Source organism: Brevibacillus sp. NRS-1366, from assembly GCF_050467985.1.
The window spans coordinates 1-84,725 of record NZ_JBITPN010000056.1; the positions used below are offsets into that span (position 1 = coordinate 1).

The 84,725-nt window shown below is 46.0% G+C and carries 87 protein-coding genes and 1 pseudogene; 17 read left to right on the forward strand and 71 right to left on the reverse strand.

The annotated features are described in order from the left end of the window. The 10 genes from ACIFQN_RS31545 to ACIFQN_RS31590 form a co-directional block, all read left to right on the forward strand. Window positions 1–752 (forward strand): Kelch repeat-containing protein (locus ACIFQN_RS31545; protein ID WP_429837018.1); only part of this gene is annotated, 752 nt, incomplete at its 5' end. Between the two features lie 13 nt (window positions 753–765). Then, window positions 766–1,275, forward strand: a complete 510-nt coding sequence (locus tag ACIFQN_RS31550) for a hypothetical protein (RefSeq protein WP_429837019.1) — start codon at window positions 766–768, stop codon at window positions 1,273–1,275. Beyond that, window positions 1,275–1,400, forward strand: coding sequence for a CD1375 family protein (locus ACIFQN_RS31555; RefSeq protein ID WP_429837020.1), 126 nt, complete (start codon window positions 1,275–1,277; stop codon window positions 1,398–1,400). The genes ACIFQN_RS31550 and ACIFQN_RS31555 overlap by 1 nt, the downstream gene beginning before the upstream one ends. A 61-nt stretch (window positions 1,401–1,461) precedes the next feature. Further along, complete coding sequence (locus tag ACIFQN_RS31560; protein ID WP_429836992.1) at window positions 1,462–1,593, forward strand: hypothetical protein; 132 nt, start codon at window positions 1,462–1,464, stop codon at window positions 1,591–1,593. 28 nt (window positions 1,594–1,621) lie between these two features. Beyond that, entirely contained in the window at window positions 1,622–2,539 is a 918-nt protein-coding gene (locus ACIFQN_RS31565) for a hypothetical protein (RefSeq protein ID WP_429837021.1), read from the forward strand. A 4-nt stretch (window positions 2,540–2,543) separates the two neighbouring features. Beyond that, a complete protein-coding gene (locus ACIFQN_RS31570) occupies window positions 2,544–4,511 on the forward strand; it encodes a hypothetical protein (RefSeq protein WP_429837022.1) in 1,968 nt (655 codons plus the stop codon). Window positions 4,512–4,536: 25 nt separating this feature from the next. Beyond that, complete coding sequence (locus ACIFQN_RS31575; RefSeq protein WP_429837023.1) at window positions 4,537–4,821, forward strand: hypothetical protein; 285 nt, start codon at window positions 4,537–4,539, stop codon at window positions 4,819–4,821. A gap of 28 nt (window positions 4,822–4,849) precedes the next feature. Continuing rightward, a complete protein-coding gene (locus tag ACIFQN_RS31580; RefSeq protein ID WP_429837024.1) occupies window positions 4,850–5,263 on the forward strand; it encodes a hypothetical protein in 414 nt (137 codons plus the stop codon). A gap of 13 nt (window positions 5,264–5,276) precedes the next feature. After that, window positions 5,277–7,361 carry a phosphodiester glycosidase family protein gene (locus tag ACIFQN_RS31585; RefSeq protein ID WP_429837025.1) on the forward strand — a complete coding sequence of 695 codons (2,085 nt, stop codon included), beginning with the start codon at window positions 5,277–5,279 and terminating at the stop codon, window positions 7,359–7,361. Between the two features lie 97 nt (window positions 7,362–7,458). Continuing rightward, window positions 7,459–7,770: a phage holin, LLH family gene (locus tag ACIFQN_RS31590; RefSeq protein WP_429837026.1), complete on the forward strand. Its 312-nt coding sequence runs from the start codon at window positions 7,459–7,461 to the stop codon at window positions 7,768–7,770. A gap of 66 nt (window positions 7,771–7,836) precedes the next feature. Here the strand turns inward: ACIFQN_RS31590 and ACIFQN_RS31595 are convergent. Further along, a pseudogene (locus ACIFQN_RS31595) lies at window positions 7,837–7,920 on the reverse strand (small, acid-soluble spore protein, alpha/beta type); the annotation flags it as partial. A 25-nt stretch (window positions 7,921–7,945) separates the two neighbouring features. On the opposite strand from ACIFQN_RS31595, the gene ACIFQN_RS31600 reads away from it, so the two are divergent. Continuing rightward, window positions 7,946–8,101 (forward strand): DUF5659 domain-containing protein, encoded by a 156-nt coding sequence (locus ACIFQN_RS31600; RefSeq protein ID WP_429837096.1) that lies wholly within the window; start codon window positions 7,946–7,948, stop codon window positions 8,099–8,101. 77 nt (window positions 8,102–8,178) lie between these two features. Next, window positions 8,179–9,741 (forward strand): zinc-ribbon domain-containing protein, encoded by a 1,563-nt coding sequence (locus ACIFQN_RS31605; RefSeq protein WP_429837027.1) that lies wholly within the window; start codon window positions 8,179–8,181, stop codon window positions 9,739–9,741. Between the two features lie 22 nt (window positions 9,742–9,763). On the opposite strand, the gene ACIFQN_RS31610 is transcribed toward ACIFQN_RS31605, so the two are convergent. The 42 genes from ACIFQN_RS31610 to ACIFQN_RS31815 all read right to left on the reverse strand — a co-directional run bounded on the left by ACIFQN_RS31610 (window position 9,764) and on the right by ACIFQN_RS31815 (window position 54,384). Next, complete coding sequence (locus ACIFQN_RS31610; protein ID WP_429837028.1) at window positions 9,764–9,877, reverse strand: small, acid-soluble spore protein, alpha/beta type; 114 nt, start codon at window positions 9,875–9,877, stop codon at window positions 9,764–9,766. 94 nt (window positions 9,878–9,971) lie between these two features. Continuing rightward, a complete protein-coding gene (locus tag ACIFQN_RS31615) occupies window positions 9,972–10,406 on the reverse strand; it encodes a peptidylprolyl isomerase (protein ID WP_429837029.1) in 435 nt (144 codons plus the stop codon). A 52-nt stretch (window positions 10,407–10,458) separates the two neighbouring features. Next, window positions 10,459–10,656 (reverse strand): peptidylprolyl isomerase, encoded by a 198-nt coding sequence (locus tag ACIFQN_RS31620; protein ID WP_429837030.1) that lies wholly within the window; start codon window positions 10,654–10,656, stop codon window positions 10,459–10,461. Between the two features lie 67 nt (window positions 10,657–10,723). Continuing rightward, window positions 10,724–12,997, reverse strand: a complete 2,274-nt coding sequence (locus ACIFQN_RS31625; protein ID WP_429837031.1) for a GGDEF domain-containing protein — start codon at window positions 12,995–12,997, stop codon at window positions 10,724–10,726. Window positions 12,998–13,128: 131 nt separating this feature from the next. Then, entirely contained in the window at window positions 13,129–14,451 is a 1,323-nt protein-coding gene (gene lysA, locus ACIFQN_RS31630; RefSeq protein WP_429837032.1) for a diaminopimelate decarboxylase, read from the reverse strand. A 291-nt stretch (window positions 14,452–14,742) separates the two neighbouring features. Then, window positions 14,743–16,212 carry a spore germination protein gene (locus tag ACIFQN_RS31635; protein WP_429837033.1) on the reverse strand — a complete coding sequence of 490 codons (1,470 nt, stop codon included), beginning with the start codon at window positions 16,210–16,212 and terminating at the stop codon, window positions 14,743–14,745. Beyond that, window positions 16,166–16,780, reverse strand: a complete 615-nt coding sequence (locus tag ACIFQN_RS31640) for a stage V sporulation protein AE (RefSeq protein WP_429837034.1) — start codon at window positions 16,778–16,780, stop codon at window positions 16,166–16,168. Before ACIFQN_RS31640 ends, ACIFQN_RS31635 begins: the two co-directional genes overlap by 47 nt. A gap of 30 nt (window positions 16,781–16,810) precedes the next feature. Continuing rightward, window positions 16,811–17,161 (reverse strand): stage V sporulation protein AE, encoded by a 351-nt coding sequence (gene spoVAE, locus ACIFQN_RS31645; RefSeq protein WP_429837097.1) that lies wholly within the window; start codon window positions 17,159–17,161, stop codon window positions 16,811–16,813. Beyond that, window positions 17,161–18,186: a stage V sporulation protein AD gene (gene spoVAD / locus ACIFQN_RS31650; RefSeq protein ID WP_429837035.1), complete on the reverse strand. Its 1,026-nt coding sequence runs from the start codon at window positions 18,184–18,186 to the stop codon at window positions 17,161–17,163. The genes spoVAE and spoVAD overlap by 1 nt, the downstream gene beginning before the upstream one ends. A gap of 12 nt (window positions 18,187–18,198) precedes the next feature. Next, window positions 18,199–18,687: a stage V sporulation protein AC gene (gene spoVAC / locus ACIFQN_RS31655; protein WP_429837036.1), complete on the reverse strand. Its 489-nt coding sequence runs from the start codon at window positions 18,685–18,687 to the stop codon at window positions 18,199–18,201. Between the two features lie 104 nt (window positions 18,688–18,791). Next, complete coding sequence (locus tag ACIFQN_RS31660; protein WP_429837037.1) at window positions 18,792–19,193, reverse strand: stage V sporulation protein AB; 402 nt, start codon at window positions 19,191–19,193, stop codon at window positions 18,792–18,794. A 14-nt stretch (window positions 19,194–19,207) separates the two neighbouring features. Then, complete coding sequence (locus ACIFQN_RS31665; RefSeq protein ID WP_429837038.1) at window positions 19,208–19,822, reverse strand: stage V sporulation protein AA; 615 nt, start codon at window positions 19,820–19,822, stop codon at window positions 19,208–19,210. A 137-nt stretch (window positions 19,823–19,959) separates the two neighbouring features. Beyond that, a complete protein-coding gene (gene sigF, locus ACIFQN_RS31670; RefSeq protein ID WP_429837039.1) occupies window positions 19,960–20,715 on the reverse strand; it encodes an RNA polymerase sporulation sigma factor SigF in 756 nt (251 codons plus the stop codon). Window positions 20,716–20,726: 11 nt separating this feature from the next. After that, the gene (gene spoIIAB, locus ACIFQN_RS31675) at window positions 20,727–21,176 is read right to left on the reverse strand and encodes an anti-sigma F factor (RefSeq protein WP_429837040.1); all 450 of its coding nucleotides are present in this window, start codon (window positions 21,174–21,176) and stop codon (window positions 20,727–20,729) included. Then, window positions 21,177–21,527 (reverse strand): anti-sigma F factor antagonist, encoded by a 351-nt coding sequence (gene spoIIAA / locus ACIFQN_RS31680; protein ID WP_429837041.1) that lies wholly within the window; start codon window positions 21,525–21,527, stop codon window positions 21,177–21,179. 148 nt (window positions 21,528–21,675) lie between these two features. Then, window positions 21,676–22,857 carry a D-alanyl-D-alanine carboxypeptidase family protein gene (locus ACIFQN_RS31685; protein ID WP_429837042.1) on the reverse strand — a complete coding sequence of 394 codons (1,182 nt, stop codon included), beginning with the start codon at window positions 22,855–22,857 and terminating at the stop codon, window positions 21,676–21,678. A 100-nt stretch (window positions 22,858–22,957) separates the two neighbouring features. Further along, window positions 22,958–25,030: a methyl-accepting chemotaxis protein gene (locus tag ACIFQN_RS31690; protein WP_429837043.1), complete on the reverse strand. Its 2,073-nt coding sequence runs from the start codon at window positions 25,028–25,030 to the stop codon at window positions 22,958–22,960. Window positions 25,031–25,309: 279 nt separating this feature from the next. Further along, window positions 25,310–26,269 (reverse strand): ABC transporter ATP-binding protein, encoded by a 960-nt coding sequence (locus tag ACIFQN_RS31695; protein ID WP_429837044.1) that lies wholly within the window; start codon window positions 26,267–26,269, stop codon window positions 25,310–25,312. Between the two features lie 14 nt (window positions 26,270–26,283). Further along, window positions 26,284–27,279, reverse strand: a complete 996-nt coding sequence (locus tag ACIFQN_RS31700) for an ABC transporter ATP-binding protein (RefSeq protein ID WP_429837045.1) — start codon at window positions 27,277–27,279, stop codon at window positions 26,284–26,286. 14 nt (window positions 27,280–27,293) lie between these two features. Further along, entirely contained in the window at window positions 27,294–28,211 is a 918-nt protein-coding gene (locus ACIFQN_RS31705; RefSeq protein ID WP_103105317.1) for an ABC transporter permease, read from the reverse strand. Between the two features lie 6 nt (window positions 28,212–28,217). Continuing rightward, window positions 28,218–29,150 carry an ABC transporter permease gene (locus ACIFQN_RS31710; protein WP_429837046.1) on the reverse strand — a complete coding sequence of 311 codons (933 nt, stop codon included), beginning with the start codon at window positions 29,148–29,150 and terminating at the stop codon, window positions 28,218–28,220. A 250-nt stretch (window positions 29,151–29,400) separates the two neighbouring features. Continuing rightward, entirely contained in the window at window positions 29,401–31,056 is a 1,656-nt protein-coding gene (locus ACIFQN_RS31715) for a peptide ABC transporter substrate-binding protein (protein ID WP_429837047.1), read from the reverse strand. Between the two features lie 114 nt (window positions 31,057–31,170). After that, entirely contained in the window at window positions 31,171–31,641 is a 471-nt protein-coding gene (locus ACIFQN_RS31720; protein ID WP_429837048.1) for an Lrp/AsnC family transcriptional regulator, read from the reverse strand. A 330-nt stretch (window positions 31,642–31,971) separates the two neighbouring features. Continuing rightward, window positions 31,972–33,279 (reverse strand): pyrimidine-nucleoside phosphorylase, encoded by a 1,308-nt coding sequence (locus tag ACIFQN_RS31725; protein ID WP_429837049.1) that lies wholly within the window; start codon window positions 33,277–33,279, stop codon window positions 31,972–31,974. A 24-nt stretch (window positions 33,280–33,303) separates the two neighbouring features. Then, window positions 33,304–34,113: a purine-nucleoside phosphorylase gene (locus ACIFQN_RS31730; protein ID WP_429837050.1), complete on the reverse strand. Its 810-nt coding sequence runs from the start codon at window positions 34,111–34,113 to the stop codon at window positions 33,304–33,306. A 57-nt stretch (window positions 34,114–34,170) separates the two neighbouring features. Then, window positions 34,171–35,343 carry a phosphopentomutase gene (gene deoB / locus ACIFQN_RS31735; RefSeq protein ID WP_429837051.1) on the reverse strand — a complete coding sequence of 391 codons (1,173 nt, stop codon included), beginning with the start codon at window positions 35,341–35,343 and terminating at the stop codon, window positions 34,171–34,173. 167 nt (window positions 35,344–35,510) lie between these two features. Beyond that, complete coding sequence (gene xerD, locus ACIFQN_RS31740; RefSeq protein ID WP_429837052.1) at window positions 35,511–36,398, reverse strand: site-specific tyrosine recombinase XerD; 888 nt, start codon at window positions 36,396–36,398, stop codon at window positions 35,511–35,513. A gap of 88 nt (window positions 36,399–36,486) precedes the next feature. Further along, window positions 36,487–36,726 (reverse strand): YqzK family protein, encoded by a 240-nt coding sequence (locus ACIFQN_RS31745; protein ID WP_429837053.1) that lies wholly within the window; start codon window positions 36,724–36,726, stop codon window positions 36,487–36,489. A 208-nt stretch (window positions 36,727–36,934) separates the two neighbouring features. After that, window positions 36,935–37,399: a Fur family transcriptional regulator gene (locus tag ACIFQN_RS31750; protein ID WP_049740193.1), complete on the reverse strand. Its 465-nt coding sequence runs from the start codon at window positions 37,397–37,399 to the stop codon at window positions 36,935–36,937. A gap of 94 nt (window positions 37,400–37,493) precedes the next feature. Then, window positions 37,494–38,120, reverse strand: coding sequence for a stage II sporulation protein M (spoIIM, locus tag ACIFQN_RS31755; RefSeq protein ID WP_429837054.1), 627 nt, complete (start codon window positions 38,118–38,120; stop codon window positions 37,494–37,496). Between the two features lie 82 nt (window positions 38,121–38,202). Beyond that, window positions 38,203–39,351 (reverse strand): endonuclease Q family protein, encoded by a 1,149-nt coding sequence (locus ACIFQN_RS31760; protein WP_429837098.1) that lies wholly within the window; start codon window positions 39,349–39,351, stop codon window positions 38,203–38,205. A 28-nt stretch (window positions 39,352–39,379) separates the two neighbouring features. Then, window positions 39,380–39,937: an NUDIX domain-containing protein gene (locus tag ACIFQN_RS31765; protein WP_429837055.1), complete on the reverse strand. Its 558-nt coding sequence runs from the start codon at window positions 39,935–39,937 to the stop codon at window positions 39,380–39,382. Window positions 39,938–40,095: 158 nt separating this feature from the next. After that, the gene (locus ACIFQN_RS31770) at window positions 40,096–41,289 is read right to left on the reverse strand and encodes a DUF3866 family protein (RefSeq protein ID WP_429837056.1); all 1,194 of its coding nucleotides are present in this window, start codon (window positions 41,287–41,289) and stop codon (window positions 40,096–40,098) included. A 171-nt stretch (window positions 41,290–41,460) separates the two neighbouring features. After that, on the reverse strand, window positions 41,461–42,582 hold the full coding sequence (locus tag ACIFQN_RS31775; RefSeq protein ID WP_429837057.1) for a M20/M25/M40 family metallo-hydrolase: 1,122 nt from the start codon (window positions 42,580–42,582) through the stop codon (window positions 41,461–41,463). A gap of 126 nt (window positions 42,583–42,708) precedes the next feature. Further along, complete coding sequence (gene mce / locus ACIFQN_RS31780; RefSeq protein ID WP_429837058.1) at window positions 42,709–43,140, reverse strand: methylmalonyl-CoA epimerase; 432 nt, start codon at window positions 43,138–43,140, stop codon at window positions 42,709–42,711. Window positions 43,141–43,531: 391 nt separating this feature from the next. Continuing rightward, a complete protein-coding gene (locus ACIFQN_RS31785; protein ID WP_429837059.1) occupies window positions 43,532–45,706 on the reverse strand; it encodes a copper amine oxidase N-terminal domain-containing protein in 2,175 nt (724 codons plus the stop codon). Between the two features lie 251 nt (window positions 45,707–45,957). After that, window positions 45,958–47,316 carry a dihydrolipoamide acetyltransferase family protein gene (locus tag ACIFQN_RS31790; protein ID WP_429837060.1) on the reverse strand — a complete coding sequence of 453 codons (1,359 nt, stop codon included), beginning with the start codon at window positions 47,314–47,316 and terminating at the stop codon, window positions 45,958–45,960. A 20-nt stretch (window positions 47,317–47,336) separates the two neighbouring features. Further along, window positions 47,337–48,320 (reverse strand): alpha-ketoacid dehydrogenase subunit beta, encoded by a 984-nt coding sequence (locus ACIFQN_RS31795; RefSeq protein WP_429837061.1) that lies wholly within the window; start codon window positions 48,318–48,320, stop codon window positions 47,337–47,339. Between the two features lie 12 nt (window positions 48,321–48,332). Beyond that, window positions 48,333–49,325, reverse strand: coding sequence for a thiamine pyrophosphate-dependent dehydrogenase E1 component subunit alpha (locus tag ACIFQN_RS31800; RefSeq protein ID WP_429837062.1), 993 nt, complete (start codon window positions 49,323–49,325; stop codon window positions 48,333–48,335). A 17-nt stretch (window positions 49,326–49,342) separates the two neighbouring features. After that, window positions 49,343–50,764 (reverse strand): dihydrolipoyl dehydrogenase, encoded by a 1,422-nt coding sequence (gene lpdA, locus ACIFQN_RS31805; protein ID WP_429837063.1) that lies wholly within the window; start codon window positions 50,762–50,764, stop codon window positions 49,343–49,345. 227 nt (window positions 50,765–50,991) lie between these two features. Next, the gene (locus ACIFQN_RS31810) at window positions 50,992–52,083 is read right to left on the reverse strand and encodes a Glu/Leu/Phe/Val dehydrogenase dimerization domain-containing protein (protein WP_429837064.1); all 1,092 of its coding nucleotides are present in this window, start codon (window positions 52,081–52,083) and stop codon (window positions 50,992–50,994) included. 234 nt (window positions 52,084–52,317) lie between these two features. After that, window positions 52,318–54,384, reverse strand: a complete 2,067-nt coding sequence (locus tag ACIFQN_RS31815) for a sigma 54-interacting transcriptional regulator (protein WP_429837065.1) — start codon at window positions 54,382–54,384, stop codon at window positions 52,318–52,320. A 173-nt stretch (window positions 54,385–54,557) separates the two neighbouring features. On the opposite strand from ACIFQN_RS31815, the gene ACIFQN_RS31820 reads away from it, so the two are divergent. Then, complete coding sequence (locus ACIFQN_RS31820) at window positions 54,558–54,818, forward strand: DUF2627 domain-containing protein (protein WP_429837066.1); 261 nt, start codon at window positions 54,558–54,560, stop codon at window positions 54,816–54,818. Between the two features lie 32 nt (window positions 54,819–54,850). Here ACIFQN_RS31820 and ACIFQN_RS31825 read toward each other — a convergent pair whose 3' ends face one another. The 9 genes from ACIFQN_RS31825 to ACIFQN_RS31865 form a co-directional block, all read right to left on the reverse strand. After that, entirely contained in the window at window positions 54,851–55,738 is an 888-nt protein-coding gene (locus ACIFQN_RS31825; protein ID WP_429837067.1) for a UDP-N-acetylmuramyl pentapeptide phosphotransferase, read from the reverse strand. Beyond that, window positions 55,720–56,412: a glycosyltransferase family 2 protein gene (locus tag ACIFQN_RS31830; protein WP_429837068.1), complete on the reverse strand. Its 693-nt coding sequence runs from the start codon at window positions 56,410–56,412 to the stop codon at window positions 55,720–55,722. The genes ACIFQN_RS31825 and ACIFQN_RS31830 overlap by 19 nt, the downstream gene beginning before the upstream one ends. Continuing rightward, window positions 56,399–56,956, reverse strand: coding sequence for a copper transporter (locus ACIFQN_RS31835; protein ID WP_429837069.1), 558 nt, complete (start codon window positions 56,954–56,956; stop codon window positions 56,399–56,401). Before ACIFQN_RS31835 ends, ACIFQN_RS31830 begins: the two co-directional genes overlap by 14 nt. 17 nt (window positions 56,957–56,973) lie before the next feature. After that, on the reverse strand, window positions 56,974–58,140 hold the full coding sequence (gene steA / locus ACIFQN_RS31840; RefSeq protein WP_429837070.1) for a putative cytokinetic ring protein SteA: 1,167 nt from the start codon (window positions 58,138–58,140) through the stop codon (window positions 56,974–56,976). 118 nt (window positions 58,141–58,258) lie between these two features. Next, the gene (locus tag ACIFQN_RS31845) at window positions 58,259–58,435 is read right to left on the reverse strand and encodes a DUF2759 family protein (protein WP_429837071.1); all 177 of its coding nucleotides are present in this window, start codon (window positions 58,433–58,435) and stop codon (window positions 58,259–58,261) included. A gap of 125 nt (window positions 58,436–58,560) precedes the next feature. Then, window positions 58,561–59,958, reverse strand: coding sequence for an amidase (locus tag ACIFQN_RS31850; protein ID WP_429837072.1), 1,398 nt, complete (start codon window positions 59,956–59,958; stop codon window positions 58,561–58,563). 282 nt (window positions 59,959–60,240) lie between these two features. Further along, the gene (locus ACIFQN_RS31855; RefSeq protein WP_429837073.1) at window positions 60,241–61,026 is read right to left on the reverse strand and encodes a class I SAM-dependent methyltransferase; all 786 of its coding nucleotides are present in this window, start codon (window positions 61,024–61,026) and stop codon (window positions 60,241–60,243) included. A gap of 2 nt (window positions 61,027–61,028) precedes the next feature. Beyond that, window positions 61,029–61,409, reverse strand: a complete 381-nt coding sequence (locus ACIFQN_RS31860; RefSeq protein WP_429837074.1) for a VOC family protein — start codon at window positions 61,407–61,409, stop codon at window positions 61,029–61,031. A gap of 1 nt (window position 61,410) precedes the next feature. Beyond that, the gene (locus tag ACIFQN_RS31865) at window positions 61,411–62,184 is read right to left on the reverse strand and encodes a class I SAM-dependent methyltransferase (protein WP_429837099.1); all 774 of its coding nucleotides are present in this window, start codon (window positions 62,182–62,184) and stop codon (window positions 61,411–61,413) included. A gap of 118 nt (window positions 62,185–62,302) precedes the next feature. Here ACIFQN_RS31865 and ACIFQN_RS31870 point away from each other — a divergent pair, with 118 nt between their 5' ends. After that, complete coding sequence (locus ACIFQN_RS31870; RefSeq protein WP_429837075.1) at window positions 62,303–63,175, forward strand: LysR family transcriptional regulator; 873 nt, start codon at window positions 62,303–62,305, stop codon at window positions 63,173–63,175. Here the strand turns inward: ACIFQN_RS31870 and ACIFQN_RS31875 are convergent. From ACIFQN_RS31875 to ACIFQN_RS31885, 3 genes are all read right to left on the reverse strand, one after another. Further along, window positions 63,167–64,030 carry a metallophosphoesterase gene (locus tag ACIFQN_RS31875; protein ID WP_429837076.1) on the reverse strand — a complete coding sequence of 288 codons (864 nt, stop codon included), beginning with the start codon at window positions 64,028–64,030 and terminating at the stop codon, window positions 63,167–63,169. The two genes, ACIFQN_RS31870 and ACIFQN_RS31875, sit on opposite strands and share 9 nt — an antisense overlap. Next, entirely contained in the window at window positions 64,023–64,601 is a 579-nt protein-coding gene (locus ACIFQN_RS31880) for a beta-class carbonic anhydrase (protein WP_429837077.1), read from the reverse strand. Before ACIFQN_RS31880 ends, ACIFQN_RS31875 begins: the two co-directional genes overlap by 8 nt. 76 nt (window positions 64,602–64,677) lie before the next feature. After that, complete coding sequence (locus tag ACIFQN_RS31885) at window positions 64,678–64,944, reverse strand: winged helix-turn-helix transcriptional regulator (RefSeq protein WP_429837100.1); 267 nt, start codon at window positions 64,942–64,944, stop codon at window positions 64,678–64,680. Window positions 64,945–65,062: 118 nt separating this feature from the next. On the opposite strand from ACIFQN_RS31885, the gene ACIFQN_RS31890 reads away from it, so the two are divergent. After that, a complete protein-coding gene (locus tag ACIFQN_RS31890; RefSeq protein WP_429837078.1) occupies window positions 65,063–65,512 on the forward strand; it encodes a flavin reductase family protein in 450 nt (149 codons plus the stop codon). A 413-nt stretch (window positions 65,513–65,925) separates the two neighbouring features. Here ACIFQN_RS31890 and ACIFQN_RS31895 read toward each other — a convergent pair whose 3' ends face one another. Then, window positions 65,926–66,276, reverse strand: a complete 351-nt coding sequence (locus ACIFQN_RS31895; RefSeq protein WP_429837079.1) for a hypothetical protein — start codon at window positions 66,274–66,276, stop codon at window positions 65,926–65,928. Window positions 66,277–66,958: 682 nt separating this feature from the next. On the opposite strand from ACIFQN_RS31895, the gene ACIFQN_RS31900 reads away from it, so the two are divergent. After that, window positions 66,959–67,642: a YidC/Oxa1 family membrane protein insertase gene (locus tag ACIFQN_RS31900; protein ID WP_429837080.1), complete on the forward strand. Its 684-nt coding sequence runs from the start codon at window positions 66,959–66,961 to the stop codon at window positions 67,640–67,642. Window positions 67,643–67,780: 138 nt separating this feature from the next. On the opposite strand, the gene ACIFQN_RS31905 is transcribed toward ACIFQN_RS31900, so the two are convergent. From ACIFQN_RS31905 to dxs, 9 genes are all read right to left on the reverse strand, one after another. Further along, window positions 67,781–68,035 (reverse strand): hypothetical protein, encoded by a 255-nt coding sequence (locus tag ACIFQN_RS31905; protein WP_429837081.1) that lies wholly within the window; start codon window positions 68,033–68,035, stop codon window positions 67,781–67,783. 126 nt (window positions 68,036–68,161) lie between these two features. Beyond that, window positions 68,162–68,989, reverse strand: coding sequence for an MBL fold metallo-hydrolase (locus ACIFQN_RS31910; RefSeq protein WP_429837082.1), 828 nt, complete (start codon window positions 68,987–68,989; stop codon window positions 68,162–68,164). 196 nt (window positions 68,990–69,185) lie between these two features. Beyond that, entirely contained in the window at window positions 69,186–69,974 is a 789-nt protein-coding gene (gene spo0A, locus ACIFQN_RS31915; protein WP_429837083.1) for a sporulation transcription factor Spo0A, read from the reverse strand. Window positions 69,975–70,227: 253 nt separating this feature from the next. Next, window positions 70,228–71,568: a SpoIVB peptidase gene (gene spoIVB / locus ACIFQN_RS31920; protein WP_429837084.1), complete on the reverse strand. Its 1,341-nt coding sequence runs from the start codon at window positions 71,566–71,568 to the stop codon at window positions 70,228–70,230. A gap of 153 nt (window positions 71,569–71,721) precedes the next feature. Further along, window positions 71,722–73,446, reverse strand: coding sequence for a DNA repair protein RecN (gene recN, locus ACIFQN_RS31925; RefSeq protein WP_429837085.1), 1,725 nt, complete (start codon window positions 73,444–73,446; stop codon window positions 71,722–71,724). A 15-nt stretch (window positions 73,447–73,461) separates the two neighbouring features. Further along, window positions 73,462–73,911 (reverse strand): transcriptional regulator AhrC/ArgR, encoded by a 450-nt coding sequence (gene ahrC, locus ACIFQN_RS31930; RefSeq protein WP_429837086.1) that lies wholly within the window; start codon window positions 73,909–73,911, stop codon window positions 73,462–73,464. A 5-nt stretch (window positions 73,912–73,916) separates the two neighbouring features. Then, window positions 73,917–74,774, reverse strand: a complete 858-nt coding sequence (locus tag ACIFQN_RS31935; RefSeq protein WP_429837087.1) for an NAD(+)/NADH kinase — start codon at window positions 74,772–74,774, stop codon at window positions 73,917–73,919. A 112-nt stretch (window positions 74,775–74,886) separates the two neighbouring features. Beyond that, window positions 74,887–75,705, reverse strand: a complete 819-nt coding sequence (locus ACIFQN_RS31940; RefSeq protein ID WP_429837088.1) for a TlyA family RNA methyltransferase — start codon at window positions 75,703–75,705, stop codon at window positions 74,887–74,889. After that, entirely contained in the window at window positions 75,702–77,588 is a 1,887-nt protein-coding gene (gene dxs, locus ACIFQN_RS31945) for a 1-deoxy-D-xylulose-5-phosphate synthase (protein WP_429837089.1), read from the reverse strand. Before dxs ends, ACIFQN_RS31940 begins: the two co-directional genes overlap by 4 nt. Window positions 77,589–77,843: 255 nt before the next feature. On the opposite strand from dxs, the gene ACIFQN_RS31950 reads away from it, so the two are divergent. After that, window positions 77,844–79,538: a M3 family oligoendopeptidase gene (locus ACIFQN_RS31950; protein ID WP_429837090.1), complete on the forward strand. Its 1,695-nt coding sequence runs from the start codon at window positions 77,844–77,846 to the stop codon at window positions 79,536–79,538. A gap of 55 nt (window positions 79,539–79,593) precedes the next feature. Here ACIFQN_RS31950 and ACIFQN_RS31955 read toward each other — a convergent pair whose 3' ends face one another. The 6 genes from ACIFQN_RS31955 to nusB all read right to left on the reverse strand — a co-directional run bounded on the left by ACIFQN_RS31955 (window position 79,594) and on the right by nusB (window position 84,579). Then, a complete protein-coding gene (locus ACIFQN_RS31955; protein ID WP_429837101.1) occupies window positions 79,594–80,496 on the reverse strand; it encodes a polyprenyl synthetase family protein in 903 nt (300 codons plus the stop codon). Continuing rightward, window positions 80,496–80,747 carry an exodeoxyribonuclease VII small subunit gene (gene xseB / locus ACIFQN_RS31960; protein WP_429837091.1) on the reverse strand — a complete coding sequence of 84 codons (252 nt, stop codon included), beginning with the start codon at window positions 80,745–80,747 and terminating at the stop codon, window positions 80,496–80,498. Before xseB ends, ACIFQN_RS31955 begins: the two co-directional genes overlap by 1 nt. Next, entirely contained in the window at window positions 80,716–82,095 is a 1,380-nt protein-coding gene (gene xseA, locus ACIFQN_RS31965) for an exodeoxyribonuclease VII large subunit (protein ID WP_429837092.1), read from the reverse strand. The genes xseB and xseA overlap by 32 nt, the downstream gene beginning before the upstream one ends. A 155-nt stretch (window positions 82,096–82,250) precedes the next feature. Then, window positions 82,251–83,105, reverse strand: a complete 855-nt coding sequence (folD, locus tag ACIFQN_RS31970; protein ID WP_429837093.1) for a bifunctional methylenetetrahydrofolate dehydrogenase/methenyltetrahydrofolate cyclohydrolase FolD — start codon at window positions 83,103–83,105, stop codon at window positions 82,251–82,253. 82 nt (window positions 83,106–83,187) lie between these two features. Then, window positions 83,188–84,156 (reverse strand): O-sialoglycoprotein endopeptidase, encoded by a 969-nt coding sequence (locus tag ACIFQN_RS31975; protein WP_429837094.1) that lies wholly within the window; start codon window positions 84,154–84,156, stop codon window positions 83,188–83,190. Between the two features lie 18 nt (window positions 84,157–84,174). After that, on the reverse strand, window positions 84,175–84,579 hold the full coding sequence (gene nusB, locus ACIFQN_RS31980; protein WP_429837095.1) for a transcription antitermination factor NusB: 405 nt from the start codon (window positions 84,577–84,579) through the stop codon (window positions 84,175–84,177). Window positions 84,580–84,725: the final 146 nt, after the last annotated feature.

Below are 84,725 nucleotides of genomic sequence, written 5' to 3' on the forward strand. Positions count from 1 at the left end.
ACACTTGGGCAAGTAAGGCGAGCATTCCTACGGCAAGAACAAATGCTACCGCCTTCGCCATTAACGGAATGGCATATGTAGTTGGTGGTCGTTCTTCAAATGGCCTTGTAAAAACTACTGAAGCTTTCAATCCTGCTACTAATTCTTGGTCAACCAAAGCAGACATTCAGACTCCACGAGATAGAACAGGTTCTTTTGTAATTGACAATAAAGGGTATGTAACTGGTGGAAATAGTGATACTTTCTATCAGAGGGTGCTAGAAGAATACAATCCAACTACAAATACTTGGGTAAATAAATCATATATGCCAGACCCTTTCCAAAATGGGCCAGCGTGCTTTGCGTTAAGAGGAAAAGGATATGCAGTAGGTGCACATAGTGGTGGTGGCGCTGGATATCAGGCAAGGACATATGAATATGATCCAAATACCAATACATGGACAACAAAACAAGCACCTCCATTATACCTTACAAGCTCTGGAGCCTTTTCGGATGGTTTGAATGGATATTTGATCGGTGGCACTACAAGCGGTGGAGGAAAAACCGATTCGGTGTACCAATATGACGTTGACAATAATATGTGGAATACAAAGACACCATTACGCTTTAGAAGCTCATCATTTGCAATCTTTGAAATAGACGGCAATGCTTATATTTGTGGGGGAGATGGAGCATACACGCAAAAGTATACGCCAGAAAAAAAACTGATCATCGGGCTTGATGCACTTCTATCATGGATAGCAACCCAATAAGGAGGACTTACACATGCAATATAAAGGTATAGAGTTATCTTGCACGCAAGAAGAGTTGGATGCGTTTGTTGCAGGAATCCAATTGTATACGGAAATTCGAGATTTTTCTCAGAAGTTCAACGGAGTGACTATTGAGAACCCAACAGAAAACCCAAATGCAAAATATTACATTTTGAAAGTGCAAGAGACGCTCTTCCTTCAAACTCATTCCCCATTCGATCCGGGCTACGTAGCAATCACCGACACAAATGCAGAGGCAGTTATTGAAGCTCACAAACAGTCAATAATCGATAACATGGTTATTGGTCAGTTTGCGGTAAAACCTGAGGATGTTGCAAATGAACGCATCGCCCAACTTGAAAAAACCAATAAGGATCTGATGCTCGTTGCAACTGACCTGTACGAACAAAATTTGGCACTCGAAGAGAAGAACAAAACAGTCATGCTAGCAACCACGGACTTGTATGAACAAAACCTTGAGTTAGACACTCGCCTTTCCCTACTTGAAGGAGGTGCTGTATAGTGCAATCGATCGCTCAAATTTACTACGAATTGATTAAAGATGGACTGAAATCCATTGACCAAGTACCACAAAAAATCCGCACTGATGTTCAGGTGCTACTAGACGCCGATGCTACTGCTAATTAAGCGAGCTGTTGAGGCGTTTTTATTATGGCTACTTCTGTCCTTGAAGGGAGGTGAAATCATTATGGCAATCGCAACGATTTATGTAACTCTCATTGTTGAGGGAGACAAAACATTTACTCAGGTACCAGCTAAGGTAAAACCTGAAGTAAAGCGTCAACTGGAAGTTTTGGGTTTACCAGAATTGGCACAGTAAGCTCTTGCTAACTAAAAGGGCGTTCTTTATGGGGAGAGAAGTACCAACACCTCCCCTATCTTTCTTTATGGGGTTGAGACATTTGATTACTTTTATAGGTAAAAGCTTTTATGGAAATTCTTATTTCCGCTCTCCCACTTCTTCAATTCGAAAAATTAATAATCTACAAGTTGCAAACTATATTGCTGATGAACTACACGTCAGAGAAAGAACTGACATAGATCAATCAAACATGAGGGAAACGTGGCAATCTGATACTCGCTTATTAGCTAAATTTAAGAATAGTTTGGAAGCTGGAAATGTGGAAAATGGTGGTTTACAAATTGTTGAATTTGCTATTAAAAGAAGACGCATAGATGAGATTAATTCCATTACGCTTGGGCGTACAGATTTTATACATAATGTCAATATCAATTGGGTTGATGTTACACAACCTAATGACAAGTTTGTTTATAGCATTGTTCCTGTCGGTGAAAATGGGTTGGAAGGCTTCCCGAATGAAGTGAGTGCCGAATCAAATTTTGTAGGCTGGTGGATCGTTGACAAAGACAACAATGAGGTACTTGCATTTGATAAGGCAATAGGCAATGTGGGCAATGTTGATACACAATTGAATCAAGGGCGTACCTTGATTGAAACGTTCAGCCCATATCCGCAAATTTATTACAATAATCAAGAATACACTTCTTTTTCATTAACAACTGTGATTATTCCAAAAGAGTTTGAAAGATCAGGAAAAGAATATAAAAGAGTATTTCAAAACTTTATCCAAAAACATACCCCTATGATAGTTAAATCTGGTGATGGACGTGTTTTTGTGTGTGACGTCTCCAATTTAAGAACTAGTCAACCTTTAAATGTTTGGAATGGTCATGACTATTTAACAATTACCGTAGATTTGGTTGAAGTTGAAGATTACGAAACTTATATTTCGGAAAACAGGTGATACATTGAAGACTGTTTCACATACATTGTCAGCAGTAGAATCAAATAGTACTACCACTTTACGTGGAACAATTTCACTTCCTAAAGTTAAAAAAATAAAAGATATTCAAGTCTACCCTACTGTATCAAATAGTAATATAACAACAACTTTAGATATAGCAAATGAAAAATTAACAGTTACACTAAACAATGTCCGATATACAGGCAAAGATGAACGGCATTACCTATTAGGCATGGTTCAAGACTGGTCAGATCATCGGATGTGTTGGTACAGTGATACAGGTTCTGGTAATGAAGGTTGGAATGCTTGGCTTCAAATTAATTTAGACCAATCTTGCCCGTTAAGTAGAACTATAATTTCTTATTATTTCAATTATGGTGTAACAATCACATATGAAGATAATTTTGCTCCAATTTTAGATATAAATACAATTGATTCTCAAATAATATCTGAAGGACAAATCTATAAAATATCGGGGTCAGTTACAGATCATGATGAAGGCGACTACATTACAGTCAAATATAAGATAAACAATCAACAAGAAAAAATTATCAGTACTGAAGCATCTAATGGAACTGCATCCCTCCCTTTTTCTAAATTTCTTTCATATCGTGATGGCAGATTATATGACGGTACTGCAAATGTTTCAGGCATACTGGTATCAGGTGTTTCACATACATTAAGTGTATGGGCTGAAGATAAAAGTGGAACAAAATCCCCAATCGTAACGAGAACATTTTCAGTGTCTCCACCTATAGTTGACAAAACTCCAAAACCCTCCACCTATACTGGGTCAATACCTGCTACTATAGACCTTATTAAAGCCATGCGCTCTGCAATAAAGCAGACATTTATTAAATTAGAGTTTTACGACTCAAAAATGAATTACATAAATGAATTTTCAAAAGCTGTCACTACTGATGACATTGGATCTATTAGCGTGGATATAAACAGACCAGTTCGGAGAACTTTTTCATTTAGTTTGGACAATCGAAAAAGTATTTTTAACTGGGGCGAAGAAAAGTTGATATGGATTGACAAACGTGTAAAAGTATATTTAGGTCTGAAGCTCCCAAACGGAACTATTGAGTATGTTCCACAGGGAGTTTTTATTGTTTCAGAACCACAAGATAGTCACACCCTTGAAGGAAAAAGAACATTTGTGTCTGGACAAGACAAGATGTGGCTTATGACAGATAAACGTGGGAAATTTTTATACGATACAAAAATCGAAGAAGGCTTAAATGTTGGGACAGCCCTAAAAATTATCGCCTCTAAAGCAGGCGAAACATTATTCAATTTTGATGAAATCAATGAGGTTGTTCCATACGAATTAACTTATTCCCCTAGTGACAACTTATATAAAGCACTTGAGGAATTAAGTAGTTTTGCTAAAGGAATCATTTACTATGATGTTTTTGGTTATCTAAGATTCAAAAAGATTGACTTAAATTCATTTGAGCATTCCCCTGCCAGTTGGGTTTATAAATTTAATGGCACTGACGAGCGTTTTTATGCTGGAAATACTAGAAAGTTTGATGAATCCAATTTAGCTAATCATATAACTGTACTTGGTGGATCTGGGCAAACTGCTATATCATCCTATGAAATCATAGTAGATGATAACGACCCCCTTTGGAAAGACCATCCCTATTCAATACAGAAAATCGGAAGAATAACATATCCTCACAACAACGGTTCTCCTGACAGCCTTCTAACTACTAAAGAGGAATGTAAATGGAGAGCAAAATATGAGTTAATGAAACGCTTAGGCTACGCAGAGAGATTAAGCCTGAATGCAGCCCCTGTATTTGTCCATGATGCTGGTGAAATCATTGAAATCGATGATGAAGAGAATGATGTTAAGGGTAAGTATTTACTTGAAACGTTTTCGCTACCAATTAAACCTGCATTGATGACCAGCGAGTGTGTTAAATATCGAAAAGTAATTGATAATTGGGATTTTATTTAGTCTCGTTTCATAGGTGGTGAGGTTAATGGATGATCAAAATTCTGATAAACAAAAATTAATAGACTATATCCAAGAAATAGTTTACACAGTATTAAAAAATGAAAATTTGCTCCAAGCTGAATGGCACTTAGGTAGAGTTGAAAGTGTGCTTTCCCCCACCATGTTAAGTGTGTTTGTAGATGGTTCAACCATTTCTCAAAAAATACCTTGTAGTAAACGTGATACATATGCACCTAATGATGAAATATGGGTGCAATTTGTAAATCGTGATAGTAAGAATAAATTCGCGAAGGGTTTACGTGGTATTTAATTTAAAATGTAAAATTATTTAAGAAGGCGTGATTCAAATGTCCTCTCCCCCAACGTTGGAAGCACTTGATGTAAAAATTGAAAAAACAGTCAAAGAATTTGATGATTTTAAGCATGATATTAAAGAAGAGATGAAGGAAATTAAAACGAGCATTAAAGACAGTGAAAAGTTATTTAATGAGACCATTGTCACCATGCGTGAATCAGATGCAAGCATGAAGGAAAACATCAAATGGCTTACGACTATCGCCCAACAACAAAGAGAAGAATTGACCTTGATTCGTGAAATCAAAGTAGAGCCTAAAAACAGTGATGATATTCATACAAAATGGTATCAGGGATTTATTAGTGGTGACCGTAAGAATTTGTGGATCGTTGTTCTTGTATTGCTATGTGCTTTGCTTGGATACAAAGCTCAAGATATCATAAGTTTCCTTGTGTAAAGGAGTTGTATTAGTGTATCGAAAAACAGATAGCTACATATTGTTCGAGCTAGATCAAAATCACAGTATTGATTACCAAGTGGAGTTAGGAAAAAGTATTTCTCAAATTGCCAACAACGATAAAGATGTTGTATTCAGACAAAATGCCACTTTTGCCTTCAAAGAAAATGGTATTTATAAACCAATTGGGAACATTGTCAAGGAAGGAAAGTTGAATCAATCCATGTCTAGCACTTCCAAGTGGAGTGCTTTTATTGTTCCTAAAAATGGAAAACCATACGTAGGTAAACTCAATCCAAATGATATTACCAATGTAAAAATGGCTTTCCAATCCACTCCTCAAATTGTCAAAAATGGTCAAGTTTTTATCAATTCAAAGGAAGAAGCTACCCCTAGTGATGTTGCCAATTCTTCCACGCAACGCTCAGCAATTGGAGTCAAGGAAAATGGAAGTATCCTTTTGGTTACCACTCTCACCTCTTTCTCACTTAATGAATTGGCAAATTTGATGATTAATCTCGGATGTGTTGAATCGTTAAATCTTGATGGTGGTGGATCGACTTCAAGTAATTACATGAATCAACAGATTGTGAAAAATGAAAGACCTGTGAGTGCTGCGATAATAGTCAGACAAAAACAAGATATTGGAGATGGTAATGTGTCTACACCTTTATTGATCATTGATGCAGGACATGGAGGCAATGATTCTGGAGCAGAAAATAAATCTTTAGGCATCAAAGAGAAAGAACTAACACTTCAAATCAGTTTGTATCAATATGCTCGCTTTCAGCAGTTAAATGTCCCTGTAGCCCTGACTCGGAATAAAGATGAAACACTTGATAGCACCCCACGAACAAAAAGAGTTAAAGAATCTGGAGCAAAGTATTGCATTTCCAACCATATTAACGCTGGTGGCGGCAAAGGAGTAGAAACCATTCACAGCATCTATGCTGATGGGAAAATAGCAAAGAAATTGTTTGATGCTGTTGTCTCATGTGGTCAAGCAGGTCGCAGAGTATTCACTAGAACCCTACCCGACAATCCAAAACGTGATTACTATTACATGCATCGAGATACAGGGGTTGTAGATACGACCATTGTTGAATACGGATTTATCGATAATACTGAAGATGTTTCAAGAGTGCAAAAGAACTGGCAAGTTTATGCTGAAGCAGTTGTTAAAGCATTTTGTGAATATACAGGAATCAAATACTCTCCACTGACCTCATCTGGTGAAAATGAATTACAAGATGCTTTAAAAGTTATTCAAGAAAAAGGTGCAATTAATACTCCTGACTACTGGCTTAAAAATGCAGTAAAAAATGGTCAGGTTAATGGTGAGTATGCTGCACTACTGATTCAAAATGTCGCCAAAGTAATCAATCAATTGCAGACTGAGATTATTACACTTAAAAACAATCAAGGGTCTAATCCCCCTCTCACCCCTAAACCAGAACCTAAGCCTGATCCTGAAACACCTACTGAACCAAAGCCAATTGAAAAGCCAAAATCATGGGATCAAGTACTGAAATTAGCAACCGACTCCTCTGTTTACTTTCAAGTTGGAGGTAAAAATGGTACAGGTGTTTTGTTGAAAGATGGTTATATTCTTACTGCTAAACATGTTGTTCATCCTGATGCAAAAATGAAAGTTCAGACGAAAAGTGGTAAGTGGTATGACATTACTTTCATTAGTGAGCATCCTGAAAAAGATGTGGATATTGCAATTTGTAAAATTGACAATCCAGATTCTACCCTCCCCTATTTGCATATCTCCTCAAAAGGGATTAAGAGTGGTCAAAGACTTATTGCGGTTGGACATGGTCTCAATAATAAGTGGATGGCTAAAGAAGGTGTAGTGTGTAGAGAGCAAGTTGGAGGGCAACCTTGGGAGTTTGATTGTTCTATTCCATTAGACAATGATGATAGTGGCAGTGGAACAGTGAATGAATACGGAGAAATTGTTGGTATCGCAGTTCAAAAGACTTCTGTAGGTGTGAAAATTGGCAGTGTCTCACAGTCTGTTCGAGGTTCTGAAGTTGTGAATTTAAGCCACACGAAGATATCTGATTGGTTAAAATCACTTAAAATTTCTTAATAAAATATCCCTTTTATTGAGAAATACAGTTCAAAAAAGCCTTATGTACCAAGGGTTTTGTGATTCACAAAAATTCAAAAATTGGAGGAATTTATAAATGGAAGCATTGATTAGTCAATTTGTAATGGATCTTGTATATTTGGTTCTCACCTTTGTTGGGACATGGACTCTAACTCATATCGTACGTTACATGAAAGATAAAATTAAACGTGAATATGCAGATCGTGCAGTTCGTTTCGTCGAACAAGTGTTTACTGATATTAAGGGAACTGATAAATATGATGAGGCGGTTAAATGGTTTGTAGCAAGAATGGCACAGTATAAAATTAAGGTGTCTGAAGAGGAGGTCAAAGGGCTTCTTGAAGGATCGCTTCGGAAAATGAAAGATGAATACAGTAAGCAGTGGTAAACTAAATACATATTACATACCCCCTAGTTAACTCTAGGGGGTATTTTTTCCGTTTTCTATTATACTTCAAAAACGGAACATTTGTTGCTCTGCATACTGAACTAAACGCTTAGTCATCTCGCCCCCTACGGAACCATTCTGACGCGAAGAAAAGTGAGTTAAGGAGGAAAATCAGATCGTTGTATATTCACAGCGTTTGGCAGGAAAACTGATGGTTTGTGGCTTCGTTCTTCAGGGAATTGAAAAATCAAAAACTAGCCCTAGAAAAAATGTGTTTTTATTTAAAGATTCTGCTGAGTTGATTGAAAAAATAAAACTTTTAAATAAATAATCATCTTCTTTATTTTGACCACTCAAATCGAGTGGTCTTTTTTTATTTGACAAATGAACAAACAAATGGAGGCACTTATGAGTAAAAATCTTCATCATAACAACAGTTTGAGTGCTAAGTTTCCTCAATTACTTGAGGAATGGCATTGGCAAAAAAATAATGAATTAACCCCTTATGATATAACCTATGGTTCAAAAAAGAAAGTATGGTGGAAATGTAAAGAGAAAGGACATGAGTATGAATCTAGTGTAAACAGCAGAACAAATCCTAATACACTTACAGGATGCCCTTATTGTTCAAGTAACAAAGTCAGTATTGATAATTGTTTAGCTACAATTATGCCTATATTAGCAAATGAATGGCACCCTGTTAAAAATGGGAACTTAACCCCATTTGATTTTACGGCATTTTCAAAAAAGAAAGTGTGGTGGATCGGGAGTTGTGGTCACGAGTGGGACATGGCTATTTCTCAAAGGACATCAAAGAAAGATGGATGTCCATATTGTGCTGGAATGAGAGTCAATTCAGAGAATAGTTTATTGAGTTGCAATCCCGAACTATCAAAAGAATGGAATCAAACAAAGAATGGGAATCTAACTCCAAATAATGTAACACCAAATAGCAAGAAAAAAGTATGGTGGACTTGTTCTATTTGTAATCATGAATGGAAAACAGGTATAGGTGCAAGAAACAAGAGAAAATGTGGCTGTCCGAAATGTGCATCACGCTATCATACTTCCTTTCCCGAACAGGCTTTAGAGTACTATTTAAGTAAAATATTTCCGAATACAGTTCATAGATATCAATACGATTATAATCAGAAGAAAATTGAATTAGATTTATATATTCCTGAATTAAAAATAGGTATTGAATATGATGGTTATTGGCATATTAGCAAAACAGAACAAGATGAATCGAAAAATAAGAATGTGTTTGATAGCGGACTTACTTTGATTAGAATCAGAACATCAAGTAAAAGATATATTTTGCCTAAAATTAATCCATATGGATGTGTAATATTCAATCATTACATTGAAAATAGTCATAATTATGATTCCTTTGCTAGCGTTATTTCTAATGTGATAACTTGGATATTAGATAAAAAACTTCCTAAACTAAATTCTAATCAAATAAAAATAATGAATTCTTTGGAAATTGATTTAAAAAAGGATTGTATAATAATCAATCAAAAATACATAACAAGCACATTAAAGAACTCCATAGTAGTCACTCATCCATTAATAGTGAATCAATGGAATTATGATAAAAATGGGTCATTGAGACCAGAATCCTTTACACATGGTTCAGGGAAGAAGGTGTGGTGGATATGTGATAAAGGACATGAATGGATTCAAACTATACAGTCTAGGACATCTGGGAAAAGATGTCCTTTTTGTTGTGGGCAACGAGTTTCTTTAGATAATTGCTTAGCAACAACACACCGAGATTTGTCGGAACAATGGCATCCTCATAAAAACGGTGTTGTAACTCCATATGACGTAACCAAAGGTTCATCAAAAAGAGCTTGGTGGATATGCAACTATGAACATGAGTGGAATGCTTCAATTAATGGACGTATCCGAAATGATGGTAAAATAACGCAATGTCCGACCTGTTATAAGAAAAAAATTAAAAAGTAGATATTTTAATCATACACCCTTATCATAATAAATCGAGGGTGTATGATATTATACCAAATTCTGATGCAATCTCGTATTTGAGCATGTCTAGAGCGCTCTGAGCTTGTTCATGAAGGAGTCGATTAGATCTTGTCATGAAATTCACCTCTGGATATTGTTGGTTGTGTGTAAAGGTAGTATGTGTAAATGTGGAAAGAAATTATCCAATCATAAAAAAGAAAAAGAGAGGATTACTCCTCCCATACTTTAACCTCTTTCATTTTATCCCCTTGCTTAATCTTGTCTACGCTGTCCATTCCTTCAATTACTCGTCCAAATACAGTATGAACTCCGTCTAAATGAGGAAATGCATCGTAACAAATAAAGAATTGGCTGCTACCTGTATCTTTACCAGCGTGAGCCATAGATAGTGCGCCTTTTACATGTTTATTGCTATTGCCTTGTGTTTCACATTTAATATTGTAACCAGCACCGCCTGTCCCAGTTCCATATGGACAGCCTCCTTGAGCTACGAAACCAGGGATAACACGGTGAAAATTGATCCCATTATAGAAACCTTCGTTAGCTAATTTCTCAAAGTTAGATACAGTATTTGGTGCTTCATTAGGGAAGAATTCAATAACAACATTGTTGCCATTCTCTAGTGTAATTTGACCTTTTTTCATTCGAAATCCTCCTTGAAAATGTTTTGGTCTGGAGTGTAATTTACTGGTGTATTTATATCACACATGCGGTTCCGTAAGGGCATCCGCCTTGTGCTACGAAACCAGGGATAACACGATGGAATGACAGATTGTTGTAAAAACCTTCGTTTGCCAGCTTTTCAAAGTTAGCAACTGTGCCAGGAGCTTCTTGATCAAACAACTCCAGCTCGATTTGGTTGCCATTTTCCATGGTGATATGCGCTTTTTTCATAGGTAAGCCTCCAGACCTGGTAAAGTTAACGTACCCATTTTACCATGCGAAAGAGTTGCCGTCCAATCTATACATGCATACGCACTTTATCTTCAAAAGGATAATCGCAATCCTTGACAAACACGGTTCCCGCATATGATTTAGCCAGCTTTTTCATGATCGCTGCCTGTTTGGCGATTGCCTCTGCATTTTCATACTTCCCCGGTTGTAAATAGACTCCTGCCATCGACATGGACAGAACCTCTCCGTCTCCCATTCGCCTTTTTTCATAAATATCTGCAAAATAAGGCGAAAAGGCCTCCATGATAAACGAGCCGAGAGCATCCGCGCACTGTGCCGAGGTGATCACAATAAAATCATCGCCTCCGATATGACCGATAAAATCATTCCCACCGCCGTAGTACTTCGTTGCTTCTTTTAATAGGCTCGCTGTTCTCACGATGATTTGGTCACCTACCTCAAAACCGTAGCGATCATTAAACCATTTGAAGCAATCTAGGTCACAATAGATCACCAATTGCTCTATTCCTTGCTTGACCCGGCGATTCAGCTCCTTTTCGATCTGTACATTCCCCGGCAGACCTGTTAACGGATTGGCAGAGCTGGCGATTTCCAGTTTGATCGATGCCATTTTATCCAACAGGCTTTGTACGGTAACAATCCCGATGTACTCATTCCGCTCGCCAATAATAATGACGACATCGTACAGATGATGAGCATCTCGGGCCATTGCGCGCTTCGCTACCTCTTCCAGCTTGTCGTCTTTCGAAGCGAGCAATGGATTCGTGTTCATGATTTGGGATACAGACCGATCATAGTAAAGTGCGATTCCGTACTGGCCACCGAGGATTTGGTACAATTGAAAGCGCATCACAAGGCCAATCGGTTCGCCTTCTTCCAGTACAACAACGCTTTCAATTCTCTGGTTTTGCTCAAATATTTCGTGAACCCGGCGTACCCTCGCATGTTTTTCCACACATACCGTTTTGGCCAAAATTTCCGTCATAGCGGGCGTAAAAAGGATCGGCTCCACCTGCTCGCTCTTTCGCTTTTCTTGCATGAAACGCAAAAAATTCATCGCTTGACCGGATACTTGTGCCATTCCTCTGTCAGGTTTGCCGAGATAGTACCCTTGCCCGTATACCACACCCAGATCCATCAGCGTTTTCAATTCGCGCTCGGTTTCGATTCCCTCCGCAATGATTTTACAACTCACTTTATCAGCAAAATGTACAAACGTTTCTAGGAGTGCCTGCTTGATTGGATCTACGTCAATATTACGGATGAGTGACATATCCAGCTTAATAAAGTCGGGGTAGATTTCCGTAATGGATTCCAGGCTCGAATATCCCGCTCCCGCATCATCAACGGCAATCAAATAGCCTTTTTTCCGATATTCCTCGATGATCTTTCGAAAGACGGGGTAATTGGTGATCGCGTGGCGCTCTGTTATCTCAAACACAATATTGTGAGGATTCAGTTCAAACTGCTCGAGCAGGGAAAATACTTTCCCACGGAGCAAAAACGGATCGTCTATGGCACGCGGATCCAAATTAATAAACAGCTTTTCCTGCGGGTTTAAATAGCGTAATTGTTCCAGCGCCCGCTTGCGGCAAATATGTTCCAGACGAAAAACAGTATCTGTCTCTTCCGCATAGCTAAATAATGTAGCTGGTGTGGCAAACGGGCTATCCTCCGGTCCACGTACCAAAGCTTCCCACCCAAGTGCTGCGCCATTAGGCAAGTGGATGATTGGCATAAAATGCATGTGGACGTTTTCATCTCCGAGCAGCTTGTGAAACTGAGTGACCTCTGAATATTTTTCCGAGGTGATTCCGTACTTTGCCATATGAACAGCGTGTTTCACTGACGTATACATTTCCTTGACGACATCTTGACCAGGCAGCCACGCATATCCGATATGAACGCGCAGGTCTTCCCTGTTGACAAAGCTGACGTTTCTATTTAATTGGCGTTCTGCCACTTCTTGAAAATGAATCGAAAGCATCCTGCAATCTTCTTCACTCACAGCAGCGCCAAAAGAGACATATATCGCAAAGTCATCACCCCACAGTTTTTGAATGGCGAGGATCTTGCCTTTGATCTCAAAAACTTGGCGGGATACAGCCGGTAAGATTCGCTCAAAAATATGCAGAACTCGCTTGGCACTACTGTCGCCATAACGGTTCTCTACATCTGTCAATTTAACGATATCGACATAAAACATAACTACGCTGTGTCCTTTATCTACTTCCTGGCTGATGACATTTTTCATCCATTGCCGTTTATCCAGAGAAAAAAAGGGGAAGCGACGAAACCGTTTGATGAGTGTCGACAACATGCTGAATCTAACCTCCTCGCCACCTCTAATTATTACAAAGAAGCTTTAATTTTCGGTGAATGGAGTATGAAGGAATCATAAATAAAAAACCTTCCTGAGCAATTAGGAAGGCTGATTTGTTTTCTTATGAATTAGCGCTGGAGCTGCGCCCGTTTTGGCAGAAGATCATGACCTACGACATCGGCGTAAGTCTCACGCTTTACAATAAGCTCTGCTTCTCCATCTTTTACAAATACCACAGCGGGACGAGCGATGCGATTGTAATTGTTTGACATCGAATAGCCATAGGCGCCCGTGCTAGGAACTGCCAAAATATCGCCAGCAGTTGCTGGAGGGAGCTTGACATCCCAAATAAGCATATCGCCAGACTCGCAGCATTTGCCAGCAATCGAAACTACTTCTGTGGCCGACTCATTCATTTTATTTGCAATCGATGCTTCGTATTCCGCTTGGTACAATGCTGGTCGCAGGTTATCTGTCATGCCGCCGTCTACTGCCACATATTTGCGCACATTCGGGATTTCCTTTTGCGAGCCAATGCGATATAGCGTTGTCCCAGCATCACCGACAATGCTGCGGCCCGGCTCAATCCACAGCTCTGGCAATGGAATGTGCAGTGCTTGCAGTTCTTTGCGGACGAGGTCCGTAATCGCTTTGATATAGGTGAGGGCAGGCTGAGGTGTATCTCCCTCCACATAGCGAATACCGAAGCCGCCACCTACATTTAACACTTCCGGTAGAAACCCGTGCTGTTCTTTGGCTTCACCCAGCAGTTCGGTCAATTTTTTAACGGCGACTAGGAAGCCCTCTGTTTCAAAAATTTGCGAGCCGATGTGGCTGTGTACACCCAATAAATGGAGATGATTGCTTTCGTGCGCGTACTTGATGGCGTCTAGCGCTTGACCATTTTTCACATCGAATCCAAACTTAGAGTCAATCTGCCCAGTAGAAATATACTCGTGAGTATGTGCCTCTACACCTGGCGTTACACGCAGCAGAACAGAAACACTCTCGCCTCGTTCTTCTGCCAACTGATCCAGTGTGTACAATTCATAAAAGTTGTCTACGACAAAACAGCCGATTTTGGCATCCAATGCCATCACAATTTCATCGACCGACTTGTTGTTGCCATGAAAATGGATGCGATCTACAGGGAATCCGGCTTGCAAAGCCGTATACAGCTCGCCACCGGATACGACGTCCAGAGACATGCCTTCTTCTTCTACCAGCTTGCACATCGCCATCGTACAAAATGCCTTGCTCGCATAGGCTACCTGAAAGGAAAACCCTGATTGCCGAAGGGCATCTACAAACTGTCTGCAATTGCTGCGGATCAGCGCTTCGTCGTATACATATAGTGGCGTACCGTAAGTTGCTGCTAGCTGTGTGGCATCACAGCCTCCGATCTCCAAGTTTCCTCGTTCATTCACTCGACTTGTCCCGTGTAAAAACATGTTTGGTTCCTCCCCAGAATCTGACACCGAATCAACCTGCAACTTTTATAAAAAAACCTCTATCGAGGGATAAACATGATGTGCAACCGCGTTTTAGCGGAAAGGCGAAAAGTTATTCTTGCTGCATCAGGAAGGAGACACATAAGGTTTGCACTTTCTGATTCAGTAAAGAAAGGCAACCGACAGTGAGGCGTCAGTTGCCATACATAACGAACGTAGTAAGGCTTCCCCATCCAATTTACTACACGAACGTTTATTTGACAATGGGTGTTGGAAGACGTTTTCAGAATATTATTGCCGGGAGGTATTCTGTGAACGTACGATGCTCGGGCGGTTGTTTTTTTTGGGTACGGCCATCCGTACGATGATATCTTTCATCGCTTTATAGTTGAACGGAATAAAAGGCCATAAGTAAGGCGTGTTGAGGGAACGCGTTGCTGCGAGACCCACTAGGACAACAGTAAAACCGATCATGAGTCCCGGGATGGAGAAGAATCCTACCATCAAAATCAAGAATATACGTACAAGCCGATTTGCCAGACTCAATTCGTAGCTGGGGGTTGCAAACATCCCAATCGCTGCAACGGCCAGATACAAGATAACCTCCGGAGCAAACAGCCCGACTTTGATCGCCACGTCCCCAACCAATATAGCTGCCAAGAGGCCCATTGCAACTGATAACGGCGTAGGCGTGTGAATCGCAGCCATGCGCATCAGATCTAGCCCGACCTCTGCCATTATGAATTGAGCTAAAAGAGGGACACTCCCCTTTTCCTTGATCCCGATAAAAAAGAGTGCCTCTGGGACCATAGACGGATTCATGATGAGAAGCAGCCAGATTGGCAAGATGAATACGGAGGCCACAATACCAAAGAAGCGGACCCAGCGTAAATAAGCACCCACTACAGGGGTTTGCCGATACTCCTCCGCATGCTGCACATGATGAAAATAAGTAGCGGGAGTAATCATGACGCTCGGCGAAGTATCTACATAAATCAGGACATGGCCCTCGAGGAGGTGTACGGCAGCTACATCTGGTCGCTCTGTGTAGCGTACTAAAGGAAAGGGATTGAATGTTTTTCCAATGATGAATTCCTCTACGGTTTTTTCCGCCATCGGAATCCCGTCAATCTGGATATTTTGCAATCGGTCTCGCAAGGTATCAACCAGATCATGGTTCGCTACATCCTGCAAGTAAGCGAGTGCTACATCCGTCTTTGTTCGTTCTCCAATTTGCATAATTTCAAATCGTAACCGTTCATCGCGCAACCTCCTACGGGTCAGAACGGTATTCAATACCAGTGCTTCCGTAAAACCGTCATGCGCCCCTCTGACAATTCTCTCTGTATCAGGCTCTTGGGGAGAACGGACAGGTAATATTTTTGCATCCAGGATGATTGCCTGATCACAATGGTCGAGAATCAGTCCGACTTGACCGACTAACAGCTTGTCCATGAATTCATCCGTCGTACCTACTTTTTCCATTTGATAGAACGGGATGTATTTATAAAACAAGTAATTGAACAAGCTATCCTGAATATCCCTCTCTCGCAAATCATTTAAATCTTTCATGATCAGGGTAACAAGATGGCTGTCCGCAAAACCATTAATGTAGTACAAAAGTAAGCGTGTTCTCCCGACAAAAAACTCGTGGACTCCGATGTCAAAGCCAGTGCCAATGCCTAGCCTGTCATTTAAATAATCTTTGTTTTCTTCAAGTTGGTCCGAGATGGGGCGCCGCTTTTCCGTGACCTGTACCATGAGGGCCGCTCCTTTCCAGTATCCATTGCACTGCTTTTTTCGTAATCGGACAGCCTTTTTGCAAACTGTCTCTTCCCTGCATCTTTCCGATATCGCCGATACCGATGAGATTCGGCACATGAAGAGTATTTAAGATATCTACAGTATCTCCATAAATGTGGTGAGCGAGGTCAGGATCCGCATAGCCATCCTTGTCTACGGCCTCTGGGACAATTTGCCCTTGGTTATCGATTGAGTACGCTACAGTCGCACCTTTTACCCATCGTGTATTAGATGCGACAGCGATAGCGCCAATCACTTCAACATCAGGATGCCGAACAACGTATTCAATGGCCCGCTCTCCACGTCCCTTGCCGAAATCACCGTTGTCATCAAACATGACAATGACCGGATCATGCGGAGCCATTTTGATCAGCTCCACTATCTGATTTCCTCGAAGCGGTGTCGGATTCCCGGCCGACAACGAAATACATCGGCCTCCAATCTCCCGAGCAACCGTCTCCATTACTTTTTGTGCCACATGATCACCGTCTGTTACCAGGATCACTCTGCGCCGCAGTCCATCCATGGTTGGTCACCGCCCTTTTGCTCATGCCCCTTACCCTTTTGGCTTAAAGATTAGGGAAGCGAAAAATCCAAAGGCAATCGCGGCAGAAATCCCCGCACTCGTGACCTCAAAAATTCCTGTGGCTACGCCAATCAATCCATGCTGCTCTGCTTCCCCGATTGCGCCGTGATATAAGGAATGGCCAAAGCTCGTAATCGGAACAGTCGCCCCTGCACCTGCAAAATCAATAAATTTGTCATATATACCGAAAAAATCGAGAACGACACCAGTAACGACGAGTGTACTCATGACATGAGCAGGAGTTAGTTTTCCTACATCGAGAAGCAATTGTCCTACTACGCAAATAAGCCCTCCGACAATAAATGCAATCAGGTATTCCATCATGCTCCTCCTTCCAATGCCACCGCATGAGCGATGCACGGGATTGAATTACCTTGCTGATAGCTTACAGGGCTAAGCAGGGCTCCTGTAGCACAGACCAATACTTTTTTTAGCAAACCACGATTGAGCTGATCTAAAATATAGCTGTATGTGACTACCGCACTGCTTGCACAACCGCTCCCACCCGCGAATACATCCTGGTCAGGGGAATAAATCATCAGCCCACAGTCGTTGTAAACCTGATCCATGTCGTACCCATCTTGCAGCAGCAGCTCTTTTGCAATGGGATAACCGACCGAAGCCAGATCTCCTGTCACAATCAAATCATAGTACTCTGGTGTGCGCCCCGTATCTTGAAAATGTGTAGAGATGGTAGAGACAGCTGCCGGAGCCATTGCCGAGCCCATATCAAAGGGGTCTTTCACTCCCATGTCCACTACCTTACCCATTGTCGCATAGGTGATACGCGGTCCATTCCCGCCAATCCCGACTAGACCTGCTCCTGCCCCTGTTACCGTCCATTGCGCGGAAGGCGGTTTTTGCCCCCCGTATTCAGTCGGATACCGGTACTGCCTCTCTGCCGTCGCATTATGACTACTGCAAGCAGCAATCGCCCTATTGGCGTAGCCTGCATTGACCAAAGACGCAGCTGTGCTCAAGGTCAGCATAGATGTAGAACAAGCTCCGTACATGCCGAGCAAAGGAATCGCCAGTTTTTCGGCTGTAAAATTGGTCGTTATATTTTGATTCAACAAGTCTCCGGCAAGAATTACATCCACATCCTGCCCGGTGATTCCCGCCTTTTTGAACAGAATGGTTACCGCGTCCTCCATTAACTGACGTTCTGCATCTTCCCAGGTCTGCTGTCCTGCGTACATATCGTCATAAATCTTGTCAAACAGTGATGCCAGGGGTCCCTCGCCTTCTTTCGGACCAACAGCCACAGCCGAAGCTTGCAATCGTACGTCTTCCGCAAAATGCCACGTTTGCCGGTTGATTCGAGACGCCTGTTTTTGGCCTGCCACCAACAGCCCTCCTCAGAAGATCATCTTTATTACACTTTTCAAGATCCCCGCGACAAAAGCAGCCACTACCCCAAACACTATGACAGAGCCAGCCAATTTGAACATATTCCCTCCTACACCGAGAACCAGTCCTTCACTTCGATGCTCGATCGCTGCCGCTGCAATGGAATTGGCAAAACCGGTAACCGGAACTGCTGAGCCTGCTCCTGCATACTGACCGATATTGTCGTACACACCCAGACCAGTCAGTAAGACAGCAATAAAGATAAGAGTCGCTACGGTCGGATTGCTAGCCGTCTTCTCTGTAAATCCAAAGAAGTAAATATACATATTTTGCAGGGCTTGTCCCAAGAGACAAATCGTTCCCCCTACCCAAAACGCTCGAATGGAGTTTAACAGTACATTACGCTTGGGCTGAAATTTGGCTGCCTGCTGCTGATAGAGCTGCTTTGTCATCTGCATGGATGATCCAATAGGTTTGGATTTCGTTTTGGTCGCCATGCCCTTTCACTCCTTCTTTTGCTAAAATACGATAACCCTTTTCGAAGCCATACGTATATCTTTCCTATTTCTAAAGATGCCTATGAATAGTGGTATTTACCAGTTTACAGGTGCAAAAGCCACTGGAGGAGCGAACCCGTTACTTTGCCGAACACAACGGCCATTAACAAGAAAAGAAGATTTCCATCCATATGCAGACGTTTGGCTACTATCGGAAATACATTCAAAACTTCCGTTAGACCTGCCGCGAGAGTCCCGACAAAAATACCTGCGAATAAACCATAGATAGCAGTAACCAATACAGGTAATTCAACGCCCCAATGAAAAAAGTCGATCAGTGTAAAAACGAGTACTCCGCTTACCAAAGCCCATTCGAAGCCTCGTATATGACGGTGTGCATTGGTTAGCTGAGTCAATCGCGGAATGATATCCAGAACCGTAATGAACGCAACAAAGCCGCTTCCGACCGCAAGCCCTCCACCTAGCCCGATCAATACTAAAAACATGCATGCCAGAATGCTCATATTTTCGTTCGCTGATTTTCCTTGTTCTCGTGTTGAATGTAATATTGGTCAAGGTTTTGTTGGTACAAAAATAATTCGACTTCCAAAGGGCTCGGTTCTTCATTGATCTTTTTCTTGAAGATATGGTTGAAAAATAGAATCATCCCCAGTCCTATCCCGACAGAATAAGGTATTTGTAACCAGAGTGGCTGGTGACTTTTTTCGCCTGTGATGAGGTAATAAATGCGTTCGTGAACCTGCATCATGCTAACATCCGTGTGGAAGTTCATAATCGCAAGACCGGATCCGATAAATAAGATGAGCCACACTAGTGCAACGAGCACCAGATTTGCTTTTTTACGCGGATTTTGGACCTCGACAATAATTTGCGGTGAACCTTGAATATCCAGCTCGGCATCAGGATAAGCGGAGCGCAGTCGTTGGATCACTTGCATAATATCAATAATGATAAGGTTGCCATCCTTTGGCTCCACCCGATAAATGGGCATCCGTTTGATTGCTTCTTCACGTTCCCCATCCCAATAAATCTGACAAATATCTCCCATCGTGATTAAGGCTTGTGGCTTTACTGCCAATCGTTTTCGCAGGCGCAGAAATAACGTTTCCTTCATGAAAGCTCCTCCTTTCGCCTTTCATGCGTTTTCCCCGCTAGTATGTGCGTCATCAAAAAAGCCATGCAAAAAACACCAAAGCATTTTTACCTTGGTGTTTTTTGGGTATTCTCGGGCTAGCACTGATGGGGGATGGGCTAGTTTTCGATTTGATCCTTTATGGTTTGTAGGATGCGCTTTTCCAAACGAGAGACCTGGACTTGTGAGATCCCTAATCGCTCCGCTACCTCGGACTGTGTCTGATCCTTGTAGTAACGCAAATAGACAATTAGCTGTTCTCTCTCGGTCAACCGGCTGATCGCATCTTTCAGCGCAATCTTCTCAAACCATTTGTTTACACTTTCATCCGCAATCTGGTCGATCAACGTAATCGGATCTCCATCATTTTCAAAGACCGTTTCATGGATCGAAGAAGGTGCTCGATTCGCTTCCTGTGCAAAAACAACTTCCTCTGGTGTGATCCCTACCACTTCTGCCACTTCCGCAATCGTAGGGGCACGACCAAATTGCTTGTACAGTTCATCCTTTGTTCTACGTACTTTATTTGCTGTTTCCTTGAGTGATCGACTTACCTTAACTGTGCCGTCATCACGTAAAAAGCGTTGAATTTCTCCAATAATCATTGGCACCGCATAGGTGGAAAATCGCACATCATAGGAGAGATCAAACTTATCTACGGCTTTCAGCAAGCCGATACAACCGATCTGAAATAAATCATCCGCTTCGTATCCACGGTTGATAAAACGCTGGACGACAGACCAGACCAGCCTTATGTTGCTGTTCACTAGAAGTTCGCGGGCGTTGGCGTCTCCAGCCTGGCTCTTGGCGATCAGTTCCTTCACTTGGTCATTGGTCAGAAATGGTTGACTCGCGTTTTTAATATCGGCACCCATTGGCACTACCCCTAATTTTGCAAGGCTTTGGCAAACGACAGGCGTTTGGTGAGGCGAACAGTCGTGCCTTTACCAACTGCTGTCGCCACTTCCAAAGAATCCATGAAATTCTCCATAATGGTGAAGCCCATTCCAGAGCGTTCCAATTCCGGTTTGGTCGTATAGAGTGGCTGCATGGCTTGCTCCACATCCTCAATTCCTTTTCCGTTGTCTTCCACGACAACCTCCACCGTTCCCTCGTCTAATCGCACGGAGATATGTACCACACCCTCGGGATTCTCGTCATATCCGTGAATGATGGCATTCGTTACAGCCTCGGAAATAACGGTTTTCATTTCTTCCAACTCGTCCATCGTAATATCCAAATGAGAAATGAATGAAGCGACGGCCACGCGCGCAAAAGCTTCATTTTGGCTCAATGCTGCAAACGATACGGACATGAAATTACGCTGTACTGTCATTTACGCCACCCCCAGGACAAGCAGTGCATCTGCTTCGTTCTCACGAAACTTGATCACTTTAAACAATCCGGACATCTCAAAAATTCGGTAGATGGTTGGATTAATCGAGCATACGTACATTTCTCCAGAACGAGCCGAGATTTGTTTGTATCTACCCAAAATAACCCCAATGCCGGAGCTGTCCATAAACGTCAAATCAGCTAAACTAAGTACAATGTGACGAATCTCAGGGGTACGTAAAATTTCATCCACACGACTACGCAAATCTTCTGCCGTATGATGGTCGAGCTCTCCTTGCAAGCGAATTACCAGCACATCCTGCCGGGTCTCCATCGCAATGCGTAAACTCATGGCTGACTCACTCCTTCTCCCGTATTAAAATGTCTCTTTCTGCTTCTCTATAACCAATTCCTGCCAGTCGACAAAAGAACAAAAAAATCGAGCAGCCGCATCTTCTCATTCGAGGCAACTCGATTCTTTTCGCGCTCATGATGTCTCTTTAGTAGCTGATCAACACATTCTTGGTCGTCCGCTTAAGAATCTCCCACATGCCTGCTTTTTCAACTGTTTGTTCTGGGTATAAATCAATCCGGTTAACATCTTTCCCATCTTTGGTGCGAATGAAGATGTGGCCTACGACCTGTTCCTTGCTGACTGGCGCATTGACTGAAGGATTTACGACCACTTCCTTCGTGAACGTATCAGCGGATTCCCCCTTTTTCATGAGCAGGCTTACCGAATGTGGTGTGACAACGTTAATCTGTGGCTGCTGCCCCTTGTCCACCGTGAGCTGTTCTACCGTTTCTCCTTTTTTGTACATCGGCATGACTTGAAAATGGGTAAATGCGTAATTGAACATGGTAGAAACCTCGTTGTTGCGTGTCTTCACGTCTGGTTCTCCCATAACTACCGAAATCACCCGCATGTTGTTGCGTTTTGCTGTAGCTGTCAGGCAATATTTGGCTTCGGCGGTATAGCCTGTCTTCAGCCCATCCACGCCTTCATAAAAACGTACGAGCCTGTTTGTATTAACCAACCAGAACGGGTTTGCCGAGTCTTTGCGCAAATAGTCCTGATACGTACCTGTAAATCGGGTAATTCCTTCGTGCTTCAAAAGCTCTCTGGACATAATAGCAATATCCGTTGCAGACGAATAATGATTTGGAGCAGGCAACCCGTTTGAATTGACGAAGTTCGTATTTTTCATCCCTAATTGCTTCGCCCGTTCATTCATCTTGGCGACAAAGGCTTCTTCGGTACCACTCAAATGCTCCGCCATTGCAACGGATGCATCATTTCCGGAAGCAATCGCAATTCCTTTGATCATATCCTCTACAGCCATTTCTTCTCCAGGCTGCAGGAAAATCTGTGATCCTCCCATTGAGGCAGCCCTTTCGCTCGTCCGAACTTTATCGGTAAGCTTCAGTTCTCCTCGTTCCACCGCTTCCATGATTAATAGCATCGTCATCACCTTGGTGATACTGGCAGGCGGCATTTTTTCATTGGCATTCTTTTCATACAAAACCGTACCTGTATCCGCTTCAATCATTACAGCCGATTTCGCATGTGGAGCAAAATTCATTTCGCCAGTTTTCGCCGCTTTTTCAGTAGCGACAGCCATTGGAGAAAAGATGGTCACGAACATGATGAAGCATAGAGCGATGTATCCATTCCGTTTCATAGCAGTCTCTTCCCTCCATTCATGGTTTTATTCTCACCATCGACAGAGGAAAATATTCACAAAAGAAATCCCTTCTGACTTAGGCAGAAGGGATGCACTTTTAAATGACAAAACGGCTTACATTTTCTGTGAGTTCGTCCGCCATTTTTTTCAATTGCTCTACATTTTCATTAATACGTGCAATTGAATTCAGCTGCTCATCCACGGTTTCGACTACACCTGTAATAGAGTTGCTGATTTCATCTGACATATAAGCCAAGCGCTGCATCGAATTGGTCACAACTTGATTGCCTGCGGCCATTTCTTCTGATGTGGCTGTCATTGATTCACTTTGTTCTGCTGCTGATTGAATCTCTGCCACGATATTTTGGAATGCCGTTCCCACTGACTCAACGGACTGCAGTCCGCCTCCCACCATGGTTACGATCTCGTCCATGTTCTTGCTCATGTCCATCGCTTCATCATTAATGGAATGGGCAATGGAAGCAATCCGCTCCGAGAAAGAACTGCTTTCTTCTGCCAGCTTGCGCACTTCACTAGCTACGACTGAGAAACCGCGACCTGCTTCGCCTGCACGCGCTGCTTCGATCGCTGCGTTCAGTGCCAACAGATTGGTTTGCGATGCGATGCTGGTGATCATCTCTACGATGCTGGTAATTTGGCGCGCACGTTCACGTAAGCTGTGCATCTGCTTAGCTGTACGTTCCACTTCATTCGTGGCGCGGCGTACTGTACCAATTACGTTTTCAACCAGCTCCAAACCACCCTGCGCTCGTTCAAACGTACGTGTAGTTGCAATCGATGTAGATTCTGCGGCTATGGCTACTTGCTCGACACCTTGAGAAATTTCGGATACGGTAGTGGCAGTCGCTTGTACTTCACTTGTTTGAGTAGAAACGCGCTCGGCTATTGTGGAGATATTGTCAGTGATGACGGTGATCGCGCCTTTGTTTTCCTGGGCGAACAAGGTCAGCTCATCTGTCGCTATATTCAATTGATTAGCTTGTCCTTGGACCAAAGCAATGAGCTTGCGCAGTTCCGCAGCCATCTCATTCATCTTGTGCCCTACCATCGCAAGCTCGTCATTTCCATTTACTCTTACATTCACGTCAAATTGTCCAGCACCAATACGTTCCATATCTCTGGCGATGGCATACAAGGACGAACGGATTCGTTTGGCAAACCACCAGATCAACCAAACAGAGATGGCCACAATCGGTAAGCTGAACAGGACAAAAAACATCCACATTTCATTTACTTCACCGTATACTTCATCACTGCCTGATGTAAGCACGATATCCCATTTCAACTTGGTAATCGGTGCAAAAGCAGCGAAGGCGTCTTTTCCGTTATCTTCATAAAGCAAGCTTTCGCTCGTCTCATTTTGCATCAAAGACAACATTTCAGCATACTCGGGCTTGTCTGCAATGCTTATATTGTTATTGTTTTCAGGATTTTTATGAGCTACAACTAACCCATCCGGACGGACAACGAAAGCATATCCATTTTGCATGAATGGGATTTCCGGGATTTTTTGAACAATCTGGTCAATCGTAAATCCGACTACAAAGATACGGCTCGTATCCTTGTTCTTATCCCCTACGGGTGTCGAAATATAAAGAAAACTCTTATTAACGCCTTGGACGATTTCCTCATCGGAAATAACTGTTCCCGCTGTGCTTACCGTTTGTTGAAAATATTGTTTTTGCTTAAAGTCAATATCATTTTTCCCAGTAAGTGAGTACAGGGATTTTCCCGTTTTTGTATCAATCAGATAGATTTTTGAAATTTCCCTATGTGCTTGACGCATTAAGCTGAATTGTTCCATAATCAACGGCTCTAATTCCGTCATCATCACCCGCTTCGAAGCTGCAGTCTCCGAAGAAATTACGATGTCTTCGATCCAATCCTCCATATTGGCCGCATGCTGCTCAGCCAACATTTTCGCCTGCTTGGAGGTGATGCTAAACAGCGTAGACTTTGAAAAGGAAATCGCTATGTATTGCAGAGAACCGATAATGACAAGCACGAGAATCAGGCCAAAAACAATCATTTTTGTAGCTAGTGAACCCTTCACCTTTTCTGATGACAATTGTTTAAATGATTTCATTTTTGAAAAAAAAGAAGTTGGTAGCCCTTTCATTTTCCAACGCGGCGACAAAAATCTCCCCATGTTGCCTGCCTCCTTATAGATTTCCATTACATATTGCCAGTATTGGCATTAGTTAACTCGGCTCTGTCAAGCTTTTCAGTGAAGTTGAAACCCTAGCCTATGTATACTTGAATCCTGCACATTTTTATACTTCCGGGGAGTATAAAAAACATTAGGAGAAGCCTACTCTGATTCTCTACCCTTTTTTCATAGTGGTAAAACCTCTTTTTATAAAAAACTTTATTGAGAAAAAAGCGGGTTCCTGGCCATGTATAGCCTGGGAACCCGCTTGTCTGATGATTAGTTATACAAATGGCATGCTGCAAAATGACCGGGTTCAATTTCTTTCCATACCGGTACGGAGGCTGCGCACTCTGGCATCGCTTTCGGACAACGAGTACGGAAATGGCAACCGCTTGGCGGGTTCATCGGGCTTGGTACATCCCCTTGCAGAACGATTCGCTCGCGATTACGCTCAATTTCTGGATCTGGAATCGGAATCGCAGACAACAGCGCTTGTGTATAAGGATGCAATGGCTTTTCATACAAGGCATCACTTTCTGCTAGCTCCACCATTTTACCCAGGTACATCACAGCAACACGATCTGAAATATATTTTACCATGGACAGATCGTGGGCAATGAACATGTAGGTCAGGCCCATTTTCTCTTGCAATTGTTCAAGAAGGTTAACGACCTGTGCTTGAACGGATACGTCCAAAGCTGAAATAGGCTCGTCACAAACGATGAATTTTGGTTCCACTGCCAATGCACGGGCAATCCCGATCCGTTGGCGCTGTCCACCGGAAAATTCATGCGGGAATCGGTTCATATGCTCAGGATTCAAGCTCACCAAAGAAAGCAGCTCTTGAATGCGTTCTTTACGCTTTTGACCAGAAGCAAGACCATGAATGTCAAGTGCTTCGCCAATGATATCCCCGACCGTCATACGTGGATTCAGGGATGCATATGGATCCTGGAAAATCATTTGCATGTTCCGGCGCATTGCCTTCATTTCTTGGTTGTTCAAATTCATGATGCTTTTTCCTTCAAAAAGGACGTCACCGCCAGTTGCATCGTACAGACGAAGAAGCGTACGACCAGCGGTAGACTTTCCGCAGCCTGACTCTCCTACTACTCCCAATGTTTCTCCGCGTTTAATTTCAAACGAGATATCATTGACAGCTTTCAGAGTATTATCGCCAATAGAAAAAAACTTTTTAAGGTTGCGTACTTCAATCAGTGTATCACGATTATCCACTGTATACCCTCCTCCTACGATCCTGCGCGGTTCTGAGCAAGCGGGTGCTGCAACCAGCAAGCTGCTCGTTGGGTCGTGCTGACTTCGTTCAGATCAGGATCAATCTCCTGGCAGACACGCATAGCCGATTCGCAGCGTGCAGTAAATCCACACCCTACTGGTGGACGCAAGAGATCCGGTGGAGTTCCGAAAATCGGAGTTAACGGCTCGTCGCGATTCAGGTCAAGACGTGGTACAGAGCGCAGCAGACCTTTGGTGTACGGGTGTTGAGGGTTATAGAAAATATCATCTACCGTTCCTGTTTCAATCACTTTGCCTGCGTACATAACAATTACGCGGTCGCACATTTCCGCTACTACACCCAAGTCGTGCGTAATAAGGATAATGGAGGTACCCGTTTTCTTTTGCAGATCCTTCATCAAATCCAAGATTTGAGCCTGAATGGTTACATCCAAAGCAGTAGTCGGCTCATCCGCAATCAACAGCTTGGGATTACAGGACAATGCGATTGCGATCATCGCACGCTGGCGCATCCCGCCGGAGAACTCGTGTGGATATTGCTCCACACGTTTTTCCGGTTGAGGGATACCAACGATGGTCAAAAGCTCGATAGCACGGTCACGTGCCGCAGAGCGAGACATGTTTTGGTGTTTGATTAAGCCCTCTGTAATTTGGTTCCCAATGGTCATCGTTGGGTTGAGAGAAGTCATTGGATCTTGGAAGATCATCCCGATATCATTACCGCGAATCGCTTCCATTTGTTTATTTGACTTTTTGACGAGGTTATCGCCATTAAAGAGAATTTCGCCTTTTTTAATTTCACCTGGTGGCATTGGAATCAGCTTCATCAAGGTTTGAGCGGTTACGGATTTCCCGCAACCGGACTCTCCTACGATGGCCACTGCTTCCCCACGATTCACGTGAAAGTTAACACCACGTACTGCTTTTACTTCCCCTGCATACGTATGGAAGGATACATGCAGGTCTTTAACATCTAGAATGCGTTCCATAACGATGATCCCTCCTATTTACGCAGGCGTGGGTCTACAGCATCACGCAGACCGTCACCGAACAAGTTAAATGCTAAAATGGTCACGGAAATGAAGACTGCCGGGAACATCAATCGCCACGGGTAATACTTCATGGCTGGCAGCCCTTCATTGGACATCGTCCCCCACGATGCAATTGGTGCTGCTACCCCCAAACCGATAAAGGAAAGGAAGGATTCTGCAAAGATAGCAGAAGGAACAGTTAAGCTCAAGGTAACAATAATCGGACCCAACGCATTTGGAATCAAATGTTTAAAGATCAGGCGATTACTATCAGCACCAAGGGATCGTGCAGCCAAGACAAATTCCTGGTTTTTCAGTTGTAGCATCTGGCCCCGAACAATCCGGGCCATCCCAATCCATCCCGTTATCGTCAGGGCGATAATGATCGTCCCCACCCCGGGCTCTAAGACAACCATGAGAAGAATGACAACGAGCAGATATGGAATCGCGAACAAAATATCAGCGATACGCATCATTACTTCATCCACTTTACCACCATAGAAACCTGCAATACCGCCCCAAATGACACCAATGATCAGATCGATAAATGCAGCAGCGAGACCTACTTCAAGAGAGATTCGTGCACCGTACCAGATACGGACAAATACATCGCGTCCCAAATCGTCGGTACCGAACCAGTGCTCAGCAGATGGCTTCTTATTTTTTCCAGCCAAGTCTGTTGTAAAATAGTCGTTATGCGTAACCAGTGGAATCACAATCGCACATACGAGCAACGCCACGATAAAAATCATTGAAGCCATTGCTACTTTATTCATTTTCAAGCGACGCCACACATCAGACCAGAAAGAAAGACTGGGGCGCTTGATTGCTTCTGCTTGACGAAGGTCAACCGAAATCGGCTCGAAATGCTCTTTAGTCAATTGCTGCATGTCTAATTACTCCTTTCCTGTGTCCGTCAGCTTGATCCGCGGGTCTACCAAGGTATAAGCGATGTCCACAATCAGAATCATCACTACCAAGATAATGGAGTAGAATACGGTCGTTCCCATAATAACGGTGTAATCACGGTTCGTAATGGAGAGAACGAACTCACGACCCAAACCAGGTACACCGAAGATACGCTCAATAACAAACGCACCTGTGAGAATACCAGCGATCAATGGACCCAGGTAGGTAATAACGGGTAGCAGCGCATTGCGAATGGCGTGTCTTACCGTAATGGTAAAGCTGTGCAATCCTTTGGCTTTTGCCGTTTTGATATAGTCTTGTCCCAGCACCTCGATCATATTGGAACGAGTCAAACGAGCGATGAACGCCATCGGAGATGCAGCAAGTGCCAATGATGGAAGAATCGTGTATTCGAATCCTTCCCACTTCGCAATAGGTAAAAGTCCCCAATTAATTGCGAAGACGTATTGGTAAAATGATGCTAGGATAAAGCTCGGAACGGATAGACCCAAAACCGCAATCACCATTGCTGAGAAGTCTTGCCACTTGTTATGCTTTAATGCAGCAATCACACCAAGAATAATTCCACCGAAAATGGCGAGTAATAATGCTTGTGCTCCCAAGTGAGCTGAGACTGGAAAACCACGGTTGATCATTTCATTGACCGTCGAGGATTTTTCCGTAAAGGATGGACCCAAGTCCCAAGTAGCGACACCCTTCAAGTAGTTGAAATACTGCTCATGCAACGGCAGGTTAAGTTTGTATTTGGCCTCTAATGCCGCTTTGATCTCATCAGGAACATTTTTCTCCGAAGTAAATGGACCACCAGGTACTGCTTTCATGATGAAGAAAGTGGCCGTTACGATCAAGAAAAGCGAGATGAGCATGAAGATGATGCGCTTACCAAGATAACGGATCAACTAACTTACCCCCTTGACAGGATTTTGAATGCTTTCACGTCCCATGTTTACACTGCGGACGTTACCGACACAGTGCAAAAATCGGCTGTGTAAATAACCCAATTGATCTCTTGCGATAAAACTTCTCTCTCTATTTTTGTCTTTGCTGGCTTGAAAGCCATTTAATATATAGGGACGGGCTAGCATAACAGAAGGTATATGGGCTGACCATATACCCCCTGCTGCAATACCCGATTCCTCTTACGAAAACTTACTCAACAGAAGCCCATTTCCAGTCAACGTCTCCAAGGCCACCGATTACGACGCCTTTAACGTTTTCTTTCTGTACCCATGAGTTAGTATAGAAGTAGATCGGCATGATCGGCATTTCATCCATCAGGATTTGCTCTGCATCAGCCAGAATTTTCTTGCGCTTCTCTGGATCTGCTTCCAAAGCGGATTGGTTCAGGAGCTCTTTATATTTTGGATTTTCCCAACGCGTATCGTTGTTTCCACCCATTTTATCTTTATACAGCTCTAGGAAGTTGATTGGATCGTTGAAATCACCCAACCAGCCCATACGACCAACCTGGAAGTTACCATTGTGCATATCTTCTAAATATACTTTCCATTCCTTATTTTCCAGCTTCACATCTACACCAAGATTCTTCTTCCATTGGTCTTGGATTGCCTCAGCGATTTTCTTGTGTGCTTCGGACGTGTTGTAGGACAAGGTCATGGCAGGCAGTTTGGACAGGCCCAGTTCTTTCAGACCTTCTTCCAGAAGCTTCTTCGCTTCTGCCTGATCGTTATCCTTGAAGTAGCCATTTGGATTCAATACCATGGATGGTGGTACTGCGCCAGTCGCTGGGATTTGTCCCGTTTGGAGAATATTATCAATCAGGGATTTACGATCGATTGAGTAAGCGAACGCTTTACGAATCTTCACGTTGTTGAACGGCGGCTTTTCGGTATTGAACTTGTACCAATAAGTACCCGCGATTGGCTGGGTTGTAATTTTGCCTTGGTCTTTAAGCGCTGGAATTGCGTCTGTTGGCAATGCGCTTGTCGGAGAACCTGCCCAATCCAATTCACCGTTTTCAAACATGGACAATTCGGTGTTTTCGTCCTCTACCATGGCGAACTCGATGCGATCTAGCTTAACCGTATCTTTATCCCAATAGTTGTCATTTTTCACGAGCACTAGCTTGCTTTTGTGCTCCCATTTTTCCATTTTGAAAGGACCGTTACCAACGTGGGTTTTTGCTTCCCCTGCCCATTTCGCGTTGGCATCAATTACTTTTTTGTTAACTGGGAAGTACGTAGGGAATGCAGTCAGCTCCAGGAAGAACGGGGTTGGATTCTCTAGTTTTACTTCCAGTGTCTTGTCGTCGAGTGCCTTCACACCAACATCATCAAGCGATGCTTCTTTTTTGTTCGCTTTTTCGCCGTTTTTCACATAATAGAGCTGATATGCGTAATTGGATGCCGTAACAGGGTCCAATGCGCGTTTCCATGCATACTCGAAGTCGTGAGCCGTTACAGGATCACCATTGCTCCATTTTGCATCGCGAATTTTGAAGGTGTAAGTCAAGAAATCCTCCGAAATTTTGATGCTTTCTGCAGCAGCCTCATGAGCTTTTCCGTCTTCACTTACACGGGTGAGACCGTCAAAAGTAGCGCGGATAATCGCTGCAGAGGTAGTATCTTCAGAGATACCTGGGTCAGCTGTAGGTGGCTCGGAATGCAGGTTCAGCTTCAACACTTGTGGTTTTTTCTCTGCTGCTGGAGTCGATGCAGCAGGCTGTTGTGTCGTCGTGTTTGGCTGGGCAGCCGGTTGAGAAGCTTGCTGGCCTCCACCACAACCAGCCAATGCCGTTCCTAGTACAGCTACAGAGCTTACAAGTGCAAATATGTTCTTTTTCAACGCAATAACCCCCAGTACGTTTTTCTTTTTTGTCTTTTTTCAGAAAATAAAGAACGGAAAAAAACGAACGTTACACGAAGCATCGTGACTTCGGCTGGAAGGCATCAACCCCTTTCACTGCAAGGTCACCTCGTCATCCTGAACGAAAGAGAAGGAATCTTTATACTGCTTCAGTTCGAGAGAAACATCCGCTGCTGCAATCCCTTCAATTTGAGAGAGTCGTTCATTGACGAAAGTGATCAGCTCGTCATTGCTATGGAAACACGCTTGTAAGATCAAGTCGTGCTTGCCGCTGAAAGCGCCCACAAATCGCACTGCAGAAAATTTGCTCAACTCTTCTGCGACACTTTTCTGCAATCCTAGCTTTGTGGTTAACCCGATGATTGCCTGTACATGTAATCCTAGCTTCTCCGGGTCAGGGTGAATCACGAATTGAAAGACTCCATCTTGTAACAGACGGGTGATGCGAGATCGAATGGTTCCCTCGCTCACGCCAAGTTGATGTGCGATTTCTGTATACGGGATTCGACCGTCTTCCTGGAGGATTTGCAGAATCTGCTTGTCAACATGGTCTAGCTTTTTCATAAATACGATTTTCAGGGAACCTCCATCCATTTTTTACGAAATTCGAAAAAATCTTAAACATATTGTCTGTTACATTAAAAGTAATCCGAAATGATAGCGGTGTCAACGAAATTTGACAAGTAGAAATATAAAACTTTATAAAGTCGATCCGAACAATAAAATATTTTTTATGTTATCTAGCATACATATGCTTACTCATATTGAATATGAAAATGCAGATTTAATCAACTATATTTTCTCGAAAAACTGTATTTTTACACAAAAAAGGGGCATACATGTTTCCTATGGCACACCCCTTTTTTGTTTACATATCAACGAAATAGACCAGATCTATTCATCAATAATTTTGTAAATGAGTGGTTGCTCCATCGGTGAATTTGTCGAAATAGAGATTGCATTTTCCAGTTCTAGTAATGCGTTTTGCAAAATCGTTTGTTCGTTGGCGTAGATCGTCAGCAAGGCATCTTTCTTGCGAACCTCATCCCCACGTTTTTTGTGCAGCACAAGACCTACAGCTAGATCAATCGGCATTTCCTTAGTCAATCTGCCAGCACCCAAGACTACAGAAGCATGACCAACCGCTTCCGCATCAATTGCGTGGATGTATCCATCCTGCTCGGCTGAAATGGTGTGCACAATGGTCGCTTGCTGTAGACGGGCAAGGTCATAGACATCCCGTTTGTCGCCGCCCTGAGCCTCTACCATCTCTGCCAGCTTCTCAACAGCCTTACCTGAAGACATGATCTCTGTAAGCCTACTGCGCCCCTCTTCTACACTTTGAACAAGCCCGCCTAGCACGAGCATACGTGACCCAATCGACAGCGCAAGCTCGGTCAAATCACGAGGTCCTCTGCCCGCCAGTGTCTCCACAGCTTCTTTTACTTCCAGTGCATTGCCCACAGCAAAACCAAGCGGTTGGTTCATGTCACTGATAACCGCTACCGTTTTACGCCCTACCTGGCTACCGATGGCAACCATGGCACGTGCCAAAGTCTCTGCTTCTTCCAGGCTCTTCATAAATGCACCTTTGCCGACCTTCACGTCAAGCAGGATCGCATCTGCACCTGCAGCGATCTTCTTGGACATGATGGAGCTCGCAATGAGCGGAACTGCTTCCACAGTAGCCGTAACATCGCGAAGGGCATATAGCTTTTTATCGGCTGGCGTCAAGTTGCCAGACTGGCCGATCACAGACACGCCAATATCACGCACCTGCTGCAGAAACTGCTCGCGTGTGCGCTCAACTTCAAAACCTGCAAACGACTCCAGCTTATCAATCGTTCCACCGGAGTACCCCAGACCTCTCCCAGACATTTTAGCCACAGGAATACCCGCTGCCGCAACGAGAGGAGCAACGACGAGGGTCGTCTTGTCACCGACCCCTCCAGTACTATGCTTATCAACCTTTACTCCGGAGAGAGATGACAGGTCAAGCTGTTCGCCTGAACCAGCCATCGCCATGGTTAAGTCACCGGTTTCGCGCGGAGTCATTCCACGGAAAAACACGGCCATCGCCCATGCTGACATTTGATAGTCCGGAATGCTGCCATCTGTATATCCATTTACCAGAAATTGAATCTCTTCTGTGGACAGTTCACCGCCATCCCGTTTTTTAGCGATTACGTCGACCATACGCATGCCAAACACCCCCGCTCGTTTGAATTATAGTTTGGCAACGATGCCATTTACCAACGCCAAGAACTGCGTTTTTACTTTCTCCGTTGTTTCCATCACTTCATCATGTGACAGCGGTTGCTCCAGAATGCCCGCCGCCATGTTGCTGATGCAGGAAATCCCCAAAACCTTAACTTTCATATGGCGTGCCACAATGACTTCGGGAACGGTAGACATACCAACAGCGTCTCCGCCCAGAACTCTGAGCATCCGAATTTCTGCAGGGGTCTCATAGCTTGGACCCAGTAAACCTGCATAAACACCTTCACGCAGCTCGATGCCTTGCTCGGCAGCCACTGCTTTTGCCACCTGACGCAGATCTTTGGAATAGGCTTCAGACATGTCAGGAAAACGGGCACCCATTTCTTCATCATTGGCACCAATCAAAGGGTTGCGGAAAGTCAGGTTGAGATGATCGGAAATAAGCATCAAGTCACCTGGATTGTAGTTTTCATTAATACCGCCAGCCGCATTGGTTACGATAATTGTTTCAACACCCAAGTGCTTCATAACGCGAATAGGGAAAACAACGGCATCAAGACCGTGGCCTTCGTAGAAGTGGAAACGGCCTTGCATCGCAACCACTTGTTTGCCCTGGAGTTTCCCGATCACGAGTTGTCCCTTGTGTCCAACTACGGTTGACACAGTAAAGCCAGGGATTTCATGATAAGGGATGACAACAGGATTTTCGATTTCATCAGCTAGGACTCCTAAACCGGAGCCAAGTACTAATCCAATCGTCGGTTTTTCCGTCAATTTTGGTTCGATATACGCAACTGCCTCATGAAAATTTGCCATTGATATACACTCCTCGTTTCTGTTTCTTCTATATAAATGTTTATTAAAACTTAACCTTTATACACGATTCAGGAAGCTTTTCCCAATCACAGGTGCCGCTACACCGAAATTGTCAGCGATTGTCGCACCTAAATCGGCAAACGTCTCGCGAATATCCAAATGGGTTCCAGTGGTAATTCCTTTATGGTAGACCAGAAGAGGAACATACTCTCTCGTATGATCGCTGCCGTGATGAACTGGATCATTTCCATGGTCTGCCGTAATGACCAGAAGATCATTGTCTGTAAGAGCAGAAAGAAGCTCAGGAATTCGAGCGTCGAACTCCATCAGCGCCTGTCCATAGCCTTCGGGATCGCGGCGATGGCCGAATTTGGCATCAAAATCTACGAGGTTTACAAAGCTCAGTCCGGTAAACGACTCTTTCATCGTACCGAGCAGTTGATCTACTCCGTCCATATTATCTTTCGTACGGATTGACTTCGTGATGCCTTCTTCTGCATAAATATCACTGATTTTTCCAATAGCAATCGACGTCAGTCCTGCATTTTGCAGCTGGTTCATGACTGTAGGTGCAAATGGTTTAACGGAATAGTCATGACGGTTGGATGTACGTACAAAATGGCCTGGCTCCCCGACAAACGGACGGGCGATGACACGGGTCACTGCATATTCATCGCGTAGAGTGAGCTCACGTGCAACCTGGCAAATATGATACAGTTCATCTAACGGTATCACGTCTTCATGGGCAGCCACCTGGAATACACTGTCCGCAGACGTGTAGACAATCACAGCACCGGTTTTCATGTGCTCGCTGCCAAGTTCATCTAAAATGTCTGTTCCGGAAGCGACTTTGTTCCCCAAGACCTTGCGTCCGATTCGTTCTTCAAACTCACTGATCAAAGAAGCGGGGAAGCCGTCAGGGTACGTATTAAAAGGCGTCGCCACATGGAGACCCATGATTTCCCAGTGTCCGGTTGTCGTGTCTTTTCCCATAGAAATTTCCTGCATTTTTCCATAATGGGCTTGCGGATGCGGTACGGCAGGCACGTTGCGGATCGGAGCAATATTTCCTAATCCCAGTTTTTCCAGGTTGGACAGGTGAAAGTTCTCTACGCGGTCAGCGATATGTCCCAGTGTATTCGCTCCTTCATCGCGAAATCTAGGAGCATCTGGTTGTTCACCAATCCCCACGCTATCCATGACGATCAAAAATACTCGAGAAAAACGCAATGATAACGCCTCCAGTTCAACAAAAATAGTGTTTGCAGCATCAAGTCGTCAGACGTCTGACCTGATACAAAAAAGGCTACCCCGCCTCGCATCAGGACGGAGTGATTTGTACCCATATCGTATTGTTTTTATTCTTATAAGGCCTCTTATAGACCTTGATGCGCCGCTTACGCTCTGGGATGCGTCTTCGCATATATATCTTTGATACGTGTCCGGGTCACATGCGTGTATATCTGTGTGGTAGAAATATCTGCATGCCCAAGCATTTCCTGTACAGATCGCAAATCAGCACCGTTTTCCAGTAAATGAGTGGCAAACGAGTGACGCAGCGTGTGCGGAGTAATCTCTGCGCGTATGTTCGCTTTCAGGGCATAGCGTTTAATGATTTTCCAAAAACCTTGTCGGGTAATTTGGTTGCCCAAATGATTTAAAAACAGCGCAGTATCACCAGTACCCTTCACCAGCTTTGGACGACCTGCTTGCAGATAATGCCGGACCATTTGGATGGCCACAGACCCCAACGGAATAATACGTTCCTTGGATCCTTTTCCCATGCATTTAACAAATCCCATGTCCAAATTCACATCTGCTGTGTCCAGATTAACAAGCTCGGATACACGAATCCCTGTCGCGTACAAGAGCTCCAGCATCGCCTTGTCTCGGAGTCCAGCAGGGTGATGGACAGGTGGGCTTTCCAGCAACCGTTCTACTTCCTCAATCGAAAGCACTTTCGGCAACCGTTTCTCAATTTTCGGTGTCTCCAGATGAATGGAGGGATCTTTATCTATGTATTTGTCCCGAACGAGAAACTGGTAAAAGGCCCGGATGGACGCCATATTCCGAGAAAGGGTGGCTGTTGCGCGTCCTTTTTCCCGTAGCACAAACAAGTAACCAACGATATGCGTCCGCGTGGAGGCCTCGATTTGCGTTATGCCCTGTTCCTGCAAATAAGAGGTGTAGGCCACCATGTCCCGTTGGTATGATTCCAACGTGTTCGGAGAAAGCCCCTTTTCCACTGCAAGGAAATGGATAAATTGATCAATCAGACTGTCCATGAAGCTGTCCCCTTCAGGTGATAAGTATCCTGTATTTCATTCCACATCAATAGCGAAATTCCTCCTTTTCAAACGTAAAAAAGTGAAATTACTCACCTGTCAGGTAAAAAAGCTGTAATCGCGCCAAATAGCCATCCAAATCCTGGGTTTCAGGTGCATTTACGAGCTTTACTACTTTTACCGCGTTTCCTTGTGGTTCTTGATAGGGATCAGCGGGTAGAAATTTGTCGGACAAAAGCGTAATGATCCCGTAGGATAAGAGTGTGCACGTAATGAACAACAGTAGGAAGCGAAGCACCTCCATCAGGCGGCGATAAGAAATCCCCATCCCTATTCCCCCTCTTTGCTTCCCTCCATTATATGCACTTGTCCCCTTCTCCATTCGATGCTAAAAAGGCAGATCTTGTATGACATCATCGAGTGGCTCGCCTCCTGTCTCTTATTACCGTTTTATGATGCCACAGGAAAACGATGACCATTACAGAAGAACAATCTGAGAAAAAAGAAAAAACTTCTCCGTTCCCAGAGAAGTTAGCTTACTTAAAGTCCTCGACATTTACTTTGTCAATACAGCGGCTGCAGATTCCATAAAAGGTCAACCGATGGTCGGTAATGTAAAAGTTGTAAACATTCTTGACCTTTTCTTCTGCAGTGACAAGCAAGTCTTCAAAAATCTCATCAACCGTACCACAATTGAGGCAAATCAAATGATGGTGGTGATACGCTGCGTTGTCATCCCGTAAATCATACCGGGCTACGCCATCGCCAAAGTTCATTTTATGAAGGATTTTCAATTCACTCAAAAGCTCAAGGGTCCGGTATACCGTTGCAAGCCCGATTTCAGGAGCTTTATCCTTTACCAAGAGATAGACGTCCTCAGCGCTCAGATGATCTTCTTCGTTTTCTAACAGAACGCGAACAGTGGCTTCACGCTGAGGTGTCAGCTTGTAGTTCTGTGAATGCAACTGCTGCTTGATTTTCTCTAATTTTTCTTCCAACATTAATGCCCCTCCCCGCTCGCATGAAACCTGTTCCTATTATAGTAGAGGGGCGTAGAATAAGTCAAATGCATAAGTTATTACCTGATAATTATTCTTAATTGAGTACCAACTGCATCAGTCGCGGAGACACAAAAGTCTCGAATAAGGCAGCCGTTGTCAAGACGGCCATCATGCAGATTACCAGCACCGTGTAACCGATAAAATGCGGCATAATGTCATCTCGCTTGCTGACTAATCTCGTTTTGATTAGTCGAAGTGAAAAGGAAATTCCACTTACACCCACGATGAACAAGGCAGGTACGACTAACAAATTTTGCGGCAGTACACCCAGCATGGCAAAAGTGACGCCTTGCCATTGGAGCTGATTCACTAGGAATCCCACGGTAAATCCGACAACGACCCCTTTTAAAAATAGCATCAAAAGGATCATGGGCAGACCGATTATGGACAGACCCAACACCCACATGATCGCCACCGTTTTCGCGTAATGGCCAAATGATTGCTGAAAATGGCTGCTGGTTTCTGGAATCCCCTGCTGACCCAAGCTGTTAAAAAAATATTGCAGGAATCCATATAACTCCTGCTTCTGTGACAGTGGCAGGGAATTGACGAGTACGGCCCCGAAAATAATGCCCATTGTAAACAGGACAATCGTGAACCAATAGAGGGATTGGTGTTCTCTCGCATAGGTTTGGATGGTTTGTCCGACACGTGAACGCACATTCGTCGCCTCCCGCTTGCTGATTACTTTACAGCTTATGCGGACAAGTCTTTGGCTATGACACTGTGACAGCTTCGTGTGCTTACGTGCTCACGATCTTTCCGTACGTACCTGCTCCTCCCTTTTGAACCGATAGTTCCCCCGCGCGTGCCTTCACAATCAGAGAAGCAATTTTCTCACCTGTTACCGGTGCCAGCTCCTCCTCATTTACCCGATGCAAAACATCCATTTGCGTTCCAAAGGTCTGATATAGCTTTTCCAGCAGCCTGGGGCCTACTCCAGGAATAAACTCAAGGGGGATTTGCTCCACATAAGGAGGTCGATGTGCTGGATGCTGACCAGGCTTTGTGTCTGCCAGCTCTTCGATTCGCGCTGCCACACCCCGTACTACCCGTTTATGTCCACATTCAGGACATCTCCCCGTCGCATCTGCCACAAGCAGCGATTGACAACCCTGACATGCTGTTTGATGGTATTTGCCCAATTCAGGATGCAGGCCATAATTAACGAGGACCATTCTGCCGTCCACCCGGCGAATTGCTTTTTCCCACTCAGCAAAGGAACGTTTGGCCATCAATATCGCCTGATACTCGCGACCTATTTTTCCTAGTGAGTGAGCGTCCGAATTGGTCAGGAACGTTTTCTCATGTAACTCCGACAGACAATCAGCCATTGCTGTATTTGCACTTAACCCTAATTCAACCGCATAGATAAAAGTAGAGTCGAGCACGTCTGCCATTGAATCTGTACAGCTTCCGTACAACCCTTTGTGCGGAGTAAAAATATGAGCAGGAATAAGTAGGCCTCCTAGCTCTCTTACACAAGCCTGCAGCTCTTTTAGGGTTGCCCGAATACGCTGCGAGCTTAGATGAACGTTTTTACAGCGGGTACTCAGCCAGTACGTAAATGCCTGCATTTCTTTCAGTCTAGGTATATAAACCAAAAAGTGGGCTTCTCCTCGCCCTTTCTCCTTGATCTCCACCTCACATCCTAAGAGAAGCAACGTCTCCTTGTAGGCGATCCCCCCATCCTCAAGCTCAGTTGCTGCACCACTCCTGAGTAAATCAAGCAACTCCTCCTGAACCTCCGGTGAATGGGCATCGATAATGCCGATCACATCCATTCCCTTTTTTTCAGAGGCCTCCTCCAAAATTTTCGTCAGTGTCATTTGACGAGACGCTGTTATTTTTACCGGTTTGCCGCTCCGTGTGCCGCCAATATGAATGTGCATATCGCAGAAATACGATTGGAGTACTGGATTAGCCACGGTTACGTAACACCTGGTTTTCCCATGCGAATAAGGCTACAACTGTTTTGGCATCACGGATTTCCCCGGCTTGATGCAGTTCATGTGCTTCTTCCAGCGTCAGTTCCAAAACCTCAACAAATTCATCCTCATCGAGGTGACTTTCACCACTTGTCAAGCCAGTTGCCACATAGACATGCAAAAGTTCATCAGCAAAACCGGGCGATGTATAAAACGAGCTTAGGTGGGTGTAAGTTTTTGCTACATAGCCTGTTTCTTCTTCCAACTCTCGCTTCGCGCATGTGAGTGGTTCTTCTCCCGGCTCCAGCTTGCCCGCGGGAATCTCCACAATTGTCCGTTCCAATGGTTTGCGAAATTGACGGACCACTACCATTTTCCCTTCGTCGGTTAGCGGCAAAACAGCCACTGCTCCCTGGTGATTGACGATCTCTCGCTTAGCCGTATTACCGTTTGGCAGTAGCACTTCATCCACCTTGACTTTAATGATTCGCCCATCATAAATCGGTTGGCTTGCAATTGTTTTCTCGAATAAATGCTCATATTTGCTCACGCTTATCATCCTTTTTTTCAAGTGTTGTTCTAATCTCATCTGTTTGCCCATAAGTTGGGAGCATGAAGCTTGTCCACACTTATTGTATCGGAGGAGATCACAGATGAAAACCTATGTTGACGAAAAGCAGTTGCGCATGGTAGGGAAAGCTTGGGAAATCAGAGCAGCTCTTCGTTCCTGGTCAAAAAAAGACCTATCCTTGCAAGAATATTTGGCGAGGAGAACCAATACGGGTCGTCGCTAGGCTCATCTAGAAAAAACGACCGGCACTCGCTAATTTGATCTGCTGCAAGGACTGCTGTTTGAAAAGGAACGGGATCCTTTCGCCAGCTCCTGCCCATCGTTGAAAAGGACAAGCCATACGACTCCTCCAGCGCTGCCAAACGCTGCTGACTGGTTACATCGCCCCAGATGATCGTGTGTTTATTCTCATTATGCAGACGGAAGATTTGCTGTTGTAACAGCTCGTCTCGCTGATCTCCCAGCCTTGGCATCGGCAATAACACGGGACGAAGTGTATATCGTCCCAGAATAGTTCTCGTATGATGACTCACACCATAATGACGACTCCGCTTGTCTGAAAAACTAATACGCGGAATAAAAAAAGGAATGCCTCCAAGTACTGACACCGCATGAATAACCTCTGCCAGCTGGACTCCAGAAAATCCGTATGATGTTCCCGTCCCTGCTACTCCAGGGCCTAACATACAAATAATCACGGCCGCCTTTTCGATGTGACGAGCCGCAAGCAGCGCACTATGAATGGTAACAGCCTCATGATCACCACCCCACGAATGACCTGCTGTAATTGTCGCATCCAGCAGATTGGTTTGCCGCAAATGATGAACATGTCCGCTCATTGCGATCGGCAGAGAAGCTCCATCCGGCATGATGTAGACAATCTTATCATCTGGATGGCGCTCTTTTAGCGCTGCAATCGTAATCGGCAACATACTATGCAGCTCGCTAATGATTACTGGTGTCCCTTCCAATGATAAATCGTCACGAACGAATATTTCATGGTAGGGGCTGGATTGTTCTTCGACCGTATCTACAGCGAGCTGCCAGGGCGCATAACGCATTTTCATGACGTGTCCCCATTCGTTCGGGACTACATCCTGCTCCTCGCGTACACCTGCTTTTCCGACAATAAGATGATAGCCTCCTGTCCCCAATTGCAGTTTGACCGCAGTTGTATTTAACAAGAGACTTTCTCCAACTGCATAAATTTCATTGCTAAAGGAAAGGGCTTGTTCGTTTTGCTCCCTTCCCTCAATCCGGACCTCTATCCTTTGCAACCCCGGCCGATTTTCCACAACCTGGATGACTGTCCCCGTTGCAAGTCGAAGCATGCCCCTTCCCCCTTTCCCGGTCCAGTCTGGCTCTTCCTCTCAGTTTATGACATGGATAGCTTGCCCCAATCACCCATGTGAAAAAACTGTCGCAAAGGCTACTCCCCGTGGCATGACTTCGCGAGGGCAAAATAAAAAAGCCGGGACATTTATCAGTCCCGACCACTATTCTTATTCCTGTACCTCAGCAATGATCGCAAGCACCAATTCTGCTGATTTGTTCAGCTCAGCAATTGGCATGCGCTCGGCTTTCGTATGGATATCTTCGTAACCAATCGCAAAGTTCACGCTCGGGATGTTGTAGCCATTAAAGACGTTACCGTCGCTACCTCCGCCGCTCGCCACTAGATCTGGGTTACGTTCGATGCGCTTCACTGCCGCAATCGCCTTTTTCACAACCGGCGTTTCTTCGTTGTACTTGTAGCCATGGTACATGAAAATAACATCATTCTCGCAAGTCGCACCGAATTCAGCAGCAGCTTCCTCAAATGCAGATGTCATTTTCTTTACTTGCGCCTCCAGCTTGTCCATAACCAAGCTGCGCGCCTCAGACCAGATTTCTACATAATCTGTTACGATATTGTACGCTTTGCCACCTTCGAAACGACCGATGTTTGCAGTCGTATCAGCGTCAATGCGCCCCAATGGCATGCGGGAGATCGCTTTGCTGGCTACGGAAATAGCACTGATTCCATCTTCTGGATTAACGCCAGCATGAGCAGCTTTTCCATGAATTTTAGTAACGATGCGGTATTGTCCGGCCCCAGCGACCGTAATTTTGCCAACGGGTCCTTCGGAGTCGAGGATAAAGCCCATTTCGGCTTTCAACAAGCTGGAATCCATCGCACGGGATCCAACCAGACCAGACTCTTCCCCAACGGTCAACACAACCTGGATGGTCGGGTGCATCAGGTTTTGTTCCTTCATGGTGCGAATTCCTTCGAAAATAGCAGTGATCCCTGCCTTGTCGTCCGCACCCAAAATCGTTGTGCCATCGGAGTATACATATCCATCACGGATTTGAGGTTTGATGCCATTGCCAGGAAAGACCGTATCCATGTGGCAACTGAACAAAATCGCAGGACCGTTGCCTGTCCCTTCCAGTGTCGCAATCAGGTTGTTCGCTCCATGGCCAGTCTTTGCCGCAGCATCGTCTTCTTCAACGGTAAAGCCCATTTCAATCAGCTTTTGTTTCAGTACTTTGTTAATTTCTGCTTCGTTTTTCGTTTCGCTGTCAATCTGGACGAGTTCCAGAAACTCATTCAACAAACGTTCTTCGTTGATCTTGCTCACTCGCTTTACCTCCCAAATCAAAGCCCGATTTTGGTACATATTCACAAGTTCCAGTATACCGCAAAATATTTTTTTCTACCATTGAAACGAAAGAATCATTGTTTCTGATAGCTCTGATCACGAATCCTAATCTTCATGTCCACTATCCTCTTGCGGGTATTGACACAGTTCGTACAAGACGCCACCAGCCGCTTTTGGATGCAAGAATCCGATTTGAGCGTTGTGAGCCCCTTCTTTTGGTTGTTCATGAATCAGGGGAACTCCCTGTTCTTTCAGATGCGTGAGACGTTCCTTGACATCATCCACATCCAACGCGATATGGTGGATACCTTCTCCACGCTTTTCAATAAACTTGGCGATTGAACTTTGATCCGAGAGCGGCTCTAACAGCTCGATCCGGCTTTCTCCGATCACCAAAAAAGCTACCTTTACCTGTTCACTCAGAACTTCCTCGGTTCCGATGAGGGAAAGTCCCAAATGCTCTGTGTAAAAAGGAATTGCCTGCTCAAGACTTTTCACAGCGATACCAATATGGGCGATCTTGCTCGGAGCTTTCACAACCATCATCCTCTTCTATTTGATTAACGTTTCATTTCTAACGCGTTTTTTCAGATGTAGACAACCTTGTTGCCACTCTGTACACAATTAGGTACAATCCTTTTGTAGACGATATTCTCGTCCGTATACGCGAGGCATAGAATGGTCCTCTTTCCCAATTCTAGCACAGCCTCTTCATGTATAACTTACCTTTTTCACTCTTTTGTCATATTCTCACTCTGAAAGGAGGCTGATGAAAGGATGAAGCAATCCCTCGTCGCCAAAATCTTGATTGGTATTCTGGTTCTGTCCTTGATTGTCCCCACATTTTTCTATTTCCAATAAAAGAATTTGAAACAAATATAACCCCCTTCCGCGAGTGCGGTAAGGGGGTTTGCTATTGCTTTTCTACTTAGCGGTATACAAAAACGCTTGAGGTTTTGGCATCCCAACCAACTTTGTAACCGAGATTATCTGTTACGAAACGAACCGGGATCATCGGCATACCGTTGTTCAGGACAACTGGAGTTGGGAGAGTCACTTCTTGATTTCCAACTCTGGCTTTCGTCGATCCCACTGTAAACTTCAGAACCTTGTTGCCACTGATAACCGCAACGGTTTGGTTGTTCCATTGTGTGGTCAGTGCCAAAGCTTCCTTAAAGAATTGTGCAGGAACCATAGTAGTGTTTCCGCCGGCAATATAAGGAGCTACCTGCAGTGGATAGGTTTTGCCGTGCAGGGTGAAGCTCGCTGTGTTTACTTTGAACAGCGCTGCATTCGCTGGAACTGTTACCGCTGGATGTGGCGCTGGTGTCGGTGTAGGCGTAGTTGGCTGCGGTGCTGGTTGTGCAGGCGAAGGCATGCCCACTCCTACAGCCCGAGCAAACTGAAGTCCTTTTTCCTCCGAAGTGAACACGCTAATGCTGTACGTATTTTTCACGGTTGGATTCACGATATTTGCCGCCGCAGTAATCGAAATATTCGCTGCCGTTGCCGCTGGGATATCTTGGGATGGGTAGATCAGGACATTTTGTCCACGTACCGCAACGTAGTTAGCGCCTACTCCATTTACAGAAACAGATGCTGGTGCGATATAGGCAGGAACTTTAAAGCCCGCAGGGAAAACCAGCTCCACGAAATCACGCTGTTTCACCAGTCCGATTCCCAATCCTTTGATTGCAACGTTGACTCCCGTCGGTTTGCCCAATGCGTTTGTTGTCAAACCAATAGTCGCCGTGCTGTTATTCACTACGCTCGGCACAGGTGTAGGCGTTGTTGGATTCGTCGGATTCGTTGGTGTTGGATTTACAGAAGACCCCCCGATCGTAAACGACTTGGATTCCAAGCTTTTTCCTGAAATACTAGCCTTCAGCGTATAGGTTCCAGCAGACTTTGGATTTGTGATCCACGCTGTGTACGCTGCAACGACCTTTACTTCACTGCTGGAAGAAAATCCACTCGGTGCAGTGACATATACCTTGTTTCCGGAAGCGCTGACTTTCTTTGCCGTTTTACCATTAATCGTAAAGTCGCTGTAGGTCAAAATGCCTGGAATCATGTCAGCAGAAGGGAATTCAAGGACGAGGTCCTCATCCGCTTTCAGTTGTTTACTACCGAAATCCGCATCAAATGTATAGCTGGAGCGAGCCCCTGCCGCAGGATCAGACAGATTTACGGTAAAGCTGTTTGCAGATGTGCTCGTGCTGCTAGAGCCTGATTTGGTAACTTCAAATTTTTTGGATTCGTATGTAGATCCGTCATATTTTACTTTAATTGTGTAGCTGTCACCCGCGCTAGGGTTTTCGATGCCAGCGGATTTGGTGAACTCGAGGCTGATGTAATCATCGCCATCTGCTCCGCTTGGTACCTTGATAGTGACTTCATCGCCCTTTACGGAAACAGACTTAGCTGTTTTACCATTTACCTTTACATCGTCAGAATCAATTTTAGAAGGCAGCATGTCATCATCTGGGAAGATAACCGTAATCGTTTCGTTTGTTTCGAGTTCAACATTTTTCTTCAGGGTAATCTCGCCAAGCTTGATGCTGACATTTTCACCTGCAGCCTTGCTTCCGAGTGTAACGGAGTAATCCCCTTTACTGCTGCTGCTTCCGCTGCTTGAGCTGCTTTTTTTGATTGAGACGCTGTCGGATTCATAGGAACTATCCCCCGTTGTTTTAACGAAAACATCATAGGAGCCTTTATTGTCCGGATTGGTAATTCCATCTTCGATTACGATCTTGATTTCTTCATCTGCACCAATACTTTCATCGATCTTGATTTCAATAACCTTTCCATTTACTTTTACTGATTTGATATCAAAGTCCTTGGTGTATATGTCACTTTCGTCAATGTCTTTACTTACCGTAAATTTGGAATCAAATTTAATATAAATTGTATTCCCGCTTTTCAGATCTTCATCAGTCGTAAACTCAATCGTGTACTCACTATCATTGCCTTCACCGTCATCATCAGCCTCAACAGTCACACTCGATGCAGCTTGTGCCTGATGTGGTACTGCAACAAAAGGTGTAGCCGCTAGCGCAGTTGCGAGCACCAGTGGCAGTGCTTTTTTACTCTTCTCCATGTTCTTCCTCCTATTTTTACCGATAATCTGGTAAATAATTCTCTAGCAGGTCGCTACCAGTCTACCATAAATGATATCTAGTGGGAATCTCTTCTACGGAAAATGATAGACTCCCTGGCTACTACTGGTAAGACGACGTGACCGAGCAAAAAGTTACATGCAATCATCAAGGTTTGGAAAAATTTTTTATAAACAGACGCAAAAAACCAGGCCTTTGTATGACCTGGTTTCTCTTGTACATCTTACCTTGATTAATACAGCTTGGTATCTGGTCCGACGCTCTCCAGCTTTTGCTTGACGCTTTGTAGGAATCTTCCGCAGATCAATCCATCCAGCACACGGTGATCCAGTGACATGCAGAGATTGACCATGGAGCGAACAGCAATCATATCGTTGATGACAACTGGGCGCTTCACAATCGACTCGACACTCATAATAGCCGCTTGTGGCGAATTGATGATCGGCTGTGATAATACGGAACCAAACGAACCGGTATTGTTCACAGTGAAGGTCCCGCCTGTCATATCATCCATCGTAAGCTTGCCCGCCCGTGTACGTGCTGCCAGATCATCAACAGACTTGGCGATGCCCAGTACGGATTTTTGGTCAGCATGCTTGATCACAGGAACGTAAAGGGCATCTTCTGTCGCTACTGCAATAGAAATATTGATGTCCTTTTTGACGATGATTTTGTCTCCAGCCCACGTCGCATTGATCATCGGATATTCTTTCAAGGACTCCACAACTGCCTTGATGAAAAATGGCAGGAAAGTCAGGTTGAGCCCTTCTTTGCGTTTGAACTCGTCTTTTGCCTGATTCCGGAAGGCGACCAGATTGGTAACGTCGACTTCTACCATCGTCCATGCATGCGGTGCTTCGTGTTTGCTTTGAACCATCCGATTGGCAATGGTTCGGCGGATTGAGGTGACTGGTATAATCTGATCTCCGCTCGCCACTGGAATATCTGCATGAACCGCTGCTGACGGGGTGGAAGCAGGAGAAGTTGTTGGTGCGCTCGTTATTTGTGGCATATCCGCTTGCGTCACAGTAGTCGGTACAGGTGTTTCTTGATGGACAGGGGCAACTGGTTGTTGTCCGCCCGCGTCAATAATCGCTTGCACGTCTTTACGTGTTATGCGGCCTTGGGCGCCTGTTCCAACTACGCGGGACAGGTCAATGCCGTGCTCTTGTGAAAGAGCCATAACTGCAGGGGAATAGCGCTGTTTTGGTCCGTCTGGATGGGCAGCCTGGCTACGAACGGGATGTTCAGTTGCTGCCACTGCTACGTTCGCCTGTGCTTCTGGTGCAGGGGCTACGGGCTGCGACGGCACCTGTGCTTCCTCAGTCTTCACTTGAGGTGCGCCAGCCTCTCCACTTTCTTCTATATATAGTATCAACGTTCCGATCGCTACTGTCTCGCCTTCCTGTACCACGATCTCGGTGATACGTCCGGATACGGTCGAAGGTACTTCGGCATTCACCTTGTCCGTGGTTACCTCAGCCAACGAGTCGTATTTTTTTACTGTGTCTCCCACATTGACCAGCCACTTGCTGATAGTGCCCTCGGTCACGCTCTCTCCAAGCTGGGGCATTAGCACTTTCGTTGCCATGATCCTTGGTCCTCCTCGCCTTAAAAGTTCGCCAACTCTCGCATTGCTTCCAAAACTTTATCCGGGTTAAGCATAAAGAATTTTTCCATGGGTGGGCTGTAAGGCATGGCAGGTACGTCTGGTCCGCATAGACGCTTGATCGGAGCATCCAGATCAAACAGGCAATGCTCTGCAACGATCGCAGCTACTTCACCACCAACGCCGCCTTCTTTATTGTCTTCGTGAACAATCAGTACTTTACCCGTTTTGGATGCCGCTTCGGCAATCGCCTCTTTATCAAGAGGATACAGAGTCCGCAAGTCAAGCACATGGGCACTGATGCCTTCCCCTGCGAGCTTCTCGGCTGCTTGCAGACAGAAGTGTAGAGCCAAGCCGTACGAGATAACGGTAATGTCGGTACCTTCACGCTTCACGTCAGCTTTGCCAATCGGCAACACGTAATCATGATCAGGCACTTCGCCTTTGATCAAGCGATAGCAGCGTTTATGCTCGAAAAAGAGTACCGGATCTTCATCGCGGATCGCCGCCTTCAAGAGGCCCTTCGCATCATACGGGGTGGACGGAGCCACCACTTTCAAGCCTGGAATGTTGGTAAACATCGCTTCCACGGACTGAGAGTGGTAGAGTGCACCATGCACTCCTCCCCCGAAAGGAGCGCGGATGGTGATCGGACAATTCCAATCATTATTGGAGCGGTAGCGCATTTTTGCTGCCTCGCTGACGATCTGGTTGACTGCCGGCATAATAAAATCGGCAAATTGGATCTCGGCAATCGGACGCATGCCATAAGCAGCGGCCCCGATCCCCACGCCAACGATGGCGGATTCAGCCAACGGCGTATCAATGACACGCTCTTCCCCAAACTCTTCAATCAGTCCTACAGTGGCGCGGAAAACTCCGCCGCGTACACCGACGTCTTCACCGAGGACAAACACACCCGGATCGCGACGCATTTCCTCGCGCATCGCCATCGTAATTGCATCAATAAACGAGATGACTGCCATCAGGATACCCCCTTATTCCCCGTATACGTATGTCAGAGTCGATTCTGGTGTTGGATATGGCGCGTTTTCCGCATACTCGGTCGCTTCATCCACTTCGAGTTGTACGCGAGCAAGCATATCTGCTTCGGTATTCTCGTCCAAGAGGCCAATCTCTCTCAAGTAGGCAGCGAATACGATCAGCGGATCTTTTTTCTTCGCTTCTTCCACTTCTTCACGCGAACGATACACACGATCGTCATCGTCACTGGAGTGTGGAACCAGACGGTACATTACCGCTTCAATCAGGGTAGGGCCGGCACCACTGCGTGCACGCTCTACCGCTTCCTTCGTGACACGGTACACTTCAATCGGATCATTGCCGTCAACGCTAACGCCGGGGAAGCCATACCCGATTGCACGGTCAGCGACGCTTTCGCAGGCCAATTGTTTTTTTAGCGGGACCGAAATGGCATATTTATTGTTTTCACAGAAGAAGATTACCGGGAGCTTATGCACACCTGCAAAGTTGGCGCCCTCGTGGAAATCCCCTTGGTTGCTTGAGCCTTCTCCAAAAGATGCATAAACTACAAAATCCTTTTGTTGCATTCTGCCTGCGAGAGCCATGCCCACTGCATGCGGCACCTGAGTCGTTACAGGGCTAGAACCCGTCAGGATATTGTATTTTTTGCCGCCGAAATGGCCTGGCATCTGACGACCGCCGCTATTCGGATCTTCGGCCTTGGCAAAAGCGGACAGCATGCAGTCGCGAGCAGTCTGCCCAAATGCAAGGACTAGTCCGAGGTCACGGTAATACGGACACAAATAATCCTTTCCTGTTTCCATAGCAAAAGCCGCTCCTACCTGTGCAGCTTCCTGACCCTGGCAGGAAATGACGAACGGAACCTTGCCCGCCCGGTTTAACAGCCACTGGCGCTCGTCAATCTTGCGCGCGAGCAGCATGTAATAATACATGTCCAGGACTTGCGCGTCAGTCAAACCTACCTGTTCATGCCGTTTGGTTGTCATCACCATATACCTCCTTGCTAATTGTGAATGGCTTTTCCATCTACCGCTTGGGCGGCTTCCATCATTGCCTCTGAAAGGGATGGATGCGGATGGATCGTCTGACCGATCTCCCATGGCGTAGCATCAAGCACGCGTGCCAAGCCCGCTTCAGAAATCATGTCGGTAACGTGCGTACCGATCATATGCACACCGAGTAAATCATTTGTTTTAGCATCTACGACCAGCTTCACAAAACCGTCGTTCTCACCGTGGATTAGTGCTTTGCCCAATGGTTTGAAGCTGAATTTGCCGATTTTCACATCGAAGCCTTGCTCCCGCGCCTCTTTTTCCGTCAAGCCGACATTAGCTACTTCTGGGCGACTGTACGTACATTTCGGGACTTTGGTGTAATCCATCGGATGTGGACTTAGGCCAGCCATGTGCTCCACAGCCAAAATTCCTTCATGGGAAGCCACGTGCGCGAGCTGCAGTCCGCCAATAACGTCGCCAATGGCATAAATATGCGATTCAGCCGTTTGAAAGAATTCGTTTACGACTACGACTCCGCGCTCTACCTGAATCTCAGTCGCTTCCAGTCCAATGTTTTCCACATTGGCCCTGCGCCCTACGGATACGAGTACTTTTTGCGCCTCAAAGGTTTGAACGCCACTTTTGGTTTCAGCCTGAATGACGACACGCCCCTCGCCTTTTTCCAGAGATTCGGGCATTACTTTTGCACCTGTAACGATATTCACCTTGCGCTTTTTCAGAAGGCGCGTCAGCTCTTTGCTTACCTCTTCATCTTCTAGAGGCAAGATGCGATCTGCGTACTCTACAACCGTTACTTCCACACCAAAATCACCCAGCATGGACGCCCATTCAATCCCTATCACTCCGCCGCCAACGATGACAACCGATTCCGGCAATTGTTCCCATTGCAGGGCTTCGTCGCTGGTTACTACGTAAGAGCCGTCAATCGTAAGTCCTGGCAGCGTACGTGGTCTCGATCCCGTCGCTAGCAAAAGAAAGCGAGGTACGATCATTTCTTGATCGCCATTCTCCTTTTCAATGCGAACTGCTCCAGCTTGGGGGGAGAAAATGGATGGGCCCATGACACGACCGAATCCTTCAAAAACGGTAATGCTCCCTTTTTTCATCAAGTACTGGATGCCTTTATGAAGCTGGTCGATGATGCCCTGTTTGCGCTCTTGTATCTTGGTAAAATTGTAGCCCACATTATCGGCTAAAACACCGTACTTGTCGGCTTCTTTCAAAGTGGAGAAAACTTCGGCGCTTCGCAAAAGGGCTTTGGAAGGAATACAGCCGCGGTGTAGACACGTTCCTCCAAGCTTTTCTTTTTCCACAATCGCCACGCTCATTCCCAATTGAGAAGCACGGATAGCCGCTACATAGCCTCCAGTGCCACCACCGAGAACGACCAAATCAAATTCTTGGGACACAATTGATCGCTCCTTTCTTTAGAAAACCTGGCTACGCCATTCCTTTTGGCGGAGCCGTGGATTGAGGCCTACTCACCGAGGAGCGACCGCAGATTCTGCTTTGGTTACCGAGTGGGCTCACCCGTGTATTTACGAGAATATGAATATTCTAAGAACACTGCTTATGTAGCCCCTGACCGCTTGCCAAGGGTTAATAAGCAGTCAGGGGAAATTCGTTCAAGCAACAATTAGCGATGATACACAGTCTTGCCGTTTTGCAGGAAAGTATTACGCGACTTGCCCACACTCGCAATACGTTCTTCCGCCATGCGGTCAGCCGCTTTGTACGAAGCCATGCCATCACGCTCTGCAATTTCATATATCTTGAGGATTGTATCGTAGATTGTTTCTACTTTTTTCAACGCACGCTCGCGATTGTAACCTTGCAATTCGTCTGCTACGTTGATAACTCCGCCTGCATTGATTACATAGTCAGGCGCATAAATGAGACCCATTTCGTGAATTTGCTCTCCATGTCTTTCTTCTTTCAACTGGTTGTTTGCTGCCCCAGCGATTACTTTTGCTTTGAACAGTGGGATCGTGTCATCATTGATGATCGCACCCAATGCGCATGGAGAGAAAATGTCGCATTCTACTCCAAAGATGTCATTCACACCTACTGCTTTGGCTCCGAAATCGTTCACTGCACGATTCACGTTTTCTTCGTTGATGTCAGTAACGATCAGATGAGCGCCTTCTTCATGCAAGTGGCGGCACAAATTGTAAGCGACGTTGCCTACACCTTGTACAGCTACTACACGACCCGAGAGATTGTCTGAGCCATAGGCGAGCTTAGCAGCCGCTTTCATCCCGCGGTATACGCCATAAGCGGTTACAGGAGAAGGATTTCCACTGGAACCAAATGCTGGCGAAACGCCGGTTACGTAGTCTGTTTCCAAGTGGATCATGTCCATGTCAGCAACAGTTGTTCCTACGTCTTCTGCCGTGATGTATCGTCCGTTCAACCCTTGGATGTAACGGCCGAATGCACGGAACAGCTCTTCACTCTTATGTTCACGCGGGTCTCCGATGATTACAGCCTTACCGCCGCCAATATTTAGCCCTGCTGCCGCGTTTTTGTACGTCATGCCGCGTCCCAGACGCAGTACGTCGATAATTGCCTCTTCTTCGGTCTTATACGGCCACATACGCGTACCGCCAAGTGCTGGTCCAAGTGTCGTATCATGAATGCAAATAATTGCTTTCAATCCCGAATTTTCGTCCTGGCAAAATACCAACTGTTCGTAGTCGTACTTTTGCATGTAATCAAAGATGTTCATTGAAGAAACCTCCCTAGTGTCATTCATTCTCCATATTCTCGCAGCTGCCTATTCTATCAGGAACCACGAGGAGAATTCCCCGTCATGAAACATATGCAAAAGTCGTGCCAAACCACCTTCCGCGATGAAAGCGCTTTATCGGCGTGCATATGGAAGTTTATGCAATCGACTCAATACGCAATTTTTTGCACGATTGCGCAGAATATTGCATGCAAAATTTTGCAGACCATCTATTCATTCCTGCTCATCCATAATACCCAACTTTTCCATCTTGTAGTACAAGCTGCGAACGGCAATACCTAAGCGCTTCGCCGCGAGAGTTCTATTGCCACGGGCAGCAGCCAATTCACGCAGGATGTGCTCTCGTTCTGCTTCTTCCACAGCCTGCTTCAATGTTTTTCCTGGTGAATGCTCTTTGTCCGAAGGCTCTTTTCCCGAGCTCATGATCCTTCGTTCCAATGGCGGCAGGTGTTCTGGCATAATGGTTCGCTCGTTGATTTTCATATGGATCATGGCTCTGCCAATCACATTTTCCAGTTCACGAACGTTACCGGGCCAGTGATACGTAAAAAGCATCTGCAAGGTGTCTGGATCGATCTCTTCGACGTTGCGCCCGTATTCTACATTCGCCTTGCGTAAAAGGTGCATCGCTATTGGCTGGATATCTTCTAGTCTCTGCCTGAGCGAAGGGATGTGTATGGGGAAGACTTGAAGTCGATAATACAAGTCTTCACGAAAACGTCCTGCCCCAATCGCCGATTCGAGATTCACGTGGGTAGCTGCAATGACCCTGACATCAATTTCGACCGGCTTGGTACCGCCGACCCTGACGACTTCCCTCTCCTGCAAGACACGCAGCAGCATGACCTGCATACTCATCGACAGCTCGCCAATCTCATCGAGAAAGATCGTTCCACCGCTCGCCTCTTCAAACAATCCACGCTTTCCACCGCGACGAGCACCTGTAAAGGCCCCTTCTTCGTAACCGAACAGCTCACTCTCCAATAAGCTCTCGGAGATGGCTGCACAATTGACACGGATAAACTGCTTGTACTTGCGTTCGCTGGCATTGTGGATGGCGTGGGCGAACAGTTCTTTCCCCGTCCCCGACTCCCCTCTGAGCAAAACGGTTGCAGGAGTCAACGCTGCTTTTTTCGCCTGTTCGATCGCTTTGCGCATCGGTTCACTGTACCCGATGATGTCTGCAAAGCTATATTTCGCCTCCAATGTGCGAATGATGCGACGTGCTTTTTCCAATTCCTCGCTCAAGCGTTTGAACTCGGAGACGTCATGAATGACACCGACGCTACCTTTTAGCTCCCCATCAACCATGACCGGGGCCACATTCACCACCACGTCTTTGCGTTTCGGGCCGAGCTTCATCGGAACGCCTCTAACTGGCTTCTTTGTTTTCAAAACTTGCATATGCATGCTGTCGCCTTCTGAAATGTCTACGGTTGCAGGCTTGCCGATGATGTCTTCAGGAGTCAAACCCGTTATCCGTGTATAGGCTGGATTGATCAATAGCCCATTCCCGTCCTTGTCTACCACAGAGATTGCTTCGTCGGAGGAGTGAATAATGGCTTGCATCATGCTTTGCAGTTCTTTAAGGTCTGTGACTTCCTCAGCCAAAGCCATCACTTCTGTAATATCACGAAAAATCGCGACTGCCCCAACCACCTCATCGCGATCGTTGCGAACGGGCACGCGATTGGTGATAATGCGGGTCTGATTGGGCAAAATCTGTTCCTGATTCAACTCAGGAGAGCCTGTCTCTAATACAATATGTAACCGAGTGTTGGGTATCCTCTCTGATACCTTTGTATCCAGCACTTCGCTCGCGTCGATCCCCATCAAACGCTCTGCCGCCTGGTTGAACAGCGTAATGACCCCTTGTCTGTTCACCCCAATAATCGCGTCATGGGTCGAGTCCAGCATCGTTTCGCGTTCACGCTGATTTTGCATCATGACAGCTATCAGCTTGTCGCGTTCCCGAATCAGCCTCATCACGATACGCGTAAAGGTCCCGGGAATCAGAACGGTTTTCTCTTGCTTCAAATGCTTGAGGTGCTTATATTCTCCGAGATCTCCTGTCGCTTCCAAAATGACATCCAGATCCTCATCCAAATAGGGTCTGTAATCGGTATCCACCTTGATACCTAAGGAACGGGCCAGCGTGAGTCCGGGGGCATCTGGCCGTTGATCGACAACGGCTACAATTTTTAACCGATCCATCTGGTTCAGCATCTTAATGAGTGCTGTTCCACCACGCCCAGCACCTACGATCAGCAACTTGTGCACCTACAGATCCCCCTCCTTTCCCAATCAAACTCGATTCCATTGTACTCCAATGATTGTGGGAAGGACAGGTGTTCTTAGCTAACGTGCGCTCGTTCAGGTGCATGCACGGCTGTGGACAAGGTGCGTCGCATCCGATATGATGAGAAAATGAGAGAGAAAGGTGTGACACACCCGTGATCGTTCAGAAAGTGATCGCGCTGTTGATCATGTTGATTCCTGCTGCAATAGCTATGTACGGAATCAAGCTGATCCGTGACGCGTTCTTTTACTCTACCTCCCCTGAGGTAGGCTTTATGTGGGGACAACTAGTTCTTGGGGTTCTTGCTTTCGCCCTTCCTGTTTTGTTTATCGCAGGGTTCATCCTGCACCACGAACGGAAAAAAAATCGGGTTCAACCCCGCTTCATGGTTCCTGAACCAGATGAAGACGAGTAGGCCAGGCAGGACATCCAGCCTGGTTCTTCTTATTAATCGGACTTTGCCGATCTTCCCCAGCTATCCATGCGCCTCAGCCAGCGAAATCTCTCGATGTACTGGGAAATCGAAATAAATTCTGCCACAATGTGCAAGCTGATAAAAAGCAGCAGAACCAAGCCTTGTACATACGCTGGCGTCGTGATGACAAAAGCATAGCCCACCACGAACCCCAACGCGTTAGCCCCCGTATCCCCCAACATGATCTTGCCGCCCGCATCGTGACGAAACAGAAATATCGACGACGTAATGACCGGCAGAAACCAGACCCATGCCATCTGTCCTGCGCCTGCAGATTCGCCCGCGTAATACCCAGCAACCCCTGCAATGAATAGCAAAAACCAAAATACTTTGAGAGCTCGTGCTGGTCTTAGGTCAAATAGATTGAGGACATTAGGCGTAATGGCGAGCAAACAGATAGCCAACAGCCATGACCAAAACGACTGAGCGAAAGCCAGAGAAATGAGAAAGGCCGTGCTCCCACCTCCCCAAGCTTTCCACAAACCACTCGTCATTTCGCCCTGGTGCCAAAGCGCCCCAAAATGCCCGCGGAACCCTTTAACTATCGGGTCCGGCGAGCGGTCATCCTGCCATCCCCAAAAAGCCATCACTACCATTCCCGCGCCCAACAAGAGGCCTTCATCCAAAATGGATAACGGAGTGCCTTTTGTCTTTAAAAACAGGAGCAAGGCACCCAATGTTACGACGGTCGATACAACGATTAAGACGCCGCCGCCAGTCAAGACCTCCATCCCGCGGTAATTCAGTCTTTGCATGCCCAGTCGGTACAGTTTTTTTTGCATGATTACAAGCAATGTCCGATGCAAAAGGATTGGGAGTCCTATACCAATTGCAAAAGCGATCAACCATTTCGTTTCCACCCTTGTCCCTCCCACCATTTGTGGCAAAGCGTCCGGCCTATGGCAACGAATTCTTTACCCCGATGACAATACCCCGACCAATCGTTCCCCGTTTCACGGTGTAAAAACATGACCGGCACTTCCAGCACGCGATAACCTGCCCGCAAGGCATCAACCGTCAGACCAACCTCCACCCCAAAGCCTTTATCGAGCCTGCCTACTCGCTGCAGCAGCTCACGCCGAAAAGCGCGCTGACCTGACAACGGAGCACGTGCTTCAAAGCCTGTAAGGATGCGAATTCCATGATGGGCCAACCCTTTTGCCAACCCCATTCCAGCCTTTTTTTGCGGCGGCGGGAGAACAGCAACAGCCATGTCACATGCTCCGTCGATCACTGGCGATAATAAATGAGCAGCCTCTGCCGCACTCTCGCGAAGATCTGAGTCCAACAGCATTACCACATCGCCGCTTGCATGCTGCCATCCCGCCTGTACAGCAGCTCCCTTCCCCCGATTTTGTGGAGTAGAAATGACAGTGTCCGCCCATTCTTTGGCTAACCGCGCTGTTTCATCCTCACTGCCATCATCTACGACAATCAGCTCATGGCAAAAAGTGCGCTCCCGTATTGCACGCAAAGTAGCAACGATAGCCTCCTCTTCGTTAAAAGCAGGAACAATGACACTAACTTTTTTCACGCTCTTCCCTCGTTTCAGACAGCAGTTTTTGCAAGCTCTCCAATAGCGCCCACTGCTTGATGACCGAATCAGGCTCCTGCTGCACTAATAACCAGCGACCGGTCTTTGGCCATTGCGCAAGCCAATCAGGCGTCTTGTTTGCAAATACGAGAAGCAAGCTGTCAGCAGGAACTCTCCCCTCCCGATATGGAACGACCTTTATTCCAACCGACTGCATTAAGCGGGTAATCCGCTCAATGGATTCGTTCTCCTCTTGCCACACATACACCTTGCTTCCTTGCAAGTCATTGGCATAGCGAAGCGTCATGAGATGAATGACTTCTTCCTTGTTCCGCTCTACCTCGACCAGCAGCCGATTCATCTGTTGCTTCAACTCTTGATTGCTTTTTAAAGCGCGGTCATATTTAGCCGACATGTTTGCCAGTACTTCTTTTTCTCCCAGAGAGAACCAGTTGTGACCAGCCGTCCCCCCTAATAAAATGCCTACTCCCAGCGCCACGAAGACAGCAGCGAGTGAGATCAGATGATAACGGAAATGAATCATGGCAGTGACGGACCTCCCTAAAATGCCCAGGTACGCCACTGTGTCCAGAGCATTTGCGCAGCGTGACGTGCAACGGGATTGATCATAAGCGCTGATGTAACAGGCAAGAGCATGGCGGCTATACAAAACCCCCATACTTTCCACGACCCGCTTGGCTGATAAAGCTGACTCACACCTTTGGCATCAACCAGCTTGTTGCCGATTTTGGTTCGGACCAAAAGTGTACTTGCCATCCCTTTTCTTCCTTTCTCCAGGAAATCAATCATGTTGGTGTGTGCCCCAATCGTCACAATTAACTGGGCTCTTTTTTCGTACGCTAAAAGCATCGCTACATCTTCGCTCGTCCCCGGAGCAGGCAAGAGATGAAATGGCAATCCGAGTCGCTCTATTCGTTTTTGTCCAGGAGCCGTCCCGTCTACAAATGCGTGGACGACGATTTCAGCCCCACATAGTAGTGCTTTGTCAGATACGCTATCCATATCACCGATAATCAGATCCGGTACGTAACCATACTGCAACAAAGCATCTGCCCCCCCGTCTACACCGATCAGCACAGGTCGGCATTCTCGGATGTAGGAAGCAAGGGTGTGCAAATCTTGCTTGTAATGTTTGCCTCGAGCCACCACTACTACATGCCGGTTTTCTAACCGCGTGCGTAAAGGAACAGGGTACAAAGGCTTTAAAAACAGATTCTTTTCTTGTCTGGCATACGAAAGCGTATTATCAATAAACAGCGAGAGCGTATCATCCAGTTTGGACTGTGCTTCCACCCATTTGAGTTGGATACTGGCGGCAGTTACCTTATGGAGTGCACTTACGAATGTCCAACCAGCGGGGCTATGAACAAAAAGAGTTTCTTCATGAATCGTCACATATTCACCATCCAGAAGCTCGATCAAATCGTGCTCGCATATGCCGGTAGGTATTTCATACAGGGACACACCTGCATTCAGCAGCATACGTGCGCCTTCAGCGGGGTAATGTCCGGTCATGAACGGCGAAAGATTAATGACAATCTTCACCTCTGAATCCAATAAGGAAGAAGCAGCCATCTCGTCTACGTCGGGATGATCCAGCAGTGCGAATTGATGGGAGTGGAGCCGTTTGCACAGGTGCTTCGTTCTACGATCTGCGGCCATGACGGCCGTGCGTATTGCAGCATCAGGATGTTGTCTTTTGCCCACCTGTTCCCACCTCCATCCCCTAGTATGCTAAATATTTCCTAGCATCATGCGCCAGAAAACGAAAAAGAGGCTGTGCAATACATGCACAACCTCTCTTTGCTACACTCTTTTAGAAATACTACGCGCCCTTGGTTATGTAATAAATGATCAAACCGTCGGCGAACAGGAATACGGCCAAGGAAACCAGACCAAACCCGATAGCAAACTTGTTCTTTGCTTTGACTGAGTTCACACAGCCCCAAGCAATAAAGAATGTAAAGATGAACATCAGGAAATCAAACAAAATGATCTTCATAAATACGACACTCCTTTACCAAGATGACGCAAACCGGAATACAATGGCAATTCCATTATATAGCTTTGCCTATTACGAAACAAGCATATCCAAATTTGTGACAAACGATTTCACAATTACCGCTGCTACTCTCCGGGATTATTCCCCGTAGAAGAGGACTTCATGCTGTTTGTCTGCTCATAGGCATAGCCAAATTGATACAATTGCGCCTCTTCTCTGTGCATGCCAATGAGCTGAAAGCCAATCGGAAGCCCGCTCTTTGAGAATCCGCATGGAATGGACAAACCAGGGTTTCCAGTAAAGTTGGTCGGAGATGTCAATCGAAGCAGTGCTTGCCTGACCCCTTCCTGATAATCACCGATCATGACTTCGCGCTGGTCAATATTCGTGGGAAGGATCGGCAAGGTAGGTGTGAGCAATACATCGACTTCTCCGAAGCTGTCATTGAACTGCTGGATGAGACGTTTTCTCTGATGCTGCACCTGTACATACTGGTATCCCCGCACTTCTTTGCTGGAAATCAAACGCTCGCGAACTTCCGAATCCAGATCGTTTGCGTGCTCAAGTATCGTTCTTTCGTGGACCGCATAGGCTTCTGCCTGAATCGTGATTCGCTGTCCTTCTGCAATTTCCTCGATTCCTTTAATCTCGACTTCCCGAATTTCGGCGCCAAGACTTTGGTACACATCAATCGCTAGATGAACGGCTCGCATTACTTCTTCCTCAATATTCTGAAAGAAAAACGCAGGCAGTCCGATTACTTTTTTGCGAACACCTTGGCCGATAAAACGCGTATAGTCTTCCTCGGCTTTTACGTATGAATACGGGTCTTTTTCATCGTAGCCGGTAAGCAGATTCAACAAGGTCGCATTGTCTTTGACGGATTTCGTCATCGGTCCGACGTGATCTAGCGTGTAAGCAAGATCGAAAACGCCGTACTTGCTCACGAGACCGAATGTCGGTTTCATCCCTACTATTCCGCATGCGGCGGATGGAATACGAATAGAGCCCCCGGTATCGGTACCCAATGCAGCGTAAGCCAGGTTTGCGGCAACAGCTGCCCCTGATCCTCCGCTAGATCCCCCAGTTATTTTTTCGAGGTCATGAGGATTTCGGGATGGTCCAAAATACGATCTGTCCCCGATCGGCCCATAAGCGAATTCGTGTGTATTCGTCTTGCCGATGAGAATCGCGCCTGCCTCCTTACATTTGTGAACAACGGTTGCATCGATATCAGGCACAAAATTTTGATAGACTTTGGAACCCATCGTTGTGCGCACCGATTTGGTAAAAATCATGTCTTTGATTGCTATCGGAACACCATGGAGCGGACCTCGTTTATTGCCCGCCATGATTTCCTTTTCCGCTTGGGCAGCCGCTTCTAACGCCTCTTCTTCACATACGGTAATATAAGCATTGCAGGCAGGATTGTTCTGTTGAATATCGCTTAATGTTTGTCTTACAACTTCTACTGGAGATATCTTTTTTTCCTGATAGGCCCCAGACAAGGTTAGCAGATCCACTTGTTTATACCTCCACTTTTTTATTCACACTTACGTCCAGGCCACGCGGGGTCATGCAATCAACTACCAACCCTGAACGGGCAATACGAAGACTTTACTAAATAGAATACATGATACTGAGCTTTCTGTCTCTTGATAAAAAAACCTCTATCGAGGCCTTCTCAAGGAGGAGCGACCGCGTATTAGCGGAAAGTTTTCATGCGCTCCAGAATTCATAAGCGTCACGCTTATAAATTCTTACACGTTAAAAAAACCTGAGAGATTTATTCTCCCAGGCAAGCTTTATTTTCCTACCCGTTTTTCTCCGGTCCAGATACTCCAGCAATCTTGTTCCACAATTTTTTCTGGCCCACCTAGCCTGTCTTTGATGTGATCGACTAGTTGCTGCAATTGTTCATCGTTTAATTCATGGAGAATGGAGCGTCCCTTGCGGAGAAGCAAATCTGCCTCCAAAATAGACCAGCTGTCGTATTCGCGTCTGACCTCCCACAAGGAGATCGTATCTTTACTGGCGAGTCCCGCCTTTTCTATAGAAGAACGTACCTCTTGATCATCCGGTCGACGATTCATCTCTTTTTGGATCAAGCCAGGAAATCTCTCAAAAAAGTAACCACGCAGGTGTACCCTTGAGGCAGGCATCTGGACATCTGCAACCGTTCGATCTTGAATGATGCAGATTCCCGCTGGCGCAAGAAGCCGCTCCACTTCCGCAAAAAAGGCATCCAAGTCCTGCAAATGATGGATGAGGGCGCGTGCAAACACGATGTCGGCACTACCGCTTGCCAGCCCGGTAGCCAAGGCATCTCCCTGGACGAAAGTGATCGTTGGGTCGTCAGCACATTGTTCCTTTGCGCCCTCTAGCATCACTTGTGAGAAGTCGACTCCAATGACAGATGATGCACCCAGTGAAGACCAGGCCTGTGAATAAATCCCTCCCCCACATCCGATGTCGATGACTCGTTTTCCTGCCGGATTGACCAGTGACCCAATCAGGTTGAACCAGGATTCGTCGACGGTTCTTCCCGTATACGTACGCTGATTTTCCTTCGCGTGAAAATCAATTCCCATGTCTACTTCGCCTCCTCCATGAACTCCAATCGGTTACCAAATGGATCTTCTGCAAAAAAACGGATCAGATGCGGGATCTCATCATTTATTCGTATGGGGACTTCATTTTCTTTTAAATGCTTCATCAATGCTTCGATATTTTGTACAACAAAGGCAGGGTGCGCTTTTTTTGCGGGCACAAAGGCTGCTTCGATTCCAATGTGGATAAATTGAGCGCCGCACTGAAACCAGACGCCTCCACGTACTTTTAGCTTTTCAGGCTTGGGAATCTCATTCATTCCCAGCAAATCCTTGAAAAACCGGCGAGCCTCTTCCTCGGAGCCCGGTGGTGCCGCGAGTTGCACATGATCAAGTCCAATCCATTCGTACTTTTTGTTCGTCATCTTACTGGACTCCCCTTTTTTTCCACAGTACCATCCACTCGTCGATTTGATGCGTGAGGATTCTGCCTTGTTCTATTTTTAGTTCGAGATAACTTTGCTGTGTTTCTGAGGCTTCTAACAAAAAGCGTTCAACTGCCTCTTCTTGTTCACTGGATTCTGAGGTGCGCTGAACCCATGGCAAAAATTCAAACTTCTTCTTCCGCTGTCTCTGCCTTATCTCTTCTAGCGCATTCAGGCTGTGCAGGGCTCTCCATTCACTGACACTCAGGCAGCGAACATGACTAGGATCTCTCATTTTCTCAATCTGGTTCATAAATAATGCCAGGTCAGTTTCCTCAGGCGCTATATTGTCGATTAGTAGAAAAGCTCCCTCCGGACGCAGCACACGGCTTACCTCCCGAACAAAAGCCATAGGGTCTGGGAAATGGTGAGCAGCGATCCGACATGTAACCGCATCGAACGCTTCATCCAGAAAAGGCAACTCTTCCGCATCTGCCTGTACATACAAAATGTTGTCTGTATTTGCCTGGTGATTGGCGCGTGAGGCCGCTTCTAGCATCGGCCGGGTCAAATCAGTCGCGACAACCAGACTGACATGTGGGGCTAGCGTCCGTGCAACATGTCCTCCGCCTGTAGCGATATCTAACACAGTCCAGCTTTTGGCAGGCTCCAACCACTCCACCAACAGTTCCAAATCACTGCCTTTGGCGTGTGTTTGGCTCTGGACATAGTGTTCCGCATTTTTTCCGAATTGCTGCTGTACCGCTCGTTTCATCTCATCCTTCTTTTGCAAGACAACCACCTCCTGCTATTATCTTATTCCATGATTTTACTTCTCTGTTATATAATATGGTTAACAAGATATCAACATTTTCGATAGGAGAGATGTCTTTATGGATCAAGAGAGTCTCGAAGTATTTTTAACCATCGCCCGGCACGGCTCCATCAATCGTGCAGCGCAGGCAATGTTTCTCGCGCAATCTACGTTGACCCATCGGCTCAAGCAATTGGAAAGACGAGTGGGTCATCCTTTATTCATACGCACTGCTTCGGGCGTCAGTCTCACAGGCGAAGGTCGCAGGCTGCTCCCAATTGCTGCCAATATCGTCGAACAAATGCGTGCTTTTACCCAGCCCAAAGAGCAGCAGCAATCTATGAACATCGTAGCAGGCAAGGCTTTCGTGGCCTACGAGCTGCCGCGTCTCATCGGCGAATATCGGCAGGCTCATCCCGGCTTTACCTGTTATGTCCGCTCCACTCTATACGAGGAATCTCTGAGCGCGTTGTTGACAGGTACCGCAGATATTGCCTTTCTCGGTAGCGAGATGTACCATCCTCACATCCATCAGGAATTTTTGCCTAGTGATCGGATCTTGCTTGTGATGGCACCCGAGCACCCGTGGGCGAATGGTTTTCCCGGTTTTCATGAGTGGGGGACAGAGGAAATGATCTTGTTTGGCAACCACACGGCTCCCTACAGGCAGCGTATCGACCGGTTTCTTGCCCAGCAAGGCGTGTTTCCCAATGCGATCATGGAGCTAGACAGCTTTAGCGCCGTTAAAAAAATGGTAGAACGCCAATTAGGGATCACGATGCTTCCTGAGAGAACGATTCAACGAGAGCTGACTGAAGGTCGACTGATCGCTCATGATATCGCTCAAGGCGACCTTCAACGTCCTACTTTGATCGCTTATTTGCATCCAAAAAAAGAGGACGATGCTTTTCAGCAATTCGTCCAGTGGATGAAAGCATCCTACTCAAGTTAACGTCAGAATGGTCAGCTCTGGCCGACAGAAAAGCCGGACAGGCAAGATCGTTGTACCGAGTCCGCGATTGGTGTATACATACATGGATTGATTGCCTACTTGATACATACCCTGTACATATTTGCGGGCCAGCTTTGGAGTCAACAGGTGACCGATGAATGGCAGCCTGACCTGGCCACCATGGCTGTGTCCCGACAATTGCAGATGAATGGGAAATTGGGCCGCTTCATCTGCAAAATCTGGTTCATGAGCCAAAAGGATTACTGCACTCCCCTCAGGGATTCCAGTAAGCGCTTGAGGAAGATTGGGTACCCCATGCAGGGCATCATCTACTCCCGCAATAAATAATTCGTCGTCCTTTTTGCTCAGACGTATGTTTCGGTTATCCAGTACTTCGAAACCAGACGCAGCCCATGCATTACGTACAACCTGCTGCTCTCTTGCACGATAATCATGGTTGCCAAGTACCGCATATTTCCCATAAGGCGCTTGGAGATCATGCAAGATAGGTACGACGCTCGAAAGAATACGGGTACCTTCCTCCACTATATCTCCTGTAAAACAGATCAGATCAGGCTTTTCGGCTGCGATCCGCTCCGTCACCTGCTGCAGATCTTCTGGTTTTGAAAAAAGTCCCAGATGTACATCACTGAAATGAACCAGCTTGATTCCCTTGAAACTCTCCGGCAATGCCGGCAAGGCAACAGATAGACGAACAACTTCGAGCCAGGTTCGCTCCCAGCCAAAGGCATAAGCACCTGTACCTATCCCCAGACCGACTAGTCCTCCTATGCTTCGCACAACTTTGCCTAGAAAGGACTTTCGTGTAATCGGTTGGTAACGCGGATCAGCCACGGTTTTCTAAGTGATCATAGCCATTGACAACCACATCCAGCTTCCCTGTTACCGGATCGATCAGCAATCCGTGTACTGCCACATTTGGTGGTAATAACGGGTGTTTCTTTATCGTCTCCACGCTGTTTTTCACACTATCGTCTACACAGTCAAAACCGCGCAGCCATTTATTCAAATTGATTCCTGCATGCTGAAGGGTAGAAAATGTTTGGGCTGGGACCCCTTTTTCCGTCATTTTTGCCATCGTACGCTTGCTGTCCATTACACTCATCCCGCAGTCGTAGTGGCCCACAACCATCACTTCTTCTGCGTTCAATTCGTAGATGGCGACCATAATACTGCGCATAATACTCCCAAACGGATGGGATACGATCGCTCCCGCACTTTTCACGTGCTTGATGTCGCCATTGCGCATGTTCATGGCTTTTGGTAACAACTCTTCTAAACGTGTGTCCATACAAGAGAGCACAACCAGGCGCTTGTCTGGGAATTTGGTGGTCTGGTATTTTTCATACTCTTGCTTTGCTACAAATTCACGGTTGAATGCGAGAATTTCATCTAAATTACGCAATTCGCAACACCTGCCTCACTTAGCTTTTTTCTTTCTATTTTACCTTCTTCTCGAAAACCTTCAAGCGAACGCGGCACTATTTCTTGCACTTCTCCTGATTGTGTACACCCCATTTGCACTTTTGCTCCAGGATCGGCATCAACGTCTTGCCTTTTGGCGTCAAGGAATATTCCACTTTTGGCGGTATTTGTGGGTACTCTACTCGATTGACGATCCCATTCTTCTCCAGTTCACTTCGTTGGGTACTTAACATTTTCCACTTTCCACCAATGATGGATACCGTGTAGTCAAAGGGAGCTAGTTTTTGATCTTTCCCAAGTGACTGGCTCTGCTGCTTTGAAATCATCGAGTCACTCTCCACTCTGTAAGTATCTCACAAAATAGTACGTACTACCTTTTCTTGCACACCAGCCTATACTTATGAGTATTGCATGAAAGACAACTAGAAGGGAATGATTTGCATGCCTTTGCTAGATGCACTCACCTTTCATACGAGTGAAGTGAGCGAACACGATATGTACAAGCTTATGATCGGTTCCGTGGTACCAAGACCGATCGCGTGGGTTTCGTCTATGAGTAGAGACGGTGTCTTGAATTTGGCACCGTTCAGTTTTTTTACCGTGGCCTCTCGCAATCCGCCGACTCTCCTCATCTCCATAGGTCTTGGTGTTGAAGCACGGGAGGGAACCGTCAAAGATACCCTAACGAATATTCGCGAAGTGCGCGAGTATGTCATTAATACGGTTTCAGTCCCGCTCGCTGACACCATGCACCGTCTGAACTTGCTGGAGTTACTCCACGCCCCAGTGAGAGCGGGAAAGTCCCCGCAGTGTTCGAAGCCCCGATCGCCTTTGAGCTTGCGCTGGATCGAATCATTCCAGTGGGAGAGGATCATCTCGTCCTGGGGGTAGTCAAACAAGTCTACATTGACCCTGATGTATTTGAAGGAGATTTTAAGATTGCGATTGATGCCTGGAAGCCGGTTGCCAGCCTTGCTGGGAACTTTGCAGGTCTCACTCCTGTGTTTTCATTTGGAAAAAAGTAGGGCGGGGAGGAGTCTTCCTTCCTTCTCTCACTCCCTTCCCTTCCAAACACGCCAAAACTCTGTTAGATAGGTGATAATGAACAGGAATAAACATACTACCCAGAAGCTTGGATTAATGATGTACAAAACGCATGGGAGTGCTCCTGAACCGATGAGCGTAAGATTGCGATATCGCGGATATTTCAAGGAGATGAGGGTAACGATTAAGCCTATAACCAAAACGATAATCGGAAATTTTTCCACTATATTTCCTCCATCCGTGTAAGTAAGTGACGGCTACTACTGTTCTGAAGCTTTTTGTTCTTCATCGTCCTTTTGACTGTTGCTTTGAATGTATAATTCCAAACTCCTAAAAATCAGCAATAGCAATTCACAAACGAGCTTCCATAACATTACTGCCACACCAAATACAATCACAGCTACTACGAAACCTAATAAATAGTTCGTTTCCATTGCCGAAGTGTACATCCCGTAGTTGGCAGGCACCATTTTTTGTACGAGAAACGTAATAGCAGCCATTCTTCCAATAGATATCGCATAGATGGCAATCGGCACATTTCCAATCAAAAACAGCAAGCGAATTATTTCTTTAACTGGTTTCTTTTCGAAATCGAAAAAATGGTTGAACATGACCATTTCTCCTTTCATAAACATAATTACATTGGGTATCAATATGGTACCTCGATGTATTCAGATACTCTATATTTAAGTATTTCGATTAGGTCTTCATCCATAAGCCAATGTTGAAAGGCAGGGCTATCGATCAATCGTTTGCTATCCATTTATCTTCTCTCCCTTTCACAATTTGGCATGAGCCGAAAATCTCATCTAATGGCAGCTGGCACATTCTTTTATATGCGTCAAAAGCGTCTGGGTATTGCTGTTTGATCAAACTTTGTTGATTATAATCATATATTTGGGTTAACCCCGTTCGAAATTCTTTTCCATTAGGAGTCCTCGCATGTTTGTGTTATCTTTGTAGGAAGGAAAAGTTCGTGGTTTTAGGAGGTGACGCTTTGGAGTTTTCTTTGGATATGACACTCTTGCTCCTAGCACTCGGTATATCAGGATATCTGGTTGCTCACCTGTTTAGCGGACCCGCAAAGCCTTTTGTTCTGGCAGCACGTTTGCAAGGCAAACTGGATTGTCCGCTGCGGGACGAAATTTCTGTCCGCTTAAGTGGAAAACCAAGGATTCTTTTTGTCCGCCGCAAAGTTTTACCAAAAGAGCACAGCCGCTCTCTGGATGATGCAGAACCGCTCTCCTTCTTGTATCCGCTTGACACAAAGATCGATACAAGGAGGATTCGAACATGTATTCATTTGTACAACCGGTTATTGATATATTGGCGTCCCTGCTTCAGGTTTTCTTTCAATTTGCGCAAGATTGGGGTATTGCCATTGTTCTCTTTACGCTTTTCGTGAGAGGATTACTGTTTCCTCTCAGCTTGCGGACAGCGCGTCAAACCGTGCTACAAGTGTTTATTCGGCCAGAGCTGAAGCTGATTCAGGAGCGATATAAAACGGATCAACCGAAACTTATGGAAGAGACGATGAATCTTTATAAAAAAGCAGGGGTCAAGCCGTTAGCGATGTTTTCCACAGCGATCCTGCAAATGCCGATTTTCATGGCGATGTACGGTTTGTTTTTATCGCATGGGGCACAGATGTCCTCTTCGTTTATCCCTTGGGTCGCCTCGTTTTCACAGTTTGATCCCTGGCACATCCTGCCCGCACTCGCAGCAGGGCTCACCTTTGTCACGAGCATGGTTCCACTGACCAGTGAAATGGCTGCAGATAGTTCCCTCATCCAGCGCATGGGCAGCTCCCTGGTCATGGTGATCGTTTTTCTGATGGTTCTCTGGAAGGCACCCGTTGCCCTTGGCCTGTATTGGACAAGCGGCTCCCTATTCGGTCTGCTCGAACGCGGTTTTTACCGTTCTCGTCTAGGGAGAAAGGTTTTGCAATCGGGTAGATCGAACATGCTAATGAAATAAGAATAAGAAGGACCAAGCCTGACTTTTGAAACCCCTTGAGCGATCAAGGGGTTTTAATCTTTTTGACTGTACTTATCGATTTGCGTAATCCCTCAACTCCACGAGGTCGATTGTCTGACTGAAAAAGTAGTCAAGTTGTTAGAGTTCTCTCGTTTCTCTCATATAAACTGGGCAGTCCCATTGTTTATCTTTCACAACAATTATTTTAAACGCTCCATCACTATCCATGGATGGATACCAACCGATATCAATCGTATACTTCTCATCTTTATCAGTAATTTGGAACAAATCTTCTTTTAATTCAGGTAGCTGTTCTAATAGAGGGATGTCAGATTTGACATTGAATTCATTGAAAGTATATGCGGTTTGCAGCCTGCTGATATCTTTAAACATAAGCTCCCTCCGTTAATCACCGGTCACATCCATCTCTCTATTTGAGTCGAAAACTTATTAACCATGCAAATACCCCTCGTACGTTTACTAACGTATTGATCCGAGAAGGAAAAGTTCGTAATTCCATCAATAGCGCAGCGTTAACCCGACACCGACTTCCTGTATATTAGTCACGCTAGCCAGAGCTATTTTTGCTTGCAAACCCGTACAATGACAGGCATGTAGCTTCAAAGGCTTTAATTGCTCAAAATAATTGACTGTTTTAACCAATTGGTTTTCTTCAGTTTGGAGTAAATGAAACCCACCTACAATATCGACAATTCGATCAGTGCCACATACCTTTTTCGCATACTCGACGATATTACAAATACCCGCATGCGCACAGCCAACGATAATAATCAGGCCCTCTTTTGCTTTATAAACAAACGCAGTATCATCTATTAGATTGTCTGGTGTTCCATCATCTAAAAAGCCAATTGTGTCGTGTCCTTCAAAATCGAAGGATCTGGGTATCGTACTTAAAAACACCAGATTCTCCGTTAGCCATACAGGCTCCTCCGATAACTTGATCGGAAAATGATGGGCTAGTTTTTGTTCACTAATAATACTGCCTATCTCCCCCAAATTCGGCACTAGCTTACTTTGGAATGCTTGTGGGTGTGCAATAATTGTTGGTGAATGAAAAGGTAGGTTTTCCAACCTCGCCTCAAAATGATGTTGTGCTAAATGGAATAATCCCCATGTATGATCCACATGACCGTGTGACAGGCCGATAAAATCAAGTTTCCTTAAATCAATAGCCAGTTTTTGAGCATTTTTTAAAAAAGCGTTCGAATAGCCCGTATCAAATAAAATTCTTTTCCCATCCGCTTCAATAAAGGCAGAAAAAGCAGGTTCCGCGATAAAATAATGATCGATCAGTGTATTGTTATCAACAAGTATAGTTAGTTTCATGGTCTCTCCCCTACTAAAATCCAATGTCTTTTTCATTCCAATCCGCCAAGTAATTATACCAATTTTAACCACATCTATCGAATAATTCCTAGACAGGCTATCGAGTTCAGTTTTTCACCGTATAAAGAAAAGGGCATTAGCCCTGAATAGCTAATGCCCTAGATTTCTCAATCATCCAACCATTTCTCACTTACTCTCAGCTAATCTTCGCCTCAATCCGCAGCTTGTCCGCCACCATGGCAATGAATTCACTGTTGGTCGGCTTCGCCTTGGTGTTGGAGATCGTGTAGCCAAACAAGCTGGAGATGGAGTCAAGATTACCACGGGACCATGCTACCTCGATCGCGTGACGAATAGCACGTTCTACACGGCTTGCAGTTGTATTGAACTTTTTGGCAATGTCCGGATACAATACCTTCGTAATCGAGCCGAGCAGCTCCACATCGTTGTATACCATCGTAATCGCTTCACGCAAATACAAATAACCTTTGATGTGCGCAGGAACTCCAATCTCGTGAATAATGCTGGTGATGCTTGCATCCAGATTGCGTCCTCTCACCTGCAGAGTAGACTGTGGTTTGACAGAAGAAACAAAAGAGGATGCCTGTTTTGTAGTAATCATTTGACGGATGCGCTGTGCGAGCACTTCCATGTCGAACGGCTTGAGAATGTAGTATGCCGCACCTAGTTCAACCGCCTTCTTCGTAATTTCTTCCTGGCCAAATGCCGTTAACATAATAATTTTAGGCTGCGGGGAGAGACGCATCGCCTGAATCTGCTCCAATACAGCCAAGCCATCTAGATGTGGCATGATGATGTCAAGAATCAGGACGTCAGGTACCCGCTCTTGAAGCAAACGGACTACCTCATTACCGTTGTAAGCCACCCCAACAACATTCATGTCATACTGGCTACTGATGTACTCTTCTAACAGATTCACAAATTCTCGGTTATCATCAGCCAACAACACTTCAATCTTGCTCAAAGTCGTTCCTCCTAACAATGGACGGTCTTTTGGAAAGAAGGTGGCATTCTAGAGGTTGAAAAATTCTAAAAGGATAAGTCCATCCCATCTTTTCACTACAAAAATAATTCGACAAACCGATATCCATTCCTGCTTATGACGAAAGATTGAATGATTTAACCGATATTTCGACAAAGAACATATCGTTTCGGCAAAGGGCCGAGTCCCAAAAGGAAAAAGCCGCCTCGCTCACGTGCGTGACGGCTCGTCGTATTCAGGCAGCCTTATCCGTTGTTACCTTGGACTGAGACTCTGGAGCATTACGCACATTGATCCCGGCATCCTGGAGCATCCACTCGATATAGCAGCCATAGCCAGACGTTGGATCGTTTACAAACACATGTGTAACAGCGCCGACGATCTTCCCTTTTTGAATAATGGGACTGCCGCTCATTCCTTGTACGATGCCGCCTGTCTTCTCCAAAAGACGTTTGTCCGTCACTTTAATAATTAATCCTTTGGTAGCAGGAAAATGCTGTTTGATCACGTTCATGATCTCGATATCGAACTCTTCCACTTTTTGCCCATTGACCACGGTCAAGATCTTCGCGGGACCTTCTTCTACCTGTTCCGCTAAAGCGATCGGCAGTGGTTGGTCATAAAAGCTGCGTTTAGGCTCGTCTTTCATCCTCCCAAAAATACCAAAGGGCGTATTCTTGGTGATATTGCCCAGAACTTCACTCTCATTATAAAAGCGAGCAAACTTTTCTCCAGGATTACCACTTTGTCCTTTTTCGATTGAGGTCACACTCGCCTGCACAATCTGCCCGTCACCTACGACGATAGCTTGTCCGGTATCGACGTCAGAGATCACATGTCCCAGCGCTCCATAAGCTTTGGAGCCAGGATCGTAAAACGTGAGTGTTCCAACGCCCGCGGCAGAATCACGAATGTAGAGTCCCATCCGATATTCATGATCTTTTTGATCCTTTGCAGGGTGCAAAGTAAGATTTAGCTTTTCCTTCCCACGTACGACGAGCAGTTGAACGGGATTGTTTTTCTTTCCTGCTTCATTGATCAGCTTTTTCACATCATTCATGTCGTTGATGTACAGATCATTCATCTTAATGATCATATCGCCTGCATGAACACCGGCTTGTTCGCCAGGAGAGAATTTCGTTTTACCATTGTCTACCAAATGGTGACCGACAACGAGTACACCTGCCGTTTGTAGCTTTACCCCAATCGATTGTCCACCGGGGTACAGTCGCAAATCTGGTAATACGTTAACTTTCACGGCTGTCAGCGGAATGTTTCGCCACTTTACCTGCAAATTGGCTTCGCCAGCCCGACGAGGCTCAACGGACATTGGCTTGCTTAAATCAACGGATACTTCTCGCGCTTCTGTCCCATTGACGTGCAGTATGTCGGGATTGCTGTTGATCAGAGTGCCCATGACTGGCACGGAAACGCGCAACTGTTCGAGGGACCCTTCCATCAGTCGCAATTCACGGGGAAAGGATGACAGATCGCGGAACGGGGTGGAACTCACGACCAAAGCCGTGATGAGGAGAAGGAGACTTCCCATCCATTTTCTTTTGTTTTGTCGGATCACCAGCAATCACTCCTACCGTTCCCTACCTACACCTACAAAGAAACACCTCCACCTTGTGTACCTATAATGTTGCCTTGCGATCAACGGATTATGTCAGGAAATTATAACGGGCACATCACGTTTTTTACACAAAAAAAGACTGTCAACATGGCTTTAGTTGACAGCCTTTCTTTCGCGACCGAGGGAAATCATCTCGCGTGCATGTTCTTCTGTTTTTGCAGTCACCTCGGCTCCGCTAAGCATGCGTGCCAGTTCGGTAACCCTTTCGTCATCAGATAACCTCGTTACCATGGTCATCGTCTCAAATTCGCTCATTTCTTTTTTGATCAGAAAATGAGCATCAGCCATCGAGGCAACCTGCGGTAAATGAGTGATGCACAAGACTTGGCGCTGCCCGGCTACGCGAGCCAGTTTTTCCGCAATTGCCTGAGCTGCACGTCCACTTACTCCAGTGTCAACCTCATCAAAGATCAGTGTCTCCACCTGATCCGTACCTGCCAAAATCGTTTTGATCGCCAGCATGACCCGGGACAACTCACCGCCGGAAGCAATTTTGGCTAACGGACGTAGCGGCTCTCCGGGATTGGGGGAAATGAGAAATTCAATCTGATCCATCCCATTCGCATCCACCTGCCGCTTGATTCCGTCTATCTCGACCCCGTCCTCGTCCGGTGTTTGTCTCACATCGATGGCAAAACGGGCTCGTTCCATATGTAATTCTTTTAGCTGCTGCTCGATCTCTTGGGCCAGCTTGCCCGCACATTCGTGACGAATGACAGACAATTCCTGCGCTTCTACCGCCAGATCAGCTGCAAGCTCGGTTAAACGTTTCTCGACTTGTTGCAGTCGATCTTCGTAATGGTGCATCTCGTCCAGCTCATCCTGTATCGTCGCAGCGTATTCGAGAATATCATCTACGCTTTTCCCGTACTTGCGTTTCAAAGATTGGATTTGATCCAGCCTGCGCTCTACCTCTGCCAACTGCTCAGGCTCGAAATCCATTTGGTACGATAGCTGTCGCAGCTGATGCACGACATCCTCGATCTGGTAATACGCATTCTGTACCGTTTCCAAAATGGGAACAAGCTGTTCTTCATACCCTACGATGCGTTCTAAATCACCCATCGCATGCCCTAGCCAATCCATGCCTTTTTGGTCTCCGTGCAAGGAGCGATACGCATCCTGCATAGTCGAGTAAACTTTTTCAATGTTCATCCACTTTTTCCGTTGTGCCAAGAGCTTGTCATCCTCGCCTGGTGTCAGCGTAGCGGATTCAATTTCGTTTAATTGATATTGCAACAGATCAATTCGCTGGACGAGCTCCCGTTCATTACGAGCCATCCGCTCGAGGTCCTGTTTTGTTCTGCGATAAGCTGAATACAGCATGCCATACTCATGCTTGGCAGAACCCAATTGTGCTTCACCATAAGCGTCCAGCCAGTTAATGTGCTTGTCTGACTGCATCAGCATATGGGTATCGTGCTGTCCATGCACCGTTACCAACCACGGTCCAAGCTCACGGAGCATAGCCAACGTAACCAACTGTCCGTTCAAGCGGATAATACTTTTTCCCTGATTGGAAATATCCCTTCTCACCACCAGCATACCGTCCTGCTCGATCTGCACCCCAACATTGGCACATACAGCAAGAGCCGGGTGTCCAATCGGCAGCTCGAACAATCCCTCTACTTCCGCCCGTGATTCCCCATATCTGACAAAATCAGCAGATGCACGACCTCCAAGAAGCAGTCCCAGTGCGTCAATAATGATGGATTTCCCGGCTCCCGTTTCCCCCGTCAGGATATTCAGGCCTTTTTGAAATGAGACGGTCACAGATTTAATGATGGCAAAATTTCGGATAGAAAGTTCTACTAGCATCGCAAGCGACCACCTTTACAGCATTTCCATAAAGCGCTTGGTCACTTCATGTGTATTTTCTTTGGAACGACAAATAATCAGAATGGTATTGTCACCGCTGATTGTTCCCATGATTTCTTCCCATGGGAGGTTATCAATTAGCTCAGCAACGGCATTCGCATGACCTGAGAGTGTTTTCAATACAATAAAATGATCGGCTTGGTCTATGCTGATGTAAGAATCGACCAGCATGCGCCTTAATTTTTGGAGCGGATTGAACTTTTGTTCAGCAGGCATGGAATACTTATATCGCCCATCTGGAAGGGGCACCTTTACCAGATGCAATTCCTTGATGTCTCGGGATACCGTAGCTTGGGTCACATTAAATCCTGCAGCCCGCAAACGCTCCACCAGTTCATCCTGAGTTTCTACCTCTTGACTGCTGATGATATCCCGGATTCGGATATGTCGTTGCCCTTTGTTCATATGGATTACTCCCATTCCCCTTGTAATTTCGTTCGAATTGCCTCAAAGAAGCCGCCTTTTTTCCACCTGATCAGCGGAGTGACATAAGGAGACTTTTTGATGTAAATGTGATCGCCACCTTCTAGCCGATAGCCAAACTGTCCGTCAATGGACAGACCCATCTCCTGATGGATGGCGTCTACCTCTACACGAATCACCTGGTCGCTGGACAAAACCATTGGGCGTGCAGTCAATGAATGCGGCGCGACGGGTGTCAGTAATAGCATGTCCACATTCGGCGCGACAATCGGCCCTCCAGCCGACAGTGAATAAGCTGTTGAGCCTGTCGGTGTCGATACAATGACTCCATCTCCACTGAAGGTTGCCACATAGGCGTCATCCAGAAAGACCGCACACTGAATAATGCGGCAAAAAGAGCCTTTGGCAATCCCGATGTCATTCATAGCAGTATACGAACCCAATGTCGATCCTTTTCGAACGAGAGACGCTTCCAGCATAGCCCGCTCTTCTATATCGTACTTTCCTGAGAGCAAATTATCCACGGCGTGTGGCAAGTGCTCAGGCTCTGCTTCTGACAAAAAGCCAAGCGTCCCTAAATTAATTCCAAAGATAGGAATAGAACGTCCGGCGAGCTGCCTGGCAATTCCCAAGAGGGTCCCATCTCCGCCCAATACACATACCAGATCGGCTTGGTTCCCCATCTCTTCCACAGTTGCTCTCAGGTCAGCACGGCCCAGATCAGATGCAATATTTTCGTCCAGGAAGACCTGTGCTCCCCTGACTTCAATCAGGTACAATAGCTCCCTGGCAACGATGCGAGCCTCCGGTTTCCCTTTGTTCGCTATAATTCCAATTTTTTTCACATGGCCCACCCCAAACCGGTTGGTTGGAAATCCTTATACAAGTATACAACTTTTCGTGCATAAATAAAAAGCCTCGATTCCAGTTGTACGCCCGAGGCTTTGTTTTTCTTTGCTATTTCAGCTTTGCATGGGCAGATGCGACTACCTCTGACACGCATTGGTACCAGCTTTCCAAATCCATGCCACCATCACTTTTTTTCAAATGCATCACGAATTCAATGTTTCCTTCTCCCCCGGTAATCGGAGAAAAGTCTAACCCTTTCAAAGCAAAGCCTAAACTGCTGGCAAATTGTCCAATATCGGTCAGTACGGCTTCGTGAATTTCTGGCTCACGAACAATTCCGTTCTTTCCGACCTTTTCTTTTCCAGCTTCAAATTGCGGCTTGACCAAAGCCACTACATCGCCCTCTAGCTTCAGGAAACGATACAAGACGGGGAGGATAAGCCGAAGCGAGATAAAAGAAACATCGATGGATGCCGCGTCAGGCTTTTCCCCTTCAAAGGCATCCGGGTCCATGTGACGAAAATTGGTCCGCTCCATGACGACGACCCGCTCATCCTGTCGCAGGCTCCACGCGAGCTGTCCATAGCCTACATCAATGGCATAGACGAGACGCGCCCCGTTCTTCAGCGCACAATCTGTAAAGCCCCCCGTGGAGGCTCCGATATCCATCATTACGCGATCGGTGAGATTCAGATCAAATACTTTTAGCGCTTTTTCCAGCTTCAAGCCACCCCTACTGACATAAGGGTGGACTTCGCCTTTGACCGTAATCGCCACATCCTCGGCAAATTTGGTACCCGGCTTGTCACAGCGCTCTTTTGCCACTTGTACCAGGCCAGCCATCACCGCTGCTTTTGCTTTTTCTCTGGTCTCGAACAGCCCTCTCTCGACCAAGAGTACATCTATCCGTTCTTTTCGTATGCTCATGCTTCCACTACGCCCTTCGAAATTGGTAACAGGGCACGCACACGAGAAGCAATTAATTCTGCCGTGAGTCCTACTTCTTGCCGCTGTTCTTTGACGCTTCCATGCTCAACAAAATAATCCGGGACAGCAATAACCTGTACATTCATGCCGTGATAACCAGCGCGATTGTAGCATTCGATGACCGCACTACCGAAACCGCCCATTTCCGAGCCTTCCTCGACGGTGACAATGTCAAAGCCCTCTTGCGCCAGACGGAACAGCAGCTCCTCATCAAGCGGCTTACAGAAACGCGCATTAATCAACATCGGCTTGATTCCTTCTGTCTGCAGCTGGTTGACTGCCTGCTCTGCCATTTCAAATACGTGACCAAACGAGAGAATCGCCACATGCTTTCCTTCGCGCACGATCTCAGCTTTACCGATCGGCAAGACCTGTAGCTCCTCATCCAGCATAACACCACGCGCTGGAAGGCGAGGATAACGATACGAAATCGGACCTTCGTCGTAGACAGCAGCGGTTTTCATCATATGGCGCAATTCGTTCTCATCTTTTGGAGCCATGACGACCATATTCGGGATGATCCGCATGAAAGCCACGTCGTACATACCTTGATGCGTCTCGCCATCTGCTCCGACCAATCCAGCGCGGTCTACGGCAAAAATGACATTCAGCTTTTGACGTGCTACATCATGAATCAATTGGTCATACGCTCTTTGCAGGAATGTGGAATAGATAGCCAGCACCGGTTTGAGGCCTTGTGTAGCCAAGCCTGCAGCAAACGTACATGCATGCTGTTCTGCAATTCCTACGTCAAACAAGCGATCTGGGTACTTTTGACCAAATGGAATCAGACCGGAGCCTGCAGGCATCGCTGGCGTTATAGCAACGAGAGATTTGTCTTCACCAGCCAGTTTGATCATCGTATCGGCAAAAACGGACGTATAGGTCGGTGCCGACTTCGGTGTATCGCCCGATTCGATCTTGTAGGTACCGATTCCATGCCACTTGACTCTGTCGGCTTCTGCTGGCGCATAACCTTTCCCTTTTTTCGTAATCGCATGAATCAGAACAGGACCTTTTGTCTGCTTCGCTGTCTTCATCGTATCCAGCAAAAGCTCCATGTTATGCCCATCAATTGGTCCGATGTAGGTAAAGCCCAATTCCTCGAATAGAACGCCAGAAACGAGCAAATACTTCATGCTGTCTTTGAAGCGCTCTGCCATATTTGCCAACCTGCCGCCTACAGCAGGAATGGATTTGAGCAGTCCTTCCACCTCGTCCTTGGCCCACTGATAGTTTTCCGTTGAGCGCAGCTTCCCAAGGTAATTGTGCAATGCTCCAACGTTTGGAGCAATCGACATTTCATTGTCATTTAGCACCACAATTACATTTTTGCGCTCATGTCCGATGTGGTTCAAAGCTTCAAGTGCCATCCCGCCAGTCAAGGCACCATCACCGATGACTGCCACCACATGATTTTTTTCTTTCTTCAAATCACGAGCGGTAGCCATTCCCATAGCAGCAGACAACGATGTACTGCTATGTCCGGTCTCCCATACGTCATGCGGACTTTCCACCATCTTCGGAAAACCGCACAAGCCTTTGTATTGGCGCAGTGTGGGAAACATCTCCCGGCGACCTGTCAGCATTTTATGTACATATGCTTGGTGCCCGACATCCCAAATCAGCTTGTCCCGAGGGCTGTCAAACACATAATGCAATGCTATTGTCAGCTCGACTACTCCCAGATTGGGAGCTAGGTGTCCCCCTGTCTTAGACAGTGTTTCTACAAGAAATTGCCTGATCTCAGTGGCCAGCGTAAATAGCTGCGGCATTGTGCACTTTTTCAGGTCTTGAGGATCATTTATAGTAGTAAGCAGCATTTGGTATTCCTCACTTTCAACTGTTCGTTCTCCGGCGATTGTGCATGCTGCAATTCAATCCAGCCCATGGAAAACTCGGCTTCCTTCCATTACGTAAAGCCTTAGACTCCGTATAATTTCAACTTGATTCATTATAACGGTTTCTTAATAAAAACACCACTTTTCCTCACTACCTGCTATTGTTCTGCCAAATACACCCATTTTCTGTTAAAATAAAATGGATCGGCAAATACGAGAAAGCGAGGTGGAATCCCAATGAAATTCTCAGAAATTGTATACAAGCGGGTAGATATGGAGAAGATCGAGCAACAATTTACAAATTTGTTGCAAGCCTTTCAAAACGCAGCAAGCTTCGAAGAACAAGACAAGGTGATGGGACAGCTAATTGAACTGCGCCAAGAGGTAGAATCCGCTCGTGAGGTGGCCCAAATTCGTCACACCGTCAACACAGAGGACCCTTTTTACAAGGATGAACAAGATTACTGGGATGAAGCAGGTCCCGTATATCAAGGGATTGTTGCTCGTTACTATGAAGCAATCGTCCACTCCGCTTTCCGCCCCGAGTTGGAAAACAAATGGGGCGTTCAGTTGTTTCGCATTGCTGAATCAACATTGCGAACGTTTTCGCCCGAAGTGGTCAATGACTTGCAGGAAGAAAATCGTTTGTCCAGCCAATACACCGCCTTGATCGCTTCTGCCAAGATCGAGTTTGAAGGGCAAGAACGAACTCTCCCTCAGCTATTCCCCTTTCAAACATCCACGGACAGACAGATGCGAAAAAGAGCAAATGAAGCCAAGTACGACTTCTTGCGTACGCATACAGAAGAATTGGATCGCATTTTTGACAGCTTGGTAAAGGTTCGTTCACGCATTGCCAAAAAGCTCGGATTTGCCAACTTCGTGGAACTGGCTTATGCCAGATTAAATCGTACAGACTACACTTCGGACATGGTAGCCAATTTCCGCCGCCAGGTACTAGAGAGAATCGTTCCCGCTGCCACAAAGCTCATAGAGCGGCAACGCGAGCGGATCGGTGTCGATACTATCAAGTATTACGATTTGGCTTTTGAATTCGCTACAGGCAATCCTACACCTAAAGGTTCGCCGGAGTGGATTGTAGAAAACGGAAAAAAGATGTATGCGGAATTATCTCCCGAAACGGACGAATTTTTTACTTTCATGCTGGAAAATGATTGTCTGGAGCTCATCAGCAAAAAAGGGAAGGCTACTGGCGGCTACTGTACATATATCAGTCACTACAAACTGCCCTTCATCTTCTCCAACTTTAATGGAACATCTGGTGATATTGATGTGTTGACTCACGAAGCCGGACATGCCTTTCAAGTTTATGTAAGTCGCGGTTTCGAAGTGCCTGAATATCATTTCCCTACGTATGAGGCTTGCGAGATTCACTCGATGAGCATGGAATTTTTGACCTGGCCTTGGATGGAGCAATTCTTTTTGGAGGACACCCAAAAGTACAAATTCGCTCACTTAAGCACATCGCTCACATTTATTCCGTATGGCGTAGCCGTTGATGAGTTCCAGCACGCTATTTATGAAAATCCGGAAATGACACCACAGGAGCGAAAGCACATCTGGCGCGAAATCGAAAGGAAATACCTTCCTTACCGAAACTACGATGAGAATGCGTTTTTGGAGGAGGGGGGCTTTTGGCAACAGCAAGCCCACATTTTCCGCGACCCATTTTATTACATTGACTACACGCTTGCGCAAATTTGCGCCTTTCAATTTTGGAAGCGTGCCCAAGAAAATAAAAAACAGGCCTGGTCAGACTACCTCATGCTGTGCAGGGAGGGCGGCAGTAAATCGTTCACGGAACTGGTTGCTGTCGCAAAACTGTACTCTCCTTTTGAAGATGGCTGCATAGAATCTGTCATCGGCGAGATTCAAAGCTGGCTGGATAGCGTAGATGACAAGCGCTTGTAAAGCGGACCTCAAAAATAAAAGCTGGCTTTTCCCAGTGGGAAGCCAGCTTCTTCACCTATTTGTTCCGATTGCGCACATAGTCAGCCAAGGGACTCAGCGCAGAATGTTCGATTCCTGCGTCCACCAAGGCTTTTTTTGCTTCTTCAATCAAGGAGACAAGGCGTGCCTTTGATTCTGCCAGTCCTAAAAGCGACGGATAGGTTGCTTTTTGGCGATCCGCATCGCTGCCAACTGCCTTGCCCAATTCGGCAGCGTCGCCTTCCACATTGAGAATATCATCCTGAATCTGGAAAGCCAGTCCAATGCAGACGCCATATCGTGTCAAAGCATCCATCTGTGCTTCACTGGCCTCGGCCAAGTATCCGCCCCCACGCAATGCTGCAATGAGCAGATCTCCCGTTTTGTGCTGATGAATGAACTCCAGTTGCTCTAGATTAAGCTGCTTGGTCTCACCCTCGATGTCAGCCATTTGTCCTCCGACCATCCCTTTTGCCCCCGCGCGTTTGCCCAGCTCGGCAATCAACCCAACGATCGTAGCCGGCGATACATCTGAGTGGACTTGGTAGGCTTCGGCGATATGGGAAAAAGCGCGAGTCAACAGAGCATCCCCTGCCAAAATGGCCGTAGCTTCCCCATACACCTTATGGTTGGTTGGTTTGCCACGTCGTAGATCATCATCATCCATGGCAGGCAAATCATCGTGGATAAGTGAGTACGTATGTATCATTTCCAAAGCGACAGCAAAAGGTATCCCTCGCTCAATCGGCTTGTCCAGCGCTTCAAGCACCGCCAGCACCAGCATTGGACGCAGTCTCTTGCCGCCTGCCATAAGCGAATACTTCATGGATTCATACAAAGAAGAAGGTACGCCTTGTTTCTCCAAAGCCGGGATCAGGTTCTCCTCAATATAGGCGATCTTGTTCTGTAAATAGGTTTGGAAGGTGTCCACTGCGATCATCATTCCCCTTCCACACGAAAAGCCTTTTGCTTAAGTTGTCCGTCCTCTTCCACCAGCTGTACGATCTTGGCTTCAATGGCATCCAGCTTCTGGCCGCAAATTCGGGAGAGGGTAACCCCTTCCTGATACAGAGTGATTGCCTCTTCCAAAGGAATTTCTCCTTCTTCCAAACGATTCACAACCTCTTCCAGCCGCTTCATCGCTTCTTCAAACTGCATGTCAGTCTCTTGGTCTGTTTTCTTGCGAGCCATTGTGTTTCTCCTCCCGATTGATCTGTTCCACGCGTGCAGTCGCACTACCATCTCTTAATCGTACCATGAGCTCATCTCCGGGAGCAAATTGCTCTACGGATTTTATCAGTGTTTCTCCCGTATAAACCAAGGAAAAACCACGCTGCATGACCTTAAGCGGACTCAACGCATCTAATTGAGCAACACGAGAGGAAAACGTCATTTGCTTTTGGGTCAGATGCCTACGAATTCGTTCATCCAGACGGGCGCGAAACGTTGCTACATGTTTTCGCCGCTCTCCAATTTGATCCGCCAAGCGGTACCGTTTGAATTGACCTGCAATCCGATCATATCGCTCGCGTCTTCGTTCCAAAAGGTGTTTCATCGACTGTCGCATCCGCAAATGTGCCCGGTCCAGACGCTCGGCTGCTTCCTCGAGACGCCGCTCTGGCTGCCTCATCGCATAAGAGTTACTCAATCGTTCCAATCGTTTTCGCTCCGTGCTGATCCGGTTTTGAACCGCCCGATAGATGCGGCTGTCAAATTGCTTGACCCGCTCTACCCACTCCAGGTAATGCGGAACGGCCAACTCTGCCGCAGCAGTAGGTGTCGCTGCCCTGACATCCGCCACAAAGTCGGCGATCGTCACATCTGTTTCGTGCCCGACTGCAGAAATCACAGGAATGACGGACGAAGCAATCGCACGAGCGACATGCTCGTCATTGAACGCCCACAGCTCTTCGATAGATCCTCCGCCGCGGCCGACAATCAACACGTCGATATCTGTCTGCTGATTCATGATCCGAATGGCCGAAATAATGGAAGCCGGTGCCTCTACACCCTGTACCACCGCTGGAGCCAAAACGATTTGTGCCTGAGGAAAACGCCGACGAATCGTCGTGCAAATGTCGCGTATCGCTGCCCCTGTCGGTGAGGTCACAACCCCTACTTTTTTAGGAAATCGTGGGAGCACCCGTTTTCTTTCTGCCGCAAATAGTCCTTCTCCCGCCAGTTTTTCTTTTAATTGTTCAAAAGCCAAATAAAGAGATCCCAGACCGTCCGGCTGCATCTCCTTGGCATAAAGCTGATATGCTCCGTCCCTTTCAAATGCAGAAATCGAACCACGTACAATCGTCTTGGTTCCATCTTTGGGGATGAAGCGTAAGAAACGGTTATAGCTTGCAAACATTACAACCTTGATCCGCGAGGTTTTATCCTTTAGGGTAAAATACATATGTCCGCTGGAATGGTGAGTAAAGTTGGAGATTTCTCCCCTCACCCAAACATCTTGCAAAAGTGTTTCTTTTTCCAGCACAAGTTTAATAAAGCGGTTTAAATCACTGACAGATAAAATGTTTTGAACAGCCATACGCCCCTCCTCTTAGAAAACCTGGCTGCGCCATGCCTTTTGGCGGAGCCGCGGTGCACTTATACTGGATAAGAATTTATAAATTCTTATCTGTATAAAAAGGAAAAGGATAAAGCAGCGAGCGCCCTATCCATTTCCAAAGTAGCAGGTACTGTTTATCGTTTTGCTTGCTTTCTTGCTGCTGTAACCGTGTTTTTCAAAAGCATGGTGATCGTCATCGGGCCTACGCCTCCAGGAACTGGCGTCAAGAAGCCTGCTACTTCTTTTACTTCGTCAAATTTGACGTCGCCTACCAGTTTTCCTGTCTCAATGCGGTTAACCCCTACGTCAATCACAACTGCACCTGGTTTCACGTGTTCTTTTCCGATCATATGCGCCTTACCGGTAGCCACTACGAGAATATCAGCATTTCTTGTATGCTCCACCAGGTTTTCCGTACGTGAATGACACATAGTGACCGTCGCATTTTCCTGCTGCAATAACAAGGAGACAGGCTTACCGACAATATTGCTCCGACCAATAACAACAGCATTCTTGCCTGCGATGTTGGTTCCTGTGCGCTTAATCAATTCAATAATGCCGTGTGGTGTACACGGTAGCATCGTTTCATTCCCCAGTACCATGTTGCCGACACTGATTGGGTGAAAACCATCCACGTCTTTTTCCGGATGGATAGCTTCGATAACAGCACTCTCCGAGATGTGAGCTGGCAGAGGGAGTTGAACCAAAATCCCGCTAACGTTCGGATTTTCGTTCAATTGCTGAATAATCGCCAATAATTCTTCCTCTGTAGTCGCAGCGTCCTTCAAAATCAACTCGGAGCGTATACCGACTTCCTCACAGCCCTTTGACTTTCCACGTACATACGAATGAGATGCGGGATCGTCTCCCACCAAGACAACAGTCAAACCAGGAACAATCCCCTGTTCTTTCAAATCTGCCACTTCCCACGCCAACTCGGCGCGGATACTTTGTGCTACTTCTTTTCCTTGGAGAATGGTTGCAGCCATGGAGAAAAAGCCTCCTTCATTTACGTCGATACCTTTAGTGTACCGATTTAACGAGTAGCTGTAAAGCCGAATCATAAAAAGTTCAAGATTCTTTAATGTTCGTCTTTTGCTTCATCCAACCAAGCATAGCAACTCCGTAAGCATTATCCCCCGAGTAAACAGGATCACAAAAAAACAGCTTTGCTTTCACGGCGGGGTGCTCCAAACGTTTGATCAAGCGCTCTCGCATGTACTGGTTTGCAGCGACTCCACCAACGATGAGGATGTCTTTGGGCAAGCCTTGTTCAACCGCATTTCTGAGTGCTTTTTCCAACGTATTGGCTATGCATTGTTCTGTGGCACGAGCGATATCCGCATGACTCGCCTTGCCTGCTTCGAGCGCGCGCAACAACGCGGCTTCTGGACCTGAAAAACTAAAAGTCAATCCATCGACCGCAGAGGATACACGAAATTCGCCTGTTGATTGTTTAGCAAGCTCCTCCAAATGAGGACCAGCCGGAAATGACATACCCAGCGCGACACCTATACGGTCTACCAATTGTCCTGCGTGAAGGTCAATGGTTCCTCCTACTTTTTCAATTGCATAGCCCGAAGCATTGCGATCGCATAGAAGCAATTCGCTTGTTCCCCCTGATAGGTGTACAGCTAAAAAGCGGTTCTGTGCAGGGCGTTCTGCCGCTGTGTATTCCCCCGCCGCAACGTGTCCTTCCTGATGTGTAGTGAGATGGAGCGGAACACGCAAATACGTCGCTAGTGATTTCGCCAACCCTTCGCCTACTTTAAAGACGGGCATATACGACTGATCAACAGGGCGCGGCTTTTCACTGACGCATATCGCTTCGATTTCGTAGTCCATCCACTTCATTTGCTCACTTAGTTCCGGCAAGTTCATCACATGCTGAAAGACGGCTTCAGATTGCTGCAGACCGCGCTTTCCTTCCTTTACTTTCAGAAGGCGTTTTGCTTCTGCTACAATCCGGCCGTCTTCCTGAGCCAAGCACAATGATGTCCGGTAATTGCTCGTATCAATGCCCAACATTACCTTAGTCATGCCTGTATCTCCTGCCTGTTACGCCTGTGCCGTCTCACGAGTCTGCAAGAAGCTGGACAAGACGCCGTTGATATACCGATGGGACTGTTCATCGCTAAACAGCTTGGCAATTTCAATCGCTTCGTTCATAACGACCTTATCAGGAGTTTCTGCTTCAAACATGATCTCATAGAAAGCCAGACGAAGAATAGCGCGATCAACATTGGCAATTCGCTCCAATTGCCAGCCACGCAGATACTTCTTAATTTCCGCATCAATCTCGGTCAAGTGTGTCAATACACCGTCAAGAAGATAGCGCAGATATTGCGCGTTTTCTTCGGATTCTTCCATGACGAGTGCAACCGCTTCTTTTACTGGGACTTCAGCCATGTCAATCTGGAAAAGACATTGGACTGCTTTTTCTCGTGCTGTTCTTCGTTTCATTCCATTCACCTACTAATTAAAGTGAGTTCGAAAGGCAAACCATTCCGAACCTATGTGTTCGGAAACAAATCATTCCGAACCTATGTGTTCGGAAACAAAGCATTCCGAACCTAATGTGTTCGGAAACAAATCATTCCGAACCTAAT

Bases quoted from the DNA above. Each gene is read 5' to 3' on its own strand.
- ACIFQN_RS31550 (WP_429837019.1), top strand. From the start codon at position 766: ATGCAATATAAAGGTATAGAGTTATCTTGCACGCAAGAAGAGTTGGAT.
- ACIFQN_RS31560 (WP_429836992.1), top strand. From the start codon at position 1,462: ATGGCAATCGCAACGATTTATGTAACTCTCATTGTTGAGGGAGACAAA.
- ACIFQN_RS31565 (WP_429837021.1), top strand. From the start codon at position 1,622: ATGGGGAGAGAAGTACCAACACCTCCCCTATCTTTCTTTATGGGGTTG.
- ACIFQN_RS31575 (WP_429837023.1), top strand. From the start codon at position 4,537: ATGGATGATCAAAATTCTGATAAACAAAAATTAATAGACTATATCCAA.
- ACIFQN_RS31590 (WP_429837026.1), top strand. From the start codon at position 7,459: ATGGAAGCATTGATTAGTCAATTTGTAATGGATCTTGTATATTTGGTT.
- ACIFQN_RS31605 (WP_429837027.1), top strand. From the start codon at position 8,179: ATGAGTAAAAATCTTCATCATAACAACAGTTTGAGTGCTAAGTTTCCT.
- ACIFQN_RS31610 (WP_429837028.1), bottom strand. From the start codon at position 9,877: ATGACAAGATCTAATCGACTCCTTCATGAACAAGCTCAGAGCGCTCTA.
- ACIFQN_RS31615 (WP_429837029.1), bottom strand. From the start codon at position 10,406: ATGAAAAAAGGTCAAATTACACTAGAGAATGGCAACAATGTTGTTATT.
- ACIFQN_RS31620 (WP_429837030.1), bottom strand. From the start codon at position 10,656: ATGAAAAAAGCGCATATCACCATGGAAAATGGCAACCAAATCGAGCTG.
- ACIFQN_RS31625 (WP_429837031.1), bottom strand. From the start codon at position 12,997: ATGTTGTCGACACTCATCAAACGGTTTCGTCGCTTCCCCTTTTTTTCT.
- lysA (WP_429837032.1), bottom strand. From the start codon at position 14,451: ATGTTTTTACACGGGACAAGTCGAGTGAATGAACGAGGAAACTTGGAG.
- ACIFQN_RS31635 (WP_429837033.1), bottom strand. From the start codon at position 16,212: ATGGTACAGGTCACGGAAAAGCGGCGCCCCATCTCGGACCAACTTGAA.
- ACIFQN_RS31640 (WP_429837034.1), bottom strand. From the start codon at position 16,780: ATGGATGGACTGCGGCGCAGAGTGATCCTGGTAACAGACGGTGATCAT.
- spoVAE (WP_429837097.1), bottom strand. From the start codon at position 17,161: ATGGAATACCTGATTGCATTTATTGTCGGAGGGCTTATTTGCGTAGTA.
- spoVAC (WP_429837036.1), bottom strand. From the start codon at position 18,687: ATGGCGACCAAAACGAAATCCAAACCTATTGGATCATCCATGCAGATG.
- ACIFQN_RS31660 (WP_429837037.1), bottom strand. From the start codon at position 19,193: ATGTTTTTAGTATTGATCGGGCTAGGTGGAGGGCTTGCGGTCGGAAGC.
- ACIFQN_RS31665 (WP_429837038.1), bottom strand. From the start codon at position 19,822: ATGAAGGAAACGTTATTTCTGCGCCTGCGAAAACGATTGGCAGTAAAG.
- sigF (WP_429837039.1), bottom strand. From the start codon at position 20,715: ATGGGTGCCGATATTAAAAACGCGAGTCAACCATTTCTGACCAATGAC.
- spoIIAB (WP_429837040.1), bottom strand. From the start codon at position 21,176: ATGACAGTACAGCGTAATTTCATGTCCGTATCGTTTGCAGCATTGAGC.
- spoIIAA (WP_429837041.1), bottom strand. From the start codon at position 21,527: ATGAGTTTACGCATTGCGATGGAGACCCGGCAGGATGTGCTGGTAATT.
- ACIFQN_RS31685 (WP_429837042.1), bottom strand. From the start codon at position 22,857: ATGAAACGGAATGGATACATCGCTCTATGCTTCATCATGTTCGTGACC.
- ACIFQN_RS31690 (WP_429837043.1), bottom strand. From the start codon at position 25,030: ATGGGGAGATTTTTGTCGCCGCGTTGGAAAATGAAAGGGCTACCAACT.
- ACIFQN_RS31700 (WP_429837045.1), bottom strand. From the start codon at position 27,279: ATGGAACGCATTCTAGATGTTAAAGACCTGCATGTATCCTTCCATACG.
- ACIFQN_RS31705 (WP_103105317.1), bottom strand. From the start codon at position 28,211: ATGCAGCAATTGACTAAAGAGCATTTCGAGCCGATTTCGGTTGACCTT.
- ACIFQN_RS31720 (WP_429837048.1), bottom strand. From the start codon at position 31,641: ATGAAAAAGCTAGACCATGTTGACAAGCAGATTCTGCAAATCCTCCAG.
- ACIFQN_RS31725 (WP_429837049.1), bottom strand. From the start codon at position 33,279: ATGCGTATGGTCGACGTAATCGCTAAAAAACGGGATGGCGGTGAACTG.
- ACIFQN_RS31730 (WP_429837050.1), bottom strand. From the start codon at position 34,113: ATGGCAAATTTTCATGAGGCAGTTGCGTATATCGAACCAAAATTGACG.
- xerD (WP_429837052.1), bottom strand. From the start codon at position 36,398: ATGGACAGTCTGATTGATCAATTTATCCATTTCCTTGCAGTGGAAAAG.
- ACIFQN_RS31745 (WP_429837053.1), bottom strand. From the start codon at position 36,726: ATGGGGATTTCTTATCGCCGCCTGATGGAGGTGCTTCGCTTCCTACTG.
- ACIFQN_RS31750 (WP_049740193.1), bottom strand. From the start codon at position 37,399: ATGTTGGAAGAAAAATTAGAGAAAATCAAGCAGCAGTTGCATTCACAG.
- ACIFQN_RS31760 (WP_429837098.1), bottom strand. From the start codon at position 39,351: ATGCACATTCATATTGGCGGCACACGGAGCGGCAAACCGGTAAAAATA.
- ACIFQN_RS31770 (WP_429837056.1), bottom strand. From the start codon at position 41,289: ATGCTTCGACTTGCAACGGGGACAGTCATCCAGGTTGTGGAAAATCGG.
- ACIFQN_RS31785 (WP_429837059.1), bottom strand. From the start codon at position 45,706: ATGGAGAAGAGTAAAAAAGCACTGCCACTGGTGCTCGCAACTGCGCTA.
- ACIFQN_RS31790 (WP_429837060.1), bottom strand. From the start codon at position 47,316: ATGGCAACGAAAGTGCTAATGCCCCAGCTTGGAGAGAGCGTGACCGAG.
- ACIFQN_RS31795 (WP_429837061.1), bottom strand. From the start codon at position 48,320: ATGGCAGTCATCTCGTTTATTGATGCAATTACGATGGCGATGCGCGAG.
- ACIFQN_RS31800 (WP_429837062.1), bottom strand. From the start codon at position 49,325: ATGACAACCAAACGGCATGAACAGGTAGGTTTGACTGACGCGCAAGTC.
- ACIFQN_RS31810 (WP_429837064.1), bottom strand. From the start codon at position 52,083: ATGAACATCTTTGATTACATGCAAAAGTACGACTACGAACAGTTGGTA.
- ACIFQN_RS31835 (WP_429837069.1), bottom strand. From the start codon at position 56,956: ATGATTCATTTCCGTTATCATCTGATCTCACTCGCTGCTGTCTTCGTG.
- ACIFQN_RS31845 (WP_429837071.1), bottom strand. From the start codon at position 58,435: ATGAAGATCATTTTGTTTGATTTCCTGATGTTCATCTTTACATTCTTT.
- ACIFQN_RS31855 (WP_429837073.1), bottom strand. From the start codon at position 61,026: ATGGGAATTGATTTTCACGCGAAGGAAAATCAGCGTACGTATACGGGA.
- ACIFQN_RS31860 (WP_429837074.1), bottom strand. From the start codon at position 61,409: ATGACGAACAAAAAGTACGAATGGATTGGACTTGATCATGTGCAACTC.
- ACIFQN_RS31865 (WP_429837099.1), bottom strand. From the start codon at position 62,184: ATGAAACGAGCGGTACAGCAGCAATTCGGAAAAAATGCGGAACACTAT.
- ACIFQN_RS31870 (WP_429837075.1), top strand. From the start codon at position 62,303: ATGGATCAAGAGAGTCTCGAAGTATTTTTAACCATCGCCCGGCACGGC.
- ACIFQN_RS31890 (WP_429837078.1), top strand. From the start codon at position 65,063: ATGCCTTTGCTAGATGCACTCACCTTTCATACGAGTGAAGTGAGCGAA.
- ACIFQN_RS31895 (WP_429837079.1), bottom strand. From the start codon at position 66,276: ATGTTCAACCATTTTTTCGATTTCGAAAAGAAACCAGTTAAAGAAATA.
- ACIFQN_RS31900 (WP_429837080.1), top strand. From the start codon at position 66,959: ATGTATTCATTTGTACAACCGGTTATTGATATATTGGCGTCCCTGCTT.
- ACIFQN_RS31905 (WP_429837081.1), bottom strand. From the start codon at position 68,035: ATGTTTAAAGATATCAGCAGGCTGCAAACCGCATATACTTTCAATGAA.
- ACIFQN_RS31910 (WP_429837082.1), bottom strand. From the start codon at position 68,989: ATGAAACTAACTATACTTGTTGATAACAATACACTGATCGATCATTAT.
- recN (WP_429837085.1), bottom strand. From the start codon at position 73,446: ATGCTAGTAGAACTTTCTATCCGAAATTTTGCCATCATTAAATCTGTG.
- ahrC (WP_429837086.1), bottom strand. From the start codon at position 73,911: ATGAACAAAGGGCAACGACATATCCGAATCCGGGATATCATCAGCAGT.
- ACIFQN_RS31940 (WP_429837088.1), bottom strand. From the start codon at position 75,705: ATGAGCATACGAAAAGAACGGATAGATGTACTCTTGGTCGAGAGAGGG.
- dxs (WP_429837089.1), bottom strand. From the start codon at position 77,588: ATGCTGCTTACTACTATAAATGATCCTCAAGACCTGAAAAAGTGCACA.
- ACIFQN_RS31950 (WP_429837090.1), top strand. From the start codon at position 77,844: ATGAAATTCTCAGAAATTGTATACAAGCGGGTAGATATGGAGAAGATC.
- ACIFQN_RS31955 (WP_429837101.1), bottom strand. From the start codon at position 80,496: ATGATCGCAGTGGACACCTTCCAAACCTATTTACAGAACAAGATCGCC.
- xseB (WP_429837091.1), bottom strand. From the start codon at position 80,747: ATGGCTCGCAAGAAAACAGACCAAGAGACTGACATGCAGTTTGAAGAA.
- xseA (WP_429837092.1), bottom strand. From the start codon at position 82,095: ATGGCTGTTCAAAACATTTTATCTGTCAGTGATTTAAACCGCTTTATT.
- folD (WP_429837093.1), bottom strand. From the start codon at position 83,105: ATGGCTGCAACCATTCTCCAAGGAAAAGAAGTAGCACAAAGTATCCGC.
- ACIFQN_RS31975 (WP_429837094.1), bottom strand. From the start codon at position 84,156: ATGACTAAGGTAATGTTGGGCATTGATACGAGCAATTACCGGACATCA.
- nusB (WP_429837095.1), bottom strand. From the start codon at position 84,579: ATGAAACGAAGAACAGCACGAGAAAAAGCAGTCCAATGTCTTTTCCAG.